At 33.5% G+C, this 115,343-nt stretch carries 97 protein-coding genes and 2 riboswitches (1 of these 99 running past the window's edge); of the genes, 49 read left to right on the top strand and 48 right to left on the bottom strand.

Annotated elements, in window-relative coordinates:
- The 4 genes from V1T75_RS00485 to V1T75_RS00470 form a co-directional block, all read left to right on the top strand.
- A protein-coding gene (locus V1T75_RS00485; RefSeq protein ID WP_330486599.1) for a RidA family protein crosses the window boundary here: on the top strand, positions 1–285 show its 3' portion. Its footprint begins 183 nt before the window's first position; 285 of the gene's 468 nt are visible here — the last part of the coding sequence; its start codon lies off the left edge, out of view; its stop codon occupies positions 283–285.
- An 11-nt stretch (positions 286–296) separates the two neighbouring features.
- On the top strand, positions 297–1,073 hold the full coding sequence (locus V1T75_RS00480) for a glycine betaine ABC transporter substrate-binding protein (protein WP_330486598.1): 777 nt from the start codon (positions 297–299) through the stop codon (positions 1,071–1,073).
- A 92-nt stretch (positions 1,074–1,165) separates the two neighbouring features.
- Complete coding sequence (locus tag V1T75_RS00475) at positions 1,166–2,455, top strand: APC family permease (RefSeq protein ID WP_330486597.1); 1,290 nt, start codon at positions 1,166–1,168, stop codon at positions 2,453–2,455.
- Between the two features lie 11 nt (positions 2,456–2,466).
- Positions 2,467–3,360 carry a mechanosensitive ion channel family protein gene (locus tag V1T75_RS00470; protein ID WP_330486596.1) on the top strand — a complete coding sequence of 298 codons (894 nt, stop codon included), beginning with the start codon at positions 2,467–2,469 and terminating at the stop codon, positions 3,358–3,360.
- Positions 3,361–3,365: 5 nt separating this feature from the next.
- Here V1T75_RS00470 and V1T75_RS00465 read toward each other — a convergent pair whose 3' ends face one another.
- Complete coding sequence (locus V1T75_RS00465; protein ID WP_330486595.1) at positions 3,366–4,400, bottom strand: RluA family pseudouridine synthase; 1,035 nt, start codon at positions 4,398–4,400, stop codon at positions 3,366–3,368.
- Positions 4,401–4,415: 15 nt separating this feature from the next.
- Positions 4,416–4,997, bottom strand: coding sequence for a PASTA domain-containing protein (locus V1T75_RS00460; protein WP_330486594.1), 582 nt, complete (start codon positions 4,995–4,997; stop codon positions 4,416–4,418).
- Between the two features lie 154 nt (positions 4,998–5,151).
- On the opposite strand from V1T75_RS00460, the gene V1T75_RS00455 reads away from it, so the two are divergent.
- From V1T75_RS00455 to V1T75_RS00430, 6 genes are all read left to right on the top strand, one after another.
- Positions 5,152–6,135, top strand: coding sequence for a D-alanine--D-alanine ligase (locus tag V1T75_RS00455; protein ID WP_330486593.1), 984 nt, complete (start codon positions 5,152–5,154; stop codon positions 6,133–6,135).
- Positions 6,135–6,587, top strand: a complete 453-nt coding sequence (coaD, locus tag V1T75_RS00450) for a pantetheine-phosphate adenylyltransferase (RefSeq protein WP_330486592.1) — start codon at positions 6,135–6,137, stop codon at positions 6,585–6,587. Before V1T75_RS00455 ends, coaD begins: the two co-directional genes overlap by 1 nt.
- Before the next feature lie 19 nt (positions 6,588–6,606).
- A complete protein-coding gene (locus V1T75_RS00445; protein ID WP_330486591.1) occupies positions 6,607–8,352 on the top strand; it encodes a M14 family metallopeptidase in 1,746 nt (581 codons plus the stop codon).
- A 62-nt stretch (positions 8,353–8,414) separates the two neighbouring features.
- Positions 8,415–8,933 carry an RNA polymerase sigma factor gene (locus tag V1T75_RS00440; RefSeq protein ID WP_330486590.1) on the top strand — a complete coding sequence of 173 codons (519 nt, stop codon included), beginning with the start codon at positions 8,415–8,417 and terminating at the stop codon, positions 8,931–8,933.
- A 72-nt stretch (positions 8,934–9,005) separates the two neighbouring features.
- Positions 9,006–9,926: a FecR family protein gene (locus tag V1T75_RS00435; RefSeq protein WP_330486589.1), complete on the top strand. Its 921-nt coding sequence runs from the start codon at positions 9,006–9,008 to the stop codon at positions 9,924–9,926.
- Between the two features lie 35 nt (positions 9,927–9,961).
- On the top strand, positions 9,962–12,295 hold the full coding sequence (locus V1T75_RS00430; protein WP_330486588.1) for a TonB-dependent receptor plug domain-containing protein: 2,334 nt from the start codon (positions 9,962–9,964) through the stop codon (positions 12,293–12,295).
- 38 nt (positions 12,296–12,333) lie between these two features.
- Here the strand turns inward: V1T75_RS00430 and V1T75_RS00425 are convergent, their stop codons facing one another.
- Positions 12,334–13,509: a GlmU family protein gene (locus tag V1T75_RS00425; protein WP_330486587.1), complete on the bottom strand. Its 1,176-nt coding sequence runs from the start codon at positions 13,507–13,509 to the stop codon at positions 12,334–12,336.
- Positions 13,510–13,613: 104 nt separating this feature from the next.
- On the opposite strand from V1T75_RS00425, the gene V1T75_RS00420 reads away from it, so the two are divergent.
- From V1T75_RS00420 to V1T75_RS00395, 6 genes are all read left to right on the top strand, one after another.
- Complete coding sequence (locus tag V1T75_RS00420; protein ID WP_330486586.1) at positions 13,614–13,997, top strand: 6-phosphogluconate dehydrogenase; 384 nt, start codon at positions 13,614–13,616, stop codon at positions 13,995–13,997.
- Positions 13,990–14,538 carry an acyl-CoA thioesterase gene (locus tag V1T75_RS00415; protein ID WP_330486585.1) on the top strand — a complete coding sequence of 183 codons (549 nt, stop codon included), beginning with the start codon at positions 13,990–13,992 and terminating at the stop codon, positions 14,536–14,538. The genes V1T75_RS00420 and V1T75_RS00415 overlap by 8 nt, the downstream gene beginning before the upstream one ends.
- A gap of 2 nt (positions 14,539–14,540) precedes the next feature.
- Positions 14,541–15,233 (top strand): cyclase family protein, encoded by a 693-nt coding sequence (locus tag V1T75_RS00410; protein WP_330486584.1) that lies wholly within the window; start codon positions 14,541–14,543, stop codon positions 15,231–15,233.
- Between the two features lie 237 nt (positions 15,234–15,470).
- A complete protein-coding gene (locus V1T75_RS00405; RefSeq protein WP_330486583.1) occupies positions 15,471–16,559 on the top strand; it encodes a hypothetical protein in 1,089 nt (362 codons plus the stop codon).
- Between the two features lie 9 nt (positions 16,560–16,568).
- Entirely contained in the window at positions 16,569–18,656 is a 2,088-nt protein-coding gene (locus V1T75_RS00400; RefSeq protein WP_330486582.1) for a M64 family metallopeptidase, read from the top strand.
- Between the two features lie 75 nt (positions 18,657–18,731).
- On the top strand, positions 18,732–19,283 hold the full coding sequence (locus V1T75_RS00395; protein WP_330486581.1) for a hypothetical protein: 552 nt from the start codon (positions 18,732–18,734) through the stop codon (positions 19,281–19,283).
- A gap of 56 nt (positions 19,284–19,339) precedes the next feature.
- On the opposite strand, the gene carB is transcribed toward V1T75_RS00395, so the two are convergent.
- Together carB and rpmH are read right to left on the bottom strand one after the other, a co-directional pair.
- The gene (gene carB / locus V1T75_RS00390; RefSeq protein ID WP_330486580.1) at positions 19,340–22,192 is read right to left on the bottom strand and encodes a carbamoyl-phosphate synthase large subunit; all 2,853 of its coding nucleotides are present in this window, start codon (positions 22,190–22,192) and stop codon (positions 19,340–19,342) included.
- A gap of 103 nt (positions 22,193–22,295) precedes the next feature.
- The gene (gene rpmH / locus V1T75_RS00385; RefSeq protein ID WP_028891113.1) at positions 22,296–22,457 is read right to left on the bottom strand and encodes a 50S ribosomal protein L34; all 162 of its coding nucleotides are present in this window, start codon (positions 22,455–22,457) and stop codon (positions 22,296–22,298) included.
- 230 nt (positions 22,458–22,687) lie between these two features.
- On the opposite strand from rpmH, the gene V1T75_RS00380 reads away from it, so the two are divergent.
- From V1T75_RS00380 to V1T75_RS00370, 3 genes are all read left to right on the top strand, one after another.
- On the top strand, positions 22,688–24,307 hold the full coding sequence (locus V1T75_RS00380; RefSeq protein ID WP_330486579.1) for a CTP synthase: 1,620 nt from the start codon (positions 22,688–22,690) through the stop codon (positions 24,305–24,307).
- 194 nt (positions 24,308–24,501) lie between these two features.
- Entirely contained in the window at positions 24,502–26,373 is a 1,872-nt protein-coding gene (gene yidC, locus V1T75_RS00375) for a membrane protein insertase YidC (RefSeq protein ID WP_330486578.1), read from the top strand.
- Positions 26,374–26,662: 289 nt separating this feature from the next.
- Positions 26,663–29,101, top strand: coding sequence for an outer membrane beta-barrel family protein (locus V1T75_RS00370; RefSeq protein ID WP_330486577.1), 2,439 nt, complete (start codon positions 26,663–26,665; stop codon positions 29,099–29,101).
- Between the two features lie 188 nt (positions 29,102–29,289).
- Here V1T75_RS00370 and V1T75_RS00365 read toward each other — a convergent pair whose 3' ends face one another.
- Positions 29,290–29,466 (bottom strand): hypothetical protein, encoded by a 177-nt coding sequence (locus V1T75_RS00365; RefSeq protein ID WP_164505156.1) that lies wholly within the window; start codon positions 29,464–29,466, stop codon positions 29,290–29,292.
- A 145-nt stretch (positions 29,467–29,611) separates the two neighbouring features.
- Here V1T75_RS00365 and fumC point away from each other — a divergent pair, with 145 nt between their 5' ends.
- Positions 29,612–31,012 (top strand): class II fumarate hydratase, encoded by a 1,401-nt coding sequence (fumC, locus tag V1T75_RS00360; protein WP_330486576.1) that lies wholly within the window; start codon positions 29,612–29,614, stop codon positions 31,010–31,012.
- Positions 31,013–31,076: 64 nt separating this feature from the next.
- Here fumC and V1T75_RS00355 read toward each other — a convergent pair whose 3' ends face one another.
- From V1T75_RS00355 to V1T75_RS00345, 3 genes are read right to left on the bottom strand one after another with little or no spacing between them, the layout of a single operon-like run.
- Complete coding sequence (locus tag V1T75_RS00355) at positions 31,077–31,955, bottom strand: hypothetical protein (protein ID WP_330486575.1); 879 nt, start codon at positions 31,953–31,955, stop codon at positions 31,077–31,079.
- Positions 31,956–31,966: 11 nt separating this feature from the next.
- Positions 31,967–33,037: a hypothetical protein gene (locus V1T75_RS00350; RefSeq protein ID WP_330486574.1), complete on the bottom strand. Its 1,071-nt coding sequence runs from the start codon at positions 33,035–33,037 to the stop codon at positions 31,967–31,969.
- 11 nt (positions 33,038–33,048) lie between these two features.
- Positions 33,049–33,939, bottom strand: coding sequence for a hypothetical protein (locus V1T75_RS00345; RefSeq protein WP_330486573.1), 891 nt, complete (start codon positions 33,937–33,939; stop codon positions 33,049–33,051).
- 416 nt (positions 33,940–34,355) lie between these two features.
- Between V1T75_RS00345 and V1T75_RS00340 the strand changes: the two genes are divergently transcribed.
- Both V1T75_RS00340 and V1T75_RS00335 read left to right on the top strand, forming a co-directional pair.
- The gene (locus tag V1T75_RS00340) at positions 34,356–37,544 is read left to right on the top strand and encodes a LodA/GoxA family CTQ-dependent oxidase (protein WP_330486572.1); all 3,189 of its coding nucleotides are present in this window, start codon (positions 34,356–34,358) and stop codon (positions 37,542–37,544) included.
- A gap of 8 nt (positions 37,545–37,552) precedes the next feature.
- Positions 37,553–38,689, top strand: coding sequence for an NAD(P)/FAD-dependent oxidoreductase (locus V1T75_RS00335; protein WP_330486571.1), 1,137 nt, complete (start codon positions 37,553–37,555; stop codon positions 38,687–38,689).
- 261 nt (positions 38,690–38,950) lie between these two features.
- On the opposite strand, the gene V1T75_RS00330 is transcribed toward V1T75_RS00335, so the two are convergent.
- Positions 38,951–40,456 (bottom strand): hypothetical protein, encoded by a 1,506-nt coding sequence (locus tag V1T75_RS00330; RefSeq protein WP_330486570.1) that lies wholly within the window; start codon positions 40,454–40,456, stop codon positions 38,951–38,953.
- 218 nt (positions 40,457–40,674) lie between these two features.
- Here V1T75_RS00330 and V1T75_RS00325 point away from each other — a divergent pair, with 218 nt between their 5' ends.
- The 5 genes from V1T75_RS00325 (at position 40,675) to V1T75_RS00305 (ending at position 44,363) form a co-directional block, all read left to right on the top strand.
- Positions 40,675–41,148, top strand: coding sequence for a nucleoside deaminase (locus tag V1T75_RS00325; protein WP_330486569.1), 474 nt, complete (start codon positions 40,675–40,677; stop codon positions 41,146–41,148).
- A gap of 203 nt (positions 41,149–41,351) precedes the next feature.
- Positions 41,352–41,933, top strand: coding sequence for a Crp/Fnr family transcriptional regulator (locus V1T75_RS00320; RefSeq protein WP_330486568.1), 582 nt, complete (start codon positions 41,352–41,354; stop codon positions 41,931–41,933).
- 66 nt (positions 41,934–41,999) lie between these two features.
- Positions 42,000–42,623, top strand: coding sequence for an FMN-dependent NADH-azoreductase (locus V1T75_RS00315; RefSeq protein WP_330486567.1), 624 nt, complete (start codon positions 42,000–42,002; stop codon positions 42,621–42,623).
- Positions 42,624–42,955: 332 nt separating this feature from the next.
- Positions 42,956–43,855, top strand: a complete 900-nt coding sequence (locus V1T75_RS00310) for a hypothetical protein (protein WP_330486566.1) — start codon at positions 42,956–42,958, stop codon at positions 43,853–43,855.
- Positions 43,848–44,363 carry an SLATT domain-containing protein gene (locus V1T75_RS00305; protein ID WP_330486565.1) on the top strand — a complete coding sequence of 172 codons (516 nt, stop codon included), beginning with the start codon at positions 43,848–43,850 and terminating at the stop codon, positions 44,361–44,363. Before V1T75_RS00310 ends, V1T75_RS00305 begins: the two co-directional genes overlap by 8 nt.
- 558 nt (positions 44,364–44,921) lie before the next feature.
- On the opposite strand, the gene V1T75_RS00300 is transcribed toward V1T75_RS00305, so the two are convergent.
- Positions 44,922–46,328, bottom strand: a complete 1,407-nt coding sequence (locus tag V1T75_RS00300) for a glycosyl hydrolase family 18 protein (protein ID WP_330486564.1) — start codon at positions 46,326–46,328, stop codon at positions 44,922–44,924.
- Between the two features lie 583 nt (positions 46,329–46,911).
- Here V1T75_RS00300 and V1T75_RS00295 point away from each other — a divergent pair.
- Together V1T75_RS00295 and V1T75_RS00290 are read left to right on the top strand one after the other, a co-directional pair.
- Positions 46,912–47,499, top strand: a complete 588-nt coding sequence (locus V1T75_RS00295; protein WP_330486563.1) for a hypothetical protein — start codon at positions 46,912–46,914, stop codon at positions 47,497–47,499.
- Between the two features lie 148 nt (positions 47,500–47,647).
- Positions 47,648–48,217 (top strand): hypothetical protein, encoded by a 570-nt coding sequence (locus tag V1T75_RS00290; RefSeq protein WP_330486562.1) that lies wholly within the window; start codon positions 47,648–47,650, stop codon positions 48,215–48,217.
- A 581-nt stretch (positions 48,218–48,798) separates the two neighbouring features.
- Here the strand turns inward: V1T75_RS00290 and V1T75_RS00285 are convergent.
- The gene (locus tag V1T75_RS00285) at positions 48,799–49,227 is read right to left on the bottom strand and encodes a DUF3995 domain-containing protein (protein ID WP_330486561.1); all 429 of its coding nucleotides are present in this window, start codon (positions 49,225–49,227) and stop codon (positions 48,799–48,801) included.
- Between the two features lie 49 nt (positions 49,228–49,276).
- Here V1T75_RS00285 and hutI point away from each other — a divergent pair, with 49 nt between their 5' ends.
- From hutI to V1T75_RS00270, 3 genes are all read left to right on the top strand, one after another.
- Complete coding sequence (gene hutI / locus V1T75_RS00280) at positions 49,277–50,512, top strand: imidazolonepropionase (protein WP_330486560.1); 1,236 nt, start codon at positions 49,277–49,279, stop codon at positions 50,510–50,512.
- A gap of 201 nt (positions 50,513–50,713) precedes the next feature.
- Positions 50,714–51,016: a GIY-YIG nuclease family protein gene (locus tag V1T75_RS00275; RefSeq protein WP_330486559.1), complete on the top strand. Its 303-nt coding sequence runs from the start codon at positions 50,714–50,716 to the stop codon at positions 51,014–51,016.
- Between the two features lie 41 nt (positions 51,017–51,057).
- On the top strand, positions 51,058–52,065 hold the full coding sequence (locus V1T75_RS00270) for a formimidoylglutamase (RefSeq protein WP_330486558.1): 1,008 nt from the start codon (positions 51,058–51,060) through the stop codon (positions 52,063–52,065).
- A gap of 202 nt (positions 52,066–52,267) precedes the next feature.
- Here the strand turns inward: V1T75_RS00270 and V1T75_RS00265 are convergent, their stop codons facing one another.
- The 5 genes from V1T75_RS00265 to V1T75_RS00245 form a co-directional block, all read right to left on the bottom strand.
- Positions 52,268–53,056, bottom strand: coding sequence for a PhzF family phenazine biosynthesis protein (locus V1T75_RS00265; protein WP_330486557.1), 789 nt, complete (start codon positions 53,054–53,056; stop codon positions 52,268–52,270).
- Positions 53,057–53,058: 2 nt separating this feature from the next.
- Positions 53,059–53,544, bottom strand: a complete 486-nt coding sequence (locus V1T75_RS00260) for a tetratricopeptide repeat protein (protein WP_330486556.1) — start codon at positions 53,542–53,544, stop codon at positions 53,059–53,061.
- A gap of 304 nt (positions 53,545–53,848) precedes the next feature.
- Positions 53,849–54,805 carry a methylenetetrahydrofolate reductase [NAD(P)H] gene (gene metF, locus V1T75_RS00255; protein WP_330486555.1) on the bottom strand — a complete coding sequence of 319 codons (957 nt, stop codon included), beginning with the start codon at positions 54,803–54,805 and terminating at the stop codon, positions 53,849–53,851.
- A gap of 238 nt (positions 54,806–55,043) precedes the next feature.
- Positions 55,044–57,719 (bottom strand): methionine synthase, encoded by a 2,676-nt coding sequence (gene metH / locus V1T75_RS00250; protein WP_330486554.1) that lies wholly within the window; start codon positions 57,717–57,719, stop codon positions 55,044–55,046.
- Between the two features lie 3 nt (positions 57,720–57,722).
- Complete coding sequence (locus V1T75_RS00245) at positions 57,723–58,739, bottom strand: homocysteine S-methyltransferase family protein (RefSeq protein WP_330486553.1); 1,017 nt, start codon at positions 58,737–58,739, stop codon at positions 57,723–57,725.
- A 50-nt stretch (positions 58,740–58,789) separates the two neighbouring features.
- Positions 58,790–58,894: riboswitch (SAM riboswitch) on the bottom strand.
- Positions 58,895–59,163: 269 nt separating this feature from the next.
- Between V1T75_RS00245 and V1T75_RS00240 the strand changes: the two genes are divergently transcribed.
- Positions 59,164–60,546: a hypothetical protein gene (locus V1T75_RS00240; protein ID WP_330486552.1), complete on the top strand. Its 1,383-nt coding sequence runs from the start codon at positions 59,164–59,166 to the stop codon at positions 60,544–60,546.
- A 157-nt stretch (positions 60,547–60,703) separates the two neighbouring features.
- Positions 60,704–61,162: an SRPBCC family protein gene (locus V1T75_RS00235; protein ID WP_330486551.1), complete on the top strand. Its 459-nt coding sequence runs from the start codon at positions 60,704–60,706 to the stop codon at positions 61,160–61,162.
- A 139-nt stretch (positions 61,163–61,301) separates the two neighbouring features.
- Here V1T75_RS00235 and V1T75_RS00230 read toward each other — a convergent pair whose 3' ends face one another.
- Positions 61,302–61,805 (bottom strand): ecotin family protein, encoded by a 504-nt coding sequence (locus V1T75_RS00230; RefSeq protein ID WP_330486550.1) that lies wholly within the window; start codon positions 61,803–61,805, stop codon positions 61,302–61,304.
- Between the two features lie 442 nt (positions 61,806–62,247).
- Between V1T75_RS00230 and rsgA the strand changes: the two genes are divergently transcribed.
- Entirely contained in the window at positions 62,248–63,315 is a 1,068-nt protein-coding gene (rsgA, locus tag V1T75_RS00225; RefSeq protein WP_330486549.1) for a ribosome small subunit-dependent GTPase A, read from the top strand.
- 694 nt (positions 63,316–64,009) lie between these two features.
- Here rsgA and V1T75_RS00220 read toward each other — a convergent pair.
- The 7 genes from V1T75_RS00220 to V1T75_RS00190 all read right to left on the bottom strand — a co-directional run bounded on the left by V1T75_RS00220 (position 64,010) and on the right by V1T75_RS00190 (position 75,971).
- On the bottom strand, positions 64,010–65,920 hold the full coding sequence (locus V1T75_RS00220) for an OmpA family protein (RefSeq protein ID WP_330486548.1): 1,911 nt from the start codon (positions 65,918–65,920) through the stop codon (positions 64,010–64,012).
- Positions 65,921–65,931: 11 nt separating this feature from the next.
- Complete coding sequence (locus V1T75_RS00215; RefSeq protein WP_330486950.1) at positions 65,932–66,867, bottom strand: PorP/SprF family type IX secretion system membrane protein; 936 nt, start codon at positions 66,865–66,867, stop codon at positions 65,932–65,934.
- A gap of 15 nt (positions 66,868–66,882) precedes the next feature.
- Positions 66,883–68,103, bottom strand: a complete 1,221-nt coding sequence (locus V1T75_RS00210; protein ID WP_330486547.1) for a gliding motility-associated C-terminal domain-containing protein — start codon at positions 68,101–68,103, stop codon at positions 66,883–66,885.
- Between the two features lie 491 nt (positions 68,104–68,594).
- Positions 68,595–71,453: a hypothetical protein gene (locus V1T75_RS00205; protein WP_330486546.1), complete on the bottom strand. Its 2,859-nt coding sequence runs from the start codon at positions 71,451–71,453 to the stop codon at positions 68,595–68,597.
- Positions 71,454–72,190: 737 nt separating this feature from the next.
- Positions 72,191–72,943 (bottom strand): LytR/AlgR family response regulator transcription factor, encoded by a 753-nt coding sequence (locus V1T75_RS00200; RefSeq protein WP_330486545.1) that lies wholly within the window; start codon positions 72,941–72,943, stop codon positions 72,191–72,193.
- 2 nt (positions 72,944–72,945) lie between these two features.
- On the bottom strand, positions 72,946–73,596 hold the full coding sequence (locus V1T75_RS00195; protein WP_330486949.1) for a sensor histidine kinase: 651 nt from the start codon (positions 73,594–73,596) through the stop codon (positions 72,946–72,948).
- Positions 73,593–75,971 carry a hypothetical protein gene (locus tag V1T75_RS00190; protein WP_330486544.1) on the bottom strand — a complete coding sequence of 793 codons (2,379 nt, stop codon included), beginning with the start codon at positions 75,969–75,971 and terminating at the stop codon, positions 73,593–73,595. The genes V1T75_RS00195 and V1T75_RS00190 overlap by 4 nt, the downstream gene beginning before the upstream one ends.
- A 731-nt stretch (positions 75,972–76,702) precedes the next feature.
- On the opposite strand from V1T75_RS00190, the gene V1T75_RS00185 reads away from it, so the two are divergent.
- From V1T75_RS00185 to V1T75_RS00160, 6 genes are all read left to right on the top strand, one after another.
- A complete protein-coding gene (locus V1T75_RS00185; RefSeq protein ID WP_330486543.1) occupies positions 76,703–77,191 on the top strand; it encodes a nitroreductase family protein in 489 nt (162 codons plus the stop codon).
- Positions 77,192–77,429: 238 nt separating this feature from the next.
- Complete coding sequence (locus V1T75_RS00180) at positions 77,430–78,338, top strand: hypothetical protein (protein ID WP_330486542.1); 909 nt, start codon at positions 77,430–77,432, stop codon at positions 78,336–78,338.
- On the top strand, positions 78,316–78,963 hold the full coding sequence (locus tag V1T75_RS00175) for a hypothetical protein (protein WP_330486541.1): 648 nt from the start codon (positions 78,316–78,318) through the stop codon (positions 78,961–78,963). Before V1T75_RS00180 ends, V1T75_RS00175 begins: the two co-directional genes overlap by 23 nt.
- A 151-nt stretch (positions 78,964–79,114) precedes the next feature.
- Positions 79,115–80,044, top strand: a complete 930-nt coding sequence (locus tag V1T75_RS00170) for a DUF1963 domain-containing protein (protein ID WP_330486540.1) — start codon at positions 79,115–79,117, stop codon at positions 80,042–80,044.
- A gap of 145 nt (positions 80,045–80,189) precedes the next feature.
- Positions 80,190–80,945: a DUF6348 family protein gene (locus V1T75_RS00165; RefSeq protein ID WP_330486539.1), complete on the top strand. Its 756-nt coding sequence runs from the start codon at positions 80,190–80,192 to the stop codon at positions 80,943–80,945.
- A gap of 250 nt (positions 80,946–81,195) precedes the next feature.
- Positions 81,196–81,783, top strand: a complete 588-nt coding sequence (locus V1T75_RS00160; protein ID WP_330486538.1) for a hypothetical protein — start codon at positions 81,196–81,198, stop codon at positions 81,781–81,783.
- A gap of 78 nt (positions 81,784–81,861) precedes the next feature.
- Here the strand turns inward: V1T75_RS00160 and cysM are convergent, their stop codons facing one another.
- The 19 genes from cysM to msrB all read right to left on the bottom strand — a co-directional run bounded on the left by cysM (position 81,862) and on the right by msrB (position 101,956).
- Complete coding sequence (gene cysM, locus V1T75_RS00155; protein ID WP_330486537.1) at positions 81,862–82,749, bottom strand: cysteine synthase CysM; 888 nt, start codon at positions 82,747–82,749, stop codon at positions 81,862–81,864.
- A gap of 19 nt (positions 82,750–82,768) precedes the next feature.
- A complete protein-coding gene (gene epsC / locus V1T75_RS00150; protein WP_330486536.1) occupies positions 82,769–83,512 on the bottom strand; it encodes a serine O-acetyltransferase EpsC in 744 nt (247 codons plus the stop codon).
- A 24-nt stretch (positions 83,513–83,536) separates the two neighbouring features.
- Entirely contained in the window at positions 83,537–83,872 is a 336-nt protein-coding gene (locus V1T75_RS00145; protein WP_330486535.1) for a ferredoxin, read from the bottom strand.
- Between the two features lie 136 nt (positions 83,873–84,008).
- Positions 84,009–85,064 carry an NAD(P)/FAD-dependent oxidoreductase gene (locus tag V1T75_RS00140; RefSeq protein WP_330486534.1) on the bottom strand — a complete coding sequence of 352 codons (1,056 nt, stop codon included), beginning with the start codon at positions 85,062–85,064 and terminating at the stop codon, positions 84,009–84,011.
- Between the two features lie 7 nt (positions 85,065–85,071).
- A complete protein-coding gene (locus tag V1T75_RS00135) occupies positions 85,072–85,647 on the bottom strand; it encodes a precorrin-2 dehydrogenase/sirohydrochlorin ferrochelatase family protein (protein ID WP_330486533.1) in 576 nt (191 codons plus the stop codon).
- A complete protein-coding gene (gene cobA, locus V1T75_RS00130) occupies positions 85,647–86,414 on the bottom strand; it encodes a uroporphyrinogen-III C-methyltransferase (protein WP_330486532.1) in 768 nt (255 codons plus the stop codon). The genes V1T75_RS00135 and cobA overlap by 1 nt, the downstream gene beginning before the upstream one ends.
- 14 nt (positions 86,415–86,428) lie before the next feature.
- Positions 86,429–88,531, bottom strand: a complete 2,103-nt coding sequence (locus V1T75_RS00125) for a HEPN domain-containing protein (protein WP_330486531.1) — start codon at positions 88,529–88,531, stop codon at positions 86,429–86,431.
- A 34-nt stretch (positions 88,532–88,565) separates the two neighbouring features.
- Positions 88,566–88,916 (bottom strand): 4Fe-4S dicluster domain-containing protein, encoded by a 351-nt coding sequence (locus V1T75_RS00120; protein ID WP_330486530.1) that lies wholly within the window; start codon positions 88,914–88,916, stop codon positions 88,566–88,568.
- A gap of 13 nt (positions 88,917–88,929) precedes the next feature.
- Entirely contained in the window at positions 88,930–90,177 is a 1,248-nt protein-coding gene (locus V1T75_RS00115; protein ID WP_330486529.1) for a sulfate adenylyltransferase subunit 1, read from the bottom strand.
- Positions 90,178–90,320: 143 nt separating this feature from the next.
- Entirely contained in the window at positions 90,321–91,226 is a 906-nt protein-coding gene (gene cysD, locus V1T75_RS00110; protein WP_330486528.1) for a sulfate adenylyltransferase subunit CysD, read from the bottom strand.
- Positions 91,227–91,236: 10 nt separating this feature from the next.
- A complete protein-coding gene (locus V1T75_RS00105) occupies positions 91,237–91,845 on the bottom strand; it encodes a phosphoadenosine phosphosulfate reductase domain-containing protein (protein WP_443082037.1) in 609 nt (202 codons plus the stop codon).
- A gap of 11 nt (positions 91,846–91,856) precedes the next feature.
- On the bottom strand, positions 91,857–92,111 hold the full coding sequence (locus V1T75_RS00100) for a DUF2061 domain-containing protein (RefSeq protein ID WP_047789519.1): 255 nt from the start codon (positions 92,109–92,111) through the stop codon (positions 91,857–91,859).
- A 117-nt stretch (positions 92,112–92,228) separates the two neighbouring features.
- Complete coding sequence (locus V1T75_RS00095) at positions 92,229–92,636, bottom strand: RrF2 family transcriptional regulator (RefSeq protein WP_330486526.1); 408 nt, start codon at positions 92,634–92,636, stop codon at positions 92,229–92,231.
- A gap of 23 nt (positions 92,637–92,659) precedes the next feature.
- A complete protein-coding gene (locus V1T75_RS00090) occupies positions 92,660–93,826 on the bottom strand; it encodes an O-succinylhomoserine sulfhydrylase (RefSeq protein WP_330486525.1) in 1,167 nt (388 codons plus the stop codon).
- 301 nt (positions 93,827–94,127) lie between these two features.
- The gene (gene thrA, locus V1T75_RS00085) at positions 94,128–97,526 is read right to left on the bottom strand and encodes a bifunctional aspartate kinase/homoserine dehydrogenase I (RefSeq protein ID WP_330486524.1); all 3,399 of its coding nucleotides are present in this window, start codon (positions 97,524–97,526) and stop codon (positions 94,128–94,130) included.
- A 133-nt stretch (positions 97,527–97,659) separates the two neighbouring features.
- The gene (locus V1T75_RS00080; protein ID WP_330486523.1) at positions 97,660–98,952 is read right to left on the bottom strand and encodes an O-acetylhomoserine aminocarboxypropyltransferase/cysteine synthase family protein; all 1,293 of its coding nucleotides are present in this window, start codon (positions 98,950–98,952) and stop codon (positions 97,660–97,662) included.
- Positions 98,953–99,083: 131 nt separating this feature from the next.
- A riboswitch (SAM riboswitch) is annotated at positions 99,084–99,197 on the bottom strand.
- A gap of 184 nt (positions 99,198–99,381) precedes the next feature.
- On the bottom strand, positions 99,382–100,944 hold the full coding sequence (locus tag V1T75_RS00075) for a protein adenylyltransferase SelO (protein ID WP_330486522.1): 1,563 nt from the start codon (positions 100,942–100,944) through the stop codon (positions 99,382–99,384).
- Between the two features lie 6 nt (positions 100,945–100,950).
- Entirely contained in the window at positions 100,951–101,496 is a 546-nt protein-coding gene (msrA, locus tag V1T75_RS00070; RefSeq protein WP_330486521.1) for a peptide-methionine (S)-S-oxide reductase MsrA, read from the bottom strand.
- Between the two features lie 13 nt (positions 101,497–101,509).
- Positions 101,510–101,956 (bottom strand): peptide-methionine (R)-S-oxide reductase MsrB, encoded by a 447-nt coding sequence (gene msrB, locus V1T75_RS00065; protein WP_330486948.1) that lies wholly within the window; start codon positions 101,954–101,956, stop codon positions 101,510–101,512.
- A gap of 214 nt (positions 101,957–102,170) precedes the next feature.
- Between msrB and V1T75_RS00060 the strand changes: the two genes are divergently transcribed.
- Positions 102,171–103,406 carry an alginate export family protein gene (locus tag V1T75_RS00060; protein ID WP_330486520.1) on the top strand — a complete coding sequence of 412 codons (1,236 nt, stop codon included), beginning with the start codon at positions 102,171–102,173 and terminating at the stop codon, positions 103,404–103,406.
- Positions 103,407–103,411: 5 nt separating this feature from the next.
- Positions 103,412–104,131 carry an iron-sulfur cluster repair di-iron protein gene (gene ric, locus V1T75_RS00055; RefSeq protein ID WP_330486519.1) on the top strand — a complete coding sequence of 240 codons (720 nt, stop codon included), beginning with the start codon at positions 103,412–103,414 and terminating at the stop codon, positions 104,129–104,131.
- 38 nt (positions 104,132–104,169) lie between these two features.
- Here the strand turns inward: ric and V1T75_RS00050 are convergent, their stop codons facing one another.
- From V1T75_RS00050 to V1T75_RS00035, 4 genes are all read right to left on the bottom strand, one after another.
- Entirely contained in the window at positions 104,170–105,453 is a 1,284-nt protein-coding gene (locus V1T75_RS00050) for an acetyl-CoA hydrolase/transferase family protein (protein WP_330486518.1), read from the bottom strand.
- 93 nt (positions 105,454–105,546) lie between these two features.
- A complete protein-coding gene (gene nadB / locus V1T75_RS00045) occupies positions 105,547–107,103 on the bottom strand; it encodes an L-aspartate oxidase (protein WP_330486517.1) in 1,557 nt (518 codons plus the stop codon).
- Positions 107,104–108,030, bottom strand: coding sequence for a quinolinate synthase NadA (nadA, locus tag V1T75_RS00040; RefSeq protein ID WP_330486516.1), 927 nt, complete (start codon positions 108,028–108,030; stop codon positions 107,104–107,106).
- Positions 108,031–108,125: 95 nt separating this feature from the next.
- The gene (locus V1T75_RS00035) at positions 108,126–108,464 is read right to left on the bottom strand and encodes a winged helix-turn-helix domain-containing protein (protein WP_330486515.1); all 339 of its coding nucleotides are present in this window, start codon (positions 108,462–108,464) and stop codon (positions 108,126–108,128) included.
- A 230-nt stretch (positions 108,465–108,694) separates the two neighbouring features.
- Between V1T75_RS00035 and V1T75_RS00030 the strand changes: the two genes are divergently transcribed.
- The 6 genes from V1T75_RS00030 to dsrP are packed head-to-tail and all read left to right on the top strand — an operon-like array spanning position 108,695 to position 114,995.
- Positions 108,695–108,979: a hypothetical protein gene (locus tag V1T75_RS00030; protein ID WP_330486514.1), complete on the top strand. Its 285-nt coding sequence runs from the start codon at positions 108,695–108,697 to the stop codon at positions 108,977–108,979.
- A gap of 3 nt (positions 108,980–108,982) precedes the next feature.
- On the top strand, positions 108,983–111,310 hold the full coding sequence (locus V1T75_RS00025) for a molybdopterin-dependent oxidoreductase (RefSeq protein WP_330486513.1): 2,328 nt from the start codon (positions 108,983–108,985) through the stop codon (positions 111,308–111,310).
- Between the two features lie 4 nt (positions 111,311–111,314).
- On the top strand, positions 111,315–112,007 hold the full coding sequence (locus V1T75_RS00020) for a nitrate reductase cytochrome c-type subunit (protein ID WP_330486512.1): 693 nt from the start codon (positions 111,315–111,317) through the stop codon (positions 112,005–112,007).
- Positions 112,008–112,634, top strand: coding sequence for a multiheme c-type cytochrome (locus V1T75_RS00015; RefSeq protein ID WP_330486511.1), 627 nt, complete (start codon positions 112,008–112,010; stop codon positions 112,632–112,634).
- Positions 112,635–112,642: 8 nt separating this feature from the next.
- Complete coding sequence (locus V1T75_RS00010) at positions 112,643–113,767, top strand: 4Fe-4S dicluster domain-containing protein (RefSeq protein WP_330486510.1); 1,125 nt, start codon at positions 112,643–112,645, stop codon at positions 113,765–113,767.
- Between the two features lie 10 nt (positions 113,768–113,777).
- Complete coding sequence (gene dsrP / locus V1T75_RS00005) at positions 113,778–114,995, top strand: sulfate reduction electron transfer complex DsrMKJOP subunit DsrP (protein ID WP_330486509.1); 1,218 nt, start codon at positions 113,778–113,780, stop codon at positions 114,993–114,995.
- The last annotated feature ends 348 nt before the right edge of the window (positions 114,996–115,343 follow it).

Here is a 115,343-nt window from a genome sequence, read left to right as displayed (position 1 = left end):
AAACAAGGAGCTCTTTCTGCTCAATTATGCGCTTTACACGCTATTGCACAATTAAAAGAAGCCACTAATGGTGATTTAACTAGAGTTAAACAAATTATTAGAGTTGAAGGTACTATTTATGCCGCTCCAAATTTTAGTGAACACTCACAAGTATTAGATGGTGCTAGCAACCTTTTTAATGAGGTATTTGGAGAAAAAGGGAGACATACTAGAACAGCACAAGGGATGAATTCTTCGCCCCTTAATGCTAGTACTTTAATTTATGTTTTTGCCGAAATTGAATAAATTCTTTAGCCATGAATACTACTCCTTTGCAAATAGGTCAAATTGATCTAAGCTTTCATAAAGTTACTGCTGCTATTATTTTAGCTTATTTTGATACTATAGGACAAGCTTATCAATTACACACCCAGCCTCACGAAAAATTATTTGAAAAATATAGAAAAAAGGAGATAGATATGATTTTGGGTGCTTGGTTACCTTCCTCTCATGGAAAATACATAAGAGAAGTAGAAAATGAAACACATGAATTTTCAACACTGTATACACCTTTCTGTATTTGGGGAGTTCCAGATTATCTTCCAAAGGAGATAGAAAAAATAAGCGATATCACAAACCCTGCAATTGCAAAAAAATTTAATAAAACCATTCAAGGGATTAATGAAGGTGCAGGTATTTCGAGGTTTTCTAGAAATATTATAAAATCTTATGGTTTAGATTCTTTAGGTTTTAAATTTAAGACTGGAACCATTTCAGATTGTACTAATACCTTTATTGATGGCTATAAAAAGAAAGAATGGCTAATTATTCCACTATGGAAACCACAATATCTTTTTCATACCTATACTATAAGACCTTTAAAGGAGTCTAAGGGTTTATTAGGTGGTAAAGACAAGGCTACAATTTTAATTAATAAAAACGCTGTAAATAAATTAACTCCTAAAGCTCTTGAATATATTAAAAATGTAACTTTTGGTAACCAATTAGTTACTAAACTTGACTACGAATATCAAGTAAATGGAAATACACTTCAAAATATTGCAAAAACATTTTCAGAAAATAAGTTTGAGTAAATTATTATTATTTCCTAATACTTCTCATTAATTAATATTTCAAAATAAATAACTATTTTAGTGACTGTTACACTAACTAACAGTCACTAAATATGTCTAAAAAAATAGGATTAAAAGAAGCCATTTCAATAGGAATTGGTGGTATGGTAGGCGGTGGTATTTTTGCCGTTTTAGGTCTTGCTGTTTTACTTGCCAAAGGAGGAACTCCAATTGCTTTTTTACTTGCAGGTATATTGGCTTTATTAACCTCATACAGCTACGTTCATCTTTCTAAGAAATACCCAGATAGAGGGGGAACCGTAAAATTTATCAATCAAGGTTTTGGAAGAACTATTTTTAGTGGAGCAATTAACAATCTTTTATGGATAAGTTATATTGTAATGCTCTCCTTATATGCTTCTGCTTTTGGCTCTTATGCTCCTAACCTATGGGAAATTACTCAAAACAAAACACTCAACTTTCACATATATGCCAGTGCTATTATTTGTATAGCTACTGCTATTAACTATTACAGTATTGCTGTAGTAGGAAAAATTGAATCGTACGCAGTAGTTATAAAACTTATAATTCTTATTGGTTTTATTGCTATAGGAGCCTATGGACTAATAGGAAACCCTAGCATAGCGCAACTATCCATTAGTAACTGGGAAAACCCTATCAAATTATTTGCTGGAGGTATGGTTATTTTTGTTGCCTATGAAGGCTTTGAATTAATAGCCAATGCTGCTCCTGATATTGTAAATCCTGAAAAAAACATTTCAAAGGCTTATTACTACTCTGTAATATTTGTAATTGTATTGTACATTATCATTGCTCTTGTTACTGTAGGTTCTCTCCCATTTAATCAAATTGCCAAAGCACAGGATTATGTACTAGCAGAAGCCGCTAAACCAATGTTAGGACAAATAGGTTTTACCATTATAACCATAGCCGCATTAATATCTACATTTTCGGCTATTAATGCTTCATTATACGGAGGAAGTAAAGTGAACTATGAAATTGCAGAAGATGATGAACTACCACATCACTTTCTAGCCAAGTTTTGGAATCAACCTATCGGGTTGCTTATTACAGCTATAGCAACTTTGATATTAGTTAACACCTTGAATTTAGAGAGTATTTCTACCGCTGGTAGTGTTGGTTTTATCCTTATTTTCGGAATTGTGAATTACGTAGGCTTTAAGCTTTCAAAAGAAACAAACTCTAATAAAGGAATTCCTTTATTCGGTTGTATTTTATGTGCTGTTGCCCTAATTATTCTTATAAAACAACAATTAGAAACAAATCTTGTTGGTGTGTTTGTTTCTTTAAGCATTATTGTACTGTGTTTTATTCTTGAGTGGCTTTATAAGAAAAATGAAACTCCTACAAACAAACTTTAAATTCATCTATTATGGATCAATTTTTATCGAACATAACCAAAATTTGGCAAGAGTTTCAACAAAACATTTTAGAGCATATTCCTAAAGTTATCTTAGCACTTATCGTCGTTCTTATTTTTGCATTTATTGCTAACGGTGTTAAAAAAATATGTATTCGTATTTACCGAAAAGCTTTTAAAGAAAATTATTTAAATATTGAACGAATCATCGCCTCACTATTTTACGCTTTGTTCTTTGCTACTGGTGTATTATTAGCATTACACATTTTAGGCTTAGACAAACCTTTTGAAAAGTTATTGGCGGGTGCTGGTGTTCTAGGAATTATTGCTGGTTTTGCTTTAAAAGATATCGCTTCTAATATGTTTTCTGGACTGTTAGTTGATTTACAACGTCCGTATAAAGTGGGTGATTGGGTTGAAATTGACGGCAAATATGGTGTTGTGTTAGATATTAGTTGGCTTACTACTAAAATTAAAACCGTACCTGGACAGGAAGTATTTGTTCCTAACCAAATTATTTATAATGGAACTTTTACCAATTACTCCACTTGGGGAAAACGTCGTATTATATTAAAAAGCGGTGTTTCGTATGGTGACGATTTAGAACACGTTAGAGCTGTTGCTTTAGATGAAGTTCAAAAAATAAAAGAATACCTCCCAGAAGAAGGTATTGATTTTTATTTTACTGACATTGGTGGCTCTACTTACGACTTTATGCTACGTTATTGGGTAAAATTTGAATCTAATGATGATTTTTGTAGGGGAATGAACGATGTTATTATGCGTATTAAAAAGCGTTTTGAACAAGAAAACATCTCTATTGCATACCCTGTAACCACACTTGATTTTGGTGTGAAAGGAGGGGTAAACCTATTTGATAAAAATATCAAAGTTCAAAAACAATAACCTTTTTACTCTTCCAGTTTTGAATGTTCAGAATACGTTCGCCACTTTTCTAAACAAGTGGTAATGTCTTCTGGTACTTCAGAATCAAATTGTAAAAATTCTCCTGTAGTTGGATGTGTAAAACCTAAGGTTTTTGCATGCAAAGCCTGTCTCGGTAATACTTTAAAACAATTGTCTACAAATTGTTTGTACTTCGTAAATGTAGTTCCCTTTAAAATAGCATTCCCGCCATAACGTTCATCGTTAAAAAGCGTATGCCCTATATGCTTAAAGTGAGCTCTAATTTGGTGTGTTCTACCCGTTTCTAACTTACATTGCACCAAGGTTACATACGTAAGCCTTTCTAATACTTTATAATGGGTTACTGCATGTTTTCCATGTTCTCCATCAGGAAAAACATCCATTTGTAAGCGGTTCTTAAAGCTACGACCTATGTTTCCTTCAATCGTTCCTTCATCCTCTTCAATATTTCCCCAAACTAAAGCATAATACAACCGTTTAGTAGTGCGATCAAAAAACTGCTTTGACAAATGTGCCATGGCATATTCTGTTTTTGCAACGACCAACAATCCGCTTGTATCTTTATCAATACGATGTACTAAACCAGGGCGCTCATTAGAGTTGGTTGGTAAGTTTTCTATATGATGAATTAACCCGTTTACCAGTGTACCTGAATAATTTCCATGCCCTGGATGAACTACCATTCCTGCTGGCTTATTCACCACTATTACTTCATCATCTTCATACACTATATCAATAGGAATATCTTCTGCTACTAATAAATTTTCGTGAGGAGGATAAGTTAATACAACCCTAACTACGTCTTTTGGTTTTACCTTGTAATTAGGTTTAACAGCCACATCATTAACTAAAACATTGCCTGCTTTAGCTGCTTGCTGTATTTTATTTCGAGTAGCATTTTCAATAAAATTCATTAAAAATTTATCTACTCGTAAAGGTACTTGACCATCTGTTGCTACAAACCTATGGTGTTCGTACAAATCATCATTCTCTATCTCTGGAGTATAATCTTCCTGCATCAATCAATTATAAAATTAATAACCATTACCATCCCCTAAAATTAAATCGATGGTTGTTTGTTTTGGTAACTTAGTTCCCGGTTCAATTTTTTGTCCGTTATGTTTCAATCCACGAACCACATCTTTTCCTATATCGTGAACCCAAGTAACATTTGTTCCCACTTTAAATCCAACAGAACGTAAGTGTGTAGTAGCCTGACGTCTTGTACGTCCGTTTAAATTAGGTACTTCTACATCTCTGTACTTAGACGGATTTAGAGTTAAGTATATTTTACGTTTCTCTTTTACAAAGTTCCCCGCCTCAGGATCTTGCTCAATAACTGACTTCTTTGGGTAATCAGGATTGTAGCTAGCACTATCTATTACCACAAAATCTAAATTTAATTCACTAAGTTTCTGCTCAACATCAGTCAATGACATTTTGTGCAAGTTCGGCACTTGTATTTTTTGATTGTGATTTGTTGTAACCCCTAGCCACCACTGTAAAACAAATACAAAAACAAGTATTGAAACAATTGCTATGATTATATTTTTTAAAAAAGATTTACTTTTTATAAACTCAAATAAACCTTTAAAATTTTCGGTAAAATTACTCATGTCATTTTTTTGTAAGATCGCACAAATTTACAGTAAAAATATTACTATTTTAAATTCAACAAGTCTTAAACGAGTTTTTTTGGTAAGTTTGTATAATCCAACCATTGGATTTTAGACAAACAATGATTAAAACAGTAATTGAAATACATTTGAAGTGAAAAAAAACATCGCTATTATTATGGGAGGCTATTCCTCTGAAGTAGGAATTTCTCTAAAAAGTGGTAATGTAGTTTACAAACATATTGACTCTAAGAAATATAACGCGTATAAAGTTCATATTTTAGAAAACAAATGGGTATACGTCGATGATAACGAGCGAGAATATCCAATAAACAAAGAAGATTTTTCAATTGTAATGGGTGGGCAAAAAATTACATTTGATTGTGTTTTTAACGCTATCCACGGTACTCCTGGTGAGAACGGTATTATCTTAGCTTATTTCAATCTTATTGGTTTAAAACACACCTCTGCCCCTTTCTATCAAATGGCGTTAACCTTCAATAAACGCGATACTTTAAGTGTGGTAAAACAATACGGAATAGCAACAGCTGTTTCTATATATTTAAACAAAGGCGATACTATAAATTGTGACGAATTTATAAAAAAAGTAGGCCTTCCATGTTTTGTAAAGCCTAACAGTGCGGGGTCTAGCTTTGGAATTTCAAAAGTATATACCAAAGCAGCACTTATTCCTGCTATAGAAAAAGCATATGAAGAAGATACTGAAATATTAATTGAAAGCTTTTTAGATGGCACCGAAGTATCTGTTGGGGTTATTCAATACAAAGGAGAAACTAAAGTACTTCCAATAACAGAAATTGTCTCTGAAAATGATTTCTTTGATTACAAAGCTAAATACGAAGGTGAGTCGCAAGAAATTACTCCCGCACGTTTAACGGATGCTCAAAGAAAGAGAGTTGAAGAAGTAGCCAAACGGGTGTATGAAATTTTAAACATGAGTGGTTTTTCTCGTTCAGAATATATATTAGTTAATAACGAGCCACATTTTATTGAAATGAATACTGTGCCTGGGCTAACTGAAGCAAGTATTTTACCACAACAAGCCAATCACGCAGGCATTTCTTTAACTGAATTATTCGGAAATGCTATTGAAATGGCTTTAAACGACAAAACATAATGAAAAGAGCTATTTTTCCTGGGTCTTTCGACCCAATTACGTTAGGACACGTAGATATTATTGAACGAGGTGTTACCCTTTTTGATGAGTTAATCATTGCAATTGGTGTAAATGCTGATAAAAAATACATGTTTTCTTTAGAAGAACGTCAACGTTTTATTGAGGAAACTTTTAAACACGAGCCAAAAATAAAAGTACGTACTTATAGCGGACTTACGGTGAATTTTTGTAAAGAACAAAACGCACAATTTATTTTAAGGGGGTTGCGTAACCCTGCCGATTTTGAGTTTGAAAAAGCTATTGCACATACCAACAGAAAACTTTCTGAAATAGAGACTGTATTTTTACTAACCTCTTCAGGTAAAAGTTATATTTCTTCGTCTATTGTAAGAGATGTTATTAGAAACGATGGAGACTATACTGGACTGGTACCCGATGCCGTTAGTATTTAATTTTTAAAACACCCTCCTTTTGAAAAAACTATTTATACTTCTTTTAATTATAGCCAGTGCTTGTAAACAAGTGCCTACAAAAAAGAATATCGATTTTACAACACTCTTTGAAACCTCAAACGGAACGGAGACTCCTACTTATAAAGAGGTTATTTCTTTTTATGAAGAGTTGGCTAACACTTACCCTGAAATTTCCTTGTTTGAGATTGGTACTACTGATATTGGCAAACCTTTACACTTAATTGTTTTTAATGCTGAAGGAAAAACAAATATCAAAGAACTTAAAAGTTCCTCTAAAAATAGAATTTTAATCAATAACGGTATCCATCCAGGAGAATCTGACGGAATAGATGCTTCTATGCTTTTATTAAGAGACATCGTTCAAAATGATTCTTTAAAAAACAACTACAAAAATTCTTTAATTTGTGTTATTCCTGTCTATAATATTGGTGGCGCACTAAACAGAAACTCACACACGAGAGCCAACCAAAATGGTCCAAAAGAATACGGTTTTAGAGGAAATGCTCGCAACTACGACTTAAATCGTGATTTTATTAAACAAGACACTAAAAATGCCGCAGCTTTTGCAGAAATATTTCACACGGTAAATCCAGACATTTTTATAGATAATCACGTAAGCAACGGAGCAGATTATCAGTACGCAATTACCCATCTTTTTACCCAACACAATAAGTTAGGAGGAAAACTTGGTCAGTTTGTCGAAACTAAAATGCGTCCTGAAATAGAACAATCTTTAGCGCAAAAAGACATCATGATAACCCCGTATGTAAACGTTTGGGGAACTACTCCTGAAAATGGATGGTCGCAGTTTTTCGATTCTCCTAGGTATTCTACTGGGTACACTACCCTCTTCAATACCTTAGGACTAATGGTTGAAACCCACATGCTAAAACCGTATAAGATTAGAGTAGAACAAACCTATGAATTGTTGTTTTCTAGTTTGGATTTTTCCGAAAATAATAGTCGTGAAATAAAAGATTTACGAAAAAATGCCGTTGAAGAAATAATAAATAAGAAAACCTATCCCGTTGTGTTCACAGTTGATAAGAATAAACCTACAGCTCTTCATTTTAAGGGGTACGAAGGAACTTTTATAGACAGTAAAGTTACCAGTGGAAAACGTTTGTTTTACAACAGAACAAAACCTTATAATGTAAAGGTCTCTTATTATAACAACTTTATTTCCACCAAAGAAATTACCATACCAAAAGCCTATATTTTACGACAAGGATGGCACGGTGTTGTAGAGCGATTGAACAACAACATTGAGTTTACTCCTTTTAAAAAAGATACTATTTTAACCGTTGAAACGCAGTACATCAAAGAGTTTGACACCCGAAAAATGGCTTATGAAGGTCATTATTTACATTCCAACACCGAAGTTTTCAGAACAAAAAATCAACAAGTTAAATTTTATCAAGGAGATATTTACATTCCTACAAACCAAACTGGAATACGTTATATTATTGAAACTTTAGAAGCGGAAGCTCCAGATTCTTTTTTTAATTGGAATTTCTTTGATACTATTTTACAACAAAAAGAAGGCTATTCTGCTTATGTATTTGAAGATATTGCTGAAGAATTTTTAAGCAAAAACCCTTCAATTCAACAAGAGTTTTTAGAGAAATTAAAGGAAGAGGAAGATTTTGCTAAAAATCCCCAAGCACAATTATACTGGGTATACAAAAAAACTCCCCATTACGAAAAAGCACATAAGAAGTTACCTATTTTTAAGTTATATTAATAGTTTTTTAACCTCTTAATTACATTTTCATACATTTGTTACCGATTAGGAAATTAATCTAAATGAACAAAGAACCCTTAAAATCTGTTTGTGATCAGAAAAATTTTGAAGAAATCTTCAATTTACACTCACAAACATTAAGAAATTACATATATTATAAGTGCGGTGATACCCAGCAAGCTGAAGATATCGTACAAGAAGCGTATATAAAACTGTGGAACAATTGCGCCAAAGTCTTTTTTGATAAAGCCAAATCGTACCTCTATACGGTAGCGAATAATCATTTTTTAAATGATGCAGCACACAAAAAAGTAGTTTTGGAACACCAAAAACAAAGTATCTCTTCAGGAAAAACAAATGAAACTCCTCAATTTCTTTTAGAAGAAGAAGAATTTCATGCTAAACTAAAAAAAGCAATTGCAGACTTACCAGAAAAACAACGAGAAGTTTTTTTATTGAGTCGAATAGATAAGAAAAAGTATAATGAAATTGCAGATATTGTTGGAGTGTCTGTAAAAGCTGTAGAAAAAAGAATGAGTAAAGCTCTTCTTACATTAAAAGAGCAAATAGGTAAAGTATAATAAAAAATAATATTTGTAGTAGGGTAATTAGTCTTTTACCTGTTTTTATACAAATAGCACGAATAACAGAAAATGAAAATAAATTATAAAGATGAAACTTTTTTAGCCAGATGGATAGCTAATGAGCTATCTGCTGAAGAGTTGATGGAGTTTCAACAAACAGAAGCTTATCATCAATTTAAAGCCATTGATACTGCTTCTCAATTATTAAAAACTCCTTCTTATGATAAAGAAGAAGCTTTTGACAAAATTAAAACCACCTTAGCAGTAACAAAAACTAACAAAAAAGTAGTAAAATTCATTCCTACTTGGATGTATGGTGCTGTTGCTTCTATCGCTTTATTAATTAGTTTCTTGTATATTAATAACAATAGCGTTGATTTTTCTACAAATTATGGAGAACAACTAACCATTACTTTACCAGACAATTCTAAGGCTTATTTATCTCCCAAATCTGAAATAACGTACAAAAAACGTAATTGGGATACTCAAAGAGAATTGTTTTTAAAAGGAAAAGCATACTTTGAAGTAGAAAAAGGAAAATCTTTTACGGTAAAGTCTAATGAAGGAAATGTTACAGTGCTAGGAACTAAGTTTACTGTAAATACTTCAGAAAACTATTTTGAAGTTAAATGTTATGAAGGCAAGGTAAAAGTTACTTCTAAAAGTAAAGAAGAAGTTATTTTAACTAAAGGAAAGGCTTACAGAAATTACAGTAACTCAAGTGAGAAATGGGAATTTTTAGACAAAACCCCTTCTTGGATTAAAGGAGAAAGTTCTTTTAACAATACTCCATTACATCAAGTTATAAAGGCTTTAGAAAATCAATTCAAATTAAACTTTGACGCTTCAAGAATAGATACCTCTCAACGTTTTACAGGTACATTTACACACGAAGATGTTACTATTGCATTGCAAACTGTTTTTGCTCCTATGAAAATTTCTTATAAATTAGCAGAAAATAGTTCAGTTGTATTGACATATAGTAAATGAAGATAAAATTAAGTATACTTTTTATATGCTTAGCGATGTCTATTTTTTCCCAGGAAAAGGTAGACATTTCTTTTATTAATGCACCTTTATTAGATGTATTGAAAGAAACGGAAGCCCATTTTGGTGTTAAGTTCTCTTTTAATACAGAAATAATTCATGGTAAAAACTTTACTTTTAAAAAGAAAAAATGTGAGCTTGTATATCTTATAGGAGAAATAGAACGTCAAACACCTTTAATTTTTAACCAAATTAACGAGCGTTATTATTACATAACCAAAAACTCAAACTTTAGGCCCAACGAATACAATCTTTTAAAAGAAGTTCTTATTACAAATTACATAACCTCCGGTATTCATAAAAAAAAGAATGGGGGTATATCTATTCTGCCGAAACAACTAGGTGTTTTACCAGGTTTAACAGAACCCGATGTATTCGAAAGTTTAAAAATTATACCCGGTGTTCAAAGTCCTAATGAAACTGCTGCCGGTATTTATATAAGAGGTGGAACGCCAAATCAAAACTTAGTTTTGTGGGATGGAATAAAAATGTATTACTCAGGGCATTTCTTTGGAATGATTTCAGCTTTTAATCCATATACTACCAAAGAAGTTACCCTGTCTAAAAGTGGTACAGGAGCTAGGTATGGAAATCGAGTTTCTGGAGTAATTGATATCAAAACCACCGAAAAAGTTCCAGAAAAAGTTACAGGAAACTTTGGTCTAAACATGACTCATGCAGATGTGCTACTTACTATTCCCTTCTCAGATAAAACAGCTCTTTCTTTTTCAGCTAGAAGGTCTTTTTCTGATATTTTAAAAACTTTTACCTTCGATAAGTTATCTATGCGTGTTTTTCAAACATTTGACGATAATCAAGAAAATCAAATTATAGATAAGAATATTAAATTTGATAGAGATAATAAATTTAAATTTTCAGATTATACTACAAAGTTCATTTACAAACCTAATGAAGATGAAACTTTAAGTTTAAGTTTCTTATACACAAAAAATCAAATGTTTAACGACTTTAGTATTCCTGTATATAAAGATAAATACAACGATAAGTTAGATATTGACAATACAGGTATAAGTGTAAACTGGAAAAAAAAATCTACCGAAAAGAAGACACATAATGTGAAAAGCTATTTTTCTAATTTTCACTTAGATTATGTGGGCAATTACAACTACATAGATGATTATCTGATTCTATTATCAACGAAAAGCAATTCTTTAACCGATTTTGGTATTTCATACAATATGAATTATTCTTTTAATGATAGAACAGCTCTATTTTGGGGGTACGACTTTACGTCAACCAAAGCAGCTTATGAGTTAAAATACCTTATTGACTTAGAAGGGGAAAATCGATATTCATCGATACAGAAAGACAAAGGAACAAACAATACACACTCTGTTTTTGCTGAATACTTATACGATAACGACAACTGGAATATCAATTCTGGAGTGCGATTGAATTACTTTTCTAAAATCGACAAACTTGTTTTTGAGCCTCGATTATACTTTGAAAAAAAGCTTACATCAAACTTAAGCTTCAAAGCTTCTTTTGAACAAAAAAATCAAACATTGAGTCAAATTATAGAATTTCAAACCTCTAGCTTAGGTTTTGATTTAGAAAACCAAATATGGGCTCAAGTAAATAATGACGACATTCCTCTTCAAAAAAGTTTGCAAGTCTCTACTGGAATACTTTTTAACAAAGACAATTGGAAAATAGACATTGAACCCTATTATAAAAAAGTTAGTGGGATGACATCGCAAACGAGTGGATATAATGACCAAACTGCTGATTTTTCTAATGGGAAAGGAAAAGTATATGGTATTGACATGTTGGTTAATAAAAAATTTAATAATTACAGAACTTGGATTAACTATTCATACACTAAAAACAGGTTTAAGTTTTTAGATTTAGAAAACAAGTTCTTCCCTGCAAATCACGACATCACCAATTACTTTTCTTGGTCTCATGCATACAAGTTAAATAACTACGAGTTTTCTTTTGGGTGGATTTACAGAACTGGAAACCCTTATACGGCGGTTAAACAATTTTATACCGATGACGATGGCGCTCCTCACATTTACTTGGACTCAGACAATATAAATGCACTTAGACTTCCTAAGTATAGTCGATTTGATACCTCAATGACCTATTCTTTTAATTTTTCTGAAAGATGGAAGGGTAAGCTAGGCTTTTCTTTACTGAATATTTTTAATAAAAAGAATATTTTAAGTAGAACCTTTAACGCTATTCCTATTAGAAACTCTAATAATGAGATTGAATACAAACTAAAAGAGGTAAACAAAGTATCTTTAGGAATTACTCCTAATGTTGTTTTTAGAGTTAATTTTTAACTAAAAAGGACTTTACAAAATGTAAAGTCCTTTTTAGTTTAATAATTTCTATATTGTTTTGTGTCTTCAAAAATGTGCTCTAAAATTTGTTTTTCTCTTTCATCAAACACAATTCCTCGTCTTTTCATTACCACATCTGCAACCTCAAAAACTTTATTTGTTTTATATTCAGTAAATCCTGAAGCTCCTCCCCAACTAAATGAAGGTACAAAATTTCTGGGAAACCCACTTCCAAAAATGTTTGCTGAAACACCAACAACAGTACCTGTATTAAACATAGTGTTAATTCCACATTTGGAATGATCTCCCATCATCAAGCCACAAAATTGTAAGCCTGTTTTGGCAAAACGCCCTGTTTCATAATTCCACAACTTAACTTCAGCATAGTTATTTTTTAGATTCGAGTTATTACTATCTGCTCCTATATTACACCACTCACCTAGTACAGAGTTTCCTAAAAACCCGTCATGTCCTTTATTAGAATACCCAAATAACACGGAGTTATTCACCTCTCCTCCTACTTTACAATAAGGACCTAAAGTAGTTGCTCCATAAATTTTTGCCCCCAACTTTAACACTGAGTTCTCACACATCGCTAAAGCTCCACGTACAACAACTCCCTCCATTATTTCAGTATTTTTTCCAATGTAAATAGGACCTGTTGAAGCATTTAAAGTAGCAAAAGTTAGTTTAGCTCCTTTTTCTACAAAAATATCATTTCTATTAACACAATTAACCGTTTCTGGAATTGGTTGCGACTTTCTTCCTTCAGTTAGTAAATCAAAATCGGCTCTTATAGCTTTCTCATTTAAAGAAAAAATATCCCATGTATTTTTTATTTGAATGATATCATCTTCAAACTCTAAATGCTCATAAGTAGAAAAATTAACTTCTTCTTGGTTATCGGTCGTAAAAAAAGCGATAACATCTTCGCCTTTAAAAATTGCTTGATTAGCTTGTAAATTTTTAACCATTTCAACCAAAGGCTTAGTGGGCAAAAAAGAAGCATTTAACAATACGTTTTCTTCCATTTCAACCATAGGGTATTTTTCTTCTAAATACTCTTCAGTCACGGTTGTTGTTGTTAAACCTAAGTATTTTTCCCACTTTTCTCTAATAGTTAAAATACCTACTCTAATATCAGCTACTGGTCGTGTATATGTAAATGGTAGTAAGGCTGAGCGTACATCACCATCGAATAAAATATAGTTCATATTAATTATTTTTTGAAGCAACACAAACTTACCACTTTCAAATCATTTTACAAGTCAAAATATAAACCTTACTTTTGTTATCATACATTCTTTAATAGATTACTATGAAAAAAATTTTAGGATTAATTTTAATTGGTATAGCTCTTATAGCAGCAGCATATTATGCTTTTATTTACTTTGTACCTTATAGTGAAGGTGTTCGCTCGGGTGAGCTAATAAAAATTAGCTACAAAGGTGTGTTAGTAAAAACATGGGAAGGTGAAATTAGTCAAGGTATTTCAGGAGCACAAATTTTTGCTTTTTCTGTAGAAGACAATCAAAAAAAGGTCATCGAAAAGCTTCAAGAATATCAAGGTCGTTATGTAAAAGTTACTTACAAAGAGCGTTTCGGAACTTTCTTTTGGCTAGGTGATACAAAGTATTTTATAACTCACGTGGAAGAAGAACAATCTCCTCACTTTAGAGGAATAAGAAAAGACAATGAATAATACTATTTATAGAAACATAGAAGATACTCGCATTACTATTTCTGAGTTAATGCTTCCTTCTCATGCTAATTTTAGCGGTAAAATTCACGGAGGGTACGTTTTAAAGCTAATGGATCAAATAGCTTTTGCATGTGCCTCTAAACACTCAGGTACTTATTGCGTAACAGCATCTGTAGATACCGTTAACTTTATAAACCCTATTGAAGTAGGTGAATTAGTTACCATGAAAGCGTCTATTAATTATGTAGGTAAAACTTCAATGGTAGTTGGTATCCGCGTGGAAGCACAAAACATACAAACAGGAAAGACCAAACACTGTAATTCTTCTTATTTTACTATGGTAGCCAAAAAAGATAACGGTGACAATGCCAACGTTCCAGGAATCATTATTAATGACGATAATGAAATGCGTCGTTTTTTAGAAGCTATTCATAGAATTAAAATGAAAAAAAATAGACAAGAGAAGTTTGATAATGATAATTTTACCGCTCAAAACTATATCGAGGAGCTTAAAAATTATAATGTGAAGATTGAGTTATAACTATGACTGAAATTATCGATCTAAGTCAAGATATTTTTGACGGAATGCCTGTTTATAAAAGCCTTCCACAAGTCAAAATGTCTGTGCACAACACTCATGAAGAGTGGGATGGAATTAAAAACCCTACAACCAAAACTCCAGCTGTATATAAACTAGAGATGGGAGAGCATACAGGAACTCATGTTGATGCTTTAAATCATATGGCTGCAAAGCACAAAGGAAAATCTATAGATACTATGCCACTTAGTATGTTTTATACTGAAGGTATTTGTTTAGATTTTTCTCATAAGGGCTTACAAGAATTAATTACCTCTGAAGAAATTAGAGAACAACTAGATAAAGAAAAACTTAGCATTAAGGAGGGGGATACGGTTCTTCTTTGTACCAACCACTACACAAAACATTTTACTACAGAAAATTGGGGAAAAGGCCCTGGTATTACCGCTGAATGTGCTACTTGGCTTGGCGAACAAAAAATTTCAGCTTTTGGTGTAGAAACTATGTCTCCAGGTATTCCAAAAGTTTCCAACAAAGAAGTACATTATATTTGTGGTGAAATGGGTTTTACACACTATGAAAACATGATAAATCTAGATAAATTATTAGGTAGAGGTAGATTTCGATTCATAGCATTGCCATTAAAAATTAGAGGAGGTACGGGATCACCTGTAAGAGCTGTTGCTATATTTGAATAATCCTTTTTTACTGCTGTATAGTCTCTCTAAATGACGATATAAATTGTCTGCTCCATTACCACTTTTAGTAATCCCCCACTCGTTTCAAGGAAAACATACACTTTAACCACCATACATAACCTGTAAAAAAAGAGGGAAAACACCTCCTTAAAACCTATTCATTTACATGCTGGTAAAAACAAGGTCTAGAATAACTTTGTCAACTAATAATCAATCAATTAACCTAAACCTATTGTAATGAAAAAACTAGCATTAATGGTAAGCTGTTTACTTATAAGTAATTATTTGTTTTCACAACAAGTAAACATTAAGTACAACGTTAACAACCATACCTTGTCAGGTAAATTAAACAACACCTCTATTTCTTCAGTTATAAAAGAACTTTCTAAACAAAACTTTCTTTTATTCATCGTTGGAGATAATAAGAACTTTAATGTTACAGGTCAATTATCAAACACACCTGTTGATCGTGCCCTTTCAGAAATCATTCCTTCTACTATTAAATTCTTTTATAAAATAGACTCTAAAGAAGGAGAAAATAAGATGATCTCTACCGCTGCGAATGCTCCCTTGATTTTCAACTCTTCTAACCTACTCTTAGCAAAGCAAACTAATGATAAAAATCAACGTATTGATAAGAGTAAACCTAAATTAGGTGTTAGTAGTAAGTTACTTCAAGTAAAAAAAATAAACACTTTTAAAAACATAAAAAAAGTGAAAGACCCTTTTAAACCTAAAAACATAAAATTTAGGGGTACTACAGCAATGAGTAAAACGGGGGGAATTAAGCCTGCCTTAGCCAGAAGTATTAGAAAAATAGACAATCTTTCTCCTGAGCTTAGTTTGCAAAACAAAAAAGGGAGAATTCTAAAAAAACACTTAGTCGTAACGTATAAAATTACTAATAATGGAATGACTCCTGTGTCTAAAACCGAAGTAGAAGGAAGTTACTCTTTACCTACCGAGGAGTCTGGAAACTGGGCTATTATTGGTTTAGAGGACAACAATACTGTACTTGCTGAAACTTTTGAAAACCCTCTTAGTTATAGAACAATATTTGATCCTAAAAAAAGTGATCACAAGGAGTTTACTGCAAAAGAAGCATATGTATCGGTTAAAATGCCTATTAAATATAAATCAAAAGTAGCCTCAGAAAAACTAGATCTCAAGCTAGTTAAGTTTAAAGATATTTCTAATGCCAAAAACATTTTACAAAAGGTACAAAGAAAGCAATTGCGAAAAAGTGATTTAAACACCTCTTTCCAAATTTTAAGAACAGCCCCTAAGGCTGATTTTTCTAAACTGAAAAAAATTACTAACCAATAATCAGAAAAAATGAAAAACGTACATAAAACATTAATAATATTAATGACTTTTCTAGCTGTTGCAGCTTATTCACAAACCAAAAGCACCTTATTATATAACGGAAGTTCTGCTTCAAAATTTGATATTGTATTCATGGGAGATGGTTTTACTTCATCTAACCAAAGTGAATTTAATAATTTGGTTGCCGATTATTTTAAAGCGATGTTTACTCATGAAAATGGTAATTTAGACAATGTTTTGTCTGAACTACAAGACGCTTTTAATGTATATAGAGTAAACCTAAACTCTAGTCAATCTGGAGTAACACAATACACCTGCGACAACGACGACTGTAGTAATAATCCAGCTGATAATAGAAATACAGCGTTGAACTTTAAGTATTCAGGGTGCTGGAACTGTTGTTGGATGTCAAAATCTAGCAATACTGATAGTAAAATTAACAATGCTTTAAACACTGTTGGTTTATCTGGTGCTGACTTTGTTGTTGTGATTCTAAATGAATCAGGTTTTGGAGGGTGTTCATATGGGAAAGTATTATCTATCACTAAATCTACCAGCAATAATGTGTTGCTACATGAATTAGGACACTCCGTTGGTAAATTAGCTGACGAATATACAAGACCTGGTTGCTTTAGCGGAACCAATCCTTCTGCTGTGAATGTTGATAAAAACAGCAATCCTAGTAAGTGGAATAAGTTTGCTAGAAGCACTGTAACTACTGGGGCTCCATCAGAATATAATGTAGATGGTTTTGAAGGTGGACGTTATAACGAAACCTGTATTTATCGCCCTTCAAACAACAGTACTATGAAAGGCAATACCAACCTATTTAATCCACCTAGTTATAACGAATTCTGGACAAGAAATAAATCAAAAAGTAATTATAACTTTAACAAACCAATAATAGGCAACTTCCAGGGAAACAGCTACAATGATGTAGTACTTCATTACGGAAATTATATCGCTGCCTATCCTACCGAACATCCAAAGGGCTTTACTGGTAGTGGAGCAAACATAACACGCCCAGCTAACTCATATGTAACCACTAAAAAAATTAAAGGCTCAGGTGGTACATGGTATGTATCTTCAAAAGATCAATTTTATGTAGGAGACTTTACAGGAGATGGCTATGATGATTTGCTCGTTTTTTATCCCAACAATCAATATTCAAGATTAGGAATATTAAAATCTACTCCGAATGGGTTTGAATGTATTAAAAAGATATATTACAACCTAAACGGTTGGCAGATGCGAAATGGTGACAAGTTCTTTATTGCTGATTTTAATGGAGATGGGAAGGATGACTTCTACATATTTAATGCTACTAACTGGAATCAAGGCTATATGGGAATGTACAGATCTACAGGTAGTAACTTCTCTTATGTAAGACGATATGACAAATATTTACCGGGTCATTATATGAGTTCTACTGATAAATATTTTGTAGCAGATTACACCGGTGATAACAAAGAAGAGTTGGTATTATTCAATACGAATTCTAAAGTTACCAGAATGTTCAAATCTACAGGAAGTTCATTAACAAAAACTAAGGAGTATTTTGCTAGTTTACCGGGTTGGACAAGTAAACCTGGTGATAAATATCATATTGCGGATATTAATGGAGATGGAAAAGATGATGTATATATTTTTAATGGCACAAACTGGGGACCAGAATATTTATTATTACTTAGATCTGATGGAAACGAATACAAGTATATTAAAAGATATGACGATGCTTTACCCGGTTGGAATATGAACAATCGTGATAAATTTTATGTTGCTGATATTAACGGTGACGGAAAAGACGACTTATACGTCTTCAATAATCAAGATTGGTCTACTCAATACTTAGGACGTGTAATTACCAATGGTAGTACAGTAAGTGTAAACTACCAAAGCGACTGGATTGGTGGCTGGAACCTTGGTAGTAGTGATAAATTAATTGTAGACGACCGTAAAACTGGAAAAGACAACTTATTTATACACAATACCAACTGGTTTGCTTACATGTGGCCAGGTTCTTCTAACATGTACATAAAAGGAATGTATAAAGATTATATTCATGCCTTTAAGTATCATGATTACGGATGGTATTAATATCGTAACTTTATAAAAAGAATAACACGGTTATTTCATAGTCGTGTTATTCTTTTAATTCTAACGTTTTTTATTATGAAACATCTTGCTTTATATCCTTTATTTTTTTTATTTCTTGTTTTAAACTGTAAAAATTATACGACCAAAAAATCTCAAAACGATTTTAATTCATCAGTAAATATCTCAAAAAACCAAGAATACTATTTCACCGTCAACTTTGAATTTACCAAAGAGCGTTATCAACTAATTTCAAAATCTCAAAATGAAGGAAATTTGTTATTTGATATCCAAAACCCTACCGATATGTTTTTGGTAGCCTATCAAAATGAAGATTTATTCTTTTATAGTGAATTAAACGACCCTTTAACCATAAGACCTGTGGGTGGAAAGGAAATGGAAAAAACAGTAGAAAAAGGCTCTCAAAACATCAATTTACCTAAAAAATTTGCTCAGAAAAAGAATACTAAAAACCTTGATATTTATCTGTATAAAGTAAATGGATATATAGAGAATTTTGACACAAAAGTTTACTCAAAAGAAAAAGTAGAACAACTAGAAAAAGCAAAACTTATAAAAAAAAGATATACTATTAATGCTGAGCAATTAGTTAACTTTTTAAACCAATAAAAAAATCCGAAGTTTAATAAACTTCGGATTTTATCTATTTTAATTCTAAAACGCTTTTACTTACTCAAGTACATTTTACGTCTTGCATATAAATCGTAAAAGGCATCGTCTCTTAAACTTTCAATAAATAAGATGCTTTCTCCTGTTGATTTCATTTCAGGCCCTAAGTTCTTATTTACGTTTGGAAACTTATTAAAAGAGAATACAGGTTGCTTAATTGCAAACCCTTCTAACTGAGGATTGAAATCAAAATCAGTAACTTTCTTCTCTCCTAACATCACTTTGGTAGCATAATTTACATAAGGTTCTTTATAAGCTTTTGCTATAAATGGAACCGTACGAGATGCACGTGGATTTGCTTCAATGATATATACTTTATCATCTTTAATCGCAAACTGAATGTTAATTAATCCAACTGTATCAAGTGCTAAAGCAATGGTTTTAGTATACTCTCTAATTTGTTCCAATACTAACTCTCCTAAATTAAACGCTGGTAAAGTAGCATTTGAATCTCCTGAGTGGATTCCACAAGGTTCAATATGCTCCATTATCCCAATAATATACACATTTTCACCATCGCAAATTGCATCAGCTTCTGCTTCAATAGCTCCTTCTAAATAATGATCTAATAATAATTTGTTATTTGGAATTTTACGCAATAAATCTACTACATGCTCTAATAACTCCTCTTTATTAATCACAATTTTCATTCCTTGTCCTCCTAATACATACGATGGACGCACTAAGATTGGAAAGTCTAACTCATCTGCTAACGCTAAAGCTTCATCTGCATTTTCTGCTACTCCAAACTCAGGATAAGGAATATTATTTTCTTTTAACAAGCTTGAAAAACTTCCACGATCTTCTGCTAAATCTAACGCTTTAAAGCTCGTTCCTAAAATTGGAATTCCATAACGCTCTAGTTTTTCTGCTAACTTTAAAGCTGTTTGCCCTCCTAATTGAACAATAACTCCTTCTGGTTTTTCATGCTTAATAATATCGTAAATATGTTCCCAAAAGACTGGCTCGAAGTATAATTTATCTGCCGTATCAAAATCAGTAGAAACTGTTTCAGGGTTACAGTTAATCATAATAGTTTCGTAACCACATTCTTTTGCTGCATACACCCCATGAACGCAACAGTAATCGAACTCAATTCCCTGCCCTATTCGGTTTGGTCCAGAGCCCAATACAATTACTTTTTTCTTATCAGAAACGATACTTTCATTCGATACAGAAACTTCTCCATCAGGAGTTTCAATTTCACTTTCAAAAGTTGAATAATAATAAGGAGTCTGTGCTTTAAACTCGGCTGCACAGGTGTCTACTAACTTATAAACACGCTTTATTTTTAACTCTTCACGCTTCGCATATACTTCACTTTCTAAACAACCTAACATGTGAGCGATTTGACGATCACCATATCCTTTTTGCTTGGCTTCTAACAATAATTCTCTACCAAGCGTATCAACAGTATGTTTAGAAATTTCTTTCTCTAACTCGTATAATTCTTCATATTGGCGCAAGTACCACATATCAATCCTAGTGATTGCATGTATTTTACTCAATGGAATTCCCATTTGAATGGCATCGTAAATAGCAAATACACGATCCCAAGAAGCATGTGTTAATTTATCAATAATTTGGTTATAGTCTTTATATCCTTTACCATCTGCTCCAATCCCGTTACGTTTAATTTCTAACGATTGTGTTGCTTTATGCAATGCTTCTTGGAACGAACGTCCAATTCCCATCACTTCTCCAACCGCTTTCATTTGTAGACCTAATGTTCTATCAGACCCTTCAAACTTATCAAAGTTCCAGCGAGGTATTTTTACAATTACATAGTCTAAAGTTGGCTCAAATAAAGCTGAAGTAGACTTGGTTATTTGGTTGTCTAACTCATCTAAAGTATATCCTACTGCTAATTTAGCAGCAATTTTTGCAATTGGATATCCAGTTGCTTTCGATGCTAATGCTGATGAACGAGATACACGTGGGTTAATCTCAATAGCAATAATATCTTCCTTTTCATCTGGAGAAACGGCAAACTGTACGTTACATCCCCCTGCAAATTCTCCAATAGAACGCATCATTTTAATTGCCATATCTCTCATTTTCTGATATGTTTTATCAGAAAGAGTCATTGCTGGAGCTACTGTAATAGAGTCTCCTGTGTGGATTCCCATTGGGTCCATATTTTCAATAGAACAGATAATAACAACATTATCGTTATCATCACGTAATAACTCTAATTCATATTCTTTCCATCCCATCATGGCCTTATCAATCATTACTTCGTGGATTGGAGAAATTTCTAAACCTCTAGATAATGATTCTTCAAATTCTTTTTCATCATATACAATAGATGCTCCTGCTCCTCCTAAAGTAAAAGAAGCTCTAATACATAATGGAAATCCGAATTCTTGTGCAATTTCTTTTCCTTTTAAAAAGGATGTTGCGGTAGCTTGAGGCGCCATTGGCACGTCAATTTTCTCCATTAATAAACGGAATTTATCTCTATCTTCTGTGATATTAATAGCATCAATATCTACCCCAATAATTTCAACATCAAAGTCTTCCCAAATTCCTTTTTCATCAGCTTCAATACAAAGGTTCAAGGCTGTTTGCCCTCCCATAGTAGGTAAAACAGCATCAATTTGTGGGTGCTCTTTTAAAATTTGAATAATAGACTTTGTATTCAAAGGTAACAAGTATACATGATCAGCCATCGAAGGGTCTGTCATAATAGTTGCAGGATTCGAATTAATTAAGATGGTTTCTATTCCATCTTCTCTCAAAGATCTTAACGCTTGAGATCCTGAATAATCAAATTCACATGCTTGACCAATAACAATTGGTCCTGATCCAATAATTAAAATCGATTTAAGGTCTTGTCTTTTAGGCATTTTAGTCTGTGTTGTGTTGTGGTGTAAAAATAAAAATTGTTTGGTTATAAAAAAAGGCGATACTTAATAGTAACGCCTTTAAAATATTAACAATAGTTAATCATTATTTCTTTGGTCTAGATTCAGATGAAACAGACAACTTTTTTCTTCCTTTTGCTCTTCTTCTAGCTAATACTTTACGTCCATTAGCAGAAGCCATTCTTTCGCGGAAACCGTGTTTGTTTCTTCTTTTTCTCTTCGATGGTTGGTACGTTCTTTTACTCATTACAGTATATCTTAAATATCTTCTTTAAAAAATGTTTTGCTTTTGTGAAATTCCGTCTGCTAAAAGCGTGGGCAAATATACAACAGTTTTTCAGTCTGACAAACCCTTATTTTATTTTTTTTAAAAAAAAGTTTGTTTGGCAAACATACATAATTTTTCTGTACGTTTTTTCTCTTTTTTATTTGTTGTAATTGCCAGACTTCTTACTTTTGCGCAAACCTAACAGTACCATGAACAACACAAAATACGTTTTTGTAACCGGAGGCGTAACTTCATCACTAGGGAAGGGAATTATTGCCGCTTCTCTAGCCAAATTATTACAAGAAAGAGGATACTCAGTAACCATTCAAAAGTTGGATCCATATATTAATATAGATCCAGGGACATTAAATCCATACGAACATGGAGAATGCTATGTTACCGATGACGGAGCTGAAACAGATTTAGACTTAGGACATTACGAGCGTTATTTGAACATTCCTACTTCACAAGCTAATAACGTTACTACAGGACGAATATATCAGTCTGTAATTAACAAAGAGCGCAAAGGAGCCTTTTTAGGAAAAACAGTTCAAGTTATTCCTCATATTACTGATGAAATTAAAAACAGAATCCAAATTTTAGGTAACACAGGCGATTTCGACATTGTTATTACTGAAATTGGAGGAACCGTTGGTGATATTGAATCCTTACCCTATATAGAAGCTGTTCGTCAATTACAATGGGATTTAGGAGAAGACAATGCTATTGTTATTCACCTAACCCTTGTTCCTTATTTGGCAGCGGCGGGTGAATTAAAGACAAAACCCACACAGCACTCTGTAAAAACATTAATGCAAAGTGGTGTAAAACCTGACATTTTAGTATGTCGTTCAGAGCATGAAATCTCAGATGACATTAAACGCAAACTAGCTTTATTTTGTAATGTTAAAAAGCAAAATGTAATTCAGTCGTTAGATGCTGAAACTATTTACGATGTTCCTAACTTAATGTTTAAAGAAGGCTTAGATTATGTTGTATTAGATAAATTAAACTTATCTACACGCAAGCAGCCTAACCTAAAAACGTGGAATAAGTTTTTAGAACGTCATAAAAACCCAACTTCTTCTGTTGAAATTGGTTTGGTAGGAAAATATGTCGAGTTACACGATTCATACAAATCAATAACTGAAGCTTTTATCCATGCTGGAGCTGCGGCTACCAACAAAACAAAAGTTAACGTTCGTTGGATTCACTCTGAAGAGTTAACTCCTGAAAATGCGGCAAAACAGCTAGAAGGTTTGAATGGTGTATTAGTTGCTCCTGGGTTTGGAGATAGAGGAATTGAAGGAAAAATTGCAGCAGTACAATACGTGCGTGAAAACAACATACCTTTTTTAGGTATTTGTTTAGGAATGCAAATGGCTGTAATTGAATTTGCTAGAAACGTGTTAGGCCTTAAAGAAGCAAACTCTACTGAAATGAACCCTGAAGTAGCACATCCTGTTATAAATTTAATGGAAGAGCAAAAAGAGGTTACTGAAAAAGGTGGAACAATGCGTTTGGGTGCTTGGGATTGCCAATTAACACAAGATTCTAAAGTTTTTCAAGCATATAAGGAAGAATTAATAAGTGAACGTCACCGTCACAGATACGAATACAATAACAATTACAAAGAGCAGTTAGAAAATGCGGGGATGAAAACAGCAGGTGTTAACCCTAAAACAGGCTTAGTAGAAATTGTTGAAATCGATTCACACCCATGGTTTGTTGGAGTTCAATATCACCCTGAATATAAAAGTACCGTGTTAAATCCGCATCCACTGTTTGTAAGCTTTATTAAAGCAGCGTTGAAACAATCAAAAAAATAAATTAAAAATCCTGTAATTGAAGTTACAGGATTTTTTTATTGGGTATAAAATTGGAACACTGTTTGAACTATCATCACTAACAAAATTATTCATTGTAAAACCTCAAAAAATCTATAGGGTTTTACTACCTTTGTCGGGTTTTTTAGCTTTCAAGAAAAGCTTTACATGACAAGTTGACATTTTAACATATATCAATGGAACAAAAAAAATTTGATTTAAATTCCTTTATAGGAATGCTTTTATTAGGAGGAATTATGCTTTGGTGGATGAACACTCAAAAGCCTGAAGAAACTCCTGAGGCAACTACCCAAACAGAGCAAACTACAGATGCTACAACCAACACTCAAAACAGCTTATCGGATAACGTAGTAACAAACGACTCGTTACAACAAATTGCTTTACAAACTAAATTTGGTGCCTTTGCATACGGAGCTTCAAAAAGCCAAGAAGGAAATACAACACTTGAAAACGATCTTGTAAAGTTAACTATCGACAATAAAGGGGGACAAATTATTGAAGCTCTTGTTAAAAACTACAAAACGTATGATTCGTTACCTCTTTACTTGGTAAAAAATAACAATGCCTCTTTTAATATTAACTTCGGAACTACTGATAACCGAATTTTAAATACTAAAGACTTACTATTTACTCCTACCCTAACCAAAAATGGAGATACGCAAGTACTTTCTATGAAGTTAAAGGTTTCTGAAGCAAAGTTTTTAGAATATCGCTATGAAATGAAAAAAGGGGATTACCGTGTAGGTTTTGCCGTTCGCTCACAAGGATTGAGTAATACTATTAATAGTTCTCAAGAAATAAATTTAGATTGGAGTTTAAAAGGTTTTAGACACGAAAAGAGTTTAAAAACCGAAAATATGTACTCTTACTACTATTATAAAGCCGATGATGAAGTAGATTACTTACAAATGAATGATGATGATGTAGTAAGTGATATTGATTGGGTTGCTTATAAACAACACTTCTTCTCTTCTATTTTAACATCTGACACACCGTTTAGCAATGCTACTTTAAAGTCTGTTGACTTTGCTGGTGAAGATAAAGACAGCGTATACACTAAAACTTACGGATTAAAAACTCCGTTAGCTTTAACAAACGGGGAATTAAATTATAATATGCAATGGTTTTATGGACCTACAGATTATAATTTATTAAAATCTTACGAAGGAACTAGTTTAGACGAAATCGCTGATTTAGGTTGGGGTATTTTTGGTTTCTTAAACCGTACCATATTCTATCCCGTATTTAATATGTTAAAAGGATTTATAGGTAACTACGGATTAATTATCATTTTAATGACAATTGTAGTACGTATAATCATGTCTCCAGTACTTTACAAGTCTTACTTGTCAAGTGCTAAAATGAAAGTGATTCGCCCTGAAATGGAAGAAATTAACAAGAAATTTCCAGGGAAAGAAAATGCAATGAAGCGCCAACAAGCTATCATGGAAGTACAGCGAAAAGCGGGAGTAAGTATGATGTCGGGTTGTATCCCTGCCTTAATGCAAATGCCTGTGTTCTTTGCGCTCTTTAAGTTTTTCCCTACCAACATTGACTTTCGTCAAAAGAGTTTTTTATGGGCAAACGACTTATCTTCTTATGATACTATTTTTAAATTACCGTTTAAAATTCCTTTTTATGGAGACCATGTAAGTTTATTCCCAATTTTAGCTTCTGTAGCCATTTTCTTCTACATGAAAATGAACCAAAGTCAGCAAGCTAACATGCAAGCACCTACTCAAGAAGGAATGCCAGACATGAGTAAGATGATGAAATGGATGATTTACTTCTCTCCTATTATGATGTTATTCTTCTTTAACAACTATGCAAGTGGATTGAGTTTATACTACTTTATTTCGAACTTACTTACCATTATTATCATGTTTGTTATTAAGAACTATGTAATTGATGAGGATAAAATTCATGCTAAAATTGAAGAAAATAAAAAGAAGCCTGTTAAAAAGAGTAAATTCCGTGAGCGTTTAGACGCTGCCATGAAACAAGCTCAAGAACAGCAGGCTGCACAACAACGTGCTAAGAAAAAATAATGACCAACAATCTTGGTAAATTATCTTAAAAACCGACTTTTTCACATTAAAAAAGTCGGTTTTTCTTTTTCAGTCTGTCTTCTACTTTTGAGTATTGAAATTAACTTTTTACTCTAATACCCAAAAACTTTATAAACCTTCCTTTTTCATTTCACACTTTTCACTTTTTCATTTTTCACTTTTCACTTTTCAAACTTTACTACACAAATCTTATTTAACATTCTTTTAACTAAACCCCATTAAACCTTTAGGGAAATTTGCGGTCAAACAAGCTTTATAAATCAACATAATGAAGAAAATTACACTACTTATTATTTTACTAATTAGTTTTACAGCTGTAGCACAGCGTACCCCATCTAAAGTTACCCTAACAGGAAAAGTTTTAGAAACAAATTCTAAGCAACCTTTAGAGTATGCTACTTTAGTGCTTACCAATACTAGCACTCAACAAGTTATTGGAGGAGTAACCAATGCTAATGGGAGCTTTTCAATAGACGCTTCTTCTGGTACTTATGATATAAAAGTTGAATTTATTGGCTTTAAGACTAAGAACTTAGGAAACCACAACTTAACAGAAAATAAAAGCCTAGGAACTATTTTACTATCTGAAGATGCTGAAACATTAGACGAAGTTGAAATTATTGCTGAAAAATCTACCGTTGAAATTCGTTTAGATAAAAAAATATACAACGTTGGAAAAGATATGACAGTGAAAGGCGGAAATGCCTCTGACGTTTTAGATAATGTACCCTCAGTAAATGTCGATGCAGAAGGAGCTGTAAGCTTGAGAGGTAACGAAAACGTGCGTATTTTAATCGATGGTAAGCCTTCTGCTTTGGTAGGACTAAGTGGTACAGATGCTTTACGTAACTTACCTGCCGATGCAATTGAGAAAGTTGAAGTTATTACTTCTCCTTCGGCCCGTTATGATGCTGAAGGTACTGCAGGTATTTTAAATATTATTCTTAGAAAAGGAAAAATAAGAGGATTTAATGGATCGCTTAACTTTTCAGTAGGTAACCCTGATTTGTATAGCCTAAGTAGTAACATTAATTACCGCACAAGAAAATTCAATCTTTTTTCTAATTTAGGATACTCTTACAGAAAAGGCCCTGGAAATGCATTTAGCGACTTTACCTATTTAACCGATGGAGCTATAGATAGTTTAAGCATTGAAAAGAGAGACTATGACCGAAAAAACAAAAGTTTTAACGGTTCTTTTGGTATGGAATACTACCTGAATGACAAGAGTTCTCTTACTGGAACCATTTTTTATAGAAATAATGACGGTAAAGATATTGCCACAAACAATACAGATGTTTTTTCTCCTGCGAACGATCCTATAAGAAGCTTAAAGAGAGTAGAAACTGAAACCGAAGATGATATTGACACTCAATATTCGTTAAACTATACCAATAATATTGATGACAAAGGTCAAAAATTAATTATTGACTTACAGTATAGCGAAAACGAAGAAGATGAACTTGCTAATATTACGAACAACAACATTTTAGCTGAACAAAATAGTCAAGTTACCAAATCTAAAAACAGGTTATTACAAATAGACTATGTACTTCCTTTAGGAGAGAAAAGTCAATTAGAATTAGGTCATAAAGCAGATTTACAAGATTTAACTTCTGATTTTAGAGTTCGTGATGAAAATGGGCAGCCTTTTGATTTTGATCCATCTAATGCGATTGATTTTAAACAATATATCTACGCTTATTACGCCCAATACGGTAGTAAAATAGATAAATTCTCATACCTATTAGGATTACGTGCAGAATATACTGATGTTGATTTAACAGTATTAAATACGGGTGAGTTTTCTGATAAAAACTATACTGAATGGTTCCCTACTGTGAACTTAGGATATGAATTTAGTGAAACAGATAACTTAACTTTAGGGTATGCTCGTAGATTACGAAGACCACGTCACTGGTTTTTAAACCCATTCGAAACACGTAGTTCAGATACGTATGTATTTAAAGGAAACCCAGACTTAAACCCGACTTACACAAGTTCTTTTGATCTAGGGTATACTACAAGAGTTAGTAAAGTAACCTTAAACTCTTCATTGTACTATCAATTTTCAACTGATTTAATCAGACCTGTTTCTAGAATTGAAACAAGAGATAAAGGAAATGTTTTTGTACGTCAGTTCTTAAACCTAAATGATGAAGATCGTTACGGATTTGAATTAACAACAAACTATAACCCAGCAAAATGGGCCCGTTTATCAGCAACTTTTAACTATTTTAAGTTTAGAACAGATGCTTTCAACTACACTTATTCTTATACTAATCCTATCAATGGTGATCTAGTAACCGAAACTGAGTCTTTACCTGAAGTAAATAGTAGCAGTTGGTTTGCTCGTTTTAACTCTAGAATTACTTTACCTGCGAAAATAGATTGGCAAACACGTATTATGTATCGAGGACCACAAGATGATGCACAAGGTAGTAGAGAAGGTATTTTTGTTACCAACTTAGCATTTAGCAAAGATATATTTAAAGACAAAGCTTCCTTGGTGTTGAATGTTAGTGATTTATTTAATCAACGTAAAAGAAAAAGCTATACAAATACTTCAAGAGTAATGTCATATCAAGAATTTCAATGGAGAGAACGCCAAATTACCTTAAGCTTTACGTATCGTTTTAACCAAAAGAAAAAACGTGAACGTTCAGAACGTAATGGTGATTTCGACGGAGGCGGTGAAGGATTTTAATGTCTCATACTACAAATTATTAAAAAGAGCACTTGTTGATGTAAACAAGTGCTCTTTTTTGCGTTAGGGATTGAAGCAAGTTACCATGTAACGCGCAAAGCCCGCCTCCTTTGTGGGAACGCCCAAGATAAAAACATAAAAAAACCACGCCTATTAGCGTGGTTCTATAATATATTATAATAAAAAGCTTATTTACCTTCTTCTGCAGCTTTTTTTGCTTCTCTTTTTAACTTCATGTTTTCCCAGATAGTTCCACCAATCCAGTAAGGAACTACAAATGTTAATAAGAAAATTAACAGCCAAAATCCAGCTGTAAAAATAAACATGAATAATACCAATCCTGAGAATTCTGAAAAATCTAACATTTGTTTCTTATTAATAATTGTTATGCCACAAAATTATAACTATTTTTCTTTTTCTCCAATAAAATCTGATAAAAATCACTATTAAAAACTATTAGAATTTGTAATTTTGAACATCAATAATTTATAGCCTTTTAAATCATTTAAAATGACAAAATACAGAATCGAAAAAGATACGATGGGACAAGTAGAAGTTCCTGCTGATAAATATTGGGGAGCACAAACCGAGCGTTCTCGTAACAACTTTAAAATTGGTCCTGCTGCCTCTATGCCATTAGAAGTGGTATACGGATTTGCGTACTTAAAAAAAGCAGCAGCTTATACAAACGCTGAGTTGGGTGTATTAGCAACTGAAAAACGTGATTTAATCGCACAAGTATGTGATGAAATTTTGGCTGGAAAGCACAACGACCAATTCCCGTTAGTAATCTGGCAAACAGGTTCTGGTACACAGTCGAACATGAATGTAAACGAGGTTATTGCGAACCGTGCGCACGAAATTGCAGGAAATGTAATTGGTGAAGGAGAAAAAACGATCCAACCAAACGACGATGTAAACAAATCGCAATCGTCTAACGATACCTTCCCTACTGGTATGCATATTGCAGCTTACAAAAAAGTTGTAGAAGTAACGATTCCTGGAGTAGAACAATTACGCGATACCTTACAAGCTAAAGCAGAAGCTTTTAAAGATGTAGTTAAAATTGGACGTACACACTTAATGGATGCTACTCCCCTAACCTTAGGTCAAGAGTTTTCTGGATATGTAGCACAATTAAACTTCGGATTAAACGCTTTAAAAAATACGTTGGCACACTTAGCTCAATTAGCGTTAGGAGGAACTGCTGTTGGAACAGGGTTAAACACGCCTGCTGGTTACGATGTATTAGTGGCTAAATATATTGCTGAGTTTACAGGATTACCTTTTGTAACTGCTGAAAATAAATTTGAAGCTTTGGCTGCACACGATGCGTTAGTTGAAACACATGGAGCCTTAAAACAATTAGCGGTTTCATTAAATAAAATTGCTAACGATATTCGTTTAATGGCGTCTGGACCACGTTCTGGAATTGGAGAAATTATTATTCCTGCAAACGAACCAGGTTCTTCTATCATGCCAGGAAAAGTAAACCCGACACAAGCAGAAGCTATGACTATGGTTTGTGCACAAGTTATGGGGAACGATGTTGCGGTAACTGTAGGTGGTACACAAGGTCATTACGAATTAAACGTTTTTAAACCTATGATGGCAGCGAATGTATTACAATCGGCTCAATTAATTGGAGATGCTTGTGTATCGTTTGATGTAAACTGTGCTGCTGGTATTGAGCCTAACCAAACAAGAATTACTGAGTTACTAAACAACTCACTAATGTTAGTTACAGCGTTAAACACTAAAATTGGATACTACAAAGCTGCTGAAATTGCCAATACAGCGCATGCTAACGGAACTACGTTAAAAGAAGAAGCAGTACGTTTAGGGTATGTAACTCCAGAACAATATGACGAATGGGTAAAACCAGAGGACATGATTGGAAGTTTAAAATAAGCTAAACTTACTTATAGATATTAAAAATCCACAACCAAACGTTGTGGATTTTTTAATTTTATAACTACTTTATTTTTTCTTCCAACTTAGAGACTCTCTCTAACAAAGATTTTAATAACTTATTTTCCTTCTCTAATTTTTCAATTTTAGAATTTTGTTTCTTTAGTTCTTTAATTTCTTTTTCTTGTTGAATGGTATACAATGTCAACTCTTCAATCTTTTGTAATAGTTTAGCATCCATCTCCCCTAAAAAGAAACCATTTTTCTCAACTTCTTTCGCACTGGGAATGTCTTGTAAATGTCCTTTTTCTTTGATGTGCTTTTCTACATTTTCTAAACTTGGCAATTTATAGCTTTTTTCAAACACAAAATCGGCCCAATTAGCATAGGTAGCAACTTTTACCTCGGTCGCTACTACTTTTCCATCAACTCCTAACTTAAACCCTTTAGTATCTGATGTCCCAATTCCTACGTTACCGGTACTTCTTACTATACTAATAGCATTGTAATCATTACTTAAATCTGCTGTGTTAATATTATTGACACCTATATTCAATACATCTTTTGTTCCATCATAATTAATAAAAGCACCTTGATAATTAACTTCTCCAAAACGAATATATCTAGAAGTGTTTACTCCATAAATTCTAATATTCCCTTCTTTTACCTCTAGTTTTTCAGAAGGACTTGTCGTTCCAATTCCTACATTTCCATTATTCTCTACTGTAAATTGAACATTTTGATTTGGGGTTTCTGTACCACTTGACAATCTTAAAATAGGTTGAACATTATCTACCTGATTAATATATACAGCAGCCCCACCTCCATTTCTAATAAAATGATTATAACCTGTATTAGTTGCTGGATTTTTATAAGTTTGCGCGTCAATCTTTAAACATATTCCTACTATGGCAATCACCGCAATTTTAATTTTTGTTTTCATAATCAATTAATTTAATTTTTAGTTTTCAATAAATTTTTAACTAAAGTTTTTAACTCCTCTAGCTCCTTTTGTTGTTTGTTAATTTTAGAATTTTGTTTCTTTAATTCTTTTATCTCTTTTTCTTGCTGAATCGTATACAATGTCAACTCTTCAATCTTTTGTAATAGTTTAGCATCCATCTCCCCTAAAAAGAAACCATTTTTCTCAACCTCTTTCGCGCTGGGAATGTCTTGTAAATGTCCTTTTTCTTTGATGTGCTTTTCTACATTTTCTAAACTTGGTAGCTTATAGCTTTTTTCAAACACAAAATCTGACCAGCCGCTTCCTTCAACTTTAATTTCTCGTGCTCCTATGGAGCCTTCTACTGCTAGTTTATGAGAACCTGTAGTAGTGGTTCCTATACCTACATTTCCACCTGAACCATCAATAAACATTCTCGTGCTTGTTCCTCCTGTTCTAAAATAAATACTTCTATTCACATCAATAGTTCCTATATAAAGATTATCTCCTTTAGAAGCTATTTCGTTTTTATCTATACCTAGTCCACTTGTTTCAGAACCTAACAGAATACTTGCCCCTCCTAAATTACTCCAACCAATTGTTGACGAAGACGATATGTTAAGTTTTCCTTTAGGATTTGTAGTTCCTATCCCTATATTCCCATTTTGTTGAACCCAAAGAGCATATTGATTATCATCTGTACCTAAATAAACTCCTCCTTCATTAGCTGCTCCATACCCTATATGACCATTTTTGGCAACTCCTTCTCTATCAAACTTAACAAACGTTGTTTCATTACTTTTAATTTCTAATTTAACACTCGGACTTACAGTTCCAATTCCTGTATTTCCATTATTCTCTACTGTAAATTGAACATTTTGATTTGGGGTTTCTGTACCACTTGACAATCTTAAAATAGGTTGAACATTATCTACCTGATTAATATATACAGCAGCCCCACCTCCATTTCTAATAAAATGATTATAACCTGTATTAGTTGCTGGATTTTTATAAGTTTGCGCGTCAATCTTTAAACATATTCCTACTATGGCAATCACCGCAATTTTAATTTTAGTTTTCATACTCAATTAATTTAATTTTTAGTTTTTAATAACTGTTTAACCAAAGTTTTTAATTCCTCTAGCTCCTTTTGTTGTTTGTTGATTTTAGAGTTTTGTTTCTTTAGTTTTTTCTCTTGCTGAATCGTATACAACGTCAACTCTTCAATCTTTTGTAATAGTTTTGCATCCATTTCTCCTAAGTAAAAACCATTTTTTTCTACCTCTTCAGCACTTGGTATATCTTTTAAATGTCCTTTTTCTTTGATGTGTTGTTCTACATTTTCTAAACTTGGTAGCTTATAGCTTTTTTCAAATACAAAATCTGACCAATTAGCGTAAGTAGCTATTTTTACTTCTGTTGCTGTTACTTTTCCATTTACTCCAAGTTTAAACCCTTTAGTATCAGTTGTTCCAATTCCTATGTTACCTGTACTTTCAGATGTATATAAAAGTACTCTCTTATTTTTTTGATCCCATATCCCTGTATAACCTGTTCCGGTTCCATTTGTCCATATATAACTATCAGAGCCCGACATTTTTAAATCTCCCGTTATTGTGATATTTCCATTAACTTCCAACTTTTCAGAAGGATTTACTGTTCCAATTCCTGTATTTCCATTTGGTTTAATATACAAGCCTAATCCAGAACTATAAGGAGATACACCGTGAGCCATATAATAATATTTAATCGTACTTTCTCCTGATCCTAGAAGGCCTATTCCTCCTATCCTTGTAGACTTGTCAGTAGCCATATTATTTATACCTCTTGCCCAGCCTCCTGTAGTTATAGGTGTATTTATGTTAATATAACTACCATCCAAAGTTAATTTTCCAGTAGAAGAATTATTACCATTTGGGTCCCATTGCGCTTTCACACTTGTAAACACGCTTATCATAGCAATGACAGCAATTTTAATTTTCATATTTTTTTTAGATTAAAGCACAAATCTAAAAAGATTTAAGCAAGTAACTTTAAATCCAAAGAAATTTTACTTTTTAATAAATTTCTCTTTTATATACAGTTTTTTGACTTTCTACACGAAATAACAACCATTTTAAAAATAGCTGTTCTCTTTAAATAGGGCTTCCTCCTCAGTTACCTCTCAATATACTTTCTCAATCAAAGCATATTTTTATTTTAGTAACCTTTAGCTTTTTTTTCAAATATCACTACCCAATACTCAACACTCATTACTCATTACTCAATACTCAATACTCAATACTCAATACCAACAACTAATACTCGAAAACCTAACGCTTAAGAATTTCTTAAAACCAACTCTAACTTATATTCCTTATTTTTAAAGGTATATAATGTCAAACTAAAACTAACCAAAAAATGACAAACCCCTCACAAAATCAATCTTCATCATGCTGGAACTGCGATGGAGACATTACCCAAGTTACACAACGTTTAAAAGAAATGTTTGTGGAAATGGGACAAAAAACACGCATTGAAAACGGACAACAGCCTGCCGAAAGAGCGGTATTTAGGAAACAACACGGTATTGCATACGGTCGTTTTGTTGTAAACAAAGACATCGAAGAACAATTCAAAATCGGAATTTTTGCCGGTGACGCTTACGAATGTGCTGTTCGTTTTTCAAGTGATACGGGCCCCACTTCTCCCGATTTACATTCTACCTTAGGAGTCGGTTTAAAACTCTTCGGTGTGGAAGGCCCTAAACTGTTAGGAGATGGTACCAATGCCGATTTTATCTTTCAAAACATCGACCGTTTCTTTGCTCGTGATGCACAACAGATGTGTAGTTTCACCACTGCTGGTGTTATTGACCGTGATTACGACTCGTACATAGCCAAACACCCTGAATTAGCGAGTATTTTACAGGCGATGACCAAAGAAGAAGCTAGTGTATTAAGTGCTAGTTACTGGGCAATTCTTCCTTTTAAATTAGGTGATTCACAAATTGTAAAATATCGTTTAGTTCCTGAAGACACTTATAAAGGAACGCCTTTTAACGATACCAATTACCTAGGTATTGATTTACAACAACGCTTGTTAACCAAAGAAGCAACCTTCCGTTTCGAAATACAATTGCGTACCAACGATGCTACCATGCCTTTAGATGATGCACAGGTAGTGTGGAGTACGGAAGAAAGTCCGTATATATGTATTGCTAAATTACATTTACCTCAACAAGATGTAGCTAGTATTGGTCAAGCCGAGTTTGGAAGCAACTTAGCCTTTAATATTTGGAGAACCTTACCGCAACACGAACCTTTAGGATCTATTGCGCAAGCAAGAAAAGTAGTATATGCGGCAAGTGCCGAAGCACGTCATCAAGCCAACGGACAACAACTACAAGAACCTAAAGAAATCAATCCACAGTTTGAAGGTAACACCGATGAAAATAGCGACTGTATCGTAAAAGCAGGGATTTATCCTCCTATTGGTGTCATGCGTGTAGGAAATAGTGAACACGAATACTTTATTGGTCCACTAGTTGACAATCCTGAACCACAAACCGACCCATATGCATATCGTGATAAAACTGGTGCCTTAAAAAGACAAGCAGCACAATTTAGAATCTACGGATTCAATGCAGCTGGAAAAGCGGTAAAGGAATTAACGGCTGAAAATGCAAAAATTACGTGGCATAGTCATTTAGCTAATCAAAAATCGTCTTGGTATCAGTTTAACATTGCCTTAGATATTCCTGAAGCAGCTGATATGCCTCCTTCTATGTTACGCAATATTGATGTAAAAGATCGTAACTCTTTATTAATTGATGGAGGTGCAAAATCTATTACCGGAACCAATGTTACCGAAGGCCCTTTCTTTGAGGGGGAATTCTTCTCTAAAAAAGTATACTTAGGTGAAATGCGTACCGATGAAAAAGGACGTTTAGTGATGTTAGGAGGACACGGAAAATCGGAAAACATCAATGGTGATATAGCCATTACGTTTGCCAATAACGAAGGTTGGCACGATGATATTTCGGACGGACCTGTTACTGCGGAAGTAGAATACGAAGGAACAAAATTAAAAGTAGATCCAGCCTGGGTTATTTGTGCTCCACCAGATTATGCACCAATGCAAAAATCGGTACGTACCATGTGGGATTTAATGCGTGATGTGGCTGTAAAATCTAAAATGTTAGTACGACCTACCAGACCATCTTTTACCAAAGATATATTACCAATCTTCCAACGTATGACTGATTTACAGTGGGTAAATGCTGGTTTTGCAGGAGCTTTTGGTTTTGGAGGTCAGTTTGATTACACCACAAACGAATGGATTAAACGATTAGGAAATCCGTCGCCTGCCTATATGGAAATGCGAAGAACGATTTCTAACAACTTCCGTCGTTTTGATGTATCGGGAGCAGAAGCACCTCAACTATGGCCTTGGCTATATGGTGATGCAATCAGCATTCCTTCTACGGGGTCTGTTCGACAACATGCTACCTTATCAGACTTACAATTAGAGTTTTTAGATCAATGGGTACAAGGTGATTTCGATGCTGATTATGTGGATATGACTGGATGTCCCCACGTTCCTAAACCGCCTACCATTGACGAACTTCCAGTTTCAGAACAACCAGATATGCTCACCAAAGCTGCCATGGAGTTTTGTTTGGCAGATGCTTTCCACCCAGGTTGTGAAATGACGTGGCCTATGCGTTCTTCTGGTATGTACATGGCTCCTTTTAGAATTAAACATGCACCTAAAACACCGCCTGTTAATACTACGTATTATGGTCCAATGATGAATAATGATACATTACCATTGGCAAAAGGGCCTATTTTAGGCGGACAAGTAGCTGGGGGTATCACGCGTTGGATGGCAATTCCTTGGCAAACAGATACGGCAAGTTGTAGAGACGGATACACTAGTGAATACGATCCGTATTTACCTACGTTTTGGCCTGCGAGAGTACCAAACAACGTTTTAAATGAAGAACGTTATAAAGAAACAATGGATACGAATTTATCAGAGGAAACCCGAATTCAAGCCTTTAATTTCCGTTCCGATTGGTTAGACAACCTTCCCTTAGATGGTGAAGCACCAACCTATACGAATCAAATTAATAGCATGATTAAGTATTTTGATAAGCTAGCCGTGGTTCAAAAGCGCCCAGGAGTTCAGCATGATCCAAATTTCCCTGAAGAAATGCAAGTGGGTATTACTCCTACTCCAGAACAAGAGGCAGCATTATTAAACGCTACCATACAAGAATTACAAGGTGTTTTAACCGCTAAACATGCGTTAAAGAAAGGAGTTCAAAATACAATAGATGCAGCCGTAGATAAACTATCACACGATAATTTATTAAACGAGCAGTTGGTATTGGAAGATGCTCAGCGTAGCTTATTAAGCTTAACGGAAGATGAACTAGCAAAAGACTTTAAAGCAACACCCAATGTTATTAAAACCATACATTTAATTGCTGCTAAGTTACATCATATGAAACAGTCTGATTCGCATCAAGAAGCAGCTCCTAAAAGAGTGGAAGTTGGTATTCCTGAGAAGATGACACGTTTTTCAAGATATATTCCTAAATAATATACGAATTGAAAGAATATACTAGTACTACTGACATACTAATTATAGGTGGTGGCATTGCAGGTTGCATTGCCGCCATTTCTTTAGTTAATTATTATAATGTTACCATAGTAGATAAACAACTTGAACCTGTTGATAGAATTGGAGAATCGCTAGCGCCTGCTGCACAACGAATTTTAAAAGAGTTAGATTTACTAGAAAATGAATCGGATGCTGTAAAACAAACCATATTTCGTAATAATTTAGGAATGCAATCCTATTGGGGAAGCAATCAACTTCAAATTGTCGATCATTTAAGAAACCCCGATGGCTTCTCTAGAAGCTTGGATAGAAAAGAGTTTGAAATTTACCTAAGAAAGGTTGCTATTGAAAGAGGTGTTGACTGTATTTGGGGAACACGTCTTTCTAATAGCTCTTATGAAGATAATTACTGGAAAGTTACCACAAAGTCTGATGATTTAAAAAACAGAACCACACATACTATTCAGGCAAAATTCGTAATTGACGCCACTGGTAGGCAATCGCATTTCACCAAAAGCTTAGGTATTCAACGTACATCGTATGATAAGTTAATATCTTGCTGGATAAGCTTACCCAATACTCAAGAAAATGTCATGAGCACCATTGCTGCTGATGAATTAGGTTGGTGGTATAGTGCTGTAGTTCCCGATAACAAAAGGGTCATCGCCTTTCAAACGGATGCTGATTTAGTCGATAGAAACACCTTTAAGCATGTAAATACATTTTTATCCTTTGCCAAACAACACAAACTCATTCAGCCTTTAATTGACGGTAACGAAACTACTGTTAACTTCCATGGTACGGTAAGTGCCAATTCTACTCGTTTAGAACAGGTAGCTGGCAAACAATGGATTGCTTTAGGCGACGCTGCTATGAGTTTTGATCCACTTTCTTCTCAAGGTATGTTTAATGCTATGGCGAATGCTATGCAGCTTCAAAAGCTACTTATTAACTATGATTTTATTAAGGACTTGAACTCCACTAAGGAGGAACACTTCAATAGATTGTATAAAAATCAACTACAACAAGTTTGGAATCATTATCTAAAGCATAAAAACTTTTTCTACAGTACTGAAACGAGGTGGAAAGAGGCTGCTTTTTGGAAAAGACGCAGTAGTTATTAACTGTTAATTTCCTAATTTTAGAACTAAGAAAAAAGCCCACTTCGCTGTTAGAACAAAGATTTAACTGTTTGTTTTTAGCTCCCCTACACCTTTTGGTTTCCAATCGTTATTTTCTAGGTAAAACATACTAACAACTAACAACTAACAACTAACAACTAACAACTAACAACTAACAACTAACAACTAACAACTAACAAAAATAAAACCTCCCTAGTAATGAAACAAACTAGAGAGGCTTCTGTAAAGTCAATCTTAAAAACTTTACTTTAAGCTGTTTTTTATAAAGTCTTCTACTTCTTGCTTCGCTTTAATAGCTTCAACTTCATTAAATGTTTTTCCTTCTCCTCTTAATAAGTAGGCGTTAAACACATGACTTATATACAATGGTGATTTATTATTAGTTGAAAAGTTTACCGCGTTATGACAACTAAAGCAGTTTGCTAAATTGCCTGCTTCAATATCTTTTAAACTACTTTTAAAAGTTTGTGTGTATGTTTCCATGGTAACATTAGCACAGTTTACTGATCCTCTTGCTACCGAAGTACTATCTGGTGTTGCGTTTCCTATATTTCCGCCTAAACTATTTATTTTAGCGGTTTGCTGTTCAGGCGTCATTCCATCAGTATCAATCCATAGAGAACCATTATAAAAATAGTTTTTCCATACATCAATTAAGTTTTCTTTTACACAAGTATTAAGGTTGTCTATATTATCAAAGTTTACAGGTTCTTCTTGACTTGTCTTCATAAAGTTTCCTACACTATCTCTTGGAACTCCATACTTAAATAAATCGTACGCTTTATACGGTAACTTTGCACTACCATTACTCCACACAATACCGTCAATTCCTGTAGTAGTTCCTTCAGCAAATAATAATTTATTGGCAGATGAAGATGCCTTATTATCTTTCCAGTTATAGTTTGGTGCTAAATCGTCGTGTTCAAAGGTAGCCCAAATAAATTCTGGATGATTCTCTACAATACCTACAACATGCATTCCTAATAAAGCTACCTCAGTATTCGTATATGTTTCTCCATCTCTACTTAAAGCCGCTACTGTAGTATAATAATTACCTATCTCTTCTTCAGCAATAGCAGTTACTGGCGTCCATGATACTTTTAACTCTAAAGAGCCTACTGGAAAAGATGCCTGGTTATTTCCACTTAAAGTTCCGCTAACTATAGAATCTCTATACTTTCTTGATGATTCTTTCATGGTAGGGCTTACGTGAATTGAGTAAAACACGGTTTCTGAAACTCCATCTTCGTTATACGCAGGGTTTGTTTTTAACGTTCCTCCCGATCCTGCCTGAGCAGTATCTATTAAAACCAAAGCAGCTCCTTCTTTTTGCTTTACATCTTGCATATGAGCCGTTACTTGATGCATTTCCTTTGGGTTTAAAAACAATGGTATTTTTACCTTTAACTTTATCGGCGTAGGCTCACCTCGTGTTATGATAGGTAATAACACAACTTCTTCAGTTGGTTTTGTAAGCCATAAAAACTTTTGCCAAGACCATTGGTGAAAAATTGCATTGGTTGTGCTCGATACATCAAACGGACTTCCTTTTCCTTCTTCAGGGGCAGGGGTTTGTGTGTGAGGGAACCAATCACTTTCACATAAACTTTCGGTGGCTGTTTTGTTGTAAGCTACTTTTGCTACTTCCTCTACAGTGTCATTCTCTTTCTTCTTCTTTTTACAAGAATTAAAAAATACAACACTCATTACAAGCATTGTATTTAAAATAAGTTTGATTGTTAATTTCATGATTGATTAGTTTTTGATAATAGTTACAAATTAGGGAATATTATTCGTGTCTGTTAAAAAAGAAGTCATAAACACTTAAATTACAGTTATAAAAAGCTGTTTTTTAATACCAAGTGTAAGTATTCGCAATACACAAATCTTAAAAAGGAGTTTATTTAGTAAATTGAACCAAAGAAAAGGCGTAATTTTGTAACCCTTTTTTTGATAAAAATGTAACAATGAATACACACGAAGAATATATGAGTGAAGCTGTAAAAGCAGCTTTAAAAGGAATGCAAAATAACGAAGGAGGTCCTTTTGGTTGCATTGTAGTAAAAGATGGTAAAGTTATAGGACGCGGAAACAACAAAGTTACCTCTACCAACGACCCAACAGCACACGCAGAAGTAACTGCGATTCGTGATGCTTGTAAAAATATAGGTTCTTTTCAGTTAGATGGATGTGTGGTGTATACCTCTTGCGAACCTTGCCCTATGTGTTTAGGCGCTATTTACTGGGCGCGTCCTGATAAAGTTTTTTACGGAAGTAATCAGCAAGACGCTGCTAATATTGGTTTTGATGATGAGTTTATATACAAAGAAATTCCGTTACCATACGAAAAGAGAAGTATTCCGTTTGAGCAAATAGGACGTGATATTGCCTTAGAACCTTTTCAGAAATGGTCTGAAAAAGAAGATAAAATTGAGTATTAAAGTTAATACCCTCTAGACAAACCTCGGGGCTATGATACCCAAAAATCCCTTTGTAAAAACTACAAAGGGATTCTTTTTTATTGAAAAAAAATAAAGCAACAAGGAGTTACCTTACTAAAACTAGTAATATCAATAAAAACACTCATATCTATACTCCCCGCTTCTTGGTTCTTAACTTTATTTCTATTAATTTCATTTTTCTTATGAAAGAAGCCTTAATCACATCAATTTCAAAATACATCAAGTTAACTTCAGAAGAAGAGAGTATTGTTAAAAGCTTTTGGACTGAAAAGACTTTTGAAAAAGGAGCATACCTTCTAAGAAACGGTGAGGTATGTAGAACCGATAATTTTGTAATTAACGGAACTCTTAAAGCCTTTTATATAAACGCTGCTACTGGAACTGAAGAAGTATTATACTTTGCCATAGAAAACTGGTGGGCAACTGATATTGATAGCTTTCAAAAGCAACAACCTTCTATTTACAATATTCAAGCAATAGAAAAAACCAACTTGTTACAAATACGCTATGATTCTTTTCAGGAAATGCTAAAGCAAGTACCTAAATTGGAGCGTTTTTTTAGAATTATACTCGAAAACTATCTTGGTAGCTTGCAAAGAAGAATTATTCACAACAATGTGTATGATGCAGAACAACGGTATGTTGATTTTATAAAAGACTACCCCAAAATAGCAGACAAAGTTCCTCAATACTTAATTGCTTCGTACTTAGGTGTAACTCCTGAGTTTTTAAGTAGAGTTCGTAAAAAACACAAGCCATCTTAAACTAGGTCAATTTTTTTCATTTCTTATACAACGACCTTTGCCATATCATGTAAACTATATTAAGATATGAACAAAGTACTTATTATCAATGCTAGTGTAAGAAACCAAAAATCGCACAGCAGAAAACTAACACAACTTTTTGTAGATAACTGGCAACAAAAGCATCCTGACGATCCGTTTTCGTACCGAGAGGTTGGATTAAAAGAAATACCTCACATTGACGAAGAATGGATTGCTAGTGCGTTTATGAAACCTGAAGAAAGAACCGCAGAAAATCAATCAGGAGTTGCTTTGAGCAATGATCTAATTAAAGAATTTAAAGAACACGATGTGTATGTTCTTGGTACGCCTATGTACAATTGGTCTATACCTAGCGGATTAAAAGCTTACATCGATCAGCTTATGAGGATTAATGAAACATGGAAATTCCGCTCAGGAACACCCGATGGTGATTATGTAGGTCTTTTAAAAAACAAAAAAATGTTTATTCTATCTAGCCGGGGCGATACTGGCTATGGTGAAAATGAAAAAAACGAACATATGAACTTCCAAACAACCTATTTAAAGTTTGTTTTTGGAATTATGGGGATTAAAGATATTACCATCATTTCTTTAGATAATGAGGAGTTTGGAGGAGCTATTTTTGAAAACTCTAAAAAGAAGATATATCAAGAAATTGAAGCTATTTAACCCACTATCAAAATGCTGTTTACATTTATCTAAACAGCATTTTTTTATAGTCTCTTTATACCCCACAGCAGCTAACAAACATTTTTCTACACACGCTCCTATTTTTATCTTTTTTGTTGTTTGGTGTTGCTCCCCTTAAGCAAGGAGTGTCGACCCGATTAGGCTTCGTGTGTTGACCCGATAAAAAAGTTACACTTTTTTATCTTCCTTTTTTTATATTTGGGAATGTTAATAAAAATTGCTAAAAGTTCCGCATATCCTATCATTAAGGGAATATAACAGTAATTTTATTACGTATATAAACAAGTTAGCCGTAATTATTTAATCAAGATATGATCACAATTAAAAAAGAAAACTTTCAAGATTTTTATTTAGCAATCCTTAAAAGTTATAATGAAAAATTCAAGAATAAATTCCAAAATAGAAACCTAGCTTCTAATATCTTCAAAAACTCCAATTCAATAAGTATTGACGAATTGGAAAATTATACAAAGAAAATAGATGATAAAGAAGTCAAGTCAATAGTGAATAGAATAATTGGCGTCACTAAAATTAGATATTCCCGTGAAAATGATATAAATCTAGATATAAATGATGTTTGGAAATATATTTCAAAATCTATTTTAGAAATACCAGTTAAACATACAATTTCATCAATAGGTTCTCAAGGATTCTTATCTATCCCATTATTTAAATTTGATCCTACTCTTGAAGAATTTGATTTTATCAGATTACATATCTGGGATAAATCTTTATGGGAATATATGGATTTAGAAAAATGTGAAATGTTCAGTATTCACACACATACTTTTTTTGCTAAGAGTTGGGTAATTACTGGCGAGTTAATCAATGAACGATATGATTATGAAGAGAATTCCGAAAATTCAAATTACTCATTATTCAAAGTAAAATATAACGATTCACTAAACCAAGTAAATAGGCACACTTCAATGGCCATAAATAAAAACATTGATATCGAAATAGAAAAAACGGCAAATGAACATTATCAAGCAGGTGATAATTATGAGATAGAGGCAGGAAAACTTCATAAATCCAAACAGGCCTCTAGCCATATTTTAGCAACATTTTTCTCTTTTACTGGAAAGGACGGTCTTGCAAAGTCTATAGTTGTCGGTCCAAAGAATATTAAAGAATCAGAGGTAAACCGAAAAAAAATAATTGACCCAACTAATCTTATAAATCAAATTTCAAGACAAATTTCAAATGACTAAAAGAGAGTTAATGCTATTAGATTGGACTAGAAAGGTACATCAGTTAGAATATGCCCATTATTTTGAATCTACGATGTATAGTTGGATTTATACTATTTTAAGTATTAGTATAATAGCGATTACTTCGGTAATAGCATCATCTTATACTTTTCCAGAAATCTCAACCGAAGATTATAATAATCTCTATTTAATTTTCAGACAAGAGTTTTTTACAGCAATTTTCTCTGCAGTTGCTGCCTTATTTTCTGCGGTTCTAACTTTTCTCAGACCAAACGAAAAATCGGAAAAACACAGAAAACTTGGGCTAGAATATGAAAAAATAAGACACGAATTTGAAAAAGTATATACATACAATTTTACTGAAACATCAATTGATTTTAAAGCAAATAAAGTAAAAGATAGATGGGATAATATTGATACATTATATGTTTTACCTTGGAATTATAAGAAAGCTAAAAAGAAAGTAAAAGACTGGTATCCAACCCCTATGAGCTTTATAGAAAAATAATTATGGCTAATGGTTTAATCACACATTTAAATAGAAACATCTATAATCCTTTCTTATTTATTTTCACAACAAATACATTTCATAAAGCTCACCATAAACTTAATAGTAGAAATTTTGGGTTTTTATACATTTTTTTTGGGTAAACTGTTTAAAACAGAGGCAAAATTATAAAATTAGCTAAATGCTAAACCAAAAAATGAGTCCCTTTTAACCCCGTACTATTCCTATATTTAGGAAACGAAGTGTCAAAGAAAAAGATATAAAATGAAAAACATATTACTAATTACATTCTTCTCTTTAAGTTTATTAAATTGTAAAAAGTAAATACACTTTAAACCTATTAACACAAACAACCGATTCTGTAAAAATAGACCATATAAATCTTATAATTTACTGGGGAGAAAACAGTTTCCATGCTAAAAACTGGAAACCAATAAATCAAGACAATATTTACTTATTTTTTAGAGAATAAATAATAGTAAGGCTATGTGCCACTTTAATGACACATAGCCTATGCTATTTTAAAAGTATCTTATATACTTTCTATTATACTAAAACTTAAAGAGAAAGTGTCTTTTCGGTTAATTTCTGAGCTACAAAAGGCTTCGCAAAAACAGCATTTAAGCTAGCTATAATTTCTGTGTGACTACCATTAGCCAACGGAACGCTTACGGTAGCACCTTTAAATGCTACTAAACTTTGTCCTGCTTCAGCAGACTGTTTAAAAGGTGTTTGCATAGCTGAACCATTCATAGTTCCGAAAGGACCATAAGAAGCGCCGCTTTTACCTGTTAAAGTTATTTGTAATACACATTGCCAACCATACCACACACCTGTATAACCAGAAACAGTTACGATTGGATCGTTTTGAGGAATATCTATCGTTTTAGCCACTCCACTATTTCCTCCATGCTGTAGCAACGTAAACACACCTGTATTATTACCCTGAGTCCCCGTATTATAAGGTCCAGTTCCAGTATTTACTGTTTGGATAGCATCAAGTACATCGCCCGAACGAATCGTCATTTGCGTAATATTTGGATTCCCAGCCGCTCCAACTATCGGAGTATCATCAAATGTATTATTTGGTAATGGATTTGCTAACTGATTAAGAATCATAAATTGGGCTTGCTCAAACTGGAAGTTTCCAGAGTTAAAACGCCACATAAAAATATCTTGATACTCATAAGTAGCACCTTTATTAGTAAATCCATCAGAAACTCGATTCCAAACTTGTTGAGCACTAGAGTTAGGTGCTGCATTTCCAGGTTCAAATTGCGCACCATAACCAATTTTCTCTGGCGATATTCCAGCACTTATAAATTCAGATAAAGGCATGCCATCATAAAACTGCGGTGATACAAAATCAAATGCGTTATTTACCGTTGGATAATCAATCGAATTAGTTGGCCATGCAGGAGTGAACGACAAGTAATATTTTACTGGCTGCTTATCAAACACTGAGCGAATCGTAGAAAACAACGTTTTAAATTGAGATTGAGTCATGCGTGTAGACACATTACCTTCCCAGTCAACATCCAGTCCGTTCATTCCAGTCTCTTTTAAATAAGCTACCAAATTATTAGCAAAATTAGTTGCCTCTTCTTGTTCGTTTCCACCAGGTGAAAAAATAGACGCCAGTGTATTATCTCCCGAATATACCATCGTTGCTAAAAACTTAATATTCGGATTCACTTGGCGAGCATCCCTAAGTACATAGTTTAAATAATCTTGATTCGTAAGCCCACCTGGGTGTGATGAGTCTCCCATTTTAATGGTTGATCCTTTGGTGGCGGGAACCACTTCAAAAAAAGCAATTCCAAGTGAGGTTACACTGTCATATACTTTGTATGTAATAAGCGATTGAAAACAGCTATCAGGACTATTGTAGTTCGTCTTTGGTGGTTCATCTTCATTTAAAAAGATCCAAGCGTTAATGCCGTAGGGGAATTGAGAATTTTTCATAATATATTGTATTTAATGTTTACTAAGTTATTTTCGACAGCAGATTAAAAACCTAATCAAATACGTTATATAACTAACAATCCTTTAGGCTTTACCTGAGTACGAATGCAGTTTTTTAAGTCCCCCTACTGCACTTATTATTTTATGTCATTTGTTATTATAAAGTTGAGAAATTGATAAACACATTATAAAAAAAAGGTAGTAAACGACTGATAATCAATCACGAATACACGTATTACATGTATAAAAGAAAAACACATAACTAACTGATGTGCAATACCTTTAAAAGCATACGACATACTATGCTAACAAACATTATTCTACACACGCACCTATTCGTATCCCTTTACTTGTTTGGTGTTACTCTTCTTAGATACAAGATGTTGTACCTATAAAAGTGGCATCCTTTCTTGTGTTTATTTTTTTATATTTGGGAGAGTGAAATTGCTATGGCTTCCTTTTTTAATTTCCCTTACATGGAGAATAGCAACAAAATGAAAGAACAATAAAGGTACTCTTATACTTTACTTTTTGGTTGTATAACGGCGTATTTTATACATATATAAACAAGTTGTGCTTAATTATGACCTACCAATATAATAAAACTTGTGACTGCGGAAATACTATCTCAATTGAGGTTAGTAAGAGAGAATCTGCATTTGAATTAAAGGATAGTTTTGTGTACGGTTTGGAATGTAAAAAGTGTGGAAAAAAAGGCTTTTCTTCTATGAGTTCAAACAAACCCAAAATAGACGAAGAATTACTTAAAGAATGGACTGAAAATACCGAGTTATATTTTTCGTCACAAGATGAAGACTTGCTACTTGCCCAAGAGTACGATAATATTCATTTGTATTTAAAATTTATAGACAAAGAAAGTATTGATATTGGAAAACGAAATACTTTAATCGAAGCTCTTTGTGTAATGATTTACGACAATACAAATGAAAATGAGAAAGAAAAATTGGAAATTGTTAAAACAGTATCATCGGAATTAAAAAATCGAATTGAATTAGTAAAACAAGCCGATAATTGGATTATGGATTACATCAAAGAAGTGTCTTTTCCTATTATCGGAATTGAATTTAAAAAAAAGCCCAGTAAATCTGGATTAAATACAACAACTGAAAACAAAAGTTGGTGGAATAAAGTAAAACAAATTTGGAATTGAAAAATAACTAAGTACAACACCGTATATAATCCATTGCTAGTTCTAGCCTACTTACGAAAATCCTTGCAGATTTTCTATTCGGTTTGTATTAGCTAAATTAAGTGTTTAAACACGTCATTAATTTTATATAAAACTGTTAGTTACAATTATGGCAAACTGCATTTTCCATAACAAAGAATTTGAATTAAACGGAATTTCTGTACCCGAATTTGAATTAAAAAAAGGAAAACTAATTCGACTTTATATTCCTAGTGTAAAAATTATTGGATTTGACCTAACAATTGAATTAATAAAACGTTTTCAAAGAGAGAATACTAATTTACCTTGGGCAAAGAATTACTCTCAAAATTCAATTTTGGCAAAATTATTTCCTTTTACAATTGAGAAATATTTAGTTAAGAAAAAGAAAATTGACAAGCAAAGCGCCATAAGAATTGCAGACGAAATAGGAGTTAAATTAAAAGATAAGTTTGAAGAGATTGGATTCATCAATCGAAAAGCCTTAATCATAAAAGCTCTCTTTGAAAATAATAGTTCTATTCTTATAGATTACTATGGAGTTGATGCTATTGGTATAAAAAAACTGGAGCGAATTGTAAACGCTGAAATTGAAAAAGGCAAAACTGGAATCGTTTTTGACCTATTGGAATATATTGAGGAAAAAGAACCTTTTGAAAATATTGAGCGGATAAAAATAACTGTCCCAGACAATGTATAACCGCAATTACAGCGGATTTGACTACGTCCCAACCCTTAATAATTACAAACTTCGATAACTAACCTGAAAATTAACATATATAAACCCGTAACTTACGGTCATGCTAGAACATTGCTAATAATTTTGAAAAATGAAAGCTGAAAACATACTTTTGATTTTAGGATTGATATTTTCAGTCTTTTTAGTCATATTTCGAATTGAAAACGGAATTGAATTTCTAAACGTTCAATTAAAATTTTCTATAATTGATATCGCGTTGAACACGTCAATGGAAACCTATCTTAACTCGGCAATTCTCGGATATTTATGTTATCTGATTTTCAGTTTTATTGTATGGAATAAAACAAATAAAAGCGGAAAGACATTGCTTATAGTTTACTCAATTTTAACTTTAATCGGAATTGGAATTGAGCTTAACCTTTTTTACGAGGGTTTTAACGGTATTTATAGCGGAAAGCATTTCCGAATTGGAATCCCTTTAGCTATAATTGGTTTCTATATTGTAAACCGAATGAATAGAACTAAATTGAAAAACGTATAACTGCACCCAACAATAGCTATAAACAACCACTTGTTCACTCCTACCTTAAAAATACTATCAACAACCCAACTACTCCTAAAAACAAGCATAGTGGAGAAAAATACTTGGTATCGTTTATAGCAAACTCTGTTGCTTTAACTTTCTTAAAAAAGCCTACATACTTAAAATCACCTATAGCTCTAATGAGAAAAATGCTGGCTACCACATAAAGTCCATACTCTTGTAACCATGTGGGTATTGAACCTAACGTAAATAACTGTATTTTTTCTGCATACACAACAGCAAAACCGCTGATAACCATAGCCACTACAAACGTTAGTAGTTTAGGCGGATTCATTGCCTTTTCATTGGCTGTTCTGGTTGGTATGACAGCATTTACCCATAAAGTTCCTCCAAAAGCCCAATAAACGTGAATTAACGAGATAAAAAAGAGAATTAAAACACAAATCACTCCTAAAAAATGTACCATAAATTGTAGTTTTTACCGTAAGTTTGTCTAACAAATTTAAGCATTCAACATGACAACTTTATTCATAAACATCAAAGAATTAATCCAAATTAGAGAAACAAGTACCCAAAAAGTATCAGGAGCTTCGATGAACATTTTACCTACCATAAAAAACGCTTTTTTATTGGTTGAAAATGGTATTATTACTGACTATGGAAGCATGAAAAAAGTTCCTGCTTCTGCTGATAAAACGGTGGATTGTACTGGTAAAATGATGTTACCTACTTGGTGCGATTCGCATACACACATTGTATATGCTGGCAATCGTGAACAAGAGTTTGTGGATAGAATTAACGGATTGAGTTATGAAGAAATTGCCAATCGTGGTGGTGGTATTGTAAATTCGGCAAAGAAGTTACAAGAAACGTCAGAAGAAGAGCTATACCAACAATCGGCAAAACGATTAGAGGAAGTGATTGCTTTAGGTACGGGAGCAGTTGAAATAAAATCAGGATATGGTTTAACCGTAGACGCTGAATTAAAAATGTTACGTGTAATTAAAAAGCTACGCGAAAACTACAACATTCCTATCAAAGCTACTTTTTTAGGAGCACATGCCTTCCCTACCGAATATAAAAACAACAATGAAGGATACATCAATTTAATTATTGAGGAAATGTTACCTAAAGTTGCCGAAGAAAAACTAGCGGATTTTGTAGATGCTTTCTGTGAAACGGGATATTTCTCAGTAGAAGATACCGACAGAATTTTAACTGCTGCGCAACAATACGGATTAACACCAAAAGTACACGTAAATCAGTTTACAACTATTGGCGGTGTGCAAGTGAGTATAAAACACAATGCCTTATCGGTAGATCACCTAGAAGTAATGAACACAGAAGACATTGAAGCGTTGAAAGGAACGCAAACCATGCCTGTTGCCTTACCGTCGTGTTCGTACTTTTTAAGTATTCCGTACACGCCAGCTCGTGATATTATAAATGCAGGATTACCGTTAGCACTAGCAACCGATTACAACCCAGGGTCTACTCCATCAGGAAATATGAATTTTGTGGTAGCAACGGCTTGTATTAAAATGAAAATGACCCCAGAAGAAGCGATTAATGCAGCAACCATTAACGGAGCCTATGCAATGAACTTATCGGATGAGGTTGGAAGTATTACCAAAGGAAAAAAAGCAAATTTAATCCTAACAAAAGAAATTCCTTCGTATGGATTTTTACCGTATTCCTTCGGAAGTAATTTAATAGATTCAGTGTTCATCAACGGAAAAGAGGTTTCATAAACTAAACTATGTGTAAACTGTCATTCCGAGTGATAACGAGAAACCGTAAAGTTCAGCAAAGCTAAATCTAATTAAGGTGAATAATGAATTTAACTCTACTCTACATTAAGATTTCTCCTTTCGTTATACTTCAGTTCGAAATGACGTTTTAACAAAGCTTGTCATTCCTGCGTAGGCAGGAATCTCTTAGAGGATATTAAGATGTATAAAACCAATCATCAATATTATATTTATATCGTTACAAACAAAAAAGAAGGTGTTTTATATATTGGTGTTACTAACAATCTTGAAAGAAGAATCTTTGAACATAAAAACAAACTTGTAAAAGGTTTTTCTTCTAAATACAACCTAGATAAATTGATTTACTTTGAAGAGTACCAATTTATTGAGGAAGCTATAAAAAGAGAGAAAAATATGAAAAAATGGAAAAGAGCTTGGAAAATAAATTTAGTAATTAAAGAGAAGCCTAATTGGGAAGATTTAGCTAAAAACTGGTATAACTAACAAAAAAAATCCTGCCTACGCAGGAATGACAATACAATAATATGCTAACAATATTCAACGAAAAAGACATACAAGAGTTTGTAACCCCTCGTGAAGGCGAAACAAAATTAGGACAGTGCGTTGCTGTAATCGACTCTAAAAAAGAACTACAATTAGCTCTTGAAAACTCAACTGCAACTTTTGTTATTTTAGGAGTTCCAGAAGATATTGGTGTTCGTATGAATGGCGGAAATGGAGGCGCACATACGGCTTTTATTCCTGCTTTAAAAGCATTTTTAAATACACAGCAGAATCAGTTTATTGACGGAAATAACATCCTAGTTTTAGGATATTTAGATTGTTTGGATGAGGTTTATAGTTTTGATGCTTCTGATAGAGAAAAAGGTGATTTATTAGTAAAAGCGATAGATAAAGAGCTTTCTAAACTTATCAAAACAATTGTTGAAAGTGGTAAAATTCCTATTATTATTGGTGGTGGACATAACAATGCTTACGGAAATATTAAAGGACTTTCTAAAGGAAAAAACCAACCTGTAAATGTGATTAACTTAGATGCGCATACCGATTTACGTCGTTTAGAAGAACGTCATAGTGGTAACGGATTTTCGTATGCCTTACAAGAAGGTTTTATTCAAAATTACTTTATGTTCGGGTTGCATGAGAACTATACACCTCAGTATATTTTTGAAATGATTCACGATAGTTTAAACCTAGAATACAATACTTTTGAAGAATTAGAAGTGTATCAGTCTACTTCTTTTGATGGAGAATTACAACGTGCTGAAAGTTTTATAGAAAACACTCCTTTCGGAATTGAAATCGATTTGGATTGTGTGCAACACTTTCCAAGTAGTGCTATGACACCTAGCGGATTTACCCCACAACAAGCACGTAGATTTACACATTACTTTGGAAAGCTACGAAATGCTTCTTATTTACATATTTGTGAGGGGGCTCCTGCTGTAGTTAAAGATGAAATAGCTAACGGACAGGTAGGAAAGTATATCAGCTATTTAATTTCTGATTTTATAAAGGCTAAAAGCAATTAATAATTACTTATAAGAAGATAAGTACGTCATTGCGAACAAGAGTGAAGCAATCTTTATATTTTGAGTTCTAAATAAACAGATTGCTTATTGTCATTTCGAACCGAGTAAAACGAAGTGTGAGAAATCTCATGAAAATGAGTTATTCGTTTTAATGAGATTCCTCCTCGTACCTCGCTCGGAATGACGACTTCTTAAACACTAGTTATTCTATCCACAAGTTTCCTTCTGAATACGTCTTGGCTTTACCACTTATTATGACCCTATCCTTTTTATTTTGGCACTTTAGTACTCCTACTCTTTCAGAAACTTGTATTGCATCAAGATTATCTTTATTCAATCGAGAGCTCCAAAATGGTACCAATGAACAATGAGAAGAACCAGTAACAGGGTCTTCTAAAATAGAGGATTGTGGCGTAAAATATCTTGATACAAAATCACAGTTATCTCCTATAGCAGTAATTACTACCCCTCCTGGATCTAGATTTATTTGATCAAAGGTTTGTCTGTCTACTTTCACATTCTTTATTTCCTCTTCAGAATCATATACTAATACATAATCTCTCGACTTTAAAACCTCTTTAGGTACTAAATTTAAAGACTTCTGAATAATTTCAGGTAACTCAGAAGCAACAGGCATTCGAGAAGGCAAATCCATCGAATAAAAGTCCTTTTCAATCGTAATGATTAAATCACCACTCAACGTTTCGAATACTATTTTGTTATGAGAATAGTTTAAAATTGAGTGTAAACAGTGAGCAGTGGCAAGTGTTGCATGCCCGCATAAATCCATTTCAATTTCTGGAGTAAACCATCTTAAATGAATTTTCTCTCCCTTATCAACAAAAAAAGCTGTTTCTGCCACCGCATTTTCCTTAGCTATTTTTAAAAGAACATCATCAGGAAGCCAATTTTGTAACGGAACAACACAGGCTGGATTTCCTCCAAATACTTTATCTGTAAAAGCATCTATTTGATATAATGGTAATTTCATTTCTATTTAAACGTTTTTTCTAGTTTATCAGAATAATACTCAATCGCTTTTTGATATTCTTGAACTCCTTTATCTGAACTTGTACTAGCAATAACATTCAATAATAAATTCATTGCTTCCTTATGCTCATTCACATTATATAAAGCCATAGCTTTAAAAACTTTGTACTCTTTATTTGATGGATATTCTTTAATTGCTTTATCCAAAAGAGCGATTGACTTTTCATATTCACCAATACATCTGTAAGTACTTCCAAGCCCTAGATAACAACCAATTACATCTTCTCCTTCTAACCCTAATTCAAGTGCTTTTTCATATTTTGGTCTAGCTTCAGTTTCTCGTTCCATATTATCACAAAGCCATGCATAATGATAGTATACTTTAGCCTCATTAGGATAGTCTTCAATTAACTCTTTTAATAATATTTCAGCTTCAGAATACTTTTTATCACTTCTTAGCGCTATTGCTTTAGCTAATTTTTCTTCCATATTTTCTTTATTTAACATGTAAATATATTACTTTCAACTTAGCGCTATCAACAAGTTATGTTAATTAGTGTTAACGGTAATCATTCATTATTTCTTTATAATAATGTAAGCTGAACCTCTAAGATTATTTCTTGCTCTAATTAGATGAGATTCCACTCTTCCGTTCGGAATGACAAGAAGTCATTACGAGGAGGATACGACAAAATAACCTGTTTGTCGACATACAGACTACTTCACTCTGTTCAAAATGACAATTAGTGATTAACTTCCTCAAAGAATCAAACCTTTGGCTATCGACCTGCGATTAAAAAACTGCTTCAGCTATTTGTTGAATATTAGTTGATCTTCCCATTGAGTAATAATGTAAAATAGGCACTCCTTTTTGTTGTAATTCCTTACTTTGAGCAATGCACCACTCTACTCCTACTTGTCGTACCTCTGCGTTACTCTTACAGTTCACAACCTCTTTTACCAACGCATCTGGTAAATCAACTTTAAAACGATGCGGAATTAAATTCAATTGTTTTTTAGTTGAAATTGGCTTTAACCCCGGAATAATAGGAACCGTAATTCCCTCTTCTCTACATTTTTTTACAAACTCAAAATACTTTTGATTGTCGAAAAACATTTGCGTTACCACATAGTTTGCTCCGTTTTTAATTTTCTTCTTTAAAAAGTGAATATCAGAATCTAAACTTGGTGCCTCCATGTGCTTTTCAGGATATCCAGCTACTCCAATACAGAAATCGGTTTTTGATGAGTTTTGCAAATCATCATCTAAATACCTTCCTTTATTTAAGTTCTCTATTTGCGTAACTAACTCACTTGCGTATGCATGTCCGTCATTTTCTGGCTTAAAATAAGTTTCGCTTTTTACTGCATCTCCACGCAATGCAACAACGTTATCAATTCCTAAAAAATCGAGGTCAATTAAGAAGTTCTCGGTGTCTTCTTTGGTAAACCCTCCACATAAAATATGCGGAATGGCATCTACTTGGTATTTATTTTGAATCGCCGCACAAATACCAACAGTACCCGGACGCTTTTTTACTACTTGCTTTTTTAAAAGTCCGTCTCCTAACTCTTTATACACGTATTCCTCACGGTGATAGGTTACGTCTATAAACGGCGGATTGAACTCCATTAACGGATCAATATTTTTGAATATTGACTCGATTGTATCTCCCTTTAACGGTGGAAGTATTTCAAACGAAAACAACGAGGTTCCATTTGCTTTTTCTAAGTGTTCTATTACCTTCATAAGTCTATCTTATAAAGGCGTATTTAACTATACCAATGAAGCTGCCAACAACGATACGACTGCCATTACCAGTAGCTGTATTGCAAATCGAATCTCTAAATTATACTTTTTCATTTGTCTAATTTTATTGATTTTTTATATGGCAATATTACTACTGTTTTGTAGTTTTTAGTTTACCTAACTTAAAACTTATTGTTAATTAAATACGCTCTCTTGTTTGTTTATTTTTAAATTATTTTTAATTGTCTGATATGTTTGGATGTAACCATTTTCTGGCTTTTTCTAAGGGAATATTTTTCCGCTCTGCAAAATCTCTTACCTGATCGTCTGTTATTTTACCTAAACCGAAATACTTGGCTTCTTCATTGGCAAAATAGTATCCTGAAACGGCTGCTGCTGGCCACATGGCTAAACTTTCTGTTAAGCTTACCCCTATATTTTCTTCAACTTGTAAAAGCTCCCAAATCGTTTCTTTTTCTAAATGATCTGGACATGCAGGATACCCGGGTGCAGGACGAATTCCTTTATAATCTTCTTTTATTAATTCATCATTGGTTAAGTTTTCTTCAGAAGCATAGCCCCAGTGCTTGGTTCTTACCTTATGATGTAAGTATTCGGCAAAGGCTTCAGCAAAACGATCGGCAAGGGCTTGTGCCATAATAGCATTGTAATCATCGTGCTTTTCTTTGTATTGCAGTGCTAATTCATCTGCTCCAAAAATGGCGGTACAGAAAGCTCCTATATAATCCGTTCTTTCAGTTTCTTTAGGCGCAATAAAATCTGCCAACGCAAAACTTGGTTTTCCTTCACGCTTTTTTAATTGCTGACGTAAGGTTCTAAATATGGCGACTTCTTTTCCTTTCTTTTGAACTGAAATATCATCGTCGTTCATAGAGTTTGCCTCAAACAAACCAAAAATAGCTTTGGGCTTTAACGCTTGCTTTTCTATAATTTGTTGCAACATCTTTTGAGCATCTGCAAACAAATTGGTTGCCTCTACTCCTACTACTTCATCTTCTAAAATATCAGGGAACTTTCCATGTAAATCCCACGAGCGAAAAAACGGACTCCAGTCAAAATAAGGTACCAAATCTTTTAAACTTACTTGTTCTAGTTTTTGTACGCCTAGCTCTCTAGGCTTGGTAATATTCGTAGTATCCCAATCTATTTTGAATTTTCGCTCTCTAGCTTCCTCAATAGGTATGTAGTGCTTCTGTTTTCCTCGTTTTAAGAATTTATCACGAAATTCCTCGTAATCTTTCTTCAACTTAGCCACATACTCGTTTGAAGTTTCTTTATTCAATAAATCTCCTACTACCGTTACTGCTCTTGATGCATCGTTTACATGCACCACCGCGTTTTTATACTGCGTATCTATTTTTACAGCCGTATGTGCTTTCGAGGTTGTTGCTCCACCAATCAATAAAGGAATCTCCAAGTTTTGGCGTTCCATTTCTTTGGCTAAATACACCATTTCATCTAACGAAGGTGTTATCAATCCGCTTAAACCAATCGCATCTACGTTCTCTTTTTTAGCGGTTTCTATGATTTTTTCTGGTGGAACCATCACCCCTAAATCGACAATTTCATAATTGTTACAGCCTAACACTACAGATACGATGTTTTTACCAATATCGTGCACATCTCCTTTTACGGTTGCCATTAATATTTTTCCAATAGCTTTTTGCTCCTCGCTTTTCTCTGCTTCAATAAACGGATTCAAATAGGCTACGGCTTTCTTCATCACTCGGGCAGATTTTACTACTTGCGGTAAAAACATTTTTCCTGCACCAAATAAATCTCCTACTACATTCATTCCCGTCATTAAATGTCCCTCAATTACATGTAGTGGTTTTGCTACACTCAAACGAGCTTCTTCAGCATCTTCTTCTATAAAAGCATCTATTCCTTTTACTAAAGAATGTGTAATACGGTCTTGTAGTGGTAAACTTCTCCATTCTAAAACTTGCTCACTGCTTTCTTTTTTAGTTCCTTTTACCGTTTCCGCAAACTCTAATAAACGTTCAGTAGCATCGTCTCTTCTATCTAAAACAACATCTTCAATATGTTCTAATAAATCCTTCGGAATATCATCGTAGACTTCTAACATCGTCGGATTCACAATTCCCATATTCATTCCTGCTTTAATGGCATAGTATAAGAATACCGAATGCATGGCTTCACGAACGACATTATTTCCTCTAAAAGAAAATGATACGTTACTTACTCCACCACTCACACTTACATGCGGTAAATTTTCGCGCACCCATCGGGTAGCTTCAATAAAATCCAATGCGTTTTTTCGGTGCTCTTCCATTCCAGTTGCCACTGGGAAAATATTTAAATCGAAAATGATATCTTCTGGCGGAAAACCGACAGTGTCGGTTAATATATTATACGAACGCTCTGCAATTTTGATTCTTCGTTCGTAAGTATCTGCTTGTCCTACTTCATCAAAAGCCATGATAATTACTGCAGCTCCGTATCGTTTTATCTGCGTAGCTTCCCAAATAAACTTTTCTTCTCCTTCTTTTAAAGAAATGGAATTTACTACCGATTTTCCTTGTACTACCTGTAATCCAGCTTCAATAATCTCCCATTTAGAACTGTCAATCATAATAGGAACTCTGGCAATATCAGGTTCAGAAGCTATTAAGTTTAAGAAACGTACCATCGCTTCTTTTCCTTCAATTAAACCATCATCCATATTAATATCGATGATTTGCGCTCCTCCATCCACTTGATGACGCGCAATTGCCAAGGCTTCATCGAACTTTTCTTCTTTAATCAATCGAAGAAATTTACGTGATCCTGCTACGTTTGTGCGCTCCCCTACATTGATAAAATTACTTTCGGGTGTTATAATTAACGGTTCTAACCCCGATAACTTCATGTATCTTCTTTCCTCACTCATCTACTAACTATTTTGTACTGCTGCAACAAATTCAGCTTTTCGTGGTTTGTACTTCGCTGCGATAGCTGCGATAGCTGAAATATGTTTAGGTGTGGTACCACAGCACCCTCCTATAATGTTGATTAAGTTTTTCTTTAAATATTCTTCTATTTGCTCCGCTGTTTCTTCTGGAGTTTCGTCATATTCTCCAAAGGCATTGGGTAGTCCTGCATTTGGATGTGCAGAAATAGCAAACTCCGTTTTAGAGGCTATCGCCTCTAAGTGAGGTTGTAATAAATTAGCCCCTAAAGCGCAGTTGAATCCTACCGACAGCAACGGAATATGAGAAATAGAAATCAGAAAAGCCTCGGCTGTTTGTCCAGATAATGTTCTACCTGAAGCATCGGTAATGGTTCCTGAAACCATGATAGGAATTTTGATATTTCGTTCCGCTTTTACCTCTTCAATGGCAAATAAAGCAGCTTTGGCATTTAGGGTATCAAATACGGTTTCTACCAATAAAATATCTGAGCCACCATCTATTAAAGCTTCTACTTGTTGTTTATACGCAATGCGTAACTCGTCGAAAGTTACCGCTCTATATCCTGGATCGTTTACGTCTGGAGACATGCTTGCCGTACGGTTGGTAGGTCCAATAGAACCCGCCACAAAACGAGGTTTGTGCGGTTCTTTTGCGGTAAATTCCTCCGCTACTTCTTTGGCTATTTTGGCAGATTGGTAATTTAACTCGTATACCAACTCTTCTAGTTGGTAATCTGCCATGGCAATGGTAGTTCCTGAAAAAGTGTTGGTTTCTACAATGTCTGCTCCTGCCGCAAAGTATTTTCTGTGTACTTCTTTTACGGCTTCGGGTTGTGTAATGGATAACAAATCGTTGTTTCCTTGCAACGGTGTTGGGTAGTCTTTAAAACGTTCTCCGCGAAAATCTTCTTCAGTAAATTTATATTCCTGAAGCATGGTTCCCATAGCACCATCGAGCACGAGGATTCGTTTTTGTATTTCTTGATAAATGTTTGACATTCCTGATATTTAGTGTGCTGTTATCAGGAAAAGAGGAAGTAAAATTCTTTTCGTTATCTCTCTGCCGAAGCAGTAGAATGTAGCACCTTCTTTGTTTGCACAAAGGGTTGCTAAGGTTTCAAAGGGTCTATTCCCTCCACCTTTCTTGATAACATCAATACGTTAATGAACGGGGCAAAGTTATAGTATTATTTTTTAGTTACCAAAACTAAAAATAGATAAAAGTAAAAAGACCGCTTTTGCAGCTAGGTAACAACATAATTTTGTTTTATATTGGGTGTTTTAAACAAGAAGAATAAAATTGCTAAAAACTCTACTTATCACATTTAAATGCACGGATAAAAGAAGTTTTAGTTCTCTTATAACAAGTTAGGGGCAAGCAGAAAGAAACAACTCTAATAAAATACCACAATCATCAATAATTATGAAAAATACTATTTCTGAAGAATCTCATTTTATTGCAAATTTTTTAGCAAAACATGAAGATTCTTACGAATTATTAGGTATTGGAAATCTTACAGAAACACATAACTTTTTAAGTTCTGTATTAAACATCAAAGCTTCTTCATTTAGAAGGCTTAGAGATGAATACGATGGTTTTTATTCCAATCGTAAAGGATATCCTGATGTAGTTAACAGAAATTCAAGAGTGGAATACAAATTAAAATTCGAATCATTAAATAAAGATTCTTACTTAAAGAAAATAAAATCTTTAATAGGATTAGATTCAAAATGTAAAATAAATGAGAAAAGAATTTCTAGATTAGCTTTTAATTCTAATGGTTGGATTATGCCATCTGGCTCATATGGAAAAAGTAATCATAAAGAATCTCACGAAGCAAATTATGGATATGGACACGAAGAATGGTTATTTGATATTAGCAAAATTATTGATGGATATCACTATGGCTTTTTAGAACCTATTCGAAAACAGCAAGATGCTTATTCTGGCAATACATATGATGTATGGCTTTATACAATTGATGGAGTTAGCAAAAGTCGATATTGGGTTGGAGAAATCTCGAATATTGAAGTTATTAATCAAGAAAAAGCAAATTCAATTAAATCAGTTTACAAGAAAAATGGTTGGCTAAAAGAAATGGAGGAACAGATAGTACAGTCAGGTGGAAATAATACAGGATTTTCAGATTGGAAAGGAGTTGATTTATTTAATGTAAGATTTAAACCAAAAAACTTAATTGTAAATGACCCTTATTATAAACTCTCTTCAAATCATCCTGTAACTAAATTGTCTAGATATAATTTTTCACATTTTAGAAATGATTTTAACACTATCACCGAAAATAAAAACAAGAAAGCTTTTTCCTTTATTGCTGACGAAGAAGACAAAAACGATGAAGAGTCTGAAGGAATAAAAAAAACAAAACATAAAAGAGAACCAAAAACAATTGAAATAACATATTTACATAAAGCAATAAGTAATCAATTAACCAAAGTGCTAAAGAAAGAATATGGGAATTCAAGAGTTAAGGCAGAACATCCTATTGGAGTTGATTCTAACAGAATAGATATTGTTGTTAACTCAGAAACAGAAGGTCTCATATTTTATGAAATAAAAACATACAACTCAGTAAAATCAAGTATTAGAGAAGCTCTAGGACAATTATTTGAATATTCATTTTGGCCAAATACAGATAATGCTGAACAACTTATTATAATAACTCAAAAGCATAATAATTTAGAAGATGTTAAATCTTATTTTAAACACTTGAGAGATAAAATAGGAATATCTATTTATTATCAATGGTTTGATATTGAAACTAATGAACTATCTGAGAAATACTAAATGATAAAATGCCAGCCCCTAACAACGTATAAGCTTCATTGCTTCGGAATTTCTATCTGTGATTTATTTACTAACTTTAGTGCTTAAACACGCAACGAAATCATACACAATAACGTTGATTTGCTTTTTAAAAAACACTTATATTATTATAATCATCATGAAAAAGCTACAATTTAAAAAAGACATTAACGCATCTGCTGAAAAGGTATACAATGCAATGCTTGGAATTAGCAATATTGAAACCTATGAGCAATGGACAGCTGAATTTAATCCAACTTCAACCTATGAAGGAAGCTGGGAAAAGGGATCTAAAATCTATTTTGTAGGAACGGATGAAAATGGTAAAAAAGGTGGAATGGTCTCTGAAATTGCAGATAATATTCCTTTTCAGTTTGTTTCCATTCGCCATTACGGGATGTTAGACGGTGAAAATGAAATTACCGAAGGTCCTGAGATTGAAAAATGGGCAGGCTCACTAGAAAATTATTCATTCCATGAGCAGAACGGAGTTACAACGGTAACAGTAGAATGTGATACAGCGGAAGAATACCTTGATTATTTTAACTCAACTTGGGATAAAGCCTTAAATAAACTTAAAGAGCTTTCGGAAAAATAGCCCATAGATAAAATTTCATATAAAGCAGTGACTATTAAAGAAAAAAAGTAGTGTAGTAATTCTATAAAAAGGAAAAGCAGCAAATACTATTTGCTCCTTTTCTTATATAAAACTGTAATAAATCACAGTGCTTTTACGTTTATTTTTGTTTTACCTCACTAGCGTGATACACATCATCTTCTGCTTTAAAAATCTTAAATTGAACCTCATACCCTTCTGGTACATAAATCACAATTGGTAATTTCCCGTTGTACCTTACTGTTGTTGGTTGACAGGCAACAAACTTTCTGACTGTACTACTTTCAAAACAAGCTTTTCTGGTAGATATAACTCCGCCATCAGTAGTAAAATTATAATACGAATATCCCCATCCTTTAAGATCCTTTTTCTCTATACTTCCTACAAGTCCGTGTTTATTACAAGTATCTACTTCCATCCATTTTCCAATAACAAATTCTATTTTTTTATTACTATCATTAGCTGAATGAGGAACTTCTATAACCATTTGTTTAACCCCTTTCTCTGGTTTAGGATATATTGATGCATCTACTTTCTTTAAAGATGTTTGCCCTACTACCATAGAAGTAATGGTTAGGAATGTTATTAAAAATAATTTGGTGATTTGCCCTGAAATTGTTCTCATAATAAAATAATTTTCTTAGAGCTTTTCAATATGTATGCCAAAGATTCATCTAACTAAGACTTTTGTATTCATAATTAAAAAAATATGCTATTTCAATTAAGGTATGGAGCATTTTCAGCAACTTACATTAATACTTACCATGTATTTAAAAATTCTTAAAGCAACAGCGTAATCCCTTCTTTTTCTCTAAACTTCAAAAAGATATTTTTTATAACTTTGTCCCCTAATATAATTTTATGTCTATTACATCTGTATCGTATTCGGATATTGTAAAATAGATAGTCAGTTTTCTTAAGACTATCACCACTTTATACTTCAGATACTCATCTGGAGCATTCCTATGTATTAACATTTTACATATAAACACATTAATTGTGAGCGCTTATATTCATTTCGTTTATGAATAACATAAGTGTTTGCTCTATTTTAAAATACTTAAAATATGAAACTAGAAGATTTCGGATATAACGATAAGATAGAAAAACTAAAGATTGAACATCACTTAGAAGGCTTTGAAATTGGAAGAATTATTTCGGAGCATAAGGAACGGTATGTTGTTACAACAGAAAAAGGCGAATTTGACGCAGAAATTACAGGAAACTTAAGATATACTGCAAATACCCGTGAAGATTTTCCTGCTGTGGGAGATTGGGTTGCGTTGATAATATATGATTCTTATAATACTATAATTCATAAGGTACTTCCTCGAAATTCAATAATTTCAAGAAAAGCAGTTGGTCGTTTTGGCGATTTACAAATAATTGCGACAAATATTGATTACGCCTTTATTATGCAGGCGGTTGATAGAGATTTTAGTATCAATAGAATTGAAAGGTACCTTACCATTTGTCATACTTCAAACATTCAGCCTTTTATTATTCTTACTAAAATTGATTTGATAAGCGAAGTTCTGCTAAATGAATTGATAGCTACCTTAAAAAAGAGGATTAACAAGGTACCTGTAATTGCAATTAGTAATACCTCTAAACAAGGTTATAAGGAGCTAAAAGAGGGTATAGTAAAAGGTAAAACATATTGTCTTTTAGGTTCCTCTGGTGTTGGGAAATCAACCCTCGTTAACACACTTGCAAACAAAGAATTGATGGATACTAAAAATGTTAGTAGCTTTTCTAAAAGAGGGAAGCATACAACTACACATCGAGAACTCATACTTCTTGATAACGGTGGCATTTTAATTGACAATCCAGGAATAAGAGAAGTTGGAATAACAGATACATCGCATGGTCTAGAAAAAACATTTGAAACAATTTTTGAACATTCTAAACATTGTAAGTTTAAAGACTGTACGCATACTATAGAAATTGGATGTTCGGTTATTGAAGCTGTTGAAATTGGAAAAATTGATGAATCTTCTTATAATAACTATTTAAAAATGAAGAAAGAAGAAGAACATTTTGAAGCTAGTATTGCTGAAAAAAGGAAAAAGGAGAAAGATTTTGGAAAAATGGTCAAACATTTTAAAAAAATTAAAAAGTCTAGTAAATACTAAACAACACTAGGCCTTCAGACAACAGCGGTTTGAGTTTCTATTCAAACCGTTTTTTTTATGTAGTGTTTTTTTTGATATTCTTCTAGACGATTATTCCAATATTCCATAGAAGAGACGATAATCCTGTCAAACTTTAAGAAAAACTCAATAGACTTTTTCCTCTACTGATGGAGAGATTATCAATAAATAACATGTATGTCACTTTCTTAAAATTTTATTTAAAAGAAAAGCATAAAACATTGAATTTATCATTTACTTACTCTACTACTACTCTTTGTCCCCTAGAGCAAGTTTTTCCAATAAAAACAATTGGGAGTGTTTTATGCTTAAATTAATACATTTGTTTTTCTTATTTCACTTAAATTTTCCCATCCTTTTCCTTTCCAATATTAGCTTCTCACCACTCAATACATAACTGAAACATACACAAAATAAAGGCTCTTTATATAATTTTGAGGATATAATAACTATTCCTCTAATAAGACCTGTAATTGTAAACAAAGTCATCATTGATTTCTTTTAATCTTAAAAACTTAAAACTTAATTATTAACTTTCTTGTTACTCTTTTACTTCTTTAAAATTTATTACAAAAAAGCATAGAACATTGAATTTATTATTTTGCTAACTCTATCGCCCCCAGAGTACGCTTTCAAATAAAAACAAGAAGTTTGTTCTATGCTAAAAAAAATGTATTTACTTCTCCACTATAAAAAAGTGAGACCTCCTATTAACTTGATAATCTCTTTCTGAACACCTCTTACCATCAACACATTTGTTTAACGATTTATCTTCTCCGTAACCTATAGCACTTTCTATTCTATTTGCACCAACACCTCTCGATAAAATATAATTTCTAGTAGCCTTTGCTCTTTTATCAGATAATATTCTATTATAATCTCTTAATCCTCGACTATCCGTATGAGATTCTATTCTAATTACTACTCTTGGATACTTTTTCAAAACCTCTACTATTTTTTCTAATTCTACTACAGCATCAGGTCTAATATTTGACTTATTAAAATCAAAATAAATAGTAATATTTAATAATTTAGCTATATCTTCTCCCGAAACAACATCTTTGCTATTAGTAGTTAGTTTTAAATTGTGCTCACGATTTTTCTTACCTGCTTTAGAAAAAGCATTATCACCATCAAAATTTTGTTTTACAGCTTCTATAACATAGTTAGTTTTTATATCTACTTCAGCTTCATAATACCCATGCTCATTTGTCTTTGTTTTGTATTGTTCCTTATGGGTAAGGTCTCTAATTATTACTTGTGCATTAGGAATAACTTCTTTTGTGTCGCTATTTGTCACTGTGCCATAAATTATACCTTTAAATAAATCGTTAATATCCTTGTTTTCTACAAAACTATAAATATCATCATACCCCAACCCATTAGGTCTATTTGAACTGATATAACCTTTATGATTCTTTATAGCAAAAGAAATATCGTCATAGGCTGTGTTTATTGGAGATCCTACATTAATTGGTTTTCCAAAATCATCTTTATAAATTTTAGAGTAAAACACATCATATCCGCCAAATCCATAGTGTCCATCAGAAGAAAAGTATAATTCATCATTTTCTGTTATAAAAGGGAATGATTCCCTTCCTGGTGTGTTTATATTTTTTATAGCTTCTACCTTACCTAAAGTTCCGTCGCTATGTATGGGGACATAAAAAATATCTGTTTGCCCTATAGATCCAGGTCTGTCAGACACAAAATATAATCTTGTATTATTTTTAGTTAATGCTGGATGTGCTGTAGAAAAATGATCACTATTAATTGTTAAATCCTCTATATCTGTCCACTTTCCATTCTTTAGATGGGCACGATATATTTTTAATCTTACATATTTAGTATTTGACTTAGAATGGGCTGTTTTATTGTTTCTCGTAAAATACATGGTTTTTCCATCTTTGGTAAAAGTTGGGGAAGTTTCATGGTATTTAGAGTTTACCTTACCTTTTAATTTAACTGGCTTTCCCACAACATTACCTGCTACAATTTTTGCTTCATATAAATCCATAAAATTTAAACCACTCCAAGCATCTATTCTTTTAAACATTGAAATAGTATCTCTTGTAGAAGCAAAGACTAATTTATTGTTAGTTACTGCATTACCAAAATCAATTCCTGAAGAGTTAATTTTTAAAGGTTTTAACTCGTATCTTCCTGAAACTTCTATCAGTTTTTTTTGATTATTTACAGTGTTATTATCATTATAATTTCCTGTCATAATTAAAAATTGCTCATACAATTTTTTAGCTTTTTCTTGTTCTCCAATGGATTGTAAACATTGTGAATATCTTAAATAGGTAATGGCTTTTGGTGTATTTTTTTCTAAAAAGAGTTCTTTATACCATTTTGAGGCTTCATCATACCTGGCGTTAAAATAGTACGAATTTGCCAAGCGCTCGAAAAGCTCTACTGATCTATAACCAGATTCTGCAACCTTTTTATAAATATCTATGGCTTCTATAAATGCTATTTCGTTATACTTTTTATTTGCCTTATCTATTTTTTTTTCTTGACAGAAACTATATGAATAAAAAAGAAAAAATGTTATCAATAAAAAAAGTAGTTTTTTATTTATCATATATTTGTTTTTTAAAAGAATCTTGGGCAAACAGTTGATCTTACTTTGGTAAATAATTCAAATCTCAAAAATATTTCATGGGATCCTGAATTATAATCACCTAACTCTGTTGTATCATAGTCATAAGCATATCCAACCATTATTTTATCACTAGCTTGTAATGCCATTAAACCGCTAATTGACGCATCCAATCTATAAGCTGCACCAAGTGTAAATTTTTCGTTAAATCTAAAGTTTGCTGATACATCTATAGACAGTGGAGCGCCTACAACAGCTTTAGCTAAAAAAGCAGGTTTAAACTCAACCATTTCACTTAAATCAAATACATATCCACCTATAAGATAAACATGAATTTGTTCTGTAACATTAGAAACCTTATTATTCTCATAATGTTTTGTTTGTAACAAATTAGGTGTAGATAAGCCTATATACCAATTGTTTTCGTTATGCCAATAAAAACCTACTCCAACCATTGGTGAGGTCTTATTATTAATATTATTTCTAAAATCTGGATCATTAATTTGTTCAATGGTTAGTTTACTGAAATCTATATTTAACATATTAAAACCACCTTTAAGGCCAAAAGATAATTTTGAATACTCAGAAACTGGTATTGTATAAGAAAGGTCCACTGAAATATTATTTTCTGTTGATGGTCCTATTTCATCTCTAATAAAAGATAACCCCATACCAATTCCTCTATCTCCCAAAGGAAAATTTGCCGAAAGACTATAAGTTTTTGGAGCTCCATCTAACCCTATCCATTGTGAGCGATGTAATGCATTTATGGAGAGCATTTCTCTACTACCTACATAAGCTGGATTTATTACTTGAGTATTGTACATGTATTGTGTATACTGTGAGTCTTGTTGACTATAACTATTAAATACAATATTTAAAATACATATTAAAAGCCAAATATGTTTCATGCTATTTTTTATGCTTATACCCATTGCCTATTTTTAATTTTTATCACTTGTTAAATATAAATATCCAGATTTTTTATATGGTCTGACATTGTTATTCTCATCGATATAATTAAGCTCTAAAATGTAATAATAAGTTCCTGTTGGTAATTTGTTATCTTCTTTACCAACTGTTAAACGCCCTTCAGAGTATCCTCTAAAAAAATTATTTCCAACCCCATAATTACCTGATTCATAAACCTTAACTCCCCAGCGGTTGAATATTTTAACTTTAATGTTTTTATCAACGCAACCAGAGCTAAGGTTTTTAATTGAAAAATAATCGTTTTCTCCATCTTCATTGGCTGATACTGCATTAAATATAGTTAACTCACAAGGTGGGGCTATCTTAGTAACTCTAGCCAAAGTATATATACCATATCCTGATATAGCCGTTGTTACAGTTTTGTTAGCTGTATCAACAACTCCTCCTTCGTCTACCCAATTATTAGTTACTTCATCCCATCTTACTATGTGTATCATGTCTTCTTGTGGTAAAGCTATTATTTCTTCAGGTGTGGTTTCTTCACTCCAAGATAAGGTTACGAGTACATCTGAATTTCCTAAAGTTCTATTTATAACCCAGTACTCTTTGTTATCAATAATTCCAATATGGCTTTGTTTATTAATATGAGGATAAAGATTATTAGAATTCTCTAAAAAGTATTTGCCATCATAGCTATCTGTTAGTAACTGAGGTGCACTTATGCTAGCATGCCTAAAGTAACCTTTATCTCCTATAGGAAAAACAAAGTCCGTATTCCCTTCTTTCAATACAGTACCATCTACATGACTACTGTTCGATGTATTAATATGATAGCCGTCTTGCTCAAAAATAAACTTACCCCCATAATCATCATTATTTACAATACCTAGATTATAATTGCTTTCATTAGCTATACTAATAGTACCATATAGATTAAATGGGGACTCACTAACACTATTGCTAAACAGTACATTATACAAATAACTTACACTATTTCCAGTAATATTTTGCACAGTATTAAAACTAACAAAACGAGTTAATCCTCTATTAAAAAAATCTACTGTACCATCATTATTAAAGTTAGCATATATATAACTATCACCATCATTATAAAATTGACCCGTTGTAGTATTATTTAAGTCTTCTAGAGTAGAAAATGTTGTATTAGTATTTACCACAAACATTCCTACATTAGTTGTTTGTGCTGTCAAATTACCAATCAAACTAATCATTAATATTAAATTTATAATTTTTATACCCATATATTTATTTTTTATTTATTATAAAATAATATTGTTATAAAAGACTTCATAGCATTAGCATCTGGTATCACTACTCCTCCATAAAATCTGCTAGCACTTACAAAATCTGATTAAAAACTGAAACCAGCATATTTAAAACAGCCTTTGTCCCCTCTACAGGAAAAATAAAATTATTACATCCATATATATGATACCACCGTAAACCCCATTATGGTATTCATTGTCTTCAAAAAACACTAAACTCATTAACCATTATTTAGTGAAATCCTGTGTAATATGTACATCACTGTCATCGGTATTTAGAAAGCAAAGTGAACACTTATTACCGTATTGGGAGCTGCTGATAACTCACCCCAGTTATCAATAACTCTTAGGTACTTGTCTTAAAAAAACAACTAAAGAAAAGTACCAAAAACCTAATTGTTTTATACTTTTTCATTTGTTTGTATAAAATTTAATTTCTATTGTCCTCCCGACATATAAACTATAACTGCTCTATTTTGAGAAGCATTATCATAATTCCAAGGAGAGATATCATATGGTGCATTTTGGTTTCTAGCTTGAAAAAATATTGTTTGCCCAGCATTCAAAAATACCATATCATGTACACTAACTATTCCAGGAACACTACAACCGGTATCATGTGTATAAAATGTTGTTTTACCCAAACTTGAATTACCTCCTGGTTGAGCTTCATTAGGTTTAGAAATTCCTAATCTATATAAAAAATTTGCCCCACAATTCCTTTGTGCATAGGTAGCTGAAACATAGTATAAACCAGTAAAAGGTGCCGTAAAATTATAATTAACATTATCCCATGCATTATATGGATCAGCCTTTTCTACATTATATTCTACTGTTTTAATTTCTCCTGTATTTGCTTCTGTTAATTGTGTCCCTCCAATACATACATCAGCCATTACTTGACCTATAGGACTAGGTACTATATCTCCAGAACTACTAACTCCAATAAGCTTTGCCTCCTCATCGTAAGCAGCAACCGGAATTACATTTGTTAAATTGGTTAGTCTTACTCCTGAAGTGTTGGCAGTCCCACTATTTATTTCCAGTTTATTAGTAGGATTCGTAGTGCCAATACCTACTTCCCCGTCACCATCTACGGTCATTCTTTGATTATTATTGGTAATCATATGTACACTTCCTGTCCCTTTGGAACTAAGGGATAAAGAGCTATCTGTATTAGAACCTGTTTTATAAATGCCCTCCCAGCCTATACCAACGCCTTGGGTTCCGTTAGTATGTACAAACTCGGCACCGTTGCTACGTTGACCAATATTTCCTGTAACATAAAAACTTGCAGGAGGTGAATGTGTCCCGGTACGGGCTACTTCTGAAACCTCAAATTTGGAAGTTGGTGAAATGCCTATTCCTACATTGCCTGTGCGTGTAATTGCAGAAGTTTGATCTTCACCGGTAACGGCCCATGCATCACCATCAGTATCGGAATTGATAATATAAGGATTTCCCGAGGAACCGTCCCCTGATATTGTGATGTTTGTTCCAGCGTTTATTACACTGACACCGTCTGCGCCTGCGGGACCTTGTGGGCCTTGTGGGCCTACTGCACCATCTGCGCCTGCGGGACCTTGTGGACCTTGCGCACCTACTGCACCGTCTGCGCCATCTGCTCCTGCGGGACCTTGTGGGCCTTGCGCACCTACTGCACCGTCTGCGCCTGCGGGACCTTGTGGGCCTTGCGGACCTACTGCACCGTCTGCGCCTGCGGGACCTTGTGGACCTTGCGCACCTACTGCACCATCTGCGCCATCTGCGCCTGCAGGACCTTGTGGACCTTGCGCACCTACTGCACCATCTGCGCCTGCAGGACCTTGTGGACCTTGCGCACCTACTGCACCGTCTGCGCCTGCGGGACCTTGTGGACCTACTGCGCCATCTGCTCCTGCGGGACCTTGTGGGCCTTGCGGACCTACTGCACCGTCTGCGCCTGCGGGACCTTGTGGACCTTGCGCGCCTACTGCACCGTCTGCTCCTGCGGGACCTTGTGGACCTACTGCACCGTCTGCTCCTGCGGGACCTTGTGGGCCTTGTGGACCTACTGCTCCATCTGCGCCTGCGGGACCTTGTGGACCTTGCGCACCCACTGCACCGTCTGCGCCTGCGGGACCTTGTGGACCTACTGCACCGTCTGCGCCTGCGGGACCTTGTGGACCTTGCGCACCCACTGCACCGTCTGCACCGTCTGCTCCTGCGGGACCTTGTGGGCCTTGCGGACCTACTGCTCCATCTGCGCCTGCGGGACCTTGTGGACCTACTGCTCCATCTGCTCCTGCAGGACCTTGTGGACCTTGTGGACCTACTGCTCCATCTGCACCTGCAGGACCTTGTGGACCTTGCGCACCTACTGCTCCATCTGCACCTGCGGGACCTTGTGGGCCTTGCGCACCTACTGCTCCGTCTGCTCCTGCGGGACCTTGTGGGCCTTGCGCGCCTACTGCACCGTCTGCGCCTGCGGGACCTTGTGGACCTTGTGGACCTACTGCACCGTCTGCGCCTGCGGGACCTTGGGGACCTTGCGGACCTACTGCACCGTCTGCGCCTGCGGGACCTTGTGGACCTTGTGGACCTACTGCTCCATCTGCACCGTCTGCTCCTGCGGGACCTTGTGGACCTACTGCTCCATCTGCTCCTGCAGGACCTTGTGGACCTTGCGGACCTACTGCACCTGCTTGAGTGGACCAACTTATTCCGTTAAATGTATATAAATCCCCCGTACTCTCATCTACATAAACATCGCCTGCTACTCCTGTTACTCCTGTCGTGGTTGGATCGCCATTGCCTGTTTGAGTGATCTTTAACGTTGTGGTTGTTCCATCCTCTGAACTATAAGTTACCAATCCATTGGTCTGAATTAACGTCGTTACGGTCTCTTGTCCTTGTTGTACCCAGTTTGTTCCGTCAAATGTATAAATGCCTCCCGTACTCTCATCTACATAAACATCGCCAGCTACTCCTGTTACTCCTGTTGTGCTTGGATTGCCATTTCCTGTTTGTATACTAGAAATCTTTCTCCACCTTCCATCATGCCAGTAGTAATAACCTGGTGTTATATCTGATTTTGTTTCTGTACAATATACCAAAAGGCCTTCAACATTACCATTTGTTATGGTTGTTGTATCTAAAGTACTTGTTAATGGAACTTTAGGAATCAAAACTCCTCTATTACTAGAGACAATTTCTAATTGAGATGATGGATTTGGCATCACCGTTCCAATTCCTACCTGAGCCTTGACCTCACAAACTAAAGTAATTAGAACAATAAACAGTAATTTTAATTTCATAATAGTTCTATTTGTAAATATTACGTAAATATCTTTATTAAAGAAGGAACAATAAAAAGGAAACAAATAACTGTTCTATAAAACAAAACAGCTGAATACATATGACTAATAACTGTCTAATTTTAAATTAAAAAAATGAAATAATTTTATTTTTTTGAAAAATATCTAACTAAGAAAATGCCTTTGAACTGGTGCTATATTTTTTTCAAAAAGGTAAAGGTTTTATATTATTTAAGCGTATTTTAAGTATTTGAAAAAGTTCATTTATCAAAACTAAAAACCATAGTATAGAATAATAACATTTGTTATCTTTTTATAGACTAAAGTTATGAGTAAAAAAAAGTGATAAGGGTAGTAATTAAACAAATTTAACTACTAAAAAAGTTTTTCAAAGTATTAAAAATTACATCAAAAATATTTTTATTTAACTCAATAATTCGAAGCATATAAGCTTATTAAAATGAATTAACTAGTACCATAAACCTAATAATTTAGAGTATACAACTATTGAACATCTGTCTAAGAAAGTTTATATTTTAACGTACTTAGATAGAAGGTTAGAATTGAATAATCAACTTGAATTATTAAATAGAAAATATTAATGAATAGTTAAGGTTTTAAAAATGAGCTTACTTGTAGTAATAATTATTTAATTTAAAGCTATACAAAAAATAAATTTTTACAGACTTATATTTTAAAATCAAGAACGTAATAACTATACTTTATGTATATACGTTTTAAAATTTAATTATCTCTCTTAATCCTTTACTTCTTCTCTTTGCTAATGGTAACGTAGTCCCATCTATTAATTCACAATAAAAACCTTTTACTTTAATTAAGTAATTTAGATTTATAATATAAGAATGATGAATTCTAAAAAACATAGAAGATGTTAATTTTTTTTCATATTCCCCAACGTTTTTACTTGACACATATTCTTCTCCATTTCTTAAAATAAATATTGTATATATCCCTTGAGATTTACAATAAACAATATTATCTTCTCTTATTAAAATCGCATCTGTTTTAGAAGAAATTGCTATGAATTTCTGCTCTTTACAAACTTGTAGTTTTACATAATTTTTTAACTCATTTAAAGCAGTTTCATTAAAGTTTACCTTGTTTTGGCAATTTAAGATTGCTTTGTTTACTGAGTTCTTTAAATCATGTATATTTATTGGTTTTAAAAGATAATCTACCGCATTCACTTTTATAGACTTTAAAGCATATTGGTCAAAAGCTGTTGTAAAGATTATTTGAAAATTGATTGTTTCAATGCTGTCAATCAGCTTAAAAATAAGTTCATTATTCATAAGAATATCAAAAAAAACAATATCTGGGTTAATTTCATTTAATAATATCTCAGCTTCGTTTACATTCGTAGCTACGCCACTCACCAACAAGTTCGGACAATACTTTTTCAAGAGATAACTCAATAACTTTGCACAATGAGTTTCATCATCGACTATTAAAACTTTAAACAATTCCATATTTATTTGTTCTTTTGGTGTTTTCTTGGTGTTTTTTTATATAAAGGTATCATTAACACAACCTCTGTTCCTTTAGTTCTTTTTTCTCTTACTTTTAATACTATTTTTAAAGTATGCATCTCATTCAATATTTTAATTCGTTCATTCAGAATTTTATTACCATAAGACCTGTACTTTCCTTTTGTTGCTATTTTTTTAGCTGCTTCTATACCTATACCATTATCTTTTATTACACCTAGAAGAATATTATTAGTTTGTTTAAAATTAATTTCTATTTTTTTTTCCCCTTTTTTATTTTTTAACCCATGTATTATAGCATTTTCTACTATGGGTTGAAACAACATAGGAGGAATTCTAACCGTATCAATTAATAACTCTTCATCAATATTAAAAATTACGTTTATTTTAATTTCATTTTTTAATTCAGTAAGTTTTAAATACGTTTTTAAATATTCAATTTCCTCTTTAAGTGTTATTCTTTCTCTATCACTATTTTGCAAAGTAATTCTAAGCAACCTTGAAAAAGAACTAATGTATTCATTTACAACTTCTTCTCCTTTTAAAAATAAGACACTTTGAATATTATTTATTACATTGAATATAAAATGAGGGTTCATTTGAGCTCTATATGCTTTATCGTGTAATTGTCTTATTTTATAAGTATAATACTTTTTTTATTTTTGATTAAATAATAATATCGTGTTACTATTAGAATTATCATTAAAATTAAGGTGGTATTTACAAAAGGTTTTTGGTAAAAAGCTCTCCTTATATTTATATTATATCTTAAACTTTTTTCTCCCTCACCATTAGGATTTTCACTTCTAACTATTAAGTTATATTTTCCCTCTGGCAATGCGATTAAATTTATCTCCCCCATATCACTTGCAAAAAACCAATTAGTATGTAATTCTGGTATTTTATACATAATTTTACCTCCATTAATACTCCCAAAAGTTAAAGAAATATAATTTTTATTATATGGAATATCTATATTTTTTATTTTTTCTAAGTTATATTGATTACAAATCATACTATCTAAAGTTTTATTATAAAAAAATGCTTTTATTAATTTAACTTTAGATTTCTTTTTTTTCCTTTTAATCTCATTAGGATTGAATATTGTAATTCCATTTAATCCGCCAAAAACCAAAAGAGAATCATTGTGTTTATAAAATGACTTTTGATTAAATTCATTACTCGGTAATCCATCATTAGTAGAATAACAAGATACTTTTTTAGTCTGTTTGTTAAACCTTGCCAATCCATTGAAAGTCCCTAACCAAAAATCTTGATCCGTCTCTATAATACTTACTATTCTTTTATCTGGTAATCCATTTTCTACACCGTAGTGTGTTATCTTACTTGTTTTAGTGTTTAATATATCTACACCATTTACAGAACCAATCCATATATCATTTTTATTACTTAAGTGTATATCATATATCCTATCTTCTGTTAATTTATATGTAATATTTTTTGAACTGTAATGTCTTTGCTCTCCCGTTTTTTCGTTAAAAGAAAAAACCCCATTATATTCAGTTGCAATCCACAATGTGTTCTTATGAATAAGGATATCTTTAATAAAGTATTCTTGTATGTTAAACTTTGCATTGTATTTTTTAAATTTATGTGTTACTTTATTAAAAAGTAGCAACCCAAAGTTCCCTCCTAATAACATTTCATTTCTGTTATAATCTAATAATGCTTGACATATAAACAACTTACCTTTCTTTTGTTTATAAGGGATATCATAAGTGTCTAACTTTTGGTTATTAATGTTATAACTGAAAATTTTATTATTTACTCCAGAAAACCACAATAAAGAGTCTTTTTCCTTTATTAAATTCCAAAAGAAAGGACCTGATTCTTTTTTTTCAAATAGTACCTCTTCTTGATTATCTTTTATTTTTAAAACCTTGAGGTTATCGATTACATAAACATTTTTATCCTTATCAACTGTTATGCCTCTCGTACTTCTTTCCCTTTCTCTTGACTGCATAAAGTTCTTAAACTTATTTCTTTTAAATATAACTTTATGTAGCCTTCCAGCTGTAGCAACTAATAAAATATTTTCATTAAGTTTTATTTGATTAATATTTCTAGTAAAATTAATTGTAGTTATCTTTTTAAGTTGTTTCCCTTTTTTTAACCAGCTATATATAGACAACGTACTGCCTTTAGCTGAAATAAAATCAATTTTATAGTTTTTTAAGTAATTATTTTCTTTATCAACACTTATAACTAAATCTCCTGGTACATTAATTACCTGAGCATTTAATTTTGATAAATAATCATATTGTTGATTATAATTATCAATCGCATATTTTCCTGAAGTATTTTTTGTAAAAATTGTTCCATTTTCATATACTACTGAAGTACCTTTTATATTTAATTTTGGTTTATATATTAACGAAAATTTATTTTTCTCTTTATCCAATAAATAAATTTTGCCCCTCTCCTTAATAATTACATCCTTTTTTATAAAAAAAACTTTTAACCACCTGTTTAATCTATTTTTAGGGTCATCATATGCAATCGGGTATCTTGTTACTTCCCCTTGAGCATTATATTTTAGAATTACATCTTGTTCCGTAATCATCCAAACATTTTCATCACTATCTAAACTCAATTGAAAGGGCTTGATAATTTTTCCATTAATGTATTCTTTTTTTAACTCCCCATACCCCGTTAGCGGATTAAAGATATAGACTCCCCCTTTTTCTATTGATGCGTAGATTACTCCATTTCTTTTCTGCAAAAAATCAACTATTTGAATTTTTTCATTATTTTTTTTATCGATATTTAATTCATGATAAACTTCATTATTACCAAAATCTTCTACAAAAGCGTTGTGATTAGTATACCAAACGACTCCATCATTATCAAATATAGTATTACTATATGTCTGATAAGCTTGTCCTCTATTTTTAACTTTAATTTCTTCTATCGAATAATCAAATAATAATTGTGAAAAAGTAGAAAGTGAATAAAAAAAACAAATAAAAAAACTGTATTTTATTTTCATTAAAAAAAAATAATTGTAGTCCGCAAATGTAAAAAAAATTAAAAAGCTATATATTTTTTTTACCTGATTGCTAATGTTTTACATATAACAAACCATTCCAAATAAAAACAAATTTATATTTATTTCATTATACTTATCCCCCTGTCATCCATCGGCAAGAATTCATAAAAACCACTGTTAAATCATTGTTAATTCAAACATACACAGATATTTAAATTAACAATGTTATTATATTTTTCCATATTCAAATATGATGAAAAAGCTACCTCTATTATTACTTATTATTTATTCTATTATTTTTTAGCCCAGAATAGTACTGAACAAGTTAGAGTTTTAGGCTACTTGGTATAGGTCTTGTCTAAAAGGGATTTTATTAAAGAATTAATGAGTTATAAAAACGAACAATTCAAACTTTATTTTTTATCCTAGTTGTGTTTTAAATACATTTTAACCTCCAGTACTAGGAGTAATAATATCGGTGATATTAAATAGTTTTTTTGTTTCTTTTGGGATTTCAGAAAAAGTTTGCTTACTCCGTAGATTTTTATCATCCCTTCCACTTTTGTCGTATTCTTAAAAAATTATACTATGACTTTAATAGACAACCTTGAATGGCGATACGCCACTAAAAAATTTGATGCTTCTAAAAAAGTTTCAGCACAGCATATAGAACTTTTAAAAGAGCAATTCAATTAGCTCCTTCTTCTTATGGTCTGCAATTGTATACCATTTTGATTATAGAAGACAGTGCAATAAAAGACCAGTTAAAAGCTGTTTCTTACGGACAGAGTCAAATTACGGATGCTTCGCATTTATTTGTGTTTTGTAATTATTCAAAGGTTACCAATGACCATATAGATGCTTATTTTTCTTTAAAATATGAAATAGAACAGGTAGACATTTCTAATTTTAAAGGGTATGCTGATTTTATTAAGTCTGATGTTATGAACAGAACTTTAGTTGAAAAGAACCAATGGACTTCTAACCAAGTTTACATTACTTTGGGAAATTTGCTTAATGCTTGCTCTGAACTTAAAATAGATGCTTGTCCTATGGAAGGTTTTGACGCCGAAGCTTATAACAAAATATTAGACTTGGATAAATTAGGGTTAAATGCTGCTGTAGTTGCTCCTGTTGGTTATCGCTCAGAAGAAGATAGCTCTCAACACACATGCAAAGTGAGGAAACCTATAGAAAGTCTTTTTATAGAGTATAAGTAATTACAACTCTTGAAATACAATAGTATAACCGTACATTTTTTGTACGGTTTCTTATTTTGTTTTATATTGGATGCTTGAAACATTAAGAATAAAATTGCTACCATTTCCTTTTTCTTATTTTCCTAAACAAGGAATATAGCAACAGAATAAAAAACAATAAAGACGTGTTATACCTCCTTATTGGTTGTATAACAATGTATTTACATCTATATAAACAAGTTAGGCACAAGCAGAAGAAATGAATGCTATTTTACAACACAAATCTAAAAGGAATTACTTTCTAAAAATTGTAGGAGTAATTCTACTTATAATTTTTCTTATTCGAGTTTATGTAATTCCAGCTCATTTTCCCAATAGCACTAATGAAAGCTTGATTTATATAAAATCAGTTCTTGACAAAGTTTCTGTATCACTTATTGTCTCTCTTTTTTTGGGCTGGTTTTTATTTAAAATAGAAGTCCCTGAGCAACAAGGAAAACTTGAAATAATAGAGCCAATCAGAATTTCCGACTACTTTGAAAATGGAAGGTTGAATACAAGTTTTTGGTATTTTTCTGGTGGTGCTGGACGATACACTAGAAATGTCACTATTCCCAAATTGGCTGAACTTTCTAATTCAAACAATTCTAGTAAAAATATCAGGTTAAATCTAATCAATCCAATGGAGTCAGAACTTTGCGAGAATTATGTGAATTATAAAAAATCACTAAAATCATCAAAAGAATCTAAAATAAATTGGGATACAGATTTTCTTAAAAATCAAATATATGCAACAATTGTACAGGCTATACTTTATAAGTCAGTATATCCTATGCTCGAAATAGATATCTATTTGAAAAAATATTTTACTACTACTCGAATTGATATAAATGAATTGAACTGCATAATTACCAAAGAAGATAAAAGAGACTTGGCATTAGCGTGCCTTAATAAAACTTTCTTATATAATACATTCAAAGAAGAAATATTTCAAATAGCTAAACAATCAACAAAGTTTAATATCCACAAAATACTTGATAACGTTAATCTTAAGGAAATAAAGGTAGAAATTGTTAAAGAAATTTCTGATTTATATAATTTAAAATTAGAAGAAGATTCAATCAAAAAAATAACAGAAATTCTAAATGATAAAAAATCAATTTACTAACAATTTCTTTGAAAGCTTTAGAGATAGTTATATTAAAAGAAACGTCAAGGAAATATCCAGTTATTGTAATTCAATAATAACCCATCTTAATAAACAGGATTTAATTCTTCATCCTCTTGGTTTTTATTATTGTAATGTTTTTGATTTTAGTAATGGAGAAAAAATCCGTATTCACATATGGTCAGACAAAGGAAATCGAATTATTCCATTAATGGACATTCATAATCATTACTACAATGTTATAAGTTTTGTGTTCAAGGGATACGTTTATAATACAATTTACGATGTAACGGAAAATGAACCATTTACTCATACTTTATATCAAGGTTCCTACGATAAAAACGGAAAAAGAATTTTAGAAAAAACTGATGAAAAATTTAATTTAATACCTCTGAAGAAAAATAAAATTTCTCAAGGAGAATTGTATATAATTGATAAATCTGAGGTACACAAGGGAGAAGTTCCTGAATCTCAATTTTCTATAACTTTTGTATTTACCGAAAAGCCAGTTGAACCAAATCCTCAGGTTTTTGGAAGAATAAATGGAAAAGACACTTATGAATTTCCTTTAATAGAAGTTAATAATGAGGAAATAGAATATATAATAGAAAATGCCAGTGCCTAACAATGTATAAAAATAATAGCGGTTTAATCGCTAAAACGAAAGCTAATGAATATAAAAAAGGTCGGTGTTAAACTGAAAAGTTAGTGCGTATAAATCCGCTACTGTTCTTATACTAGACCGTTGTACACAATACGCAGGACGTGGGAATACAATGAAAAAACATCTAATTTTAATGACTATTTTATCTTCACTATTTGGCTTCGGTCAAAATAAATTTGAAAAAATTAAAAAGTATATTATCAAATCTACTTATGATATTGAAAGTTCAGATAAATTAGAAATACTTGATTTAATAAAACCTGCAATTGGGATAAAAACCGAATCGAAAATTGACAATGAAATAGGAATTGGAATGTCTAAAATTGGAGGTAATCCAGATTTGCCAAAAGGTTTTGAATGGCCAAAATTTGAAAATGAATATTTGACCTTTTGCGCTCAATACAATTTAAGCGAATTAAGTAAATACGATTTACAAAATAAGCTACCTGAAAATGGAATTATTTATGTATTTGTATATATAGACAAAAATTACCCAGGGTTTATGAATAAGAAATCAAGTTATAGACTAATTTACCTTGAAAACAAGGAAAATATTGAAAGAACTGAATTTCCAAAAGAGTACTTTTTAGAAGGTAAATTTAAACCAGCTCAAATCAAATACTTTGAATATTACACATTACCCGATGACGAAAACCATAAAATAAAAAAATACGGATTGAAATATGATGACTTTGATTATTTCTATGAAACTGTAACCGAGTTTATTGATAATTTGACAAATCAAGAAACCGATAATTTTCATCAAATTCTTGGAGAAGACAGGTCTATTCAATCAAGTGTTGTTTTTGACTTCGCAACTAAAAAAATGGAAATTAAAACTATTGAAGATTACGAGTCAAAAAAAGTAGAAATCGAGAAAATTTCAAAAAACTATAGAATTTTATTACAACTCGACTGCAATGATAGAAATTCAGATTTAAGTAAATTTGGTGGAAATGCAGTAATGTATTTTGGAATTGAACCTGAAAATTTAGAAAAGAAAAAAATCGAAAATGTAATTATGGCTTTTCAAGGAACATAAAGAAATAAAAAGTACTGTGCACAACAATGTATAACCGCAATTACGGCGGGTTCGACTGCTTTAAAATTCACTCGAAATTGCTAACATAAGTGTTAAACTGAAAAACAAAGTAAACTTAACCATTATAACCAATTAAAGAAACTGAATGGGAATATTTGACTTTTTAAAACCAAAAAAGATAGAAAAACAGATAGATATAAATACTTATCTATTACATGAGTTAAAAAAAAGCATTGAAGAAAAAGGAAATACCGTAGAGTTTTCAACTCAATATGCTGCTATAATAGTTAATTCGGAGATTGAAATAGCAACAGCAATTATACCTGGAGATTTTCATCCTTCATTGTTACCTTTATTAATAATAACTATTAACAAAGAATATTTTCCTAATGGAATTGAATCTAGCATAGTAGGGTTAGGAAATACTACTGAGCAAAAAGTTAAATCTGCTATAGAAAATTATTTATCAAACATATTTCTTCCAATTTTAGATAGCTTTACAGATAGTCACTTGGAAGAATTTGATTTCAAATCTAGCTCGGCAGGCAGAGAAATACTTTGGCATCCAAAAATGAGTGAAAATTCATTTCAAGGAAAATGGATTGAAACTCACACCGAAATAAATTTATATTCAATTGTAGAAAGTCAATTGAAAAACAAGCTTTCTGACAAAAAATTAAACTGGTTGAAACTCTATATTTCTCGTCAACCAGATGGAACAATTTCTGGTGAATGTCTGTTAAATAATGAAGTTTGGGAGGAAGGATATTACCTTTTAGAAAATTATGCAAAAACCTGGAAAGATAATGGAGAGTTTTTAGGACACAAGCAGTTTATCATGTTTAGAAGATGTGATGCTTTTGATGCAAGTATTGAAACTTATGAAAATTCAATGATCTAAAACAAATATTCATATTCTAAAAATAATCAGTTTGAAAAAGCTGTTTTTATGTGTGGGGGTAGCTCACAGGCATTCAATTATTGAAAAGTCAAAATTTTTAACGACAATGAAAAAATAAATATGAATTGGTTAGTTTATGGAAGTTAAAACCTATTAAAAATCTTCACATAACAATATATAACCAAAAATTAATAACTTTCTTCACTAAATAGCAGTTATACAAGACTGTCCCTATTACTTAAAAAACCATATGAAACTATTTAACTTTATTATTTATTACTGTATAGTAACCTGTATTCTTACTTTATTAAGTTCATTTTCTAGTAATGACTATGATTATATAAGTATCGGTTTAAGTGTATTTGGAATCGTAGTTTGTGCTATATCAAAATATTATAAAGAGAACTTAATTTTACTGATATTAATTTGGTACTTATCCGCTTCTTTTATCAATGAAGCTGTGAACATTAATTTTCTGATATCTTTATCTTCAAATATTTATATGTCAATAGGTAAAATAGGTTTTGCCTTTAACATATTCTACATAATACCTTCTATTCTAATTATCATTTATTATAGTCAATTATCTTTCTTAAATAAAAAATTAAAGGGAATTGTGCACACTGAATCTAGCCAAATACCCTTTGGAACAGCAATTGAATTTGAATTAAATGATTTCAAGGATAAAAAATTAAAAGGTGTTACTGATATGAAGATAGAAGGAGAAGATTTTGATAAGATTTCTTTTGAGAACATAAAAAGTTCTAATGCTTCATTAGCTGCTATTGAAATTTCGAATGAGCATAAAAAGCTAGGTGCTACAATAAAGCTTAATTAAATATATTTTTTTAAAGAAGTATTTGTATGAATAAAAACTCCCGCCTAAGCGGGAATTTCTATATTATAATAAGATTATCTACTGAAACAAATCCGAAGATAAATAACGATCTCCTCTGTCGCAAATCACCGCTACAATTACGCCTTTATCAATCGTTTGGGCTATTTCTAACGCTGCATGTACCGCTCCTCCACTACTCATTCCTGCAAAAACACCTTCTTCTTGTGCTAGCCTTCTCGTCATATTTTTCGCATCGTTTTCATCTAGTTCAACCACTTGATCTACCTTACTTTTATTAAAGAATTTTGGTTGGTAGGCTGGTGTCCACTTACGAATACCTGGTATTCTAGCTCCATCTTTAGGCTGTGCTCCTATAATTTGTACTTCAGGGTTTTGTTCTTTTAAATAGGTAGAAACTCCCATAATGGTTCCTGTGGTTCCCATCGCCGATACAAAATGAGTTATTGCTCCCTCTGTATCATTCCAAATTTCTGGACCTGTAGTTTTATAGTGTGCTTTCCAGTTATCGGTATTTTCAAACTGATTTAGCATAAAATACCCTTTTTTATAACGTAATTCTAAGGCGACATCTCTAGAACCTTCAATACCTTTTTCTGCATCCGTTAAAATAACCTCAGCTCCGTAAGCACGCATCGTTTTTACACGTTCTTCTGTAGAGTTTTCTGGCATCACCAATACCATATTTACGCCTAATACTTTTGCCATGAGTGCTAACGCAATTCCTGTGTTTCCACTAGTTGCTTCTACTAAATAGTCTCCTGGACGGATATTTTTCCTTTTAATAGCTTCAGCAATCATATTAAAAGCCGCTCTATCTTTTACACTTCCGCCTGGGTTATTTCCCTCCAGTTTTAATAATAGTTTTACGCCTTCTTTTTGAAGAATGTTTGAAACTTCTATGAGTGGTGTATTCCCTATACTATCTATAATTGTTTTAGTTTTCATGGTTGATTTTGTACCTACATCATTTAACATAGGATTTTCTAGTGGTTATTTTATTTTCTGACTCATAGGTTACAATAGATCCTTTGGGTACAGAGGTCGTTACGCAAACATTTGCGCCTATTACGCTATCGCTGCCTATTACTACATCGCCCCCTAAGATAGTTGCGTTGGCATAAATGGTTACATTATTTTCAATCGTTGGATGTCTTTTTGTGGATGCTAATTCTTTTTTTACTTGAATTCCTCCTAGGGTAACTCCTTGATATATTTTTACGTTTTCTTTAATAATGGTGGTCTCTCCAATCACAATTCCTGTTGCATGATCTATAAAAAACGAATCGCCAATAGTTGCTCCGGGATGGATGTCCGTTCCCGTTAATCCGTGTGCATATTCACTCATCATTCTTGGTAAAATCGGAATTTCCATTGTATACAATTCATGACTCAATCGATATACCGCAATCGCATGAAACCCCGGATAGGCTAAATACACTTCCCCTAAGCTTTTACAGGCGGGATCTGTTTTTTCAAATGCTTTGGCATCTAAATCTAACTTTTCTCGTATTCCACAAAATGTTTGTTGGTATACAGCCCATGCTTCCGAAGCATTTTCAACAGCTAACCCGTTTAAAATTTTCACAAACTTTTCTTTTAAATGATTTGCTTTTTCTTGACATACATCATTAAACAATGCATAAAATAATTGCTTTGTAAAGTTTGCTACATCATCTTTTAATGATAAATCGTATTGTTTGAATTGCATTTACTATTTTTTTTACAAAAATAACTAACTTTCAGGAGCTAGCTCAACTTCAAGTCCTTCTAATTCAGGTGTCATTTGAATCTGGCATCCCAATCGGCTATTTTCTTCTACATGAAATGCTTCTGCTAGCATTGCATCTTCATCATCATTCATTTCTGGCAATTCATGGCTCGATTTCACATAACATTGACACGAGGCACACATGGCCATTCCTCCACAGATTCCAATAGTTCCTTCAGGAGCTAATTCGTATGACCGAACTACTTCCATTAAGTTCATTGCCATATCTGTCGGAGCAACTACCTCATGCATTACACCATCACGGTCTGTTATTTTTATATTGATGTCTTGATTATCCATTTGTAACAATTTCTTAAAGGAATCAGTAGTTAGGTAGGCTATTTTAGTTTGGTTGGTGAAGGAGTTTTTACTTAAAACTTGTAATTTCAACAAACTTATCCGCTCAACTCCTAACTACTTTCATCCTAATCCCCAATTATTGAATTGCTTTTACTACCGCTTTTGGTGCTTCTTTTCTTGTTCCGTCGAAACCGTCTACACCGCCAACAGTGGTATATTTCATTACATATTTTTTATCTGGATGGATGCGTTTATATGCACTTTGACACATCAGTGTTGCTTCGTGAAATCCACACAAAATCAATTTTAGCTTCCCTGGATAGGTATTCACATCTCCAATAGCATAAATACCTTCCACATTCGTTTGGTAATCTAAGGCATTGTTTACTTTAATAGCATTCTTTTCAATTTCTAATCCCCAGTTGGCAATAGGACCTAATTTAGGCGCTAATCCAAATAATGGAATAAAATGATCGGTATCTATCATATAAGGTTCTTTCCCTTTTTCTTCTACCACTACTCCTGTTACATGATTTTCTCCTAATACTGCTTTTACCTCAGCAGGTGTAATTAAGTTTATCTTACCTAAATTCTTTAACTCTTGAACTTTTTCTACAGAGTCTAACGCTCCTCTAAATTCATTTCTTCGGTGAATTAAGGTTACCGATTTTGCTACATCTGTTAAGAAAATAGACCAATCTAAAGCAGAATCTCCTCCTCCAGCAATTACTACATCTTTATCACGATACAGTTCTGGTTCTTTAATCATGTACTCAACTCCTTTGTCTTCAAAATCAGCAATGTTAGGAATCGGTGGCTTACGAGGTTCAAAACTTCCCAGTCCTCCTGCAATAGCTACTACAGGTGCTTGGTGTTTGGTTCCTTTATTGGTGGTTACGATAAACGTTCCGTCATCTTGTTTTTCGATGGTGTCAGCACGTTCCCCTAAAGTAAATCCAGGTTCAAATTGCTTGATTTGCTCTAGTAAGTTCTTTGTTAAATCTCCTGCTAAGATCTCTGGATATGCTGGAATATCGTAAATAGGTTTCTTCGGATAAATTTCTGAACACTGCCCTCCTGGTTGTGGTAAGGCATCAATTAAATGACAACGTAATTTTAACAATCCTGCTTCAAAAACGGTGAATAGCCCTGTAGGACCTGCTCCAATAATTAATATATCTGTTTGTATCATTTCTACTCTATTTCACTAAACTCTCTGTCAGTTTATTTAATGTTTCTACTTTATGTTCAAAGTTTCCTTTGATGGTTTTTCTATAACTATTTAGGTTTTGTACTAATTGATTGATGTCTTCTGGAATTACTTCTTCAAAAAACTGACGCAATCTTTTAGCGGTTGTTGGCGACTTTCCATTGGTTGAAATGGCTACTTTTACGTTTCCTTTGGTTACAATTCCACCCATATAAAAATCACAGTATGGTGGATTATCTGCTACATTCACCAGTTTATTTTGGCTCCTACAATCTTTATACACCTGTATATTTACTTCAGGAACATCGGTTGTCGCAATCACCAAATGTTTTCCCTGCAAATAGGTATCACTATAGCTATCTGTTATCCTATTTACCTTACCTTTTTGAGCTATGGCAATGGTTTCTTCTCTAAAAAAAGGAGCTACCATAGTTACCTTAGCGTCTGGACTCGATTTTAATAAAAATCGTAGCTTTTCTTCTGCCACAAAACCTCCTCCAACTATGAGGACTTCCAAGCTTGCTGTTTTTAAAAAGATAGGATATAGATTATTTCTTTCTTCCATTATACCACCTCTTTTAAAGCTACTTCTTGTTGTACTTGTAATAATTGCTGTCTGTGATTTACCACATCCCCTAACAGAATAATAGCAGGATTACTCAAGTTGTTTTTAGCAACTACTTCTTCTATCGTATCTACAGTACCGATTCCTATTTTTTCTTCAGGAGTTGTTCCATTTTGAATAATGGCTACTGGTAATTCGTTCTTTCCTTCTTGCTTAAAAAGCTGAATGATTTCTGAAAGTTTCCCCATTCCCATTAAAATAACAACCGTTGCACTGGATTTTGCTGCTAAAGCAACATCATTTGATAATTGATGCTGTTTGGTAGTTCCTGTAATGACCCAAAAGCTTTCTGAGCTTCCTCTTTTGGTCAACGGGATATTCTGATACGCTGGTACCGCTAAGGATGAAGAAATCCCTGGCACTACAGCAACCTCCAATCCGTGTTTGGCGGCATATTCCATTTCTTCTGCTCCTCTACCAAAAATAAAAGGGTCACCTCCTTTTAAACGCACTACATGTCCGTGAGACAATCCTCTCGCAACAATCAATTCATTGATTTGTTCTTGTTGATATCGATAGCATCCTCTGCGTTTTCCTACAAAAATGACTTCTGCATTCGGATTCACATATCCTAACAGTTCGTTATTCACCAATGCATCATACAATACCACATCGGCTTGCTCTAATGCTTTAATGGCTTTTAAGGTGATTAAATCAATATCTCCTGGTCCTGCTCCTACTACGGTTAATTTCGGTTGATTTTTCATTGGACTCTCCTTTTTTAACTTTCTACGGCTACTTTTCGGTAGGCATCAACTGTTTTGTAAAATGATGCTGCTTCTTCTACATACTTTTTTGCAAAAGCTTCCGTAGGTTCATTTTTATTGATTTGATAAATCAATGCTGCAAATGAACTTGATACTTCTATTTTATTTGTTGCTACAAACAGTTCATCAAAATTGGTAATGATTCCTGCTTGTGTATTGGTTTTTGCTCCTTCTGCTGTTAACAAGGCTTTAGCAGTGTTTACCATAGCTGCATAAGCGTGGTAAATACTATCTGACCATTGTTGATTCTTCAAGGCCTGTGAAGCATTTTCTAGCTTTTCTTCACTTTCAAACAGTAAGGTTGCTACTAAGTCGATTACCACTCCTGCACATTCCCCAACTCCTATGGCTTTTACATAATTTTTATCGTGTCCCCAATCAATAAAATCGTCTTCCGTTAAATTGGTGGTGTCTGACAACTCTTTTAACAGCTCATAGAAATATGTTTTTCCTTGTCTATCGTAATAGTTTAAGAAGTCTTCATTGGGTTGCTTATGGCTTTCGAAGTCGTTTAATAGGATTCGTAAAGATTCTGGTCCTCTTTTACTTGGGATTTTAATCAACTTATCAGCAAAACGTCCATTTCCGCCACCTAAAACTCCTCCTCCAACTAATACTTGTAAAGCAGGTGCTAATAACTTTCCTACTTTTATAGACATTCCTTGAAAACCAATGTGCGCCATGTTGTGTTGTCCACAAGCATTCATACACCCACTAATTTTAATAGTGATGTCTTTATTATTTACATACTGTGGATATTCTGCTTTTAATACACGCTCTAACGCTGCTGCAATTCCTGTACTGCTGGCAATACCTAGATTACATGTGTCGGTTCCCGGACATGCAGTAATATCATTCAAACTGTTATATCCTACCTCTGCAAAACCTAACTTTTGTAGTTCCGCATAGAAAAATGGTAAAAACTCCTCTCTTACGTGACGAATCAAAATATTTTGACGTAGCGTAAAGCGTAACTCATTTGCTCCATATTTCTTGATTAAATCAGCTAACAACCGTGCTTTATCGGTATAAAAATCTCCTAAATGTACTTTGATACCTATCGCATATAATCCAGCTTGCTTTTGTTTGAAAACATTGGTTGTTTTCCAGTTTTGATAAGCTTCTTCATCTTTTAGTACTACAGATGGAACCTCGTTAGTTTCAAAAACAATATCCTGCTCAAAATCAGCGGTGTCAATTGGATAGGTTTTATACGCTAATGCTGCTCTTTCTTCAGCTACTAATTCTAAGAAAGCATCTACACCTAAATCTTTTACTAAGAATTTTAAACGGGCTTTGGCTCTTTTAGCACGTTCTCCGTAACGATCAAACACACGTAACACTCCTTCAATAGTAGGAATTAGTAATTCTGCCTCTAAAAACTCATAAATTACATCTGCATGACGTGGTTGTGATCCTAATCCTCCTGCTAACAACACTTTGAATCCTTTTACTTCTTTACCCTCAACTGTTTTCGTTTTAGCAATGAATCCTAAATCGTGAATAAAACTCAACGCCGTATCTTCTTCTGTAGCAGAAAAAGACATTTTGAACTTTCTCCCCATTTCCTGACAGATTGGGTTGCGTAAGAAAAACTGGAAAGTAGCGTGTGCGTACGGTGTTACATCAAACGATTCTTTCGGATCGATTCCCGCAGTTTCTGAAGCCGTAACATTTCGTACCGCATTACCACAAGCTTCACGCAACGTAATATCGTCTTTCTCTAACTGTGCCCATAATTCAGGGGTTCTGTCTAAACTTACGTGGTGAATTTGAATATCTTGACGTGTCGTAATGTGTAAACGCCCTCTTGAATACTCATCAGAAACATCTGCTATTCTGTGTAATTGTTCACTTGTAACTTTACCATAGGGTAATTTGATACGAATCATTTGTACCCCAAACTGACGTTGCCCGTAAATTCCTCTGGCTAAACGTAAGCTTCTAAAACGTTCTTCATCTATTTTTCCTTCGTTAAACAAACGTATTTTACGCTCTAACTCTAGGATATCCTTTTCTACTAAAGGGTTTTCTATTTCTGATCTAAAACTTTGCATGTGGTTTACTAGTTGTTTGCTTGTAAAAGCGTTGTTATTCGTTATGTAAGAACTCTTGTTTTGCAAACAATTGTTCTTCTGTTTCTACATGTGCATCATCTGGCACACAACAATCTACCGGGCATACTGCTGCACATTGCGGTTCTTCGTGAAATCCTTTACACTCAGTACATTTATCAGGCACTATAAAATAGTACTCGTCTGATACTGGCTCATTGTCTTCGTCTGCATTTACCGAAGTTCCATCCAATAAGGTTACATTTCCTTGTAATGAGGTTCCTTCATTATACTTCCAGTCACTTGCTCCTTCATAAATAGCTGTATTTGGGCATTCTGGTTCACAAGCCCCACAGTTAATGCACTCATCTGTAATGATTATTGCCATAACTTTTTATTATTTACTTGATAAAACCAACTCCTGATGTGGTATTGGTTTTTGGATTGATGATTATAAACGCTCCGTTTGCTTTGTTTTTGGCATATGAATCAACAAACAATGGTTTGCTTACTTTTAAACTCACTTCTCCTATTTCGTTTAGTGATAATTGAGATGGAGTTGCTGATTTTCCAGAAAAATCGGTACGGATTAACGCAGTAAGCTCTGTTATTTTTGCTTGCGCATCGTTTACTCCATGCTTGATGTAATATTTCTGAGAAGCTTGTAATGGTGCTTTATCCATCCAACAAATAGTAGCTTCTATCTGTTTTACCACAGAAGGTTCTTCTCCTGTTTTTACCAACATATCTCCTCTACTTACATTTACATCATCTTCTAAGGTGATGCTTACAGCGCTTCCTCTTTTTGCTCTTGCATATTCTTTATCAAAAAACTGAATACTTTTTATGGTAGATTTTGTTGCTGATGGCAATACCGTTACGCTATCTCCTACTGCTAGATCACCTCCATACAGTTTTCCTGCATATCCTCTGAAATCGTGATATTCGTCTGTTTTAGGGCGAATAACTGTTTGCACAGGGAAACGTGCTTTTGATACTTCTTGTGTATCTTCAGACCCCAAGTTTTCAAGGTGATTCAGTAAAGTTTCTCCTTTATACCAAGGGGTGTTTTCTGAAGACTTCACAACATTATCTCCTTTTAAAGCTGAAAGAGGTATGAATGTGATATTTTGATTTTGATAGTCGCTCTTCTTAGCTAAATACTCTATTTCTCCTTTAATCTGATTGAATTTTTCTTCTGAAAAGTCTACCAAATCCATTTTATTTACGGCTACTATTACATCTTTTACTCTTAATAAATTATTGATAAAGAAATGACGATAGGTTTGCTCTACTACCCCATTTCTAGCATCTACTAAAATGATAGAAGCTTGAGAATTTGAAGCTCCTGTAACCATGTTCCTAGTATACTCTATATGACCTGGAGTATCAGCTATGATAAAGCTTGTTTTTGGTGTTGAGAAATATATGTGAGCTACATCAATAGTAATTCCTTGTTCACGTTCTGCTACCAATCCGTCAGTAGCTAAAGAAAAATCTAAGTAATCAAATCCACGTTGTTTACTTTTTTCTTCTATCGCTTCTAATTTATCTTGGGTTAATGATTGTGTATCGTATAAAATTCGCCCGATTAGTGTACTCTTTCCGTCATCTACACTTCCTGCTGTTGCTATTTTTACTACGTTCATATTTTATGTTGTTGGCGATTGGCCATTAGCTTTTAGCTTTTAGCTCTTGGCTCTTGGCTATTAGCCTTTAGCACTTGCCTAGTTTTATTTTGTTATTAATTTTCATATTGCTAACAGCCAAGAGCTAATAGCAAAAACCTTTTTTAAAAATATCCTTGTTGTTTACGTTTTTCCATCGCTGCTTCTGAGCGTTTATCGTCTATCCTTGCTCCTCTTTCTGATATCGTTGATTCTCTAATTTCGTCTACTACTGTATCAATATCTATTGCATCTGATAAAACCGCTGCCGTACAACTCATATCTCCTACGGTTCTAAATCGTACCATACGCTCTTCTACTTCTTCTTCCTCTTCTCTATACACCACCTCATCGTTTGCAGACCAGATTAACCCGTCTCTGATAAAAGTGGCTCTTTTGTGAGCAAAATAAATAGATGGAATTTCAATTTGTTCTTGTTGTATATACGACCAAACATCTAATTCTGTCCAGTTAGAAATTGGAAAAACACGTACATTCTGACCTAAATCAATTCTTCCATTTAGCATATCAAACAACTCTGGACGTTGATTCTTTTCATCCCATTGCCCAAAATCATCTCGTACTGAGAAAATTCGCTCTTTAGCTCTTGCTTTTTCTTCATCTCTACGCGCTCCACCGATACATGCGTCGAAACCGAATTCTTCAATGGCATCTAATAACGTTTCGGTTTGTAACATGTTTCGGCTCGCGTACTTTCCCGTTTCTTCTTTTACTTTACCAGCATCAATATTGTCTTGTACTTGACGTACAATTAACTCAACACCTAATTCTTCTACCAAACGGTCTCTAAATTCAATCGTTTCAGGAAAATTATGCCCAGTATCAATATGTAATAAAGGGAACGGAATTTTTGCTGGATAAAATGCTTTTTGAGCAAGTCGCACCAGTGTTATGCTATCTTTGCCCCCCGAAAACAGTAACACTGGTTTTTCAAATTGCGCGACTACTTCTCTTAATATATATATGGCTTCACTTTCTAAAGCTCCTACTTGTATCGTTTCTGTATTCATAATCCTATTTTTAAATATGTAAACCACATTCTCTGTTACTTTCTACTTTTGTGGGATCGAAGTACTTAAACTCGTTAGGTAATTGATGTTCTTTTAAATAAGTATCTAACTCCTCATCTGACCAATGGTAAAACGGACTCACTTTTAATACTCCATCTTTACTTCTTGAAACAATATCAATACTATCTCTAAAGGCTGTTTGTCCTTTTCTTAAATTGGTAAACCAAACATCTGGCTTATGCTCATTCATTGCTCTTTTAAAAGGCTCTAACTTCACTTGCTCAGTAAATACCGCATGTTTTGGGTCATCAACTGTTGGTAAACCTAAAGTGATGTTTCTGTGTGCTACCGTTTGTTTAGGTACATACAACTGAATGTTTAACTGTAGTTTTTCAATTAACTCTTCTGCATGTTTATAGGTTTGTGGAGTATTATATCCTGTATCACACCAAATAACATCTATACTGTTTTTTACTAATACTACTGCATGTAAAATGGCTCCTTCATAGGGACGAAAGTTTGTGGTTACTACGGCTTTATTTGCTTGTAGTAATGCCCAAACAATAATCTCTTTTGGAGATTTGTTTTTTAACGCTGCGTTTACTGCTTCTAAATTCATTGTTTCTATACTCATTTTTTGCCCCATTTAATACTGTTCCAAACTCTTTCGTGAAAAAAATACAATAGCATTTTTGTTACTAATTCTACAGCTCCAATTGAAAAAGCTGTCTTTACTTGTCCTGTAATTACCCATGATATTAAGATGGTATCTATGGTACCAACAACTCTCCAACTTATTGATTTTACAATGCTTCTTAGTGGTTTTTCAGAAAGCTTATCTTCTTTATAATTTGCTTTATTTTCTACTACTTGTTCTACAATCATTTTTAAAATACCATTACCCTATCGGAATACTAGGTTTTAAGTCGACAAATATACAGATGCTTTTTAATTATCCAAGGAGAAATCAAAAAAATATTTGAATTTTACAATTTGTTAATACTACACTAAATCTGCAAGTGTGTTGTTACGAAGTACTTGTAGCGTATTATCTCTTACTTGAATCATTAGTTTGTGTACTGAACATGCTTCTTCATCAGGGCAGTCATCACATTTTTCGTAATAATTCAAACTAACACAGGGTACCATAGCAATAGGTCCTTCTAGTGTTCTAATAACATCAGTCATTTTAATTTCATTGGCTGGTTTTAGCAAATAATAGCCTCCACCCTTTCCTTTTTTGGCTCCTAAAACTCCTGATTTTCGTAAGGTAAGTAATATGCTTTCTAAAAACTTGTGCGAAATATTTTCGTTTTCTGAAATGGTAGCTATTTGTACCATAGTACCCTTTTCTTGTTTTGCAATAAAAGTAAGCGCCTTAATTCCGTATTTTGTTTTCTTAGAAAGCATATTACAAATATATGCTTTACTTCTTAATTATTTAATGCTTGATTTAAATCGTTAATTACATCTTCTACGTTTTCTAATCCCACCGAACATCGTACTAAACCATCAGTAATTCCTACCTCTAATCGATCTTCTTCACTTAACTTACTATGTGTGGTTGATGCTGGATGTGTTACAATGGTTCTGGTGTCTCCTAAATTTGCTGATAATGAGCATAGTTGAATACTATTCAAAAATTTACGTCCTGCTTCGATACCTCCTTGGATTTCAAAAGCAACAATATTTCCTCCTAGTCGCATTTGTTTTTTAGCTATTTCATGCTGCGGATGCGATGTTAAAAACGGATACTTTACCAAATTTACCTTTGGATGTTCTTCTAAAAACTGCGCTACTTTCAAGGCGTTTTCACAATGTTTTTCTACCCTGATTGCTAAGGTTTCTAAACTCTTAGACAACACCCAAGCATTGAATGGTGACATTGCAGGACCTGTATTTCTTGAAAATAAATAGATTTCTCTTATCAAGTCCTCTTTTCCTACGGTTACGCCTCCTAAAACACGTCCTTGACCGTCTATGAGTTTTGTAGCTGAGTGAATAACCAAATCGGCACCGAATTTAATGGGATTCTGTAAATAAGGTGTTGCAAAGCAATTATCTATCACCAACAATAAATTGTGCTTCTTTGCTATACTTCCTAACAACTCTAAATCTAAAATATCTACGGCCGGATTGGTTGGAGTTTCAGCATACAATATTTTGGTATTTGGTTGAATTAAGCTCTCGATTTTATCAACTTCGGTAATTTTAAAATAACTCGTTTCAATATTCCACTTAGGTAAATATTTGGTAAACAAACTATGTGTTGAACCAAAAACAGAGCGACACGATACTATATGATCTCCCGCATTTAACAGAGCGCCAAAAGTTGAAAACACCGCTGCCATACCGGTTGCAAATGCATATCCTGCTTCGGCACCTTCCATAGTCACTATTTTATCGACAAATTCTGTGGTATTCGGGTTTGAAAATCGACTGTATAGGTTTCGTTGCTTTTCTTCAGCAAACGACGCTCTCATATCTTCAGCATCGTCAAATACAAAACTTGAAGTTAAGTATAAAGGTGTAGAATGTTCTGAAAATTGTGAACGTTGTGTTTGCGTTCGTATGGCTTGGGTTTCAAAATTTTTGCTCATGTTGTTTTTTTAGATGTTTGACCGCTTCGCTGTCAGATAAAAGAATCAAGATTTATGGGTCTTAATTCTTGTATCTTTTTGCTCTGCTCTATTTTTGAGATTCTTGTTTCTAAGTTTTCTATTCCTTTTTTTCTGATGTCACTTCGAATAAAATTATTGAAATGAAATAATTTTGTATCGAGAAGTATTCTAATCGTTCTCGATACAATTTTTACTTCGTTAACACTCCATAAAAATCACTCGAACTGACAAAGGCTTTTGCAAATCTTATCTCTATTTTCTTGGTTCTTGTTTCTTTCTACTAATTATTATTCTTTGCTAATCGTAAGATGTCTCCAAATACGCCTCTAGCGGTTACTTTAGATCCTGCTCCTGCTCCTTGAATTACGATAGGTTGTTCTCCATAAGATTCTGTGTAAATCTCAAAAATGGCATCAGAACCTTTTAAACTTCCTAAAGGCGAACTCTCTGGTACAGAGACTAACTTTACATCCAATTCTCCTTTTGATTGTTGTAAGTCTCCGTGTAAATCTCCGATATATCTCAGTACGTGTTTCTCTTCCTGTGATTCTTTTTGCTGTTGAAATGTAGCATCTAGTTTTTCTAAGTTTCCTAAAAACTCTTCCGAAGAGACTTCTCTAAATTCCTCTGGAATTAAGTTTTCTATCTGAATATCATCAAACTCGTTTTCTAAATCCAATTCACGTGCTAAAATCAATAGTTTTCTGGCAACATCATTTCCACATAAATCCTCACGAGGGTCGGGTTCAGTAAACCCGCTGTCAATTGCTTCTTGTAATACGGTTGAAAACGGCACGTCTTCCGAAGAAAATTTATTAAACAAATAACTTAAGGAGCCCGAAAACACCCCTCTAATTCTCGTGATATTTTCTCCTGAATCGTGTAGCAGTTTAATCGTATCAATCAATGGTAACCCTGCCCCTACATTGGTTTCGTACAAGTAACTCTTCTTATTTTTATCTAAGGTTTTACGTAGTTTTTTATAAAAATCGTACGAAACGGTATTCGCTATTTTATTAGAGGAAACCAAATCGAACCCTGCATTGACTAACGGAATGTAATTTTCTATAAAGTCTACACTTGCTGTATTGTCTACCGCAATTAAGTTTTCTAAATGATGTTCTTTAGCATAGTCAATTACACTATCAACGGTATGCTTATCTTCTACTGCTTTTTCAAGCTCATTCGACCAATTAGTTCCAACTCCATTTTTTGTTAACAACACTTTTTTAGAGTTCGCAATCGCAAAAATGTTCAGGTGAATTTTACGTCTTTCTAAAATCGATTTTGAATTTTCTAAAATTTGTTCAATCAAGGTTCCGCCAACTAATCCTTTACCAAAAACAGCGATGTTGATTTTTTTCGCCACTCCAAATACCTGACCGTGAATCACATTCAACGCCTTGTGTAACTGCTCTTTCTTCACTACCAAGCTCACATTTTTACCTGTAATGGTATTGTTGAACAACAACGGAACTATTTGATTTTTAATCAAAGCGTTATATGGGTGATGAAACTCGCTTAAATCTTGCCCTATGATTGAAATTACCGATACTTCTTCTTGAATCGAAATCTGATTGACATCTTTTGTTTGTAAATCATTTTCAAACTCTTGTTCCAAAGCTTTTACCGCTGCTACTGCATTGCTTTTATCAACCACCAAACCAATTCCTCTTTCTGAAGAACCTTGCGAAATAATGCTCACGCTAATTCCGTGATTGCTCAATGCTTTAAAAATACGTGCATCCACTCCTACTTTTCCTAGTAACCCTCTTCCTTCGAAGTTTATCAAAGCAACCTTGTCTAATACTGATAAGGATTTGATTCCTTTTGAAGTTGATTTTGCGGTAATCAACGTACCATTATCGTTAGGATTGAAGGTGTTTAATATTCGAAGGTTGATATTCTTCTCTAACAACGGAATGATGGTTTTCGCATGCAAAATAGTAGCTCCGAAGTTGGCCAATTCATTTGCCTCAGAAAAAGATAACTCTTCTATTTTTTTAGCATCCGCTACCAAATCAGGATTGGCAGTGAAGATTCCATCTACATGCGTGTAGTTTTGCAGTTCTTCGGCGTCTAAATAGTTCGCTAACAACGAGGCAGTGTAATTACTTCCGTTTCTACCTAAAGTCGTCGTTTCATTTTTTAAATTCGAGGCTATAAATCCAGCTACCACATTCACAGTTGTTCCGTTGTATTGTTTAAAGTGATTTAATACATTTTCTTTAGATACCTCAACTATTGATTGTCCTTTTCCTACTGTTTCATCTGTTTTTAATAAGCTTCTAGCATCGGTAGCTAGGGCGTTGATTCCTTTTTGCTGTAATAAATCGGTTACTGTTTTTATAGACAATAGCTCTCCTTGTGCTAGTACTTCATCTTTTATCTTTTGACTATAGTCACCTAATAAACTCACTCCTTCAAACAACTTTTCTAAGCGATTAAATTCTGTAGAAAAATCTACTAACGGAGTTAATTTTGTTTGTTCGTATTTAAACGCTTCTAATTGTTCTTTAAAAGCTTCATTCTTAGTAGCCCTTTCTAAAAGCTCCTCTAACTCATCTGTAGCATTGCCTCTTGCTGAGACTACCACTGCTATCTTTTCTCCTTCGTTTATTTTTTGTTCTATGATTGATACTACCTTTGGTATGCCTTCATTCGACAAAGATTTTCCGCCAAACTTTAAAATTTTCATTCTTTTATGGGTTGATTTTTGATTGAATATTGGTTCAATCATTTTTTCTAATTGTTTGTATTCTATTAAGAAAGCATCATGCCCATGATCTGAATTAATTTCATTGTAGGTTACATTTGCATGGGCCGATGCCAGTTGTTTGTGTGTTTCTCTGTTTTCTTCCGCAGTAAAAAACAAGTCAGAATCTACGCCAACGATATGGATCTCTGCTTCAATGGTTTCTAACACATCTAATCCTTCTCTTCCTTTGGTTACATCGATGGTTTTTAATAACTGATTCATCAATCTATAGGAGGCTAACTGATAGCGTTCTTGTAATTTTTTTCCGTGATGTAACAACCAGCTTTCTACATTAAAAATCTGTAACTCTTCGTTTTTTGAGCGTTGAAAACGTTTTTTAAACGACTCGGGCGTTCGATAACATAACATAGCATGCATACGCGCATCGTGCACCGGATTGCTAGAATTAGTTAAAAACTGCTCTTGTATTTGACAGTTGGCTATTAACCAATCAGTCGATTTCCAGTCGGTTGCAATCGGAATTAAATGTTGTGTTATATTCGGATTCAACACTGCCATTTCCCAAGCGATTCCACCACCTAAAGACCCTCCTATCAACGCAAATAATTGTGTTATGTTGAGTTGTGCTAGCCCTTGTAGAAAAATGTTTGCAATATCACGTGCTACGAAACTCTTGTAATCATCTATTAAGAAATTATCATAACCATTTCCTGGAATGTTAAAGCACAAAATGGTATATTCATTCGTATCTATAACTTTGTCTTCCCCTATTAAATCTTGCCACCAACCATCGTTTCCTGCAACATTACTATTGCCTGTGAGTGCATGATTAATCAACACCACAGGAGCGGTACCTAATGCTTTTCCGAAGGTTTGATAACTTACTGGAATGGTGTCGAATTGTGTACCGCTTATGGTGGTATAACTAAGAATATGAATATGCTTCAAATCACTTTTCATTATTGATATTTTTATGGGCGTTCCCCTAAAGGGTCGGGCTTTCCGTTATATCTTTTGTTGATCCTCGATACTTGCTTCGCAAGCTCGAACTGACAACAAAAGGATGCCACTTCAATCCCTAACGCAGTTTATTTTAAGCCAATACTTCTTTAGGAATTTGAGCAAATGCTTCTTGTAAATCGGTTTTTAAATCTTCAATATTTTCCAAACCAACTGATAAACGAATTAAGTCTTTCGTTACTCCCGTACTTTCTTGTGCTTCATCACTTAATTGTTGGTGTGTGGTACTTGCTGGATGGATAATTAAAGATTTAGTATCTCCAATATTGGCTAGTAATGAAAAGAGTTTTGTGTTGTCTGCAATGGTTTTAGCGGCTTCGTAACCTCCTTTTACTCCAAAAGTTACCAATCCGCTTTGACCTTTTGGTAGGTATTCATCAGCTAAAGTTTTGTATGTATTCCCTTCCAACCCTGGATAGTTTACCCAAGCAACTTCTTCTTGTTCTTGTAACCATTTGGCAATAGACAAGGCAGTTTCACTGTGTTTTTGAATTCGTATTTCTAAGGTTTCCAATCCTTGAATGATATTAAAAGCGTTGGTAGGGCTCAAGGCACCTCCAAAATCACGTAACCCCTCTAAAATTAGCTTAAATGTGTACGATGCTGCTCCTAAAGTTTCATGGTATATCAATCCGTGATATCCTGCCGAAGGTTCTGTAAATTCGGGAAACTTACCATTTGCCCAGTTAAAAGTTCCAGCATCAATAATGGCTCCTCCTAACGAGTTTCCTTGTCCTCCAATGTACTTTGTTAAGGAGTGAATTACAATATTTGCTCCATGCTCTATTGGGTTTAATAAAGCTGGCGTAGCTACTGTATTATCTACAATAAAAGGCACTTCTGCTTTTTTTGCATGTGCAGATATCGCTTTTAAATCCAAGACATCTAATTTCGGATTTCCTAAAGACTCTACAAAGAAAGCTCTGGTATGCTCTTGTACAGCTTCTGCAAAACTATCTGGGTTAGATGCATCTACAAACGTAGTAGTAATGCCTAATCTTGGTAAAGTAACGTTTAACAAATTATAGGTTCCTCCGTACAAACTACTCGAAGCTACGATATGATCTCCTGCTTTTAGTAGGGTTAGTAAACCTGTTGAAATGGCTGCCGTACCCGAAGCAAACACTACAGCTCCAATACCACCTTCTAAAGCAGCTAAACGATCTTGTAAAATTTGATTGGTGGGATTATTTAATCGGGTGTAAATAAATCCCAACTCTTTTAAAGAAAATAGGTTTGCTGCATGTTCTGAATCATTAAAAACATACGAAGTAGTTTGATAAATAGGAACTGCTCTTGTTCCTCCGTTTTGTGTTACATCGTGACCTGCGTGCAACGCGTTTGTTGCGAATTTTTGTGTACTCATTTTTCTTGTTTTTGAGTTAATAAAAAATTAAACCAAAAGCCAAAACACATCTATTTTTAGATGTTGCTTACTAGAAAAATGTTATTAAGAAATTATAAGAAGCTTCTTGTAGATATTAAAGAAACTTCTTTGGGTTATCTATCCACGAGTTTGTACACTCTGGTAGAATTTAGCACCTTCTTTGTTTGCACAAAGGGTTGCTAAGGTTTCATAGGGTCTAATCCCTCCACCTTTCTTGATAACATCGTCAATAAGTGTTTGAACTTTTACGAGCACAAATATTCAATTATAAAAATGGATTTTCCAAATTTATTTTGATTTTTGTTTAAAAAAGAGTGTTGAATTATTTTTAAACACAATATCTAAAACACTAAAAACCAATAATTTAAAACACGTTGCTTAAACCAAAATATAATAGTTGTTTTTATCTTAAGAACTACAAGATAACATAGAGCATCCTACTTTATTTCGAGCCCATTCTGGTCGTTTTGCAAACCATTTTTCGTTTTTTGGTTGTTCATCGTAGGGATTTTTGAGCAATAAATATAACTCATTTAACAATACAAAATCATTTTTATTGGCAGCATCAATCGCTAATTGTGCCATGTAATTTCTGAGTACATATTTCGGATTTACAACATTCATTTTTGTTTTTCTTTCTTCATCCAAAACAGTTTCATTTTGTAACCTACCTATATAATTTTGAAACCAGTTTTCCCAAGATTTTTTTATTTCATCTACAACTTCTGAAGGCGTATAAAATGCTTTTTCTATTTTTTTGATTGCCTCCTCTATGCTATCATTTTTTGAAATACCAGACAATAATCGGAAAAAAATGGTCATATCAGTTTCTATTTTTTGAAGTACTTCTTCAAGATCTGAAACTAATGTTCCATCTGATTCTTTTACCAAAAACAACCCTAATTTTTCTCGCATCATATGCATGTACTTTTCAGGAAATTTTTCTTGATAACTTTCCAAAACTGCTTCTAAAGGTTCTGCTTCTTCAATTAAAGGATATAGCGCATTTGCCAGCTGATATAAATTCCATAAAACGACTTCTGGTTGCGCACCGTATCGGTAACGTTTATGAGTATTATCCGTTGTATTTGGCGTCCATCCATGGTCGTAACCTTCTAACCATCCATAAGGTCCATAATCAATGGTTAAACCAAGAATCGACATATTATCAGTATTCATTACTCCATGTACAAAACCTACACGTTGCCAATGAATTACCATTTCTAAACTACGCTCTGCTACTTCTTTAAAAAAAGATACATAGCTTTCTTTTGATGGTTTTCCTAGATGAGCAAAATGGTATTTAATGGTATAATCAACCAATGTTTTCAATGTTTTTACCTCTCCTCTAGCTGTGAATATTTGATAATTTCCAAAGCGTAAAAAAGACTCGGCTGTTCTACAAACGATTGCTCCTTTTTCATACGCAGCGTTTCCGTCGTATAGTACATCTCTTAATACTTCATCTCCCGATAATGCTAATGACAGAGCTCTTGTTGTAGGTACCCCTAAATGATGCATGGCTTCACTACACAAATACTCCCGAATAGAGGAACGCAACACTGCTAATCCGTCTGCAGTTCGAGAATATGGTGTTTCTCCTGCTCCTTTTAACTGCAATGCCCATTTTTTGTCATAAACTGCTTCAAACAAGTTAATCGCTCTACCATCTCCTAATTGCCCTGCCCAATGCCCAAACTGGTGTCCTCCATAACACATGGCATATGGTTGTGTATTTTTATATACATCATTCCCTGTAAAAATGTTCTTAAATTCCTCTGAAGTTATTGCTGCTTCCGAAAGTCCTAATTCTTTTGCCATGTCATCTGAAACATGCAAAATTTTCGGATTAGATGTTTTTTTAGGTGTTACATACGAAAAACAAGCTTCTGTTACCTGTCTTCTAGAGTTTTCTTGGATTGGATCTGCCGGTAATTCGTTTGTAAAGGTATTTTGTATATTGAATTTCAACACGTTCTATTCTTCTTTTAGTTTGCTTGCGTACAGTTTTTTCAATTTAGCCAATTTTGGCGAAATTACAACTGAACAATACATTTGTTCTCTATTATTCTCGTAATAATTTTGATGGTATTCTTCTGCTATGTGAAAGGTTGAAGCAGCACTTATTTCTGTTACAATTTCACTTTCATAATAAGGAGCCAACTTTTTTACTACTTTTTCAGCAATTTGTTGTTGTTCTTGAGTATGATAAAAAATTACAGAACGGTATTGGGTTCCTACATCTGCTCCTTGCCTGTTTAACGTTGTTGGGTCGTGACTTGTCATAAACATTACCAACAACTCTTCATAGCTTATAATTTCAGGATTAAACATTGCTTGTACTACTTCTGCATGTCCTGTTAAACCTGAACAAATTTCTCTATAAGTTGGTGTTCCTGGTACAGTACCGCCCATGTAACCAGATACTACTTCTTCTACTCCTTTTATTTGATTTAAAACAGCTTCTACACACCAAAAGCAACCGCCACCAACGGTTATTACTTCTAATTTATTATTTGTCATTTCTCTCCTTTCTTTATTCAGTATCTAAAATCATTGAAGCCGAGTTAATGCAATAACGTAATCCGCTAGGTTCTGGTCCGTCAGGGAATACATGTCCCAAATGCGCATCACAAGTATTACACATCACTTCTACGCGAACCATACCAAAGGTAGTATCTTTTTCATATTGAATAGCATTCTCTTTGATAGGTTGTGTAAAACTGGGCCAACCTGTTCCTGAACTAAACTTTATTGTTGAATCGAACAAAGGTGTGCCACAACATACACATTTATATTTGCCAGCATCATATACACTACACAATGCTCCTGAGTTTGGTCTTTCTGTCCCTTTCTGTCTGGTTACTCTAAATTGTTCAGGTGTTAAAAGCTCTTGCCACTCTGCTGCCGTTTTTTCCACCCTTTTATCGGGTATTGGATTTCCCTTTACCGCAAAATTGATTACGTCTTTCCAAGTTAAAATTTTGTCATTCATTTCACACATTTATTTTATGTAACTTCTTAGTAGTTTCTTTTCTATTTTACTTACAAAACTACAATTCATTATCAACTATATTCATTTTAATTTTGTTATTATAAAAGATATTTTTATCCTTTTTTTTACCTGCCTGATTTTTATCATGTTTTAACCTAGCATTTATCTAGAAATTTGGGGATATTATTAATTTAAAAAAATCATGAAAACATCAAAAATTATAATAGCATTACTCTTTTTTGCTACCACTACAGCTTTTGCTCAGTTAACCATTGATGCTGAACTACGTCCGCGTGCTGAATATAGGCATGGATTTAAAACTTTATTTCCAGATCATACCAACCCTGCTCTTTTTGTTTCACAAAGAACCCGATTGAATACTACCTATAAAACTGAAAAATTAAACTTTTATGTTAGTTTTCAAGATGTAAGAGTTTGGGGAGATGTTCCGCAATTAAATACTGCTGATAACAGCGGTTTAAGTGTTCACCAAGCATGGGGAGAACTATTTTTAGATGCTAAGTTCTCTGTAAAATTGGGACGTCAAGAAGTTATATACGATGATAGCAGGATTTTTGGGAATGTAGATTGGGCGCAACAGGCTCGTAGTCATGACATGGCCATGTTGAAGTATCAAAAAGATGCTTTTAAATTTGATATTGGTTTGGCTTTTAACCAATCGAAAGAAAACCTAACAGGCACAAATTTGACTACTCCAAATACGTATAAAGCAATGCAATATGCCTGGTTACATAAAGATTGGAGTAACTTTTCTGGTAGTTTTTTGTTTTTAAACAACGGAATGCAAGCTCCTAACGGACTTACGTACAGTCAAACTATAGGAACTCATTTAACTGCCAAAAAGGATAAATTTAATATTACTGCTAATTTATATTATCAATTTGGAAACGATGCTTTAGATAGAGAGTTGAGTGCTTATTTACTTGGTTTAGAGGCTATGTTCAAAGCTTCTGAAAAAACAAAGGTTGGTTTGGGTGTTGAATTACAAAGTGGTAATGACTACAATACGCCTGCTGATAAAAACAATGCTTTTACTCCTTTCTATGGAACTAACCATAAATTTAACGGTTTTATGGATTATTTCTATGTGGGTAATCACATAAACAGTGTTGGTTTGCTAGATTTATATGCGAAAGCTAATTTTAAATTGAACTCTAAATCTGGTTTAACTGCTTTTATTCATCATTTTTCAGCTGCGGCAGATATTAATGATACTGTTTCTAATGAATTAGGAACTGAAGTGGATCTTGTATACGGATATAAGTTTACAAAAGACATCAGTTTTAAAGCTGGGTACTCTCATTTATTTCCTTCTGAAGGAATGGAAATTTTAAAAGGTAATGCAGATAACAACACAAATAATTGGGCATGGGTTATGGTAACTATAAAGCCTACTTTATTTACATCTAAAAACTAGTAATTATGGTAGTAACAAGTAACAAAACTGTAGCTGATTATGTTACAGAAAATATAAAAACAGCACATATTTTTAAGAAATATGGGATTGATTTTTGCTGTGGTGGAGGAATATCGGTTGAAAAAGCTTGTGCAAAAAATAATGTAGATCAAGCAACTCTTGAAAAAGAACTAGCTGAGGTTGATGTAATAAAAGATATTATTGAAGACTATGATAAATGGGAATTGGATTTTTTAATGATTTATATTGAAAATGTACATCATACCTATGTAAGAGAAAGCCTGCCTATCATTTCTCAATATGTTAATAAAGTAGCTAAAGTACATGGACACCATTATGCTGAAGTTGTAGAAATAAATCAGTTATTTCACGAAGTTGCTAATGAGTTACTATCACACATGCAAAAGGAAGAAAAGATATTATTTCCCTTTATAAAACAATTAATTCAAGCAGAAAAAGAAGGAATAAAAAATACAACGCCTCCTTTTGGAACAGTAAATAACCCTATACAAATGATGGAGCACGAACATGAAAGTGCTGGAAATATTTTTAAGGAAATATCTAGGCTATCTAACCACTATACTCCTCCAGAAGGAGCCTGTAATACTTTTAGAGCGTTGTATGCTAAGCTAGAAGAGTTTGAACAAGATTTACACAAACACATCCATCTCGAAAATAATATTTTGCATCCAAAAGCAGTTCTTTTAGAAAAGAGAATATCTTAATACAAAAGGAGTCGTTAATTAACGACTCCTTTTGTATTTTATAACTTGATAAACCGATTAAAGGCTTCTCGTTCTAGTTCTGCTCTAAAATTAGGATGAGCAATAGAAATTAAGGCTTTTGCCCGTTCTTTCAAGCTTTTTCCAAACAAATTAACTACTCCATATTCTGTTGCTACGTAATGTACATGGGCTCTTGTCGTGGTAACCCCTGCTCCTTCTTTTAAAAACGGAGTAATTTTAGAAACTCCTTTAGCTGTTATCGAAGGCATTGCAATAATAGCTTTCCCTCCTTTTGATAATGAGGCACCTCTAATAAAATCCATTTGCCCTCCTACTCCTGAATATTGATATTTTCCAATCGTATCAGCACAAACCTGTCCCGTTAAGTCAATTTCAATAGCACTGTTTATAGCAGTTACTTTCGGATTGAGTTTAATGATAGATGTGTCATTCGTATACCCTGCTTCTTTAAAGTGTACTAGCGGATTATCATCAATAAAATCATACAGCTTTTGAGACCCCACAGCAAAACAAGTAACAATTTTCCCTGTTTTTATTTCTTTTTCTTCCCCAGTAATCACTCCTTTTTCTATTAGAGGTAATACTCCATCAGAAAACATTTCTGTATGTATTCCTAGCCGTTGATGGTTGGTTAAGTTGTGCAATACAGCATTAGGAATGTTTCCTATTCCCATTTGTAGTGTTGCTCCATCTTCAATCAATCCTGCTACATTTTCCCCTATTCTCGTTTCTATTTCCGAAGGGGTTCCTGTAATCGATTCATGAATTGGTGAGTTGACTTTTACCGCATAATCAATATTGTTTATGTGGATAATACCATCTCCATGAGTTCTAGGAACATTAGGGTTTACTTGCGCTATTACTATTTTAGCAGTTTGTATAGCTGGTAAGGTAATATCTATCGAAGTTCCTAAAGAACAGTATCCGTGTTTATCAGGTGGAGAAACCTGAATAAAAGCTACATCTAACGGATAAATATTACGACGGAATAACCAATGTATTTCACTTAAAAAAATAGGAATATAGTCTCCATTATTCATATTTACACCTTTCCTTACGTTATCCCCAACAAAACAGCTTATCAATTTGAACGATTTACTATAAGGTTCTTCTAAATACTTAGCTTTACCATGGGTATGAATTTGAATAATCTCCACATTGCTTACCTCTTGGTAACGTTCACACAAAGTATCTATTAATAAATTAGGAGTCATTGCAGCTCCTTGGAAAAATATTTTATGGTTTGATTTTACAATAGCTACCGCTTCTTCAGCAGTTACAATCTTTAATTTTTCTGACATCTTATTTTTTATTTTACCAACACAAAAATCGTAAGAATGGCCTGTTTAATTAATGATAAAAATCATGAGATTAAAACAATCTACCTCTGCTGACTATTTTGGATTATCAACATTAAAAAAACCTCCTCTATTTTCCTTTCTTTCTATGGATTGATGAATAATTAAATATGCTATAGTAATCATATTTCTTAACTCACAGAGGGCAGTTGTTACTTTAGATACTTTGTATAATTGCTCTACTTTAGCATAAAGTATTTCAAGTTTAGTAGCTGCTATGTTTAACCGTGAGTTACTTCTAACTATTCCCACGTAATCTCGCATTAAAGCTTGTAACTCTTTTAAGCAGTTATCAATTACTTCAGGTTCATTATGTAAAAAAACTCCCTCATCATCCCATTCAGGTATCTCAACGGCTAAGTAAGGCGGATTATTCTCGGACAAAAACTTAAAAATATTGTGTGCATACACCAAGGCTTCTAACAAGGAATTAGAGGCTAATCTGTTCGCTCCATGTAACCCTGTTCTTGAAGTTTCTCCACAACAAAATAAATTTTGAACGGTTGTTTTTCCATATGTATCAACCACAATGCCACCGCATACATAATGAGCAGCAGGTACTACTGGTATCCAATCTTTTGCGACATCAATACCGAAGTTTTTACATTTTTGATAAATGGTAGGGAAATGCTTTTGAAAAGCGATCATATCTAGATGGGTACAATCTAAAAACACACAAGAGTCTCCCGATTTCTTCAGTTCTTTGTCTATAGACTGAGAAACGATATCTCTTGATGCCAGTTCTGCCCTAGTATCATAATCAAGCATAAAGCGATGTCCTTTTTCATCCCTTAAATAAGCTCCAAAACCTCTAACTGCTTCTGATATTAAAAAAGAAGAACCTTCTTCTTTGTTATACAATACAGTTGGATGAAACTGAACAAACTCCATATCTTTTGTGAGTGCTTTGGCTCTGTATGCCATGGCAATACCATCTCCAGTGGCAATTATAGGGTTTGTGGTATGTCCGTACACTTTTCCTATTCCACCAGAAGCAAGAATCGTATTGTTCGATCTTACTGTAAGAATTGTTCCTGTTTTCTCATCCAATACATAAGCACCATAACACCTTGTTTGTTTCTTTTTTATTGACCTTACTTGGTGTTCGGTAATCAAATCGATAGAAAAGTGATGCGGTAAGAGTTTTGTATTTTTTAATTGATGAATGCGTTGTAACAAAGCTCTTTCAATCTCGTATCCTGTAATATCTTTATGATGCACCACCCGATTTGCTGAATGACCTCCTTCTTTACCTAAATCAAATTTTCCTGCTGTATTTGTATCAAAATTAGCTCCCCAAGTAATCAATTCATTAAACCGTCTTGGACCTTCATTAACCACCATTTCAACAACTGCTTCATCACACAAACCATCACCAGCTATTAATGTGTCTTGAATATGTTTTTGAAAAGAATCTTCTTCTTTATTTAAAACAACTGCAACACCTCCTTGTGCATACTTGGTGTTTGATTCATCTTCATCTCCCTTGGTTATAATGGTTACTGTTTTATTAGGAAATTTTTCTCCCATCTTAACCGCAAAAGTAAGTCCTGCCACACCTGACCCTATTACTAAATAATCAGTTGTTATCATTTATTTCGACAGAGCTAACATACGTTGAATTGGTACCAATGCCTTTTCTCTAATATTTTTTGGCACTTCAATTTTGGGGCTTTCATTTAACAAACAGTCGTATAACTTTTGTAGGGTGTTCACTTTCATATACGCACATTCACTACACGCACAGGTATTGTCTTCTTTAGCCGGCGCAGGAATTAATTCTGTATTTGGCACTTCTTGTTGCATTTTATGTAAAATTCCTGCTTCTGTTGCTACGATAAACTTTTGATGAGAATGTTCTTTTACATACTTAATCATTCCAGCTGTAGAACCAATATACGTTGCTGTTTTTAAAATATGTTCTTCAGATTCAGGGTGTGCAATTATTTTATAGTCAGGATATTTTTTATGCAATTCTATCAGTTTATCTATAGAAAAAGCTTCGTGAACTACACAACTACCATCCCACAGGAGCATATCTCTTCCAGTTTGTTTTATAATATATTTTCCTAAATTTCTATCAGGAGCAAAAATAATTGGAGTTTCTTTGGGGATAGAAGCTACTATTTTTAATGCATTTGAAGAAGTACACACAATATCTGTCAATGCTTTAACTTCTGCGCTACAATTCACATAAGTTACTACTGTATGATTAGGGTGCTCTTTTATAAATTTTTCAAACTCTTTGGGCGGACATGAGGCTGCCAAAGAACAACCGGCATTTATATCAGGTAGCACAACAGTTTTTGTAGGGTTTAAAATCTTTGCTGTTTCTGCCATAAAGTGCACTCCTGCAAACACAATTAAATCCGCATCTGTCTCCGCTGCTTTTTGCGACAATCCTAAACTATCCCCTACGTAATCTGCTACATCTTGTATTGCCGTATCTTGATAATAATGAGCGAGTATAATCGCATTTTTTTCCGACTTTAAACGCGTAATCTTATCTTTTAATGTCATATCTATACTAATTCTTAGTGCGAAAATACTTGGGTGGTAAAACTTAAAATATGATATTCATCATGCTTTCTACTTCCTCTTTTCACTATTTGCAGTTAGTCTAATAAATATTTTTTAAGTTGTTTGTCTAAATACACCCAACAATTAGTGTTTACAGTCTCATATATTTTAATAAGTTCTAAGCCATATTCTGTTAATGTTGTTCCACCTCCTCCTAAACCTCCGGCTGTTTTTACCACAACTGGTTTATCAGCCTTTGTATTTACCGAATCTATTAAATTCCATGCCTTTTTATAAGACATTCCCAAATCTCTTGCCGACTTTGATAATGATTTCGTCTCTTTGATCGATTTTAACAACCGAACTCTTCCTTCTCCTAAAAAAGTAGTGTTATCTACTTCTATCCATATCCTGCTTTTAATTTTATATGACATAAATTGTAAATTAAACTAGAACTCAAAATTAATGCCCAATCTTTTCTTTAATTATGAGGCTAATCATAAAAGGAAACATTATTTAAAATAATTATAAATTACCTTTTCTTTTCTTTTTTAAAAAAGACAAAAAACTCTTTATTCGCTTCACTTTCAAAGCTTTTCGTTATTTCCACAAAAACATAACACCTTGAAAAACTATAAGTTATGATAAATATCATGTTTATTATATGGAAATATTTATTAATTTGTTAAAGACAATTAACAATGATTCTATGCCTATAAAAAGTTATTTAGCCCATCCACACGATGGTAAAAAAGAAGAACTTATCAACGCCTTATCATCCTTAAATGAATGTGAAGTAATACCTGCTGAAAATAAAGATGTCTTAGTTGTAGTTACTGAAACAGCAACCAAAGCAGCAGAAGAAATTTTAAAACAAAAACTAGAAATGATTAGCAGTTTAAAATTATTAGCAATGGTATCAGGATTTAATACACCCCTAAAGAATTAGCCCATGTACACTTCAACAACAAACAGACGAAGTTTTATAAAAAAGATGGCGGTGTTATCTGCCATGACAGCAGCAGCTACGATGTTTCCAGGAATTATGTTTGCTGGCGAACAAGAAGAACAATTACCCAAAGGAGGAAATTTAGATTGGAAAAAAGCACCTTGCCGGTTTTGTGGTGTAGGGTGTGGAGTAATGATTGGTGTTGAAAATGGTAAAGCCGTCGCTGTAAAGGGTGATCCTAAATCTCCCGTTAATAAAGGCCTATGCTGTGTAAAGGGATACCATTCCGTAATGGCAATGTACGGTAAAGACCGTTTGACAAAACCGCTCGTTAAAAAGAAGGGTAAATATGTAGAAACCTCCATGAAAGAAGCATTAGATTTAATTGCTTCTAAAATGAAAGAAACCATTAAAGAGTATGGTAAAGATGCTGTATCTATTTATGGTTCAGGTCAGTGGACCATTCCTGACGGATATGTCGCTTCAAAACTTTTCAAAGGGTGTATCGGAACAAATAATGTGGAGGCCAATGCACGTTTATGTATGGCGAGTGCTGTTACTGGTTTTTTAACTTCTTTCGGAATTGATGAACCAATGGGGTGCTATGAAGATATTGATCATGCTGATGTTTTTGTTTTATGGGGAAATAATATGGCAGAAATGCATCCTGTTTTATTTTCAAGATTACTAGATCAACGTTTAAAAAGAGGGGTGAAAATTATCGACTTTGCTACGCGTACAACTCGTACCAGTATGGCGGCAGATAAATCTATTCTGTTTTTACCTCAAACCGATTTAGCAGTTGCCAACGCTATTTGTTATGAAATTATAAACAATGGTTGGGTAAATACCTCTTTTGTTGAAAAGCACTGTAATTTTAATAAGGGCATAACTAATATGGGCTATGGTTTAGAGGATAACTATAAGTTCAAAGACAAGCCCGAAAAAATTAGCTTTAAAGAATACAAAAAGTTTTTAGAAGACTATACTCCCGAAAAAGTAGAGAAAATATCAGGTGTATCTGCTAAAGATATTAAATATATGGCTGCCTATTACGGTGATCCTAACAAAAAAGTAATGTCGCTTTGGTGTATGGGACCTAACCAACACAGTAGAGGTACTTGGATGAATAACTTAATTTATAATATTCATTTACTCACAGGAAAAATTTCTACTCCAGGCAATAGTCCTTTTTCATTAACAGGACAACCATCGGCTTGTGGTACCGTTAGAGAAGTTGGAACCTTAACCCATAAACTGCCTCATGGCGTGGTAATGAACAAAAAACACCGTGAATTTGCCGCTAAAATTTGGGAGGTACCAGTAGAAAATATCGATCCAAAACCAACCTATCATACTGTAGAAATGTTTAGAGCCTTAGACAGAGGTGATATTCGTTTTATGTGGATTCAGGTAACCAATCCAATGGTTACCATGCCTAAGTTAAAACGTTACAGAGATGCTGCTCAAAAAGAAGGTCGCTTTATTGTGGTATCAGACATTTACCCTACTCCAACTACTGATATTGCCGATGTTATTTTACCTTCTGCCATGTGGGTAGAACGTGAAGGTATGTATGGTAATTCTGAACGTAGAACACAATACTTTGAGCAAATGGTACAGCCACCAGGAGAAGCCATGAGTGATACCTGGCAATTAGTGGAGGTTGCAAAAAGGTTAGGATACGAAAAACAATTCTATTATAAAGAAGATTCTCATATCGAAGAAATTTATGCTGAATATCGTAAACACCACGATAATAAAAAGCATAATATGGCTCCGTTAGAAGTTTTAAAAGAAAACCCAGGAATGCAATGGCCTTATGTTGAAGGAAAGCCTACTCAATGGCGTTTTAATTCAAAATATGACCCTGCTTGTAGCAACGGAGAAGATTTTCATTTCTACGGAAAACCAGATGGTAAAGCGGTTATTTGGCAACGTCCTTACGAACCCGCTGCTGAAGAACCAGATGCTGAATATCCATACTGGTTAAACACAGGTCGTGTTGTTGAACATTGGCATACGGGTTCTATGACAAGACGTATTCCTGTATTGCATAGAGCCATGCCACATTCATATGTCGAACTCAATCCAGACGATGCGAAACGCATGCAAATTAAAACAGGAGACATGGTAAAGCTAACCACGCGTCGTGGACACATAACCTTACCAGCTTCTGTGAATGAACGCGGTGTACCAGCACCTATGCAAGTGTTTGTTCCTTTCTTTGATGAAAACATGTTAATTAACGAAATAACACTAGATTCTTTTTGTCCAATATCAAAAGAACCAGACTATAAAAAATGTGCCGTTAACGTAGAAAAAGCTTAATATTATGAAAAAACGTTTAGGTATCATATCGCTTTTTATCATTCTATTTATCGCCTTTATTACGGTGTGGAATTATAGTTATTATCAAGGTCAAGAAGAGGCATACATACCCATTGAAAATAACCAACCCACACCTATCATTCCTTCTGAAGCTGGGGTTTTTGAACGATCAAAATACGCTTTAGATTATACGAAAATGCCAGTTGACGAAATACATCAACGAACGATGAAGAACTATTATGATAATAGAGCTTTTCATGGAGCACCTCCAAGCATTCCTCATGAAGTAAGTAGTGGTGAACGTAGTATGGGTGAAAATAATTGTTTAAAATGTCATGAAAATGGTGGGTATGTAGAAAAGTTCAACGCATATACGCCTATTACTCCTCATCCAGAAAAAATTAACTGTCGTCAGTGTCATGTTCCTCAAAAAACACAAGCACTGTTTAAGGAAACTAACTTTACAAGAGGAACTATTCCTGTAGTGGGTACAAATAATGCTTTAGCAGGAAGTCCTCCTGTAATTCCGCATCAATTGCAACTAAGAGAAAATTGTTTGGCTTGTCATGCAGGACCAAGCGCTCCTAAAGAGATTAGAGTTACACATCCTGAAAGAGTAAATTGTAGACAATGCCATGTTCCTAATCATAAAGTAACTGAAGACATTGGTAATTTTATTAGAAAAATTGAAAACTAAATGAGAATTCATACGTATATAAAATTCGTTTGTTATGCTGTTTTGTTCGTGATTATAACTGTTTCTTGTAAACATAAAGAACATGAATACCATAGCATTACCGATAAAATAGAAGCTGAAAGTAACAATTATAAAGGTATTTCTATCTCTTCTAAAAAGTATTTAGAAGGAATGAAAATGATGGAAATTACAGAAAATGAAATCACATTTTTAATTCCTACTAGAAAAGATAAAATCAAATCGTACAAATGTACGGAGTGCCACACGCAACCTTTAGCTAAAATGCAAACCAAAGATATTAAAAAGGCGCATTGGAATGTTAAATTAGAACATGCTTCATTAAATACCATGAACTGTATTACCTGCCATGATGGTAATAACATGGATAATTTAAAAAGTATAACAGGGCATGCTATCGATTTAAATACGAGTTACAAACTATGCAGCCAATGTCATCAAAAACAATACAAAGATTGGACAGGAGGTGCGCATGGGAAACGGATTGAAAGCTGGGCTTCACCTAGAGCTTCTATGACCTGTGTTAACTGTCATAATCCACATGCTCCGAGTTTTGATACCAAATGGCCCGCACGATTTAATACTCAAAAAATAAAAGAACGTAAATAAATTTAGGCATGAGCAACAATAACAAAAAATGGTTTACGCTAAACCTAAATAGGCATCAACAGCAGCATAGTTCTTGTGGTTGTGGAAAAACACCCGAAAGATGCAATTCACATGCTACAAACGATGAGTTAAGTGAAAAAGATTTTTTTGAAAAAGCAGTAAGTGCTTCCATAGGCGAAGAAAGACACAAAGACGGTTTCGATCAAGTCTTTGATGTAAAAATGGATCGTAGATCTGCCTTTAAAAAACTAACCGCTAGTTTATTAATTGGAGCTGGAGCTATGTCTTCTTGTACCAGTATTACTTCTAGTGACGAATCTAAAGAAAAAGCGCAGATAGACTGGGAAGAACAATTTAAAGGAAACTACAAATTAATGACGGATGAGGAAAAAGAAGCTACTGTAAATAGATTGGTTCGTTCCTATCAGTTACGTACAGGAAAAACAATTAATATGTCTTCGAAAAATGCTGAAGAAGATGTATTGTTTGGTTATGCTTTTAATATCTCTAAGTGTCAAGGGTATATGGATTGCGTAAGTGCCTGTGTTGAAGAAAACAACCAAGACAGAAATTCACAAATGCAGTACATTCGAATTCACGAGATGAAAGATGGTAAAGGGTTTAATTTTAATGAGGCTGATGATAATTATTACCACGAAGTGCCTGCGGAAGGGCATTTTTATATGGGAACCCAATGCTTTCATTGCGATAACCCACCCTGCGTAGAAGTGTGCCCCGTACAAGCTACTTGGCGAGAAAAAGACGGATTGGTAGTAGTTGATTACGATTGGTGTGTGGGTTGTCGTTATTGTATGGCAGCCTGCCCTTACGATGGTCGTCGATTCAACTGGAGTAAACCAGAAGTTCCAGAAGAAGAAATGAACCATAATCAACATTATTTAGGAAATCGAATGCGAAAAAAGGGAGTCATGGAAAAGTGTACTTTCTGTGTTCAACGCTCAAGAGCAGGTAAAAATCCAGCTTGTGTGGAAGCCTGCCCTACCGGAGCTCGTATTTTCGGAAACTTGCTCGACCCTAGTAGTACTATTCGATGGGTATTAGAAAACAAAAAAGTATTCAGATTAAAAGAAGATTTAGGCACCGAACCAAAGTTTTGGTACTTCATGGATTAAAAAATATACAATGAGAAGACTTAAAGTTTTGACAAGTTTAGTTAAAGACAGTTTAGATATTATTACTAAAGGTTCCAAAAAATATCACCTCTGGATGGCTTTTTTAACCCTAGTCATCCTCGTAGGCATGTATTGCTATTCAATTCAGTTAGAACACGGATTAAGCGTTACAGGAATGACGGATAGAGTGAGTTGGGGATTATATATCTCTAACTTTACGTTTTTAGTAGGAGTTGCAGCTGCTGCCGTTATGTTAGTAATGCCTACCTATGTATTAAAAGATATTGACTTTAAACAAGCCGTTTTAATTGGGGAAGGTTTAGCTGTTGCTGCACTAATTATGTGTTTAGCCTTTGTTGTTGCCGATATGGGAGGCCCTTCTGTTTTATGGCACATGATTCCCGGTTTTGGTGTTTTTAACTTCCCAAACTCTATGCTTACCTGGGATGTAATTGTATTAAATGGATATTTGTTTCTAAACATCACCATTCCGTTTTATATCTTATTCAGACATTATCAAGGAAAAGAAGCAAAAGCAAGTGTGTATGTACCGGGAGCTATATTATCTGTTTTTTGGGCGGTAGGTATTCACTTAGTAACCGCCTTTCTGTATCAAGGTTTACAAGCGCGTCCTTTTTGGAATAATGCGCTGTTAGGACCTCGATTTTTAGCCTCTGCATTCGCAGCTGGTCCAGCTTTAATTATTTTAGTTTTAGCAATCATCAGAACCTTTACAGCATTTAAAATTGAAGATAAGACTATCAAGAAAATAGCAATGGTGGTTACTGTCGCTGCTCAAATAAATATTATCATGCTAGTCTCTGAATTGTTTAAGGAATTTTACGCTCCAACACACCATAGTGAAAGTGCTTATTATTTATTCTTCGGTTTAGACGGAAAAACAGCTTTATTACCTTGGATATGGACTGCTATCTCTCTAAATGTTTTAGCCACAGTTATTTTAACATTCCATAAGCTTCGTAACAACTTAAAAGTATTGTACTTTGCTTGTTTTATATTATTTATAGCCATATGGATTGAAAAAGGCTTCGGATTAATAGTTCCTGGTTTTATCCCTGGCCCTTATGGAAAAATTGCTGAATATACCCCCACGGGCATAGAAATAGGTGTTACTTTAGGTATTTGGGCTTTAGGAGCGCTCATTTTCACTATCCTAGCTAAAACAGCTATTGGTATTGAAACAGGTAAATTGAGCTATAAAAAATAAAATCATTTCAGATATAATAGAAAAAGACTAGCATACTTTATGCTAGTCTTTTTTTTACAGTTATATATGCTATCAATAAATCTACCTTTAAATAAGATTACTTGGTCTTTAAAAATTTTAAAACAAAAATAAGGTCTCATCCCTATGTAAGGGACGTATAACAACGATTAAAAAGTATAAATATATTAGTAGGTTCCACTTTTATTTGCCTTCTAAGGCTTTACAATAAGAAAAACTGTTGCACTATAACTTTTCCTTAAAAAAAGGCATAAAAAAAACCTCAATCTAATCAAAGATTGAGGTTTGTTAAAGAAAGGCAACGACCTACTCTCCCACCAGTGGCAGTAC

This window comes from Tenacibaculum sp. FZY0031 (genome assembly GCF_036350695.1).
Lineage (GTDB): Bacteria > Bacteroidota > Bacteroidia > Flavobacteriales > Flavobacteriaceae > Polaribacter.
This window is presented reverse-complemented; position numbering and strand designations above follow the sequence as displayed.

Excerpts from the sequence above, each read along its gene's own strand:
- V1T75_RS00480 (WP_330486598.1), top strand. The coding sequence starts at position 297 with ATGAATACTACTCCTTTGCAAATAGGTCAAATTGATCTAAGCTTTCAT.
- V1T75_RS00475 (WP_330486597.1), top strand. The coding sequence starts at position 1,166 with ATGTCTAAAAAAATAGGATTAAAAGAAGCCATTTCAATAGGAATTGGT.
- V1T75_RS00470 (WP_330486596.1), top strand. The coding sequence starts at position 2,467 with ATGGATCAATTTTTATCGAACATAACCAAAATTTGGCAAGAGTTTCAA.
- V1T75_RS00465 (WP_330486595.1), bottom strand. The coding sequence starts at position 4,400 with ATGCAGGAAGATTATACTCCAGAGATAGAGAATGATGATTTGTACGAA.
- V1T75_RS00460 (WP_330486594.1), bottom strand. The coding sequence starts at position 4,997 with ATGAGTAATTTTACCGAAAATTTTAAAGGTTTATTTGAGTTTATAAAA.
- coaD (WP_330486592.1), top strand. The coding sequence starts at position 6,135 with ATGAAAAGAGCTATTTTTCCTGGGTCTTTCGACCCAATTACGTTAGGA.
- V1T75_RS00440 (WP_330486590.1), top strand. The coding sequence starts at position 8,415 with ATGAACAAAGAACCCTTAAAATCTGTTTGTGATCAGAAAAATTTTGAA.
- V1T75_RS00435 (WP_330486589.1), top strand. The coding sequence starts at position 9,006 with ATGAAAATAAATTATAAAGATGAAACTTTTTTAGCCAGATGGATAGCT.
- V1T75_RS00430 (WP_330486588.1), top strand. The coding sequence starts at position 9,962 with ATGTCTATTTTTTCCCAGGAAAAGGTAGACATTTCTTTTATTAATGCA.
- V1T75_RS00425 (WP_330486587.1), bottom strand. The coding sequence starts at position 13,509 with ATGAACTATATTTTATTCGATGGTGATGTACGCTCAGCCTTACTACCA.
- V1T75_RS00420 (WP_330486586.1), top strand. The coding sequence starts at position 13,614 with ATGAAAAAAATTTTAGGATTAATTTTAATTGGTATAGCTCTTATAGCA.
- V1T75_RS00415 (WP_330486585.1), top strand. The coding sequence starts at position 13,990 with ATGAATAATACTATTTATAGAAACATAGAAGATACTCGCATTACTATT.
- V1T75_RS00410 (WP_330486584.1), top strand. The coding sequence starts at position 14,541 with ATGACTGAAATTATCGATCTAAGTCAAGATATTTTTGACGGAATGCCT.
- V1T75_RS00405 (WP_330486583.1), top strand. The coding sequence starts at position 15,471 with ATGAAAAAACTAGCATTAATGGTAAGCTGTTTACTTATAAGTAATTAT.
- V1T75_RS00400 (WP_330486582.1), top strand. The coding sequence starts at position 16,569 with ATGAAAAACGTACATAAAACATTAATAATATTAATGACTTTTCTAGCT.
- V1T75_RS00395 (WP_330486581.1), top strand. The coding sequence starts at position 18,732 with ATGAAACATCTTGCTTTATATCCTTTATTTTTTTTATTTCTTGTTTTA.
- carB (WP_330486580.1), bottom strand. The coding sequence starts at position 22,192 with ATGCCTAAAAGACAAGACCTTAAATCGATTTTAATTATTGGATCAGGA.
- rpmH (WP_028891113.1), bottom strand. The coding sequence starts at position 22,457 with ATGAGTAAAAGAACGTACCAACCATCGAAGAGAAAAAGAAGAAACAAA.
- V1T75_RS00380 (WP_330486579.1), top strand. The coding sequence starts at position 22,688 with ATGAACAACACAAAATACGTTTTTGTAACCGGAGGCGTAACTTCATCA.
- yidC (WP_330486578.1), top strand. The coding sequence starts at position 24,502 with ATGGAACAAAAAAAATTTGATTTAAATTCCTTTATAGGAATGCTTTTA.
- V1T75_RS00370 (WP_330486577.1), top strand. The coding sequence starts at position 26,663 with ATGAAGAAAATTACACTACTTATTATTTTACTAATTAGTTTTACAGCT.
- V1T75_RS00365 (WP_164505156.1), bottom strand. The coding sequence starts at position 29,466 with ATGTTAGATTTTTCAGAATTCTCAGGATTGGTATTATTCATGTTTATT.
- fumC (WP_330486576.1), top strand. The coding sequence starts at position 29,612 with ATGACAAAATACAGAATCGAAAAAGATACGATGGGACAAGTAGAAGTT.
- V1T75_RS00355 (WP_330486575.1), bottom strand. The coding sequence starts at position 31,955 with ATGAAAACAAAAATTAAAATTGCGGTGATTGCCATAGTAGGAATATGT.
- V1T75_RS00350 (WP_330486574.1), bottom strand. The coding sequence starts at position 33,037 with ATGAAAACTAAAATTAAAATTGCGGTGATTGCCATAGTAGGAATATGT.
- V1T75_RS00345 (WP_330486573.1), bottom strand. The coding sequence starts at position 33,939 with ATGAAAATTAAAATTGCTGTCATTGCTATGATAAGCGTGTTTACAAGT.
- V1T75_RS00340 (WP_330486572.1), top strand. The coding sequence starts at position 34,356 with ATGACAAACCCCTCACAAAATCAATCTTCATCATGCTGGAACTGCGAT.
- V1T75_RS00330 (WP_330486570.1), bottom strand. The coding sequence starts at position 40,456 with ATGAAATTAACAATCAAACTTATTTTAAATACAATGCTTGTAATGAGT.
- V1T75_RS00325 (WP_330486569.1), top strand. The coding sequence starts at position 40,675 with ATGAATACACACGAAGAATATATGAGTGAAGCTGTAAAAGCAGCTTTA.
- V1T75_RS00320 (WP_330486568.1), top strand. The coding sequence starts at position 41,352 with ATGAAAGAAGCCTTAATCACATCAATTTCAAAATACATCAAGTTAACT.
- V1T75_RS00315 (WP_330486567.1), top strand. The coding sequence starts at position 42,000 with ATGAACAAAGTACTTATTATCAATGCTAGTGTAAGAAACCAAAAATCG.
- V1T75_RS00310 (WP_330486566.1), top strand. The coding sequence starts at position 42,956 with ATGATCACAATTAAAAAAGAAAACTTTCAAGATTTTTATTTAGCAATC.
- V1T75_RS00305 (WP_330486565.1), top strand. The coding sequence starts at position 43,848 with ATGACTAAAAGAGAGTTAATGCTATTAGATTGGACTAGAAAGGTACAT.
- V1T75_RS00300 (WP_330486564.1), bottom strand. The coding sequence starts at position 46,328 with ATGAAAAATTCTCAATTCCCCTACGGCATTAACGCTTGGATCTTTTTA.
- V1T75_RS00295 (WP_330486563.1), top strand. The coding sequence starts at position 46,912 with ATGACCTACCAATATAATAAAACTTGTGACTGCGGAAATACTATCTCA.
- V1T75_RS00290 (WP_330486562.1), top strand. The coding sequence starts at position 47,648 with ATGGCAAACTGCATTTTCCATAACAAAGAATTTGAATTAAACGGAATT.
- V1T75_RS00285 (WP_330486561.1), bottom strand. The coding sequence starts at position 49,227 with ATGGTACATTTTTTAGGAGTGATTTGTGTTTTAATTCTCTTTTTTATC.
- hutI (WP_330486560.1), top strand. The coding sequence starts at position 49,277 with ATGACAACTTTATTCATAAACATCAAAGAATTAATCCAAATTAGAGAA.
- V1T75_RS00275 (WP_330486559.1), top strand. The coding sequence starts at position 50,714 with ATGTATAAAACCAATCATCAATATTATATTTATATCGTTACAAACAAA.
- V1T75_RS00270 (WP_330486558.1), top strand. The coding sequence starts at position 51,058 with ATGCTAACAATATTCAACGAAAAAGACATACAAGAGTTTGTAACCCCT.
- V1T75_RS00265 (WP_330486557.1), bottom strand. The coding sequence starts at position 53,056 with ATGAAATTACCATTATATCAAATAGATGCTTTTACAGATAAAGTATTT.
- V1T75_RS00260 (WP_330486556.1), bottom strand. The coding sequence starts at position 53,544 with ATGGAAGAAAAATTAGCTAAAGCAATAGCGCTAAGAAGTGATAAAAAG.
- metF (WP_330486555.1), bottom strand. The coding sequence starts at position 54,805 with ATGAAGGTAATAGAACACTTAGAAAAAGCAAATGGAACCTCGTTGTTT.
- metH (WP_330486554.1), bottom strand. The coding sequence starts at position 57,719 with ATGAGTGAGGAAAGAAGATACATGAAGTTATCGGGGTTAGAACCGTTA.
- V1T75_RS00245 (WP_330486553.1), bottom strand. The coding sequence starts at position 58,739 with ATGTCAAACATTTATCAAGAAATACAAAAACGAATCCTCGTGCTCGAT.
- V1T75_RS00240 (WP_330486552.1), top strand. The coding sequence starts at position 59,164 with ATGAAAAATACTATTTCTGAAGAATCTCATTTTATTGCAAATTTTTTA.
- V1T75_RS00235 (WP_330486551.1), top strand. The coding sequence starts at position 60,704 with ATGAAAAAGCTACAATTTAAAAAAGACATTAACGCATCTGCTGAAAAG.
- V1T75_RS00230 (WP_330486550.1), bottom strand. The coding sequence starts at position 61,805 with ATGAGAACAATTTCAGGGCAAATCACCAAATTATTTTTAATAACATTC.
- rsgA (WP_330486549.1), top strand. The coding sequence starts at position 62,248 with ATGAAACTAGAAGATTTCGGATATAACGATAAGATAGAAAAACTAAAG.
- V1T75_RS00220 (WP_330486548.1), bottom strand. The coding sequence starts at position 65,920 with ATGATAAATAAAAAACTACTTTTTTTATTGATAACATTTTTTCTTTTT.
- V1T75_RS00210 (WP_330486547.1), bottom strand. The coding sequence starts at position 68,103 with ATGATTAGTTTGATTGGTAATTTGACAGCACAAACAACTAATGTAGGA.
- V1T75_RS00205 (WP_330486546.1), bottom strand. The coding sequence starts at position 71,453 with ATGAAATTAAAATTACTGTTTATTGTTCTAATTACTTTAGTTTGTGAG.
- V1T75_RS00200 (WP_330486545.1), bottom strand. The coding sequence starts at position 72,943 with ATGGAATTGTTTAAAGTTTTAATAGTCGATGATGAAACTCATTGTGCA.
- V1T75_RS00190 (WP_330486544.1), bottom strand. The coding sequence starts at position 75,971 with ATGAAAATAAAATACAGTTTTTTTATTTGTTTTTTTTATTCACTTTCT.
- V1T75_RS00180 (WP_330486542.1), top strand. The coding sequence starts at position 77,430 with ATGAATGCTATTTTACAACACAAATCTAAAAGGAATTACTTTCTAAAA.
- V1T75_RS00175 (WP_330486541.1), top strand. The coding sequence starts at position 78,316 with ATGATAAAAAATCAATTTACTAACAATTTCTTTGAAAGCTTTAGAGAT.
- V1T75_RS00170 (WP_330486540.1), top strand. The coding sequence starts at position 79,115 with ATGAAAAAACATCTAATTTTAATGACTATTTTATCTTCACTATTTGGC.
- V1T75_RS00165 (WP_330486539.1), top strand. The coding sequence starts at position 80,190 with ATGGGAATATTTGACTTTTTAAAACCAAAAAAGATAGAAAAACAGATA.
- V1T75_RS00160 (WP_330486538.1), top strand. The coding sequence starts at position 81,196 with ATGAAACTATTTAACTTTATTATTTATTACTGTATAGTAACCTGTATT.
- cysM (WP_330486537.1), bottom strand. The coding sequence starts at position 82,749 with ATGAAAACTAAAACAATTATAGATAGTATAGGGAATACACCACTCATA.
- epsC (WP_330486536.1), bottom strand. The coding sequence starts at position 83,512 with ATGCAATTCAAACAATACGATTTATCATTAAAAGATGATGTAGCAAAC.
- V1T75_RS00145 (WP_330486535.1), bottom strand. The coding sequence starts at position 83,872 with ATGGATAATCAAGACATCAATATAAAAATAACAGACCGTGATGGTGTA.
- V1T75_RS00140 (WP_330486534.1), bottom strand. The coding sequence starts at position 85,064 with ATGATACAAACAGATATATTAATTATTGGAGCAGGTCCTACAGGGCTA.
- V1T75_RS00135 (WP_330486533.1), bottom strand. The coding sequence starts at position 85,647 with ATGGAAGAAAGAAATAATCTATATCCTATCTTTTTAAAAACAGCAAGC.
- cobA (WP_330486532.1), bottom strand. The coding sequence starts at position 86,414 with ATGAAAAATCAACCGAAATTAACCGTAGTAGGAGCAGGACCAGGAGAT.
- V1T75_RS00125 (WP_330486531.1), bottom strand. The coding sequence starts at position 88,531 with ATGCAAAGTTTTAGATCAGAAATAGAAAACCCTTTAGTAGAAAAGGAT.
- V1T75_RS00120 (WP_330486530.1), bottom strand. The coding sequence starts at position 88,916 with ATGGCAATAATCATTACAGATGAGTGCATTAACTGTGGGGCTTGTGAA.
- V1T75_RS00115 (WP_330486529.1), bottom strand. The coding sequence starts at position 90,177 with ATGAACGTAGTAAAAATAGCAACAGCAGGAAGTGTAGATGACGGAAAG.
- cysD (WP_330486528.1), bottom strand. The coding sequence starts at position 91,226 with ATGAATACAGAAACGATACAAGTAGGAGCTTTAGAAAGTGAAGCCATA.
- V1T75_RS00105 (WP_443082037.1), bottom strand. The coding sequence starts at position 91,845 with ATGAATTTAGAAGCAGTAAACGCAGCGTTAAAAAACAAATCTCCAAAA.
- V1T75_RS00100 (WP_047789519.1), bottom strand. The coding sequence starts at position 92,111 with ATGATTGTAGAACAAGTAGTAGAAAATAAAGCAAATTATAAAGAAGAT.
- V1T75_RS00095 (WP_330486526.1), bottom strand. The coding sequence starts at position 92,636 with ATGCTTTCTAAGAAAACAAAATACGGAATTAAGGCGCTTACTTTTATT.
- V1T75_RS00090 (WP_330486525.1), bottom strand. The coding sequence starts at position 93,826 with ATGAGCAAAAATTTTGAAACCCAAGCCATACGAACGCAAACACAACGT.
- thrA (WP_330486524.1), bottom strand. The coding sequence starts at position 97,526 with ATGAAAAGTGATTTGAAGCATATTCATATTCTTAGTTATACCACCATA.
- V1T75_RS00080 (WP_330486523.1), bottom strand. The coding sequence starts at position 98,952 with ATGAGTACACAAAAATTCGCAACAAACGCGTTGCACGCAGGTCACGAT.
- msrA (WP_330486521.1), bottom strand. The coding sequence starts at position 101,496 with ATGACAAATAATAAATTAGAAGTAATAACCGTTGGTGGCGGTTGCTTT.
- V1T75_RS00060 (WP_330486520.1), top strand. The coding sequence starts at position 102,171 with ATGAAAACATCAAAAATTATAATAGCATTACTCTTTTTTGCTACCACT.
- ric (WP_330486519.1), top strand. The coding sequence starts at position 103,412 with ATGGTAGTAACAAGTAACAAAACTGTAGCTGATTATGTTACAGAAAAT.
- V1T75_RS00050 (WP_330486518.1), bottom strand. The coding sequence starts at position 105,453 with ATGTCAGAAAAATTAAAGATTGTAACTGCTGAAGAAGCGGTAGCTATT.
- nadB (WP_330486517.1), bottom strand. The coding sequence starts at position 107,103 with ATGATAACAACTGATTATTTAGTAATAGGGTCAGGTGTGGCAGGACTT.
- nadA (WP_330486516.1), bottom strand. The coding sequence starts at position 108,030 with ATGACATTAAAAGATAAGATTACGCGTTTAAAGTCGGAAAAAAATGCG.
- V1T75_RS00035 (WP_330486515.1), bottom strand. The coding sequence starts at position 108,464 with ATGTCATATAAAATTAAAAGCAGGATATGGATAGAAGTAGATAACACT.
- V1T75_RS00030 (WP_330486514.1), top strand. The coding sequence starts at position 108,695 with ATGGAAATATTTATTAATTTGTTAAAGACAATTAACAATGATTCTATG.
- V1T75_RS00025 (WP_330486513.1), top strand. The coding sequence starts at position 108,983 with ATGTACACTTCAACAACAAACAGACGAAGTTTTATAAAAAAGATGGCG.
- V1T75_RS00020 (WP_330486512.1), top strand. The coding sequence starts at position 111,315 with ATGAAAAAACGTTTAGGTATCATATCGCTTTTTATCATTCTATTTATC.
- V1T75_RS00015 (WP_330486511.1), top strand. The coding sequence starts at position 112,008 with ATGAGAATTCATACGTATATAAAATTCGTTTGTTATGCTGTTTTGTTC.
- V1T75_RS00010 (WP_330486510.1), top strand. The coding sequence starts at position 112,643 with ATGAGCAACAATAACAAAAAATGGTTTACGCTAAACCTAAATAGGCAT.
- dsrP (WP_330486509.1), top strand. The coding sequence starts at position 113,778 with ATGAGAAGACTTAAAGTTTTGACAAGTTTAGTTAAAGACAGTTTAGAT.